Origin of the sequence: Hyphomicrobium sp. (assembly GCF_009026145.1) — a bacterium.
In the GTDB taxonomy this organism is placed as follows: Bacteria; Pseudomonadota; Alphaproteobacteria; order Rhizobiales; family Hyphomicrobiaceae; genus Hyphomicrobium_A.
Window position 1 is genome coordinate 1 of sequence record NZ_WBUE01000012.1, and the last position, 102,100, is coordinate 102,100.

Here is a 102,100-nt window from a genome sequence, read left to right on the forward strand (position 1 = left end):
GGGGTGGGGGGACGACCCAGGAGTTGCCCCTAGTTCTTCACCCCACCCCGCGCCTTCGGCGCGACCCTCCCCATCAAGGGGAGGGTGTTTCTTACCGACTTTCGGTGCCTGCGATCGCGCGTTGAGCGGCTTGTCGGCCAGCTCGGCGACGGCGACCTGCTCCTCGGTGAGGCCGAGCGCCGTCTCGAAACTGTCGGCGAGGCGCTTGGCGATGTCGGGGCGCACGATGAGGCGGTCCACGACCACGTCGATGTCGTGCTTGAACTTCTTGTCGAGCTTGGGCGCCTCGTCGATCTCGTAGAACGTGCCATCGACCTTGACGCGCTGGAAGCCCTTCTTCTGCAGCTCGGCCAGCTCCTTCTTGAACTCGCCCTTGCGCCCGCGCGCGATGGGAGCGAGCAGGTAGATGCGCGTGCCTTCCGGCATCGCCAGCACGCGGTCGACCATCTGCGACACGGTCTGGCTCTCGATCGGCAGGCCCGTGGCCGGCGAGTAGGGGACGCCGACGCGCGCGAACAGCAGGCGCAGGTAGTCGTAGATCTCGGTCACCGTGCCGACCGTGGAGCGCGGGTTCTTGGAGGTCGTCTTCTGCTCGATGGAGATGGCCGGCGACAGCCCGTCGATGTGGTCGACGTCCGGCTTCTGCATCATCTCCAGGAACTGGCGCGCGTAGGCGGAGAGGCTCTCCACGTAGCGGCGCTGGCCTTCGGCGTAGATGGTGTCGAAGGCGAGCGAGGACTTGCCCGAGCCGGAGAGGCCCGTGAACACGACGAGGGCATCGCGCGGGATCTCGAGATCGACGTTCTTCAGGTTGTGCTCGCGCGCCCCGCGGACGTGGATGGTCTTCATCAGCGACGGCGCCGCGGGCGGCTTGGGGGCTTTGGCCATGGGGTGTGTCTAACCGACGCCAGAAGGAGCGGCAAATCTAAGAACAATCGGGGTGATCCGGGCGGTCCATAGATAGTGTGACGAGGGGCCGTTCGGAAGCGCCGTAACTGTCGCGTCGGCTTATTAAGGGGTGTGCCGCCTCAAGCCGCCTTGCCCTTGGCCGGCGCCAGCTCGGGGTAGTACTGCTGCAGCATGCGGTCGCGGTAGGCGACGAGGCCCGGCTGCAACTCGGCGGCGACGCGAATGGGGGTCTTGAAGCGCGCCGGGAAGCAGGCGGCGACGAAGGCGAACACGGCGGCGTCCGCCCCGCACGGCCGCGCCCCCATCAGATACGGCTTGTCGGCGAGGAAATCGGCGATGGCGGCGAGGTCGCGCACGGCGAGCTGGGCGATCTCCTCCTCGCTGTGCCGTCCCATGCCGTGGCCCCACAGGCTGCGCCGCACCTGGCGTTTGACCATCGCGACGACGAGAGGTCGAATGACGGCGGGGGCGCCGTCGAAGAAGCGGCGCGGGCCGGCATCGAAGTTGGCGTCGTCCATGAAGCGGGCATGGACCAACGCCCAATAAAGGTGATCCTCGCACATCTTTTCGAACGCCCAGGCAACGCCGCGCTCGGCCGGCGACAAGCCGGCGTCGAAATCGACGTCGTAGCGGCGCTGCAGGTAGAGGCGGATGAAGGTGGAGTCGGCGACGAGGACGCCGTCGTCGTCGATATACGGCAGCTTGCCCTTGGGCGCTTTTCTGAAGCCCGTGGTGTCCTTGCGGTAGGGCACGCCGGCCATCTTCAAGAGCACCTCGGCCTTGGTGACGAAGGGGCTCGGATCGGGCAGGCCGAAACCCGGGCCGAAGGCATAGAGCGTCAGCATTGGAGGCACCCATTTGAGTTGTGCGGTCGGCGCGACCATACTGACACGCTACTGACAGTTGCTGTCAGTAGCGTGCGGGAAACTCTTCTCATGCGTCGCGCCGATCGACTTCTCCAGTTGCTGCAGATATTGCGCCGCCACCGCCGCCCGGTGACGGCGAGCGTCATCGCCGATGAGCTCGAGGTGTGCGTGCGCACCGTCTATCGCGACATCGCCGGGCTCGCTGGCGAAGGCGTGCCGATCCGCGGCGAGGCCGGCATCGGCTACGTGCTGGGCGAGGGCTACGATCTGCCGCCGCTCATGTTCAACGCCGACGAGATCGAGGCGATGCTGGTCGGCTTGCGCTGGGTGGAGGCGCGTGCCGATGCCTCGCTTTCCCGCGCCGCCCGCGATGTGGTGGCCAAGATCGGCGACATCCTTCCCAAGCATCTGAAGCCGGTGCTGTTCGAGCCGGCCGTCGATGCGCCGCGCTTCTCTCCGCCGCCGCCGGAGGAGAGCATCGACGTGGCGGCGCTGCGCGCCGCCATCCGCGAGCGCCGCAAGGTGGCGATCTCCTATCACGACGAGCAGGGGCGGGCGAGCCGGCGCGTGATCTGGCCGTTGGCGCTCGGCTACTTCGAGATGTCGCGCATCGTCGTCGCCTGGTGCGAGCTGCGCGGCGACTTCCGTCATTTCCGCACGGACCGCATGCGCAAGGCGGAGATCTTCCACCAGCGCTATCCCGGCACCCGCGCCAAGCTGCTCGCAAGGTGGCGCGGCACGATCGATGAGGGCCGTGCTGCGTGAACCCGATGAGAAGGTCACTCCGCCGTTAGCCAGGCACGTAACCGATTGTCAGTAGCGAGTAGCGCAAAGTTTCCTTAGAATCCGGTAGGCTAGTTGCGGTGCGCGAGCTGGGAGACGTAGGTGGCCCAAAATTCTCATATCGAATGGACCGACCACACCTTCAATCCGTGGACTGGTTGCACCAACATTAGCCCCGGCTGTGATAACTGCTATGCCGAAGCGTGGTCAAAGAGGTCCGGCCATGTGAAGTGGGGCAACAATCCGCGCAAACGGACCACGGAACAGTATTGGAAAGCCCCGAAGATTTGGAATGCGCGATCGGATCTCTTTGAAGCCGCACATGGAAGGAGGCAAAGGGTCTTCTGCGCCTCCCTTGCTGACGTTTTTGACAATCAGGCAGATCCCGTCTGGCGACGCGACCTCTTTGAATTGATTCGCGCAACCCCAGCCTTGGACTGGCAACTTCTCACAAAACGACCGCAGAATATCCGAAAGATGCTGCCGCGGGACTGGGGCGACGAAGGCTATCCCAACGTTTGGTTAGGGTTCACCGCGGAGGACCAAGCACGATTCCAGCAGCGGAGTTCAGTTATTGACCAGGTGCCGTCGACAGTCTGGTTCGTTTCGTATGAGCCCGCAATCGGTCCACTGCGATTGGAGAAACGCAGCCCCAGACCGAATTGGGTGATCGTTGGGGGCGAAAGTGGCCACGGCGCCCGCCCGATGAAGGCTGCATGGGTGCGCAATATAATATCCGACTGTAGAGAGCTTGGTGTCGCGCCATTCTTCAAGCAATGGGGGTCCTATAAAAACAACCCACTCGTCACAGAGCGCGGCTTGGAGGTCGAGCGCGCCCGATTAGAAGACGCCCACGGCAAAGGCGGAGGGATGCTCGACGGAGAACTTGTCAGGGAGTTTCCAGTGCGTAAAGTCCGGGAGGTCGAGGAGGCGACCGCTGCGTGAAGAAGAAGGGAGCGGGCGGAAAAAGGAAGCCAAAGGCGAGCGAGGCGCCGCCGCTGTTTCCTGATTCACCTGTCCAACTTGCTCCCGGCTCTATCAGCCAGCCAATGGCGGCTCCGGTATGGACGGAGCAGAAAGCCCAACTGATCGCTCGATATCTCCGCTACTTCGTCTTCATCACAAAGCATGGTGCTTACATTGACGGTTTCAGTGCCCCAAAGGACCCAGATAACCCCAATAGTTGGGCAGCGAAGCTAGTCCTAGACTCGGAACCTCGGTGGCTGCGTCAATTCTATCTTTGTGATCTTCCGGATCGAACGCTGCACCTAGATGCGTTGGTTGATGCTCAGCCGGACGTTCCCAATCGGACGATCGAGGTAGTCCCGGGAGACTTCAATGCTACAGTGCATCGGGTTCTTCGCTCACCGGCGATCTCCGGTAAGACGGCTACGTTCTGCCTCCTTGATCAGTTTAGTACCGAGTGTCACTGGCAGACCGTCAGGTCGCTTGCCCAGCACAAGGGGCCAGGCTTCCACAAAATCGAGCTGTTCTACTTCCTGGCGGCCGGATGGTTATTTCGCTCTCTCAGCGGGTTCAAAGACTCCTCCATTCCGGAAGCCTGGTGGGGGCGCTCGGACTGGGAATCGCTCCGTGGAGTCGGGCAAGACGGACTCGCACTGAGATTCTCGGAGCGCTTCCAGAGCGAACTCGGGTACCGGTTTGTGAAGGCGTGGCCGATTTATGAGCGGGAGGGCGCGGGCGGACGCATCATGTTCTACATGATCCATGCCTCCGATCACCCCCAAGCTCCCGTTCAGATGAATCGAGCCTATCGGAACATAGTCGAGCCGCTCGAGACGGTGGAGCAATTGATGTTTGAGTATGGTCAGCAGTGACCGGGCCGGCGGTCGATTGGACAATCGATGCCCCCTTCTTGCAGCGGCGCCCGTAGACGCGCTCCCAGTTGGCCTTGAGGCCGACATCGAGCTGCTGCGCCAGCAAGTTCTCGATGACCTGCCGATTCGTGTTTGGGCGGAACAGCCGGCCCCGCCCGACGGTTCAACATGACGTCACAAAGTCTCGCGATAGGGGAGGGCAGCCGCATGGGCAATCCGAAAGGACGCGCGATGGCCAAGAACACGATTTGCATCTGGTACGACAAGGATGCCGAAGCCGCCGCGCGGTTCTATGCCGAGACGTTCCCGGACAGCCGGGTGGATGCCATCCACCACGCGCCGAGCGACTATCCGTCCGGCAAGGCGGGCGACGTATTGACGGTCGAGTTCACCGTCGCCGGCGTCCCGTGCCTCGGCCTCAACGGTGGTCCGGCCTTCAAGCAGACCGAAGCCTTCTCGTTCCAGATCGCCACCGACGATCAGGACGAGACGGACCGCTACTGGAACGCCATCGTCGGCAACGGCGGACAAGAGAGCGCGTGCGGGTGGTGCAAGGACAAGTGGGGCGTCAACTGGCAGATCACGCCGCGCGTGCTCACCGAAGCGCTGGCTATCGGCGGCGGTGAGGCCAAGCGCGCGTTCGAGGCGATGATGGACATGCGGAAGATCGACGTCGCGGCGATCGAGGCGGCGCGCCGCGGCTGACCTAGCAGGATGTCGCGCGACGCTACCCCGGCTCGCGCGAAGCTGCTCACCCTCCCCCTCGCGTACGCGCCGAGACGCGGCAAATCCCTTGTCTCGCCGCACCATCGCGGCGCCACAATGAATCCCGCAGATGAAGCCGGCCGCGAGGCTCGAATCAGGATGCGCCGTATGGTCCTCCGCCCGAGCGACCTATGGAGAGGCGTGCAAATGCTTCGACAGGAGAACTGATCTCTTGCAGCCAGGATCGCGCCTTCTCGCTATCGTCGCCAGCCTTGTCGTCATCGCCGCCCTGCCGGGTTCGACCGCATCTTTGGCGGCGGAGGAACCCTCGCATCTGCCGGCCTGGCTGCGGGCGCATGTCGGCTATGGCGAGGCTCAAATCGCCCCCGTAGTCTTGGAGAGGGCACGCGCGCTCTACCTGCGCAAAACGCGCGAGCGCGCGGTCAACAATCCCTGCTACTTCGCCATGGACGCAACGCGCCCCCACACCTTGGGCAAAGGAGGGCGTCGGTTCTACATCATCTGCGAGGCTGACCGGTCGTTTCGCGCGATTTCGTCCGGTCACGGCGGCGGCCGCCACCTGAGGGGCATCGCGAATTTCGCCAACGGCAAGCGATGCGCCAAGAATTTCGGCAACGCCATGGGTTCCGCACTGACGACCGGCGGACCGTATGTAACCAGCGAGCACACAACGTCTTTCAAGGGCTATTACCCGGTAGCGGGAGGAAGACACGCGGCGCTGCTGCGCTCGTTCGTGCAGTTTGACGGCGAAGGCGAGACGGCAAATGCCAGACAGCGCGAGATCGGCGGTCACGCGGCCGTGCTGCTGAGGGGTGCGTGTCTTCGCAAAAAGTCGGACAGCCCATACGCCGATCAGAAGGGCTACGTTCCGTTCGGGACGGTGGAGAACTACTCCGACGGGCGCAGCAGCGGCTGCACGAGTTGGTCGCCGCCGGACGCCAAGCAGATCGTCGCCATGTTGAAGAACAAGTCGGCGACGCTCTACATCTATCCGGAGTCAACCGATATCGACGCCGTCGCCCGAGCCGTGAAGACCGGTGGGTCGCCGTCGCACGCAGGACTATATTGGAACGCTTCCTGCTTGAGAGAAATCCGCGCCCCGAAGTATTGGCCCAAGGAAACTCTTGAGCCGATCATCGCTCGCTACGAGAAGAACCACCCCGCACCGCCGCCGCGGCCAACTCCGATTTGCACACGCTGAGACTGAAACCATCACGCGCGCCAGGGTGCGGCTGGCGCCGTATGGGTCGAACCACGCAAAAAAAGGCCGTGGGAGAAGGGCTCCACGGCCTGCGGGCGCAAAGAACCGCCCGTAAGATTCCTATTTCTTCGGCGGCTCCTGCACGGTGACCAGCGCCGTGCCATCGGAGCTGATCTCGTCGTTGCCCTTGGCCATCCACGAGAAGCCCCACGGGCCGGTGACGCCGCAGCCGTCCTTGCAGTCGAACTCGATCGACTTGCCGGCGGCGATGGTCTCAACCTTCTCGCTCGAGCCCATATCGATGCCGATGGTGAACTCGCCATCGCTGGTGTTCTTGACCGTTACCGCCCATGCCGGTGTGGCCACTGCCAGAACGACGGCCGCCGCCGCGGCGGCTGTGAGACGTCTCATTAGCTTTCCTCCGCTTGATCTACCGAATGCTGGTGGCGCGCTGCGCTTCTTGCGGCGGAGCTTGCGGGGAACATGGTGCCGGGCGAGGATATCAGCAAGAGTATAACGTTACAAATATTGCAGTTGCGGCGCAGCATCGAGCCCTCCGGCTCACGGAGGCTTAGGAACCGCAGCGTAGGCTGGGCGCTGTCGCAAATCGAGGGCGCCCGATGGCCGATGTGATCGCATTCGCAATGGGGAACTTCACCCTCACGTTTCTGGTGCTGGGGATGATCGCCGCGCTCATCGCCGTCGCCAGCAACGGGCGCAGCTTCACGCGCGCCAACCTCGCCGAGGCGCTGCTCGCCTACTTCATCCTGTTCTCGGTCGCCATCAGCTTCTTCTACAACTTCGTCTTTCACGTCTTCTTCGGCGAACTGGCGGCGAGCTTTATCGGTTGGGCGGACAGCCCGTTCCAGGCGGAGGTCGGCTATGCAAGTCTCGGCTTTGCGGTGATCGGTCTCATCGCCTTCAAAGGCAACTGCATGTTGCGGCTCGCCGCCATTCTCGGGCCGGCGATGTTCCAGTGGGGCGCCGCCGTCGGCCACATCCACGACATGATGGCGACGGGCAACATGGCGCCGGGCAATGCCGGCATCATGCTCTACTCCGACATATTGCTTCCGATCATCGGCTTGGCGCTGCTGTGGTTCAAGCGCTCGACGGATGCCGCGTGCTCGGCTTCGGCCATGGCCTCCGACTCGGTTCGCGGCTAATGTCGCCTGCCCGACCCAACCCGGAGGTTCACCATGACGCTGCTCAAGTGGGTGCTCGTCATCGTCGGCGTTCTCTTCCTCGCCGCCGCCGCTGCGATGATCGGCGTCCTCTACTGGGCGAGCAGCGTTCCGAGCGTGCACGTGACGGAAGCCGATCTCGCCATCGGCGGCAGCTACCCGCCGGAGGAGAAGCAGGCGCTGCTCGATGCCTGCAACGGCCGCAATATCCAAAAGCGTCCCGATAGCTGCACCTGCATCGCCGACAAGGCCGGCACCGAGCTCTCGCGTTTCCTGCGCTTGATCCTCACCGCCACCTTCGAGGGCAGCGCCACCAAGATCGTCGCCGTCACCAAGGGGCTGATGGACAGCGGCGTGCCGCAGGAGAAGGCGGACGCGATGGAGAAGGAATCGGAGCAGCGCTTCGATGCGCTGATGCGGGCCTGCGGGCTCGGCCAATGAGCGCCAGCGCAGCGCCATCGCGCACACTGTCGACGACCTGCTGCATCGGCGGCGGCGGGCCGGCGGGCATGATGCTTGGGCTTTTGCTTGGCCGTGCCGGCATCGACGTCGTCGTGCTCGAGAAGCACGCCGATTTCCTGCGCGACTTCCGCGGCGACACCATCCATCCCTCGACGCTGCAGGTCATGGACGAGCTGGGCCTCTTGGACGAGTTGCTCGAGCTGCCGCATAGCAAGGTCTCCAAGCTCGGGGTGCAGGTCAGTGGAACGCCCATCAACTTCGCCGACTTCACCTTCCTGCCGCCGCGATACGCGTTCATCGCGCTCATGCCGCAATGGGACTTCCTCGACTTTCTCGCGGAGAAGGCGCGCGCCTATCCCAATTTCAAGCTCATTATGCAAGCCAGCGTCGTCGACCTCATCGAGGAGGCGGGGCGCATCGTCGGCGTGCGCGCGACGACCCCGGACGGGCCGCTCGAAGTGCGCGCGAAGCTGACCGTCGGCTGCGACGGACGCACGTCGACGGTGCGCGAGAAGGCCGGGCTCGCGGTGGAGGACATCGGCGCGCCGATCGACGTGTTCTGGATGCGCATCTCGCGCCTCCCCGGCGATCCGCCCTCGGGTGGGCGTCTCGATGCCGGCAGCTTCTTCGCCGTGCTCGACCGCGGCGAGTACTACCAGCTCGCCTACGTGATCCCCAAGGGCGCCGCCGAGCGCATCCGGGAGCAGGGCCTGCCGGCTTTCAGGCAGATCGTCGCCAAGGCGCTGCCCTTCCTGGCCGACCGCGTCGACGAATTGAAGACCTGGGACGACGTCAAGCTCTTGACCGTGCGCGTCGACCGGTTGCGCACCTGGTACCGCCCGGGGCTGCTGTGCATCGGCGATGCGGCGCACGCCATGTCGCCGGTGGGCGGCGTCGGCATCAACCTCGCCATCCAGGACGCGGTGGCGGCGGCCAATATCCTCTGGAAGCCGCTCAAGGACGGCACGCTGTCGACCTTCGATTTGGCGCGCGTGCAGCACCGGCGCACCTTCCCCACGCGCGTGACGCAGCGCCTGCAGGTGCTGGCGCAGAACCGTGTGGCGCAGCCGGTGCTGCGCTCGACGGGGCCGCTGCGGGTCAACTGGCTAATACGCCTGATCGATCGTACCCCAATGCTGCAGACCATTCCGGCGCGCATCGTCGGCGTCGGCGTGCGTCCCGAGCACGTGCATTCCCCCGCCGCCTGAACCGCCGGGACAATTGCGGCATTACTGGTGAATTGGTTAGATCGCGGCGAGGATCGCGAAGCCGGGGGGAGATGCCATGGCGGTGCAGTCACAAGCCCAGGCTCAGGTAGAGGCTCCCTCGGCCCCGCGCCGCAAGCCCTTCTACAAGCTGTTGTACGCGCAGGTGCTGGTCGCGATTCTGCTCGGCTTCCTCCTCGGCTGGCTGGCGCCGGACATCGCCGAGAGCGCCTGGGTGAAGGCGCTGGGCGACGGCTTCATCAAGCTCATCAAGATGGCCATCGCGCCGATCATCTTCTGCACCGTGGTGTCGGGCATCGCCCACATCGAGGATGCGAGCAAGGTCGGGCGCGTCGGCATCAAGTCGCTCGTCTATTTCGAGATCGTGTCGACGCTGGCCCTGGTGATCGGCCTCCTGGTCGCCAACCTGGTGCGTCCCGGCGACGGCTTCACCGGCGGCGGCGATGCCGCGGCGGTGGCCGCCTTCGCCGAACGCGCCGCGCACCAGTCGACGGTCGAGTTCATCCTGCACATCATCCCCGACAGCCTCGTCGGCGCCTTTGCCGAGGGCGAGATCCTGCAGGTGCTGCTCATCTCCATCCTGTTCGGTTTTGCCGTGATGGTGCTGGGCGAGCGCGGGCGCACCGTGCGCACGCTCATCGACGATCTCGGCCACGCGTTCTTCGGCGTCATCGCCGTGATCATGAAGGCGGCGCCGGTCGGCGCCTTCGGCGCCATGGCCTACACCATCGGCAAGTACGGCCCCGAGGCGCTCGGCAACCTCGCCGGTCTCATCGCCACGTTCTATGCGACGGCGGCGATCTTCATTTTCCTCGTGCTCGGCCTCATCGCCCGCGCGGCCGGCTTTTCCATCTTCCGCTTCCTCGCCTATATCCGCGACGAGATCCTCATCGTGCTCGGCACCTCCTCGTCGGAAAGCGCGCTGCCGCAGCTGATGGAGAAGCTGGAGCGGCTGGGGTGCTCCAAGTCGGTGGTCGGCCTCGTGGTGCCGACGGGGTATTCGTTCAATCTCGACGGCACCAACATCTATCTGACGCTGGCGACGCTGTTCATCGCCCAGGCGCTGGGTGTGGAGCTGACGCTGCAGGAGCAGGCCATCATCCTCGGCGTCGCCATGCTCACCTCGAAGGGGGCGAGCGGCGTGACCGGGGCCGGCTTCGTCACCCTGGCGGCGACGCTGGCGGTGGTCAGTCCGGCGCTGGTGCCCGGCATGGCCATCGTGCTCGGCATCGACAAGTTCATGAGCGAGTGCCGGGCCGTCACCAATTTCATCGGCAACGGCGTCGCCACCATCATCGTGTCGGCCTGGGAGGGCGAGCTCGACCGCGCCAAGCTGGCGCGGGGGCTCTCGCGGCGCGTCGATGCCTCCGACGTCGAGACCGCCGTCACCACGGGCTAGCCCCGCCATACTGTCATCCCGGGCGAGCGAGGCGAAAGCCGAGCGAAGGCCCGGGACCCAGCACAAGGACTGCCGAAGCACAGAGGCCATTTTGGAGTCTTCGACGAGTCTTTCGCTGGATTCCTGAAAGCCGTTCGCTTCGCTCACGGCCTCCGAGATGACAGATGTCGAGATGACCAGATGTCATGTGGTGAGATCGAGCCAGAGATCCCGCCAGTCGGGATTGCGGCTCTCGATCAACTCGATCTTCCAGGCGCGTCGCCAGCGCTTGATGCGCTTCTCGCGCCGAATGGCTTCGCCGATGTCGTCATGCTCCTCAAAGTAGACGAGCATCGCGATGCCGTATCGCTTGGTGAAGCCGGGGACGAGGCCATCGCGGTGCTCAACTATGCGTCCGTAGAGGTCGCTGGTGACGCCGACGTACAGTGTGCCGTTGCGCTTGCTGGCTAGGATGTAGACGAAATATGAGTACTCCCGAGTCATGCCACGAGAGTAGGGGGGCCATTCCCCTTCTGTCATCCCGGCCAAGGGAGCGAAGCGACCGCAGTGCCGGGACCCAGGAGAAAAGGGCGAAGCCCCGCTATGTTGAGGCTGTGCAAAGCCTAACGCTGGGTCCCGGATAGCCACTCACTGCGTTCGTGGCTTCCGGGATGACAGAAGGGGAGCGAGGTCAGGCGTCGTGGTTGGTGAGGGCGACGAACTTCTCGTCCTCCTGGGCGCGGCGCTCGAAAGAGAGGAAGTCGTAATATCCGCAGCGGCCGCCACCGGGGAACGAGCGGCACACGGCGGGCCGGGCCGCGTAAATGGTGCAGCAGCGCTTCTTGATGTCGAAGAAGCGGCAGATCTTGCCGAACACCGGGTCCTTCTTGCGCCGCATGGCGTACTTGCGGCCGTGCTCCTCCTTGGTAAACGCCTGCTTGGCTTCGGCGAAGCTGAGCTTGTGGTGGCGGGCGAGTCGTTCGACGTCGCGCTTATCCAGGGGGATGAGCGGGTACGAACAGCAATAACCGGGACATTTCTGGCACTTGTATTGAGGCGGGCTCACGCGCGGCGCTCTCCTGAGGTGTTTCTGCCACCCTCCGGTCGATAGCGTGATCGTTGACCTCGGGAGGGGCGTGCTGCGGCCCTTGACTCATGCAATGCTCCGTGGGGAAAGAGCAAGGGGGATGATGGGCTTGGCCCTGCGCACGGGGACGATGTCACACTTTTTCCCATAAGCTCTGCGTAGTTCGCACGCGTCTAGTGTGATGATCGAGAAATTCGCCCCCCTGTGGGGCGAGGTTTTGAGCGAATTTCTCGATCTGAATCACACTTGCAAGTCGTTAATTCTAGCGCCTTTCGATTTCGAAGTTCGCTCCCGGTTCTAGCTGCAAACGTAGGCGAACTTCGAAATCAGGGCACTAGCGTGGGGGTGTTGTCGGTATGGCGGGTATGGCGGACAGGGCTCGTCTTTCTCCGGAAACGGAGACCCCGGTCAACCCCTACAGTCTGCTCGAGGCGGTCAACAGCTCGAGCGACACCGCACACACCGGCTGGCTGATCTTCCTCGCCATCATGACCTACCTCGTGATCGCCGTCGCCGGCGTCACGCACGAGGCACTGCTGCTCGAGACGCCGGTGCAGCTGCCGATCCTGCAGGTGAAGATCCAGCTCAAGCAGTTCTTCCAGTTCGCGCCCATCGTGCTGGTGCTGTTTCATCTCGGCATCCTCGCCCAGCTCGTGCTGCTGGCGCGCAAGACGCTGGAATTCGATCACGCCATCCGCTTCCTCGAGCTCAGCGACAAGCGCACGCACCCGTTGCGGCTCGAGTTGCACAACTTCTTCTTCGTGCAGGCCATCGCCGGCCCGCAGCGCTCGGCGGTGATGAGCGGCTTCCTCAACATCATGTCGTGGCTGACCATCGTCATCCTGCCGGTGGTGCTGCTGCTCTACATGCAGGTCGCCTTCCTGCCCTATCACGACCCGACGACGACCTGGATCAACCGCGTCTTCCTGTCGATCGACATCGCCGGCGTGCTGCTCATCGGCGTGTTCCTGATGCGCGCCGAGACATCCTTCTTCCAGGCCTTCTGGCGCTCCACCGCGGCGCATCCCTTGAGCGCCATCGCCACCAGCCTCGTCCTCGCCGTGGTCGCCTACCTGTCGTACTTCGCGGCCACCATTCCCGGCGAGCCGCTCGACCGCATGGGCCAGAAGCTGATGGCCTGGTCGGTGCCCGCGGACGACGGAAAGATCAAGCAGGGCGGCTTTTCGCTGCCGTTCCTAAGCGCCGCCGCCGACGAGGCGCTGTTCGGCATCTTCCGGCGCAACCTCGTCGTCACCGATTCCGACCTCGTCGCCTCGCGTGAGCCGGGCAGCGAAACGACCCTGCGCCTGCGCGGGCGCGACCTGCGCTACGCCAAGCTCGACCGCACCGATCTCTCCGGCGCCGATCTGACCGGCGCCACCCTCGACGGGGCCAGCCTCGTCGGTGCCAATCTGGAGAAGGCGACACTCTCCTGCGCCGAGCCGGACACGGTGATGCTGAGCGACAACCGCGTCGCCGCCCGTTGCGCCTCGGCACGCGACGTCGACCTGTCGCGCGCCCAGCTCGGGCATGCGCGTTTGTGGGGCATCGATCTCAGCGGCGCCAAGCTCGACGAGGCGCAGCTCGACGGTGCCGATCTCTCCAATTCGCTGCTCACCGGCGCCAGCCTCTCCAGCGCGCACCTCGACAAGGCCGAGCTCACGGGGGGCGTGCAGGCGCAGGGGGCCAACTTCCTCAATGCGTCGCTGCAGGGCGCCGATCTCACCGGCGCACGGTTGCAGCTCGCCGATTTCTCCAGCGCCGCGTTGCAGGGCGCGCTGCTCGACTTCGCGCAGCTCGAGGGCGCCGTGCTGCGCGACGCCAACCTCGAGGCGGCGAGCCTGCAGCGGGCGAAGCTGCTCGGCACCGACATGAGCGGCATGAAGATGGCGGGCAGCGACCTGCGCGGCGCCTTGATCTGGATGACGCAGCCGCCGGTGTGGGATTCGACGGGCCTCACCGATTTGTCCGAGCTTGCCGTGCGCGCCCCCGACGAGGCCGAGCGCTCGGGCCTCAAGCAGAATATGGAGCGCATCGCCGATGACGACGTGCGCCGCCGCGGGATGGAGGTGGTGGAGCAGCTGGCCGAGAAGGACGCGACCTGGTCCGGCTCGATCGACCAGCAGCGCTGGCAGAGCTGGGTCGGCGCCTCGCCGCCGCCGCCGGCGCTGACGTACAAGCCCGACCTCACGGCCTACCTCACCAAGCTCATGTGCAGCGCGCGCTGGAGCAACGGCGCCATCGCCACCGGCGTCGCCCGGCGCGCCATGGCCGCCCAGTTCCGCGGCGACGTGGTCGCCGTCTACGACGGGCTCAAGGCGCCGTCCTGCGCGGCCACGAGCGGCCCCCCGGCCAAGGTGATGCGCGATCTGTCCTCGGCCGCCGAGAGCGCCCGCTTCTGAGGCGCTAGGTACCTGCGGGACGCCCTTGCCAACGTGCTCGCGTCGTCTTAATTATGGAACATATGTAGAACGCGGGCGTTGCCGATTAGGCGTGGACAACCCGCCATCGCCGCGAGCGCGAGCCCTGCGATGGGTTAGGGTCCGGCTAGTGTTGCGAGTGCGACTCATCGGGCAGCGCCGCTGCGCCGATGGCGAGGTGACTTCCTAGCGTCGCGGCAAGCGGCGCCCCGAAATGCGAGGAGTGCAAGGCTATGGCTGGTTCGGTCAACAAGGTGATCCTGGTCGGCAATCTCGGCAAGGATCCGGAAATCCGCCGCACCCAGGACGGCCGCCCGATCGCCAACCTGCGCATCGCCACCTCCGACACTTGGCGCGACAAGACGACCGGCGAGCGGCGCGAGAAGACCGAGTGGCACTCGGTCGTCATCTTCAACGAGAACCTGTGCAAGATCGCCGAGCAGTACCTGAAGAAGGGCTCGAAGGTGTTCATCGAGGGCGCGCTGCAGACGCGCAAGTGGCAGGACCAGTCGGGCCAGGATCGCTACACGACCGAGGTCGTGCTGCAGGGCTTCAACGGCAACCTGACCATGCTCGACGGGCGCGCCGGCGGCGGCATGGCCGAGAACGGCCAGGCGGACTACGGCGGCGAGGGCGGCTATTCGGATGCGCCGCGCTCGGGCCGTGGCAGCGGCTCCAAGGCGAGCGGCGGCGGCGGCTTCGACAAGCAGCTCGACGACGAGATCCCGTTCTAGGCGCTAAGGGCTACCTAAGCGTCATGGCCGCCTGCGCGGCCGTGACGTCTACATGAAGTCTCCCGTTCTTTCCGACAGATAGCGCCGCCGGCTGGCATGCAGCCTGCGTTCAGGTGCGTTCCACTATCACAATTCGGTCGAGGAAGCCCCGCAAAGTGGGCTTTGTCACCGATCCGGCATAAGCCGGGCCGGTCAACCTAGGGAGTGAGATATGTTCTGGCGAGCCATACCGGCGCCCGTCGTCGCCTTGCTCGTCGCCGCCAGTTTCATTGGCGCGGCGTCGGCACAGCCACGCGACCGTGACCGCGGTTTCGACCGCGGGCGCGGCGATAATTGGCAGTTGCTCGGCTCCACGCGCGTCGGCGGCAGAGGCATCGATCACGACGTCGTCGATGTCGGGCGGCGCGAGGGTCGCTTCGAGAACATTGCCTTGGCGGTGCGCGGCGGCCCGGTGTTCATCGCCGAGGTCATCGTCGTCTACGGCAACAACGACGTGCAGCGCTTCGATGTGCGCCGCGGCCTGCGCGACGGCGAGCGCACGCCGCCGCTCAATCTGCAGGGCCGCGACCGCGCCATCCGGCAGATCGAGATCGTCGCGCGCGGCAGGCGCGATCCGCGCATGCGCGCCGTCGTTGACGTGTTCGGCGAGGAGCGCCGTGGCGGGCGCGATGCCTGGGAGCTCTTGGGCGAGCAGTCGGTCGGCTTCGGCGTCGACCGCGACGTCATCCGCGTCGGGCGCCGCGAGGGCTTCTTCTCCAAGATCGCGCTCGAGGTGCGCGACAACGACGTCGAGATCCTCGATCTGCGCGTGTTCTTCGAGCGCGGGCCGCCGCAGGACGTGCGCGTGCGCGAGTTCATCCGCGCCGGCGGGCGCACGCGGGCCATCGATCTCATTGGTCGTGAGCGCCTGATCGACCGCATCGAGATCGTCTACCGCTCGCGTCCCGGCTTCCGCGGTAGAGCCAAGGTCGCCATCTTCGGCCTGCGCGATTTCGCGCCTCCTCCGCCACCTCCAATGAGCTGGGTCGAGCTCGGCTGTGGCAAGGTGGGCATCAAGCCTGACCGGGACACGATCCGCGTTGGCCGCCGCGAGGGACGCTTCAGCGCCATCAAGCTGGCGGTGCGCGGCAGCAAGATCGAGCTCATCGACCTCACGGTCGTCTACGACCGCGGTCCGCCCGACGAGCTGCGCGTGCGCAAGAAGATCGGCGACGGCGACGAGACGCCTCCGCTCGATCTGCGCGGTGAGCGTCGTGCCATCGATCGCGTCGACCTGACGTATCGGCAGACGCTCGGCTTGAACATGATCAAGGGCCCGGCGACGGTGTGCGTCCTCGGCCGCTGATCCGATCTGCACGTACAAGCACACGCAGAGCCCCGCATCGCTGCGGGGCTCATTTTGCTTTTTGGCACTGTCATCCCGGGCGAAGCGAGCGCCTGGACGCGAGCGAGACCCGGGACCCAGCGTTAGTGCCGTAGGCTCGATCGCGTGTCTTCGACGCGCTTTGCGCTGGATCCCGGATAGCCGCTTACGTCCATGGCGGAGCATGGCTTCGCCATGACGTTCGCAGCTTCCGGGATGACAGAGACCTTACTCTCAGGGCTGCGCGGGGGCGGCGTCCTTCGGCGTCTCGGCCGGAGGCGTGGCGGGTGCCTCGGCGGGCGGCGTCGCTTCAGGCGTGGCGGCCGGTGTTTCGGTCGACGGCTTCGTCTCCATCGCCTCCTTGGCGGCGTCGTAGGCCTCCTTCGTCGCCTCGCCCGCCTTCTCCAGCGCCGGCTTCACGCTCTCCTCATAGGTCTTCTTCGCCGCCTCCTGCGCCTTCTCGAGCGCCGGGCCGGCTTCCTCCTTGGCCTTCTCGTAAGCCTCCTTGGCCGTCACCGAGCCCTTGTCGGAGAGCTCCTTCGCCTTCTCGATGGCGCGATCGAGCAGCGACTTCGGCGGCTGCTTGCGCTCAAACGCGGTGAGCGCGTCGAGCGTCTCCTTGGTCGCCTGTGGCAGCGACACGGTGACGACGCCGTTCTCGTTCTTGATCTGCAGCGCCGAGAGCGCGACGCCGACGCGCTTCTCGCCCCAGCCGGCAAAGCCGCCGACGCCCATGATGACGCCCTCGACCTGGTTGTCGGCGTTGAGGATCAGGTCCTCGACGTCGCCGACGATCTGCCCTTCGGCGTTGTGCACCTTGGCGCCGAGCAAGAGATCCTTGGCCAGGTACTGGCCTTCGCCCTGCGTGGTGAGGAACACGTCCTGGGGAACGGTGGCCGTTTGGGCGAGAGCCGGCATCGTCCACAATGCCGCCACGGCCGCCAGGGCCAACACGCCTCTCTGCATCGAACTCTCCTATCCCTATCAACCGGGCAGCTGTCGCGCGCCCGCTTCCTGAGCACCCTAGCATTAACCATGCGGGCGCTGCTCGCGCATGTAGCCCCTCCGCGTGACGCGCACAAGTCGCCGCTGGGGCCACGACGGCGAGCCGGTGGCTGTAGATAAGTATATGTTTTTCAATCTGAAATTATGGGCCCGCGGAGCCCGCAACACAGCGTCGCGCGCATTGCATCTCAAGGCCCCTTCGGGGTATTATCCGGCCAGATTCAGATCCCCCTGACGCACGCCCGAAAGGCGTGCGTCGCGCTATTCAAGCGGACAAGCGAAAAATCGTGGCCGACCACACCGACGACCAGACCCCCGCCGGCAAAGAGCCGAGCGACATTCGACCCGTGTCCATCTCCGATGAGATGAAGCGCTCGTACCTCGAGTACGCCATGAGCGTCATCGTCTCGCGCGCGCTGCCCGACGTGCGCGACGGCCTGAAGCCCGTGCACCGGCGCATCCTCTATGCCATGCAGCGGCTCGGCCTCGACTGGAACAAGAAGCACATGAAGTCGTCCAAGGTCGTGGGCGACACGATGGGCGACTTCCACCCGCACGGCAACCTCGCCATCTACGACGCGCTGGTGCGCTTGGCGCAGGACTTCTCCATGCGCGTGCCGCTGATCGACGGGCAGGGTAACTTCGGGTCCGTCGACGGCGATCCGCCGGCGGCCGAGCGCTACACGGAGGCGCGGCTGTCGAAGGTCGCGCAGTACCTGCTCGACGACCTCGACAAGGACACGGTCGACTTCAAGCCGAACTACGACGACCGCCTGCAGGAGCCGTCGGTGCTGCCGGCCAAGTTCCCCAACCTATTGGTCAACGGCGCCGGCGGCATCGCCGTCGGCATGGCCACCAACATTCCGCCGCACAATCTCGGCGAGGTGATCGATGCGTGCCTGGCGCACCTCGACAACCCCGAGATCACCATCGACGAGTTGTGCCAGATCATCCAGGGGCCGGACTTTCCGACCGGCGGCCTCATCATCGGGCGGAGCGGCATTCTCGCCGCCTACCACAAGGGCCGCGGCTCCATCCTCATGCGCGCCAAGGTCGAGGTGGAGGAGATTCGCAAGGACCGCGAGGCGCTGATCGTCACGGCGATCCCCTATCAGATCAACAAGAAGACGCTGATCGAGAAGATCGCCGACCTGGTGCGCGAAAAGCGCGTCGAGGGCATCTCCGACATCTGGGACGAGACCAACCGCGAAGGCATGCGCATCGTCATCGAGTTGAAGCGCGATGCCGTTGCCGACGTCGTCCTGAACCAGCTCTACCGCTTCTCGGACCTGCAGACGACGTTCGGCGCCAACATGCTGGCGATCAACGGCGGCCGCCCGGAGAGCCTCAATCTCAAGGACATGGTCGAAGCCTTCACCACCTTCCGCGAGGAGGTGGTCAGCCGGCGCACCAAGTTCCTCTTGAACAAGGCGCGCGAGCGCGCCCACGTGCTCGTCGGCCTCGCCATCGCGGTCGCCAACATCGACGAGGTTATCAAGCTCATCCGCCATGCGCCGAGCCCGGCCGAGGCGCGCGAGCAGCTGATGGCGCGCGACTGGCCGGCGAAGGACATCGCCCCGCTCGTCGAGCTGATCGCCGATCCGCGCCACAAGGTGTCGGCTTCTGGCACCTACAGGCTGTCGGAGGAGCAGGCCAAGGCCATTCTCGAGCTGCGCCTCGCCCGCCTCACGGCTCTGGGACGCGACGAGATCGCCGACGAACTAAAGAAGATCGGCGAGGAGATCCGCGAGTACTTGGCGATTCTCGCCTCGCGCATGCGTGTGGTCGAGATCGTCAAGAAAGAGCTCACCGACATCAAGGACGAGTTCGCCACGCCGCGCAAAACGGAGATCCTCGAGATCGAGGGCGAGGTCGAGGACGAGGATCTCATCCAGCGCGAGGACTGCGTCGTCACCGTCTCGCTCAAGGGCTACATCAAGCGCGTGCCGCTGGCGACGTATCGCGCGCAGCGGCGCGGCGGCAAGGGCCGATCGGGTGCCGGGATGCGCGAAGAGGACGTCATTACGACGCTGTTCGTCGCCTCGACCCACACGCCCGTATTGTTCTTCTCCTCGCGCGGCATGTGCTACCGCATGAAGGTGTGGCGCCTGCCGGCGTCGACGCCGCAGGCAGTCGGCAAGGCGCTGGTCAATCTTCTGCCGCTGGCGCAGGGCGAGGTGATCACCTCGATCCTGCCGCTGCCCGAGGACTCTGAGACCTGGGGCACGCTGCAGCTCGCTTTTGCGACGCGCTCCGGCAAGGTGCGCCGCAACGCTCTCTCAGACTTCGAGAACATCAACCGCAACGGCAAGATCGCCATGAAGCTGGACGAGGGCGATTCCATCGTCGCCGTCCAGATCTGTACGCCGGAGAACGACGTGCTGCTGACCACGGCGCAGGGCCGCTGCATCCGCTTCCTGTTGGCCGACGAGGTGCGCCTGTTCAAGGGCCGCGATTCGGACGGCGTGCGCGGCATCAAGCTCGACGACGGCGATCAGGTCATTTCCATGACCGTGCTCACGCACGTCGACGCCGACGCCTCCGAGCGCGCCGCCTACCTGAAGCAGGCCAACATGCTGCGCCGCGCGCAGGGCGAGGAGATCGCCGAGGAAGCGGCCGAAGCCGATATCGACGAGGAGGTCATCGAGGGCGCCGAGCTGACACCGGAGCGTTTCGCCGAGCTTTCGGCCAAGGAGCAGTTCGTGCTCACCGTCTCGGAGCGCGGCTTCGGCAAGCGCTCCTCGTCCTACGAGTACCGGACCTCGGGCCGCGGCGGCAAAGGCATCGTCGCCATGGTGGTCAACGAGCGCAACGGGCCGCTGGTCGCCTCGTTCCCGGTGGCCGACAACGACCAGATCATGCTGGTCACCGACGGCGGCCAGCTCATCCGCTGCCCGGTCAACGACGTGCGCATCGCCGGGCGCAATACGCAGGGCGTGCGCATCTTCAAGACCGACGAGGAGGAGCGCGTCGTCTCGGTCGAGCACATCCCCGAGGATGGTAGCGGCGATAGCGATGGCGGCGAAGAAGCCAGCGGCGATCTGCCAGCAAGCGAATGATCGTGCTTGCTTAGCAGAGTCCCGAGCGCGACCCCGGAAACAAAAGTCATCCTCGGGCTTGTCCCGAGGACCCAACTTTCAAGTCTCTGCGTCGCCGAAGTCGTTACACGCTGCGAGCCCAGGGTAGAGATCGATCCACTGCGGGTTGGATTGCTCTATGAGGTTGATCTTCCACTGCCGCAGATGGCGCTTCAGCGACTTCTCGCGCTGGATGGCTTCTTCGATACGATCGAACTCCTCGAACCACACCAGCATCGAGACGCCATACTTCGACGTGAAGCCGGAGCCCTTGCCCGCGCGATGCAGCTCTACGCGTCCGAGGATGTTGTTGGATATAGAGCGTACCGCGAGGCTGGCTCGCGAGGATGCAGACCCAGTAGCGATGTAACGCACTCACCATGCGTTGCAGTGTGCTGCGCCCTGGGTCCTCGGGACAAGCCCGAGGATGACAGTGGCGCGCGGCCGACTCAGGCGGGGCGGGGGGCGTGCAGCGCTTGCAGCGTGGTGGCGACGGGGCTCGCACCGAGGAGCGCGTCCCAGGCAGGCAGCACCGTGTGCCCGCCGCCTAGGTGCATCAGCAGTCCGCGTGCCTTGAAGCGCGAGGTGATGCGGCTCAGCGTGTCGGGGTTGAGCGCCAGATAGTCGGCGATGTCGGTGCGCGACAGCGGCACGTCGATGGAGATGCCAGCCGGCACCGCCGCTCCCAGCCGCAGGCCGAGCTCCACCAGGAGTGAGGCGAAACGCTCGTCGCCATTCAAGGCGCCGATGATGGAAGCGTGCAGCGTCGCGCGTGCGTGCTGGTCGGCGAGGCGCCGGTGAGCGTGTGCGCTCTGCTCGGGGCTCGCCGCCAGTAGTGCATCGAAGCTGCGCCCCGGTAGCCGCCACACCTCGGTGACGTTGAGCGCGGTCAGCGTGATGCCCGGAAGGTCGGGGACCAGCGAGCGGCGGATGATGTCGCCCGGGTAAAAGAGCTCGAGCAATTGCCGATGCTTGCCGGGCGAGGCCGCCTCGATGCCGAGCAGCCCCGAACGCACGATATAGACGGCGTCCGCCTGGGCATTGTCGAGCGCCAGGCGTTGGCGGCGCCGGGCACGCACCGCCGTTGCGTGCTCGCGCAAAGCCGCTTCGGGCTCGCCAGCCTTGGGCGCCGATCGTTGGGAAGACTGATGCTGGCTCACGGCGGGCGCGGCGTTCTGCAGAAGAGTCGACATGACCGCGAACTCTCCAGGCATTGGCGAGGCGGGTCCTTGATCCTTGTCAAACGCCGGCGACCTGCGACGAAGCGCCCGGGCGGCGTAGACACCGCAGCTTCTTTGATAGGCATCAAGCTTGTCGTGTCGAGCACGCAACAGACCGCAGAGTACCCGTCGCGACCTGACCTGAGTCAGGTGCGGGGGAAGGTAATTCCTCGGCAATTCACAGGTTTAGGCGAAGGCTGTGCACATCGATTGGTCCGACTCGGTGCGCGCCGTGGTGCTCGTGCCGGGCGGGTTGGAAAAGGGGCACGATGATGCGAGCAAAGACTCTTTGGCTTGGCGCAACTGCGCTGCTGGCCGGCGCGGCGATGGCTCTCCCCGCCCAGGCAGGCGACAGCAATGGCAACTTCCAGGTGAAGGTTGGGGTCACCGGGGTTCTGCTCGATGACGATACGAAATCGGTGACCCTCGGCGGCGCAGCGGTGCCAAACGCCTCGGCGGAGACCAATGACAACGTCATCCCCACACTCACGCTCGCCTACTTCTTCGACAAGCACTGGGCTGTCGAGCTCTTCTGCTGCTTCGATCAGGTCAATGTCACGGGTAAGGGCAGCCTGGCGCAGTATGGCAAGCTCGCCTCGACTTGGGCCTTCCCGCCGATCCTGACGTTGCAGTACCACTTCGATGGTTTCGGTGCGTTCAAGCCCTACGTTGGCGCTGGCGTCGAGTGGATCCACTACTTCGACTCCAAGTCGAATATCGGAGGCGGCGCCGACTTCGACGACAGCTTCGGCTTCGCGCTGCAAGTGGGCACGGATATCGATCTGGGCCAGGGCTGGTCAATCGGCCTCGACGTGAAGAAGGTCTGGGAGGACACCGAGATCACCTGGGTCAACAACAACCTCGGCCAAACGGTCGTCGCCAAGCATGACCTCGATCCGTGGTTCGTGACGGCGAACCTCGGCTACCGCTTCAACCTCGAGGACATCTTCGGTGCGCGCACCGCGGCCGCTCCGCTGAAGTAATACGAGGTATCGACAACGATCCTGAGCCATCTTGGGCCCGGCTTGCGCCGGGCCCATTTGTTTACGGCGATGCGCTAGGCCATTGTAGCATCGCACTTGCGCACCCGGTGAGTGCGCCCAGCAACTTACGGCGTCCATGAAACGCGTTGGCTTCTATCCCGGCTCCTTCGACCCGGTGACGCTCGGGCACACCGACGTCATCGCGCGCGCCTGCCGGCTGGTCGACCGCTTGGTTATCGGCATCGGCACGCACGACGCCAAGCAGCCAATGTTCACAGCGGACGAGCGCATCGCCATGCTGCAAGCGGAGGTGAAGGCGATCACTGCGCGTACCGGCACCAGCATCGACATCGTCACCTTCGCCGGTCTCGCCGTCGACGCCGCACGCGGGGCGGGAGCCGGCGTCATCGTGCGCGGGCTGCGCGATGCCAGCGACTTCGACTACGAGATGCAGATGGCCGGCATGAACGCGGCGATGGCGCCGGGCGTCGAGACGGTGTTCGTCGCCGCCGCACCCGGCGTGCGCCACATCGCGGCAAGCCTCGTGCGGCAGATCGCGCTGATGGGCGGCGACGTGGCGCCGTTCGTGTCAGCGGCCGTCGGCCAGCGGCTCAAGTCCAAGGCAAGGCGCTGGACAGGAAGCGAATAGCGAGTAGCGAATAGACAAGTCGCGCTTCTGGCGCAGCATCTTCCGGTCCGCCCCGCTGCTTCCTACTCCCTACTCTCTATCCGCTACTCGCAAGTTGCAGCACGCTGGCCAGGAAGGTTAAGAATGCCGTCCACGGCGACTGCGCCATGCGGCGGCAGGGCTCTCAGCACAGAGACCGGAGGGGACGCGCCATGCGGATGTTGACATGCTTTGCTCTGGCCTTCTGCGTCATCGCTGGGGCTGCCTGCTCGGATCAGTCGACGACGGGCGGCGATGGCGACGTCCTCGTCATCGAGACCAAGAACGGCAAGGTGCTGGTCAAGCTGCGCCCCGACCTGGCGCCGAAGCACGTCGAGCGCGTCAAGACGCTGGCCAAGGAAGGCTTTTACGACGGGCTCAAATTCCATCGCGTCATCGGCGGCTTCATGGCGCAGACGGGCGATCCCACGGGGACCGGCTCGGGCGGCTCCAATTATCCCGACCTGCCGGCCGAGTTCACGCAGGAGCCCTACAAGCGCGGCACCGTCGGCGCGGCGCGCACCGCCGACCCCAACAGCGCCAACAGCCAGTTCTTCATCTGCTTCGACGACACGGGCTGCTCCGGCCTCACCGGCCAGTACACGGTGTGGGGCGAGGTCATCGAAGGCATGGACAACGTCGACAAGATCGCCAAGGGCGAGCCGCCGGCCATCCCGGACGTCATGGAGAAGGTCTACCTGCAGTCGGCCAAGTAGTGAGGCAGTGGGCAGGTAGGCACTCGGCAGTAGGCGATGCTGCTATGTTGGAACGGAAAGCCTCCATCAGTTCGTACAGAGATCTGGTCGTTTGGCAGGAGGCGATGAACCTTGCCGAGATGGCCTACAGACTGACCGCAGGCTTTCCCAAGGACGAGAGCTACGGGCTGACTTCGCAGATTCGGCGCGCGGGCACCTCGATTCCCGCCAACATTGCCGAGGGCTATGGGCGGGACAGCAAGGGGGCATATCTGCAGCATCTGCGCGTTGCGCAAGGATCGCTTAAGGAGTTCGAGACTCACGCGCTTCTTGCAGAGCGCGTTGAACTTGTTGACAAGGCGGCGGTCGACGCGTTGCTCACCAAGTGCGAGATGATCGGCAAGATGCTTCGCAGCCTCATCCGGTCAATCGAGAACTCCGGCTGATCTTGTGCCTGCCCCCAACGCCTACTGCCAAATGCCCACTGCCTACTGCCCCAGAAACGGAGACAACCATGGCGACCCCCGATCCGGAAAACACGCTGATCATCGAGACGACCAAGGGCCGCGTGGTCATCGAGCTGCGCCCCGACCTCGCGCCCAAGCACGTCGAGCGCATCAAGCAGCTGGCCCGCGAAGGTTTCTACAACGGCATTCCGTTCCACCGCGTCATCGAAAGCTTCATGGCGCAGACCGGCTGCCCCAAGGGCACCGGCACCGGTGGCTCGAGCTACCCGAACCTCAAGGCCGAGTTCAACGCCGAGCCGCACGTGCGCGGGGTGTGCTCGATGGCGCGCGCGCAGAGCCCCGACAGCGCCAACAGCCAGTTCTTCATCGTCTTCGACGACGCCACCTTCCTCGACAACAAATACACGGTGTGGGGCAAGGTGATCGAGGGCATGGAGAACGTCGACAAGATCAAGCGCGGCGAGCCGGTGCAGAACCCCGACAAGATGATCTCGGTAAAGGTTGGCGCCGACGCTTGAGCCAAGGACGGGGGCACGATACCCATGGAGACGGAAACGATGATGCAGGCTGCAGCGGCGCTCGTCGTCTATGCCGGGTTGGTGGGAGCGACCGGCGTCGCGCTGGCGGCGGCAGGGGCGCACGGCACCGCGCTTTCCGATCTGACGCCGCCGGCGCAGCTGCTCATGATCCACGCCGCGGCGGCGCTGGCGGTCATCGCCGTGGCGATGCGCGCTGCGCACGCGTCCGGCTTCCTCGTCGCGGCGCTGATCCTTCTGATCGGCGCCTCGCTGTTCTCGGGCGCCGTCACCGCGCGCGTCCTATGGGGCGTTCGCCTGTTTCCCATGGCGGCGCCGACCGGCGGCACGACCATGATCCTTGGCTGGCTGGTGCTGGCGGCGGCGGGGCTTTGGGAAGTCCTCGCGCATCGCGGCTAGGTGCGGGGGCTCAGCAAAGGAGGACACCGCGCATGGACCTCGTCTGGGCGCTGCTCGGCATCCTGTCGGGCATGATGATAGCGCTGCAGGGACCCATCAACGCGCAGCTCGCGCAGGCTCTCGGCATGCCCTTGGCGGCCGCGGCCGCCAACTTCGTTGCCGGCTCAGTGGTGCTCATCCTCATCACCTTCGTCCTCGCGCGGGTGCAGGGCGTCGCCATCGCCTGGCACATGCCACCGTCGTGGATGTTCCTCGCCGGCGGCTGCCTCGGCGCCGCGTTCGTGACCTCGGCGCTCATCCTGACGCCCAAGGTCGGTGCCGCCGCGACCATGGCCTTCATCGTCACCGGGCAGCTCTTGGCAGGATTGCTGCTCGACCGTCTCGGCTACTTCGACCTCGTGGTGCGCGAGCTGACGCTGGGGCGCGTGACGGGCGCCGTTCTCCTGGTCGTCGGCGCGCTGCTGATCAGCACCTCCTGATGCGCACGGAGCTGTTCGATTTCGATCTGCCCGAGGAGCGCATCGCGCTGCATCCGATCAGCCCGCGCGATGCAGCGCGCTTGCTCATCGTCCCCGCTGGCGGTGCGCCGTTCGAGGACCGCGGCGTGCGCGATCTGCCCGACCTGCTGCGCGCCGGCGATGCGTTGGTCTTCAACGATACGCGCGTCATTCCGGCGGCGCTCGCAGGCGTGCGCCGGCGCGGCGAGCTTGAAGCGCACATTGCGGTGACGCTGATCGAGCGGCTCGGCCCCGCTCGCTGGCGTGCCCTGGCGCGGCCGGCCAAGCGCTTGCACGAGGGGGACCGCCTGCAGTTCGGTCATTCCGGCAACGTGTGCCTTGCCGGCGCGCTCGATGCCACCGTCGCCGCGCGCGGCGAAAATGGCGAGGTGGACATCGACTTCGACCTTTCAGGGTCCGAGCTCGATGCCGTCATCGCCGCCGTGGGGGAAATGCCGCTGCCGCCCTACATCGCCGGACGGCGCGCCGTGGAGGCGGCCGACCGCACCGACTATCAGACCGTCTTTGCGGCACGCGATGGCGCCGTCGCCGCGCCGACCGCCGGTTTGCACTTCACGCCCGAGCTGATGGCGACGCTTCAAGCCCGCGGCATCTCGCGCCACTTCGTGACGCTGCACGTCGGCGCCGGCACCTTCCTGCCCGTGAAGGCCGAGGATACGGGCGGCCACAAGATGCACGCCGAGACCGGCGAGGTGTCCGCCGCGACGGCGGCGGCGCTGAACGCGGTACGGGCGCGGGGCGGGCGCATCGTCGCCGTCGGCACGACCTCGCTACGCCTGCTGGAGACCGCCGCCCGCGACGGCGAGATAAGGCCCTTCCACGGCGCCACCGATATCTTCATCACGCCGGGCTATGGCTTCCGCGCCGTCGACGTCCTGATGACCAACTTCCACCTGCCGCGCTCGACGCTGTTCATGCTGGTCGCCGCGTTTGCGGGGCTGGAGAGGATGAAGGCGGCCTATGCCCACGCCATCGCCGCCGGCTATCGCTTCTACTCCTACGGCGACGCCTGCCTCTTGTTCCCTTCTGTCGTCCCGGCCGAGGGAGAGTAGGACCGAGAGCCGGGACCCAGGAGAGAGTCGCCGCAGGCCCTTGACTAAGGCGTCTTCGACGGCTCTTTCGCTGGATCCCGGATCGCCGTTGCTACTCGTCCATGCGGAGCATGGCTTCGCCATGACGGCTTCCGGGATGACAGAAAGACGAGTGCGAACGAACGGATGCAGGAACGGGTGACGAGTTTCGGATATAGCCTGATCAAGCAGGACGGGCAGGCGCGCCTCGGCGAGATCGCAACGCCGCATGGGCGCGTGCGCACGCCCGCCTTCATGCCGGTCGGCACCGTCGGCACCGTCAAGGCGCTGTACTTCGACCAGGTGAAGGCGGCCGGCGCCGACATCGTGCTCGCCAACACCTATCACCTGATGCTGCGCCCCGGCGCCGAGCGCGTCGCGCGCCTCGGCGGGTTGCATAAATTCATGCGCTGGGACGGGCCGATCCTCACCGACAGCGGCGGCTTCCAGGTGATGTCGCTGAGCAAGATCCGCGAGGTAAGCGAGGAGGGGGTGCGCTTCGCCTCGCACATCGACGGCTCGCGCCACATGCTCACGCCCGAGCGCGCCGTCGACATCCAGTGCCTGCTCGGCGCCGACATCCAGATGCAGCTCGACGAGTGCATCGAGCTCCCGGCCGAGCGCAAGGAGGCCGAGCGCGCCATGGAGCTGTCGCTGCGCTGGGCGGAGCGGGCGCGCATCGCCTTTGCGGAGCGCGCGGCGCCGGGACAGGCGCTGTTCGGCATCGTGCAGGGCGGCACCGACGCTGAGCTGCGTCGGCGCTCGGCCGATGCGCTGGTCGGCATGGAGTTTCCCGGCTACGCCATCGGCGGCCTCGCGGTCGGCGAGGGCCAGGAGATGATGCTGCGGACGCTCGACGGCGTGCTCCCGCACCTGCCGGCAGATAGGCCGCGCTACCTGATGGGCGTCGGCACGCCCGACGACCTCATCCTCTCGGTGGCGCGCGGCATCGACATGTTCGACTGCGTGCTGCCGACGCGCAACGGCCGCCACGGCCTCGCCTTCACGTGGGGCGGCAAGGTGAACCTGCGCAACGCTTCCCACGCCGAGGACCCGGCGCCGCTCGATCCCGAAAGCTCGTGCCCGGCGGCGCGCGATTACTCACGCGCCTACCTGCACCACCTCGTCAAGTCGGGCGAGTACCTCGGCGCCATGCTGCTGTCGTGGGTGAACACGGCCTTCTACCAGGAGCTGATGGCGGCGATGCGCCTCGCTATCGAGGAGGGCCGCTTCGCCTCCTGGGCCGAAGCAACGCTCGCCCGCCTCAACGGGGAGCCCGCAGACTGACCCGGGCTCACATCGGGTCGGTGGTCGGCGTCACCTCTTCTCGCAGCGTGCGCTCGCGATGGAGGAGGTAGATGCCCGAGGCGATGATCACCGCCGCGCCGACGAGCGTCCACACGTCGGGCATATCGCCGAATACGGCGAAGCCGAAGGCGACCATGGTCAGGATCTGCACGTAGAGGAACGGCGCCACGCTGGAGGCCGGCGCCAGCCGGTAGGCGTGGATGAACAGGTAGTGTCCGGCGCCGCCGAAGGTGCCGAGCGCCAGCAGCAAGAGCCACTCGGACAGCGTCTCAGGCCACACCCACTGCCAGAGCGCGAACGGGGCGAGCGCGAAGGTGCCGAGCAGGATCGAATAGAACAGCATGACGAGCGGGGCATCGTGGGCGGCGAGGAAACGCGTCAGCAGCATGAAGAAGGCGTAGGCGAGCATGCCGGCAAACGCGAAGGCGAAGGCCGGATGCAGGCCGCCGATGCCCGGATGCACGACGATGAGCACGCCGATGAAGCCGACGAGAATCGCGATCAGCCGCCGCCAGCCGACCCACTCGCCGAGGAACGGTCCCGCCAGCAGCGCCACGATGAGCGGCGCCAGGAACGCCACCGACACGGTCTGGTCGAGGCGCAAATGGCGCAGGGCGAGGAAGTTGCACGCCGTCGTCGACACCATGAGGAAGGAGCGCAGCAGCTCGAGCTTGAGCTTCTTCGTGCCGAGCAGTGCCGTCAGCGGCAGCGCGCTGAGCAGTGAAAGCATCATCAGGAACTGGCCGAGGAAGCGCGCCCACACCACCTGCACCATGGGCAGGCTACCGTGCGTGACGAGGTATTTGGCCGAGGTATCGAGGGCCGAGAACAGCGCCACCGCAAGGCACATCAGCCCGATCGCCTTGACGCGATCGGCGGCCGGGATCATCGCCTCGCGCCGCGGCTGAGCGCCGGCGCGCACCCGTCCCTCCGCCCTGCGGGCGGCGACCTCTGTTCCGGTTCTGTCGTCCATGGGCGGCTCTCATAGCGCAAGCTTGCCGCGCCGGCTAATCGCCAATGCGCGCAGGGGAGAAGCGCTCACCGCATGGCGCCCCGTGCCGGGCTCGCCTTGACCGGAGCGCCCCGCGCCGCCTACAAGCACGGCACGTTGGGGCCCGTAGCTCAGTGGTAGAGCACCTGACTTTTAATCAGGGTGTCGATGGTTCGATCCCATCCGGGCTCACCAATCTTCTCCAGCCATTGCCGCCTTCACGCTTCAGTGAGCCGCGCGCCCCGCGCCTGCCGGCTCCCCGCCGGCTGCGCTATATGGTCGGCGCGTGGCAGGCGACTGAGGAATGCGATGGCGATTTTCGCGTGCGAAACCCCGAGCGGCTCGATCGAGGTCACCGAGCGCGGCCACGGGCAGGTGGCGATCCTGATCGACGAGCTGGGCGAGATCACCGCCATCGACTTGCCGGCGGAGCGCGCCGCGGCGCTGGCCAAGGCCATCCTGGCGCACGTCGGTGGAGAAGGCTCCTAGCACGCGGTCGATTTTCGTTAGCTATTGCCGAGCTGATCCCATCCGGCTCGAAACGGCGCGACAGCGCAGCCAGGCGGGACTAGACTCTTTGCCCCACAATATGCCCCAAGGATGGGTGGGTCCCGTGCAATGAAGCGAAAGATTGCGGCCATCTTGGCGGCCGATATCGCTGGCTACAGCAGGCTGGTGGCAGAGGACGAAGAGGAGACGCTGCACCGGCTGGGGATCTACCGTGCGGTGTTCGAGGATTTCGTCGCCCGCTACGGCGGGCGCATCTTCAACACCGCGGGAGATGCCACGCTGGCGGAGTTCCAGAGCGCGGTCGATGCCATCCGATGTGCGGTCGACGTGCAGGAGAGCTTGCGGACACGCAATCTCGCCTACGCCGCTGGTCGGCAAATGAGCTTCCGGATCGGCATCACCATCGGCGACGTGGTCGAGCGGGATGGTGATCTCCTGGGCGACGGGGTCAACATCGCCTCCCGCCTCGAAGGGATGGCGCCGGCGGGGGGAATTTGCATCTCGCGTGCCGTGCATGAAGCGGTCAGCAGCAAGATTTCCCTTAAGTTCGACGACCTGGGGTGGCTGCAGCTCAAGAACATTCCCGAGCGCGTGCATGCCTATACGGTGGCGCTCGCTCAATCGGGGAAAGTGCCCGCGCACAGCCCGATGGACTGGCGCGTCCTCGGCCTGGCTGCAGTGCTCATGATCGCCGTGACAGGGGTCGGCGTGTACGTTTTCACGCGCTCGCTCCTGCCCCTCTGGTCTTCTTCCGAAATCGGAGCTGCTGGCCCGCAGATCGTCGCGGCGGAGCAAGCCAAGACGGCCGCGAGCCAGGCCGTACCGGGGACCCCCACGGCACCGACGTCTCCGACTGCCGAGAAAAGGGGAGATGACTTAGCAAAGCTCCCGATCGAGCGGCAAAGCCTGCGCGTCAAGCTCGGACGTTCACCCCAGGAGGGCATGAAGCCGCGTGGCCTGCTCGGCGTTCGGGTAGTCGACTTGGGTTCGTCCCTCGCCAAGGTGCTCGGAGCTGGCGAGCCCAAGAGCGCCTGGGTCATTGACTGGTTCGAGAACGGTCCTGCCGAAGCTGCCGGCATTCGGATCGGCGATATCCTACTGAATATCGACGGTCGCGCACCCAAGGATGCGCGAGACTTCATACGTACGGTGGGCGAGCATTCTCCCGGCAGCGACGTGACGCTCGAGATCGCACGCTCCGGTGACGGCGCCGCGGATCTCCTGCGGCGGGTCAGCGATCGCGCGCAGGCCGACGACGCGCAAGCCGTAACCGCACTCGGGCGCCTACGCGAGTTCGGTGTCGGCGGTTCCAAGAGTGAAAGCGAGGCGAAACGCCTCTACGAGCGCGGCGCGGCTTTGGGGAGCGAAGATGCGAAGATCTACCTCGCCTATCTCTATCACAAGGATCGCGCCGCAGGCGCAGAAGGGATGAGCTGGATTCGGGCGGCGGCGGAGGCCGATGACATCGATATGATCAACGCTCTCGGTTTTCGCTACTGGGAGGGCGTTGGTGTCGCGAAAGACCAAGCCGAGGCGATACGGTGGTATCGCAGGGCCGCCGAGCTGGGCAGCACGGCGGCAATGACCTTTCTGGGCTCGTGCTACGCAAATGGCGCTGGCGTGCCAAGAGACGATCAGGAGGCCGTGAGCTGGTTCAGGAAAAGCGCGGAAGGCGGTGATCCCGCAGGGATGGTGGCCTTGGGTCTCGCTTACCAACTGGGCCAAGGCGTCACGGCGAACGACGATGCCGCGGCGCGATGGTTCCGTAGCGCGGCAGAAGACAACGACGCTAGAGGAATGCTCAATTTTGGTCTGATGCTTCACCGCGGACAGGGCGTGGAGAAGGATGAAGACCAAGCCGCTCGCCTTGTTCGGATGGCGTTGCGAAGCGGCGACCCAGCTCTGGCCGAGTATGTCATGACCAACGCAGAGCGTATGACCGTTGATGACAGGAAATGGCTGCAGACTCAGCTTCGAGAGCTGGGGGTTTACAGCGCGCCGATCGACGGTGAGTTCGGCGACACTTTGAAAGTGGCGCTTCGGGATGCAAGTCGGATTGCGGGCGCTCCCGCCACACCGTCGGCCGTTGCGCCGAGCCCACCAGCCGCACCCGAACCGAGGGAGAAAGCCGATAACGAGTGTCGCAAGTACTTGCCGAGCATCGGCAGGACGGTGGAAGTGCCCTGCGAGGGCACTCAGGAAGTTAGTAAGAGTGGCGACGTCGCAGCCAAGCGCCAATGGGAACGTTACAGCCTGCGCGCCACGCTGGGCCGATTTCCTGGCGACGGTCTGGCGCCGCGCGGCTGGCTCGGCGTGGTGATCTCGAATCTGCCGCCGCCCCTCGCCAAGGACATGGCGGCCCCGCAAGGAGTGCTTATAGATCGCATGGCGGCAGACAGCCCGGCCGAGCGCGCAGGGGTTCGGTCCGGCGACGTCCTTCTGACGATCGACGGACGGAAACCCGCAACCAGCCGCGACTTAGCTCAGATCGTCGCGAGCTGGGCTCCCGGCAGCGAAGTCACGCTTGAGATCGCGCGCTTTGGCCAAGGAAGCGCCGATTTGATGCGTGCCCTGCGCGAGCGCGCTGACGCGGGCTCGTCCGACGCCATGATGGCGCTCGGAGCGCTGCTGCAAACTGAGGTCGGCGGCGTCAAGGACGAGGCCGAGGCGGCGCGCTGGTATCGCAAGGCGGCTGACCTCGGCAATGCCGAGGCGATGTTCAATCTTGGCGTTATCTACGAAGGCGGGCGTGGTGTCTCCAAAGACGAGGCCGAGGCGGCGCGCTGGTATCGCAAGGCGGCCGACGTGGGTGATCCAGGGGCGATGCTCAGTCTTGGCGACCTCTACGGAAGTGGACGTGGTGTTGCCAAGGATGAAACCGAGGCCGTGCGCTGGTACCGCAAAGCCGCAGAGCTGGGACAACCCAGGGCAATGGCGCTTCTCGGCGTTGCCTACGGAGATGGGCAGGGCGTCGCCAAGGATGAAGCCGAGGCCGTGCGCTGGTTCCGCAAGGCGGCGGACATGGGTTTGCCCTTCGCGATGCACAATCTCGGCGTTTCCTACCGAGATGGGCGGGGTGTCGCCAAGGACGAGGCCGAAGCGGCGCGCTGGTTCCGCAAAGCGGCGGAGTTGGGCGAGGCCAGCGCGATGACCGCCCTGGGAGCCCTCTATAGGGATGGCTCGGGGGTACCTAAGGACTATACAGAGGCGGTCCGCTGGTTCCGCATGGGAGCAAACGCTGGCGATCCCTCCTCGATGACGAACCTGGGTGTGCACTACCATAACGGCTGGGGCGTGGAGCAAGATCCCGAGCAAGCGGCCGAATTTGTCCTTCAGGCTTTGCAGACAGGCGATGCGCGCACGGCTGAATGGGTGACAGCCGAGAGTGACTGGTCGGTGGCGTTTGGGCGCGCGCTGCAGCGGCGTCTCAAACAAGAGCGGGTCTTTGACGGTCCCATTGATGGAATTTTCGGGCCGGCCACTGTGCGCGCTATCAAGGACCTCGCATCGCGGGGCTAGCACTGAAACGTGCCATTAAGGCCGGCGGCCGTCGGGGCCGGTCGCATCTAGATCCAGAGCCAATTTTGCCTGGTGAGCTGATGCTCCACACAAGTGGCGAGCAGTTCGTGGGCGTTTCGCCAGAAAAGCGTCTCTGAAGCTGGCGTGGACCCGACCTTCGTTGGGGGTGACGTGAGAGATTGCGATCGGCTTCCCTCTCACGACGTCATCCCGGCGGCGGCCGGGATCTACGCCAGTCACCGCGTGCGCTACGGAGAGAGCGGCCACAAAGGCGAAGTGAGCTTACGACGTCAGCTCGCGCGCCGGCCATGACGTAAGTAAGTCCGCGCCGCGCCTGAGCGGTCGTGTGCCGAGCATAGCGTAGGGCGCGGGTGCCACCTGCGCCTTACGACGTCAGCTCGCGGGCCGGGCCGGTCTCGATGGGCAGCCCGTTGTCGGCGCCCCACTCCGCCCAGCTGCCGTCGTAGACGGCGGCGTTGGTCTGCCCCAGCACGGCGAGCGCCAGGGCGAGGATCGACGCCGTCACCCCCGAGCCGCAGGTGGTGATGACGGGCAGCTTGGGATCGATGCCGGCCTCGGAAAAGATATTGGCCAGCGCCGACTCGCTCTTCAGCGTGCCGTCGGCGTTGATCAGCGTCTGCGAGGGCACGTTGCGGCTGCCGGGCAGATGCCCGCTGCGCAAGCCGGGGCGCGGCTCCGGCTCCTTGCCCTCGAAGCGGCCGGCCGGGCGCGCATCGACGATCTGCGTGCGCTTGGCGAGCGCCTTCTTCATGTCGTCCATGTCGCGGATGAGCGAGGCGTTGAGCAGCGGCGTGAAGTGGCGCTCGGTGCGCTTGCGCGGCGGGCCGTCCTCCAGCGGGCGCCCTTCCGCCTTCCACTTCTTCAGGCCGCCGTTGAGCACCGCGACGTCCTCGTGCCCCATGGCGCGGAAGGTCCACCACGCGCGGGCGGCGGAGAACAGCCCAAGAGTGTCGTAGACGACGATGCGCATGCCGTCGCCGATGCCCATCTTCTTCATGCGCGAGGCGAACTTCACGGTGGAGGGCAGCATGTGCGGCAGCGACGATTTCTCGTCGGTGAGGTCGTCGATGTCGAAGAACAGCGCGCCGGGAATGTGCTCTTGCAGGTATTCGGCCTTGGCATCGCGCCCCGCCGTCGGCAGGTGCCAGCTGGCGTCGAAGACGAGCAGATCGGGAGCGTCGAGATGCGAGGCGAGCCAATCGGTTTCGACGATCCACTTCTTGGCGCTTTCCAGCACGTTTCCCTCTCTTACAGGCTCGTGAACTCTATCCCGCAGCTCGTCCGGCCGCGCTGGCTAGTGTGATGATCGAGAAATTCGCCATCCTAAAGCAGCTAGGTAGTGAGCGAATTTCTCGATTTGAATCACACTAGCGAGTTTATGATTCTAGTGTCCCGCTTCCGAAGCTCTCGGCCCTGGCCGCTGGCTCTGGCAAGCTTCGGAAGCGGGACACTAGCCGACATAGGCAAAAGCGGCGAGGGCCGCAAGGACGGCGAAGGTTGTGCCGGGCCAAACCGCCTCATGCTGTGGTGAAAACCGAGGGTAGCTGCGATGTTTCGCGCTGCAACCAAGCGGGGACGGGCAACGACTTGCTTTCCAGGAACGCGGGGTTGAAGAGCCGCGACTGATAGCGCGTACCGCTGTCGCACAGGATCGTCACGATCGTGTGACCGGGGCCCAGCTGGCGCGCGAGGCGCATGGCGCCCGCGACGTTGACGCCCGTCGATGCGCCGCAGCAAAGACCCTCTTCGCTGGTGAGGCGGAAGACGATGTCGAGCGACTCCTCATCGGGAATGCGGAAGGCGACGTCGATGGGGGCGCCCTCGAGGTTCCTGGTGATGCGCCCCTGGCCGATGCCCTCGGTGATGGAGGAGCCCTCGGCCTTCAACTCGCCGCTGGTGTAGTAGGAGTAGAGCGCCGAGCCCGGCGGGTCGGCGAGCGCGATCTGGATGCCCTCCCGCTTGGCCTTCAGCCCGCGCGAGACGCCGCCGAGCGTGCCGCCCGATCCCACCGAGGCGACGAAGCCGTCGATCATGCCTTCGGTGCCGGACCAGATCTCCTCGGCCGTCGTCACCAGGTGGATGTTGCGGTTGGCGAGGTTGTCGAACTGGTTGGCCCACACGGCGCCATTGGGCTCGCTGGCGGCGAGGGCTTCGGCGAGGCGGGCGGAATACTTCACGTAGTTGTTGGGATCGCGATAGGGGACGGCCGGCACCTCGACCACCTCGGCGCCGAGCACGCGCAGCGTGTCCTTCTTCTCCTGCGACTGCGTGTTGGGGATGACGATCACGGTGCGCAGGCCAAGGGCATTGCCGAGCACGGTGAGGCCGATGCCGGTGTTGCCGGCGGTGCCTTCGACGACGGTGCCGCCCGGCTTCAGCCGCCCGCTGCGCATGGCATCGGTGATGATGCCGAGGGCGGCGCGGTCCTTGACGGAGGCGCCGGGGTTCATGAACTCGGCCTTGCCGAGAATGGTGCAGCCCGTTTCCTCGGAGGCGCGGCGGAGGTAGATAAGGGGCGTGCGGCCGACGGCGGCGGCGACGCTCGAGCGGGGGGTCAAGGGGGCAACTCCACGAAGGAAAGCGGGACCCTAGCGGCGCATATTGCCGCTCGCAACTGCCGGCGGGGGCGCAATTTTCGCACCTTTGGAGGCTTGTTCGCCGCGGCGAGCCGAGTCTGGTTCGTTTGGCGTCGGCGAAGGGCGTTGCTTTTTACTTGCGCCGCCAGATATATCTTCGCCCGATCGTTCCCGACAGCCGCAGCGACTTGCCGGAAAGGCGAGATTGGACTGGCGTTAAGCCGGCCGGACGACGGGGGCGACGCGCGGGCGTGGCGGAATTGGTAGACGCGCTGGATTTAGGTTCCAGTGGCGCAAGTCGTGGGGGTTCGAGTCCCTCCGCCCGCACCACGCAACGCGCGCCAGGAACGGAGCCCCGTCGGCTTTACGAGCAGGTTGGAGAGAGATGCAGATTACCGAAACGAGCAACGAGGGTCTGAAGCGGACGCTGCAAGTCGTCGTCCCCGCCGGAGAGCTCGGCAAGCGCTTCACCGATCGGCTCGATGAGATCAAGGGCCGCGTGCAGCTGAAGGGCTTCCGCAAGGGCAAGGTGCCGGTTCCGCACCTAAAGAAGATGTACGGCCGCTCGCTGATGGTCGAGGTGCTGCAGGACACTGTGCGCGAGACGAGCAACCAGGCGCTCGCCGACCGCAAGCTGCGTCCGGCGATGCAGCCGAGCGTCAGCCTGCCCGAGGACCAGGCGGAGATCGAGCGTGTGCTCTCCGGCCAGGCCGACCTGTCGTACTCGATGACCTTCGAGGTGCTGCCCGCCATCGAGCTCGCCGACTTCAAGAGCCTGAAGCTCGAGCGGCTCGTCGCCGAGGTGGACGAGGAGGCCGTCGACAAGGCCATTGGCGAGCTGGTCGAGCGCAGCGTCACCTTCACTCCGGAAGAAGGCCGCGCGGCACAGACCGGCGACCGCGTGACGGTCGACTTCGTCGGCAAGATCGACGGCGAGGCGTTCGAGGGCGGCAGCGCCGAGGGCGCGCCGATTGTGCTCGGCCAGGGCAACTTCATCCCCGGCTTCGAGGAAGGCATTGCCGGGGCCAAGGCGGGTGAGGAGCGCGACGTTGCCGCCACCTTCCCGGAGGATTACCCGGTCGCCACGCTGGCCGGCAAAGCCGCCACCTTCGCCGTCAAGGTGAAGGAGGTCGCCGCGCCGCTCCGGCCGGAGGTGAACGACGATTTCGCGAAGACGCTCGGCGCCGAAAGCGTGGCCCAGCTCAAGGAGTTCGTTAAGGCGCAGATCGCCCGCGAGTACGCCGGCGCCGCGCGCCAGAAGCTGAAGCGGGAGCTGCTCGACCAGCTCGAGAAGTCGCACGCGTTCGAGCTGCCGCCCTCGCTCGTCGACAACGAGTTCGCCGCCATCTGGCAGCAGCTCGAGGGCAACCTGAAGCGCGCCGGCAAGACCTTCGCCGACGAGGGCAAGAGCGAGGAGGAGACGCGCGAGGAGTATCGGCGCATCGCCGAGCGGAGGGTGCGCTTGGGCCTGGTCATCGGCGAGATCGCCGAGAAGAACGACCTGAAGATCACCCAGGACGAGATGCGCAAGGCGCTGATCGAGCAGGCGCGACGCTTCCCCGGCCAGGAGAAGACGGTCTACGAATACTACGAGAAGACGCCGGGCGCGCTGGCCGAGCTGCGGGCGCCGATCTTCGAGGACAAGGTCGTCGATTTCGTCCTCGAAAAGGCCAAGCCGGCGGAAAAGAAGGTATCCCGGGACGAGCTGTTCCAGAAGGTGGAAGACGCTACGGAGGCGTAATTCCGGCTCGGCCACCCTATATAGCCGAGCTGCCTCCCGGCCATCCGGGGGGCTTGCACCCAGGGGCAGCACTGCCCAAGAAGGACGATGGAACGCGGCGCGATTCGAGCGCTGCCGACCCGAACGAAGCAGAGGATAAGGCCATGCGCGACCCGGTCAGCACAGTAACGAACACCTTCTGGCCGATGGTGGTCGAGCAGACGAACCGCGGCGAGCGCGGCTACGACCTGCCCTCGCGCCTCTTGAAGGAGCGCATCATCTTCGTGACGGGGCCGATCGAGGACCACATGGCGGCCTCGATCTGCATGCAGCTCCTGTTCCTCGAAGCGGAGAATCCCAAAAAGGAAATCTCCATGTATATCAACTCGCCAGGCGGCGTCGTCACGGCCGGCATGGCGATCTACGACACCATGCAGTTCATCCGCCCGCAGATCGCCACGCTGTGCATCGGACAGGCGGCGTCGATGGGCTCGCTGCTCCTGTGCGCGGGCAGCAAGGGCCTGCGTTATGCTCTGCCCAACGCCAGGATCATGGTGCACCAGCCCTCGGGCGGCTTCTCCGGTCAGGCCTCCGACATCGAGCGCCACGCCGAGGACATCATCAAGATGAAGCGGCGCCTCAACGAGGTCTACGTCAAGCATACCAGCCAGAGCTATGACGTTATTGAACGCACGCTAGACCGTGATTATTTCATGACGGCAGATCAGGCGAAGGACTTCGGCATTATCGACAAGGTTCTGTCGAGCCGCGAGGAAGTGGACTTTGGTCCGGTGGACGCCAAAGCCGCATCCTGAGACGGCCGTCAATCAAGCCGAAAGGCCGCAGGGTAAGCGCAGCGCTTGCCTCCCCGCTCGGGTGGGCTCATGCTCTCTTGCCACGGCCATGCTGGCGCCGACCGAGGCCGTTTTTGCGGCCAACCGCGAGGTCGCCACAAAACTGTGGTAATCGAGCCGCTTCGGTATAGCGCGGGCCGATGTCCGTTAATCCAATCTTGATCTAGAGAACGCTAGCGTGCTCAGATCACTGTAATGGACTCGGAGCGCGCTCCGCGGAGGCGGAACGAGACAGGAATCTTCCAAGGCGAGCGTCGGCTGATCCGACGCACAGCAGCCCGAGGAGGGGTAAGACATCCGAAATGGCTCAAGAGAAAAACACTCTCTATTGCTCGTTTTGCGGCAAGAGCCAGCATGAGGTGCGTAAGCTGATTGCCGGCCCGACGGTATTCATCTGCGATGAATGCGTCGAGCTGTGCATGGACATCATCCGGGAAGAGAACAAGAACACCCTGGTGAAGTCGCGCGACGGCGTACCCACCCCGCAGGAGATCTGCGCGGTCCTCGATTCCTACGTCATCGGCCAGGACCACGCCAAGCGCGTGCTCTCGGTCGCCGTCCATAACCATTACAAGCGGCTCAACCACGCGTCGAAGAACAACGACGTGGAGCTCGCCAAGTCGAACATCCTGCTCGTCGGGCCCACGGGCTGCGGCAAGACGCTGCTGGCCCAGACGCTGGCGCGCATGCTCGACGTGCCGTTCACCATGGCCGATGCGACGACGCTCACCGAAGCCGGCTACGTCGGCGAGGACGTCGAGAACATCATCCTCAAGCTGTTGCAGAACGCCGACTACAACGTCGAGCGGGCGCAGCGCGGTATCGTCTACATCGACGAGGTCGACAAGATCTCGCGCAAGTCCGACAACCCGTCGATCACGCGCGACGTGTCGGGCGAGGGCGTGCAGCAGGCGCTGTTGAAGATCATGGAGGGCACCGTCGCCTCGGTGCCTCCGCAGGGCGGTCGCAAGCATCCGCAGCAGGAGTTCCTGCAGGTCGACACGACCAACATCCTGTTCATCTGCGGCGGCGCCTTCGCCGGCCTCGAGAAGATCATCTCGCGGCGCGGCAAGGGCACCTCGATCGGCTTTGCCGCCAAGGTTGTCGGCGCCGATGAGCGCCGCACCGGCGAGGTGCTGCGCGGCGTCGAGCCGGAGGACCTGTTGAAATTCGGACTCATCCCCGAGTTCATCGGTCGCCTGCCGGTCATCGCCACGTTGGAGGATCTCGACGAGGACGCGCTGGTGCAGATCCTGACCGAGCCGAAGAACGCGCTGGTCAAGCAGTATCAGCGCCTGTTCGAGATGGAGGACGTCAAGCTGACGATCACCAACGATGCGCTGAAGGCCATCGCCCGCAAGGCGATCGAGCGCAAGACGGGTGCCCGCGGCCTGCGCTCCATCATGGAAGGTAATCTGCTCGACACCATGTTCGATCTTCCCGCCCTGAAAGGTGTGGAGGAGGTCGTCATCGGGCCGGAAGTCGTGGAAGGTAGCGCGCGTCCGTTGCGCATCTACTCCGATCGGGCCGATGAAAAGGGCTCGAGCGCCTCTTGACCAGACGAGCCGCCCGAGGGAAGGCGGCTCATTCCAGACTGCAAGCCGACGTTGCATGGGCGGCTCTTGATCCAGCGGCAGTCGGCCCCATTTCACATGGGGCGCTGCTTCTGCGATGCTGTGCGAAATGTCGGTTGAGGCGGCGGGTTGATTTGACCTGCGCGGCGTCCGCCTCAAAAGTGCCAGGGCATACTTCTCTGATGTCCTGATTGCGCGCTCGGAGTTATGCTTGGCAGACGCTCCGGACGTTAACGGCAGGCGACCACGATAGGTAGCGAAATGGGCGACGACACGAAGACAAAAGACAAAACGGCGGGCAAGGGTCTCTACCCGGTGCTTCCGCTGCGCGACATCGTGGTGTTCCCGTACATGATCGTCCCGCTGTTCGTCGGGCGCGACAAGTCGATCAACGCGCTCGAGGAGGTGATGCGCTCCGACAAGCACATCCTGCTCGCGGCGCAGAAGAACGCCGGCGACGACGATCCGGCCACCGACGCCATCTATCCGGTCGGCACGCTCGCTTCCGTGCTGCAGCTGCTGAAGCTGCCCGACGGCACCGTGAAGGTGCTCGTCGAGGGTACCTCGCGCGCGCGCATCCAGCGCTACACCGACAACCCCAACTACTTCGAAGCCGAGGTGGAGCAGGTGCCGGAGAGCGTCGGCGCCAAGGAGGAGATCGAGGCGCTCGCGCGTTCCGCGGTGACGCAGTTCGAGAGCTACGTGAAGCTCAACAAGAAGATCTCGCCCGAGGTCCTGGGCAACGTCGCGCAGATCGAGGACTACTCGAAGCTGGCCGACACCATCGCCTCGCACCTCGCCATCAAGATCGCCGACAAGCAGGAGATCCTCGAGACCTCGACGATCTCCGAGCGCCTGGAGCGCGTCTACACGCTCATGGAGAGCGAGATCTCGGTGCTGCAGGTCGAGCGCAAGATCCGCTCGCGCGTCAAGCGCCAGATGGAGAAGACGCAGCGCGAGTACTATCTCAACGAGCAGATGAAGGCGATCCAGAAGGAGCTCGGCGATTCTGACGAGCGCGACGACATCGCCGAGTTCGAGGAGAAGATCGAGAACACCAAGCTGTCGAAGGAGGCCCGCGACAAGGCGCTCGCCGAGCTGAAGAAGCTCAAGCAGATGAGCCCCATGTCGGCGGAAGCCACCGTCGTGCGCAACTACCTCGACTGGCTGCTGTCGATCCCGTGGGGGATCAAGGGCAAGGTCAAGAAGGACCTCGACGAGGCGCAGCAGATCCTCGATGCCGAGCACTACGGCCTCGATAAGGTCAAGGAGCGCATCGTCGAGTACCTCGCCGTGCAGGCGCGCACCAACAAGCTCAAGGGGCCGATCCTCTGCCTCGTCGGGCCTCCCGGCGTCGGCAAGACGTCGCTCGGCAAGTCGATGGCGAATGCCACGGGGCGCGAGTTCGTGCGCATGAGCCTCGGCGGCGTGCGCGATGAAGCGGAGATCCGCGGCCACCGGCGCACCTACATCGGATCGATGCCCGGCAAGGTGATCCAGTCGATGCGCAAGGCGAAGCGGACCAATCCGCTGTTCCTGCTCGACGAGATCGACAAGATGGGCTCCGACTTCCGCGGCGATCCGGCGGCGGCGTTGCTCGAGGTGTTGGACCCCGAGCAGAACGCGACCTTCAACGACCACTACCTCGAGGTCGACTACGACCTGTCGAACGTGATGTTCGTCACCACGGCCAACACGATGAACATCCCGCCGGCGCTCATGGACCGCATGGAGATCATCCGCCTCGCCGGCTACACCGAGGACGAGAAGCTCGAGATCGCCAAGCGGCACTTGGTCCCCGGTCAGCGTCAGGCGCACGGCCTCGAGCCGGAAGAGTGGACGGTCGACGACACGGCGCTGCTGGAGCTGGTGCGGCGCTATACGCGCGAAGCCGGCGTGCGCTCCCTCGAACGTGAGATCGCCAAGCTCGCCCGCAAGGCGGTGAAGGAGATCCTGACGGAGGCGAAGAAGATCGTCGTCGTCACGGCCGAGAACCTCGAATCCTATCTCGGCGTGCCGAAGTACCGCTACGGCGAGGCCGAGCTCGAGGATCAGGTGGGCATCGTCACCGGCCTTGCCTGGACCGAGGTCGGCGGCGAGCTGCTGACGATCGAAGGCGTCATGATGCCCGGCAAGGGCAAGATGACCGTCACCGGCAACCTGCGCGACGTGATGAAGGAGTCGATCCAGGCTGCGAACGCCTACGTGCGCTCGCGCTCGATCGATTTCGGCATCCATCCTTCGCTGTTCGAGAGGAAGGACATCCACGTGCACGTTCCGGAGGGCGCCACCCCGAAGGACGGCCCCTCCGCCGGCGTCGCCATGGCGACGGCCATCATCTCGGTGCTGACCGGCATTCCGGTGCGCAAGGACGTCGCCATGACTGGCGAGATCACCCTGCGCGGGCGCGTGCTGCCGATCGGCGGCCTCAAGGAAAAGCTGCTCGCGGCCCTGCGCGGCGGCATCAAAACCGTCATTATCCCTGAAGAGAACGTTAAGGACCTCACCGAGATCCCGGCGGAGATCAAGAACAAGATCGACATCGTTCCGGTGGCGCGGGTCGATGACGTTCTCAAGAGCGCTCTGGTGCGGACGCCCGAGCGCATCGTCTGGGACGAGGCGGCGGAAGCCGCCGCCGTCCAGAGCGAGGACGGCGCGGCCGGCTCGCGGGTGACGGCGCACTGAACAGCTGCGCAGCGCTCGCTGAGAGCGCCGCGCAGTTTGGCATGCAACTACGGTAACCTCGCGGCCCTCGGCCGCGGGGTTTTTTGTTCTTGCTACGTGCGCGTGTGAGGCTCCATTTCCCCAGGTTTTTCGGGCAAATTCGCGCCATTTCCCCCTTGACGGGGCCGCGTATTGGGCGCTTCTCTCACGCACTGTTGCGGCTTTAGCAACACGCGCGGGACCCCCTGACTTTCCGCCCCACTCCCCCAAGTCGCAAATTCCGAACGCAAAGGACGGACACGAGATGAGCAAGAAAGATTTGATCGACGCCGTCGCCAAGGAAGCCGAGCTCACGAAGGACAAAGCCACTGTGGTGGTCGACGCCGTGCTCGAGCACATCCGCAGCGCCTTGCGCGAGGGCCACGAGGTTCGCATCCCGGATTTCGGCACCTTCAAGGTAGCCAAGCGCAAGGCACGCGAAGGCCGCAACCCGGCGACCGGTGCGACGATCAACATCCCCGCCTCGCGGGTGCCGAAGTTCAGCCCCTCCAAGGGCCTGAAGGACATTCTGAACTAACCGGCCTTTGTACGCCTTCGGGTAAGGGTTCGGCGCGTCGCGAAACTCGCGGCGCGCCTCTGTACTTTTTGGGCGCTCAGGCGAGCGGGGCGGCGCGCGGCTGCATTGCGCTCGCCGGCGCACCTGGGCTACATGCGGGCCCATCGAGAAGCGGGCGGTTAGCTCAGTGGTAGAGCGCTTCGTTTACACCGAAGATGTCGGGAGTTCGACCCTCTCACCGCCCACCATCTTTTACCGGCACAAGCTGCAAGAAACTTCGCGCAATAGGCGTGGTGCTCTATTGAGGGCCGGCGCTTGCGTCCATGCGGAGCATGGCTTTGCCATGACGGGCGCCTTGCGCCCGGTAAAGTCCAAAACAATCAAAGGGAGGGGACGATGGCTCTGTCCATGTACCAGGCGTCGGTGCCGGCGTTTCAACGCACGCTGAAGGCGCTCGACGCCATCCTCGATAAGGCGGCGGCCTGGTCCGCCGAGCGCAAGATCGATCCGGCGGTGTTCATCGGCGCACGCCTCGCACCAGACATGTTCCCCTTCGCGCGGCAGGTGCAAATAGCTTCCGACCACGCCAAGGGCTGTGCGGCGCGTCTCGCCGGCGTCGCAGTGCCAAGCTACGAGGACACCGAGAAGACCTTTCCCGAGCTCAAGGCCCGCATCGGCAAAACGCTCGACTTCATCGGCGCTCTCGAGCCGGACGCGATCGACGGCTCGGAGGGGCGCGACATCTCCCTCAAGGCGGGCCCGCGCGATCTCACCTTCAAGGGGCAGGACTATCTGGTGTTCTTCGCCCTGCCGAACTTCTATTTCCATGCCGCCACCGCCTACGACATCCTGCGCCACAATGGCGTGCCGGTCGGCAAGCTCGATTTCCTGGGCGGCGTTTAGCCCCTTTTGGCGGCCCTCGGCCCCGGTCTCCTTGACTTCGCCGAGGGAGCCACGTAAGTCATCGCTTCGTGGCCAGCGCGTCCCTCGGGGCGCGCGTTTTTGACTGCGGGAGTAGCTCAGCTGGTTAGAGCGCCGGCCTGTCACGCCGGAGGCCGCGGGTTCAAGTCCCGTCTCTCGCGCCACCCTTTCAATGGTTTAGCTCGTTAGTCGTCCACTTTCCCGGCCGGCGCTGTGCCTAGCGTCGGCTCGCTGGCTCGTGCCGATCTCAAAGCTGAGGCCTACCATCAACCCGCGAGCATCGGACGGCGGCAACGGCGGCTCGAGTTCGAGGACTGCTTCCGATGGAAAAGCCGACGCCTCGCTGAAGCGCTGGGCTTGCGCTGGCGCCGCCGATGTGCGACAAGTAAGCCAACGTTCAACTCCGAGTTAGCTTCGGGGTTGGACAAGCCGCCGGCCGTGGTTGCTGCTAACAATCGCGGCCGACGCATTTTTAGCCTATATGATTTCTGGCCTGTCACGCCGGATGCCGCGGGTTCAGCTCCCGTCTCTCGCGCCACCCCTTTTCAGTGACTTAGCTCATCGGTCGTCTGACAGTGACACCTCTGGTCCGGCGCCGTCGCTAGCGTTGGGCTTGTTGGCTCGCGCAGATTTCGCCCGAGCCGATCTCAAAGCTCAGGACTACCCCCAACCCGCGAGGGGATCGGACCGCCGCAACGGCGGCTGGAGTTCGACTGCTCCCGATGGAAAAGCTGACGCCTGACTGATACCGAGCGAGCTCCGCTTCTGACCCAAGCAGCCCAAAGCGGCTTTGGCGAACTGCTGTTGGCGACTTCCGCTGTGCAGGGCGGCGCTTAGGCGGTCTGTTATCCGGCGTGGGGATCGAAAGGAGGTCAAGGCTTGGCTTCCAAGTTCCGAATTCCAGGCGTCTCGTGCCGCCTCGTTACGGATCTCTTGACAGCCTACCTTGTAGTAGGTAGACAGGGTCATGCCCAATATCGATACTAAGTCTGCGCTGCTTTCCGAGGCTGAAGCCCTCATCCGAACGATGGGCTACGCCGCCTTTAGCTACGCCGATCTCTCTGAGCGCGTTGGGATACGCAAGGCGAGCATCCACCACCACTTTCCTACCAAGGAAGCGTTGGGAACGGCGCTCATCGACTCTTATCTGAAGCGCTTTGTCGCTGAACTCGACGAGCTGGCCGCGCAGCCGACCGACACCAAGAGCAAGCTCCTCGCCTATGGTGACCTCTTCGCTGACAGTCTGCGCGACGGACAAATGCCGCTCTGTGGGGCGCTTGCGGCGGATGCGGCTTATCTCCCCGTCTCCATGCAATGGCGCGTGAAGAAATTCTTCGAGATTCATCTCGCCTGGCTCGACAAGATCGTTCGTCAGGGCATCGCCAAGCGTGAGATCAAGACCGCTACTCCGCCGCAGCGGCTGGCTTTGCTTTTGTTGAGCACGTTGCAGGGCGCGAGTGTGGTGGCGTGGGCATCGAAAGATCCAACGGTCATAAAGCCCGTCTTCAGGCAGGTCGTCGACGGCCTTGTCGAGTAGTTCATTTGCCTTGTGTCCCTACCAACTAGAAGGAAGGGTCCCGTGTGTACGCCCGGACAGCTGCAAGCGATCGGCAAAGCAACCGAAAGGGAGACAAATGCGATCGCAGGTGTCCTACGGCAGTGTGCTTGCCGACGCACTTTTCTGCGTTCGGCGCTGGCGTTCTCTGTCGCCCCACTCGTCGGCAGGTTACCGGCCCTCGCTGCTAACGGCATGACCTTCAGCGAAGTCGCGCCGGGCGTCTTTGTTCACCAAGGGCGTTACGAGCTGCAGTCTCCCGAAAACAGGGGAGATATGGCGAATGCGAGCTTCGTGATCGGCAACGACGCCGTCGCCGTCATCGATACGCTCGGTAGCGCTAAGGTGGGCGCCGAGATGCGAGCGGCCATCAGGGCGATTACCGACAAGCCAATCCGCTACGTGGTCAACAGCCACATGCACCCCGACCACGTACTCGGCAACGTGGCGTTCAAGGAGGATGGCGCCGAGTTCGTCGGCCATCACAAGCTCGCGCGCGGCCTCGCCGCGCGCGCCGATCAGTATCTCGCCACCAGCAAGCACATGCTGGGCGCTGACGCCTTCGACGGCAGTGAAATCATACCGCCCACGGTGAGCGTCAACGACAAGCTCACGCTCAATCTCGGCGGCCGATCCCTGGTGTGCGAGGCGCAGACGGTTGCCCACACCGACAACGATCTGATCATCATTGATACGGCGACCGACACGCTGTTTCTCGGCGACCTTCTGTTTTCTGGTCACATCCCCACGCTCGATGGCTCGCTGCGCGGCTGGCTCGCACTCATCGAGCAACTCGAAGGCCGCAAGGCGGCGCGTGTTGTTCCCGGACACGGTCCACACGCCATGCTCCTGCCAGAGGCCGTGTCGGCCGAGAAGGAATACTGGTCGGTCGTCGCCGCCGACGTGCGCCGGCTGATCGAGGACGGCAAGAGCCTCGCAGAGGCGACGAAGACCGCAGGGTCGTCGGAGCGCGATAAGTGGCGGCTGTTCGAACAGTACCACGTCCGCAACGTCACGGCGGCCTTCGCCGAGCTCGAATGGGAATAGCACTCAAAGGGATGGAGACGCGCATGCACGCTCAGCAACCAATCGCCCGCTCGGGATTAATCCTCGCCGTAGTCGCAGCGCTCCTCCCGCTGGGCGCAGGAGGCGTGGCCGCCGACGACGATCTATGGCCCTCGTTGCAGCGCGATGTGTTCGGATCGCGGCCTATCGTCGAGAACGACGGTATCGTGCAGCTCGATGCACCGGAGCGCGCCGAGGACGCCGCGATTGTCCCGATCACCGTCCGTGTGTCGCCTTCGGCGAAGGGCCAGCTCAAATCGATGGTGCTGATCATCGACAAGAACCCGGCACCGGTCGCGGCCACGTTCACCTTCGGTCCAGCGGCCGGCGAAGGCGGCGGCGAGCGCAGAATGTCGACGCGTGTCCGTGTCGATACTTACTCTTACGTCCACGCCGTCGTCGAAACGGCCGACGGCACGCTGCACATGGCGAAGGCCTTCGTGAAGGCCTCGGGCGGATGCTCGGCCCCGGCGCCGAAGGACGCGGACGGCGATCTGGCGGACATCGGCAAGACCATCGTCAAGAGCTTCGATCCGGCGCTCCCCGCAACGCCGCTGCGCGAGGCGCAGATCATGATCAAGCACCCCAACACCAATGGCATGCAGATGGACCCTATGTCGCGCGGCTACATCCCGGCCCGCTTCATCAAGGACGTCACCGTGATGCGCGGCAACGACTTGGTCTTCCGCGCGGAGACCGGAATTTCCATCACTGCCAACCCGAATTTCAGGTTTACGTACGCGAACACCGCCGAGAACGCGCTCGATGTGACCTCCGTCGACACCGACGACACCAAGTTCACGGCGCGCTCGCGGAAAGTTGCCGTTTCTCAGTAGCCACCAAGGGAAGAACGAAGCATGGCATTGATGGACTGGACCAAGTATCGCGGCGCTCTGATGGGCCGCATCAGCGCGCGGGAATGAGCGTGTCCTGGCCGATACGGGCTGCTTTCCAGCGCTTGGCGGATGTCTCTTTCGGCCCGTAGATGACATGGCCGCCCACAGCGTCCGTCCGCTTAGTGACGTAATGTTGCATTTGCAGTGACACTTTTGCCCGCTTGGGGTCCGTTAGCGGGCGCGAAAAGTGTCAGGGCTCTCTGAATCCATTGAGTATTTTCTGGCCTGTCACGCCGGAGCCGCGGGTTCAAGTCCCGTCTCTCGCGCCATGTTCTATTCCACTGACACGAGCAGAGAGAAGCATCGCCCGACGAGCGTGGTGCTTTTTGATGGCCGGCGCTCGCGCCGGGCGCCGTCCATGCGCAGCATGGCTCCGCCGTGACGCGCCGGAGCATGGGCCGCGGCGCGGGCCCATGCTGAAATGCAGCCGGCCGTCGTCTCCCTGATATTCGCCAGGATCCGTGCGGCGCACTTGCGGTTGCGTGCGCGCGGCGGCTGCGATAACACCAGAGCAACGATATTGCGACGCAGCACGACCCCTCGCGCGCATCGACGTCACGAGCCGCCCAAGCACGCCCTTTAAGGCACGCCCATGGACCAGCTGTTCTACGACTACCTGCCCATCGCCATTTTCATCGGCGTGGCGCTCGCCATCGCCTTCATCCTGATGGCGGTGCCGTTCGTGATCGCCGTCAACAACCCCGACCCGGAGAAGGTTTCCGCCTACGAGTGCGGCTTCAACGCCTTCGACGACGCGCGCATGAAGTTCGACGTGCGCTACTACCTGGTGGCCATCCTGTTCATTATCTTCGATTTGGAGGTCGCCTTCCTGTTCCCGTGGGCGGTCGCCTTCGGCGACATTGGCCTGTTCGGGTTCTGGTCGATGATGGTGTTTCTCGCCGTCTTGACGGTCGGCTTCATCTACGAATGGCGCAAGGGAGCGCTCGAATGGGATTGATCACGCCCCGGCTCGAGCCCGCCTCCGGCAGGACCCGTATCGAGCCCGCCTCCGGCGGCCTGCTGGTCAAGCCGGGCGAGGAGGGCTTCACGCAGATCTCCTCCAAGCTTGCCGACAAGGGCTTTCTCGTCACCACAACCGACGACCTCATCAACTGGGCGCGCACCGGCTCGCTGATGTGGATGACGTTCGGGCTCGCGTGCTGCGCCGTGGAGATGATGCAGGCGTCGATGCCGCGCTACGATCTGGAACGCTTCGGCTTTGCCCCGCGCGCCTCTCCGCGCCAGTCGGACGTGATGATCGTCGCCGGCACGCTGACCAACAAGATGGCTCCCGCCCTGCGCAAGGTCTACGACCAGATGCCGGAGCCGCGCTACGTGATCTCCATGGGCAGCTGCGCCAACGGCGGCGGCTACTACCACTATTCGTACGCGGTGGTGCGCGGCTGCGACCGCATCGTGCCGGTCGACATCTACGTGCCGGGCTGCCCGCCGACGGCCGAAGCCCTGGTCTATGGCGTGCTGCTCCTGCAGCGCAAGATTCGCCGCACGGGAACGATTGAAAGGTAGGCAGCGGGCAATGGGCAGTCGGCGGTAAGGGCCAGACTTGTTTCACTGCCTACTGCCCAATGTCTACGGACTGATTGAGAGATGCCATGGGCCTGTCGCTGCAAGAGCTGGGTGATCATGTTGCGGGGGCGTTGGGTCCAGCCGTCACCTCCAAGCGCGTGGTCTACGGCGAGCTGACGCTCGACGTTCCGCGCGAAAAAATCGTCGACGTGCTGACTTTCCTGCGTGATGACACGCGGTGCCTGTTCGAAGTGCTGATCGACATCTGCGGCGTCGATTGGCCGGCGCGTGAGGCCCGCTTCGACGTCGTCTATCATCTGCTGTCGCCGCGCCTCAACCAGCGCATCCGCGTCAAGCTCCAGACCGATGAGACGACACCGGTGCCGAGCACGGTGGGCGTGTTCTCGGCGTCGAACTGGTTCGAGCGCGAAGCTTACGACATGTACGGCATCCTGTTCTCCGGCCATCCGGACCTGCGCCGCATTCTCACCGACTACGGTTTCCAGGGCTATCCGCTGCGCAAGGATTTCCCGCTCACCGGCTACGTCGAGGTGCGCTACGACGACGAGCAGAAGCGCGTCGTCTACGAGCCGGTGGAGCTGGCGCAGGAGTTCCGCAGCTTCGACTTCGAGTCCCCGTGGGAGGGCACGCGCTACGTGCTGCCGGGGGATGAGAAGGCCAGCGGCCCGGCCGGCAAGGCATGAGCTTGCGGGTGAGGGCTAGCGGCATGGCACGCACCGCTTCACCCATCGTGCCCTATGCCATCGCGATGGTCGCCGGCGTGCTCGCCTGGGACCTCGTGCGCCTGCTCGGCGGCAGGCAAGAAGCATGGGACGATCCCAACTACTGGCTGATCGGCTATCCGCTGATGTTGATCGCCGCCTTCGTGCTCGGGCTGGGCTTTCGCGAGCGCCCGTGGCGTTGGGCTGTCGCCATCGTTGCGACGCAGGCGGCCTGGTCGCTGTTCCTGGCGTTGGCGGCGGACGGGGTGCCGAACCTGCTTCCTCTTGGGCTCATCATGTTCGCGCTGCTGGGGGTGCCTTGCATCGGCGCTGCCTATGTCGGTAAGTGGATCGGGGACAGGGTGCCGACATGAGCAACGAGGGCAAGAGCCGATGAAGAACACGCTGAAGCCCGGCGCCACGGCGCAGTTCTCCTACCGCGTTCCCGCCAATAAGACCGTCCCGCATCTTTACCCCGAGGCCGCCGAGTTCAGGGAGATGCCGACCGTGTTCGCCACCGGCTTCATGGTCGGTCTCATGGAATGGACGTGCATGAAGGTCATCGAGCCGCATCTGGAAGATGGCGAGGGCAGCCTCGGCATCCACATCGACGTCTCGCACATCGCCGCCACCGTGCCGGGGCAGACGGTGACGGTCGATGCCGAGTGCACCAAGGTCGACGGCCGGCGCATCTGGTTCAAGGTGAAGGCGCACGACGGCATCGACCTCATCGGCGAAGGACGTCACGAGCGCATGATCATTCCGTGGACGAAGTTCGTCTCGCGCGTCAACGAGAAGGCGAAGCTGGCCCGCGCCGAGGCCATCAGCCACCGGATCGGAGGCTGATTGTGACGCACGACATTTCTGGCCACTGCCTCTGCGGCGCCATCACCTACAAGGCCAAGGCGCCTACGCACGACGTGAGCGTCTGCCATTGCAGCATGTGCCGCCGCTGGACCGGCGGTCCGCTGATGTACATCGACGTTGAGGGTGCGCCGACCTTCACCGGCCACGACGACATCGGCGTCTACCGCTCCTCTCCCACTGGCGAGCGCGGCTTCTGCAAGCGCTGCGGATCGATCCTGTTCTGGAAGGTGGCCGGCGAGGAGCGCTACACGTTCACCGCCGGCTCGCTCGATGCTCCAACCGGGCTCACCCTTGCCAAGGAAATCTTCATCGAGGACAAGCCCACCTTCTACGATTTCGCCAATCCGACCCAGAAGCTCTATGGCGCGGACGCGATGGCGGTCTATACCGGAACCGGCGACGAACCTAAGTGAGATAGCGGCATGGCCGAGACAGACATCCGTCAATTCAACATCAACTTCGGCCCGCAGCACCCCGCCGCGCACGGCGTGCTCCGCCTCGTGCTCGAGCTCGACGGCGAGGTGGTGGAGCGCGTCGATCCGCACATCGGTCTTCTCCACCGCGGCACCGAGAAGCTGATCGAGCACAAGACCTACCTGCAGGCCATCGGCTACTTCGACCGTCTCGACTACGTGGCGCCGATGAACCAGGAGCACGCCTTCTGCTTGGCGGCGGAGAAGCTCTTGGGTCTCAAGGTGCCGAGGCGCGCCCAGCTCATTCGCGTGCTCTATTCGGAGATCGGCCGCCTCCTGTCGCACCTCCTCAACGTGACGACTCAGGCGATGGACGTCGGCGCGCTCACCCCGCCCTTGTGGGGGTTCGAGGAGCGCGAGAAGCTGATGGTGTTCTACGAGCGCGCCTCGGGCAGCCGCATGCACGCCAAGTATTTCCGCGTCGGCGGCGTGCACGAGGACCTGCCGCCGCAGCTCATCGACGACATCGCCGACTTCTGCGCCACCCATCCCAAGGTGCTCGACGACATCGAGACGCTGCTGACCGACAACCGCATCTTCAAGCAGCGCAACGTCGACATCGGCGTCGTCAGCCTTAAGGATTGCTTCGACTGGGGTTTCTCCGGCGTCATGGTGCGCGGCTCGGGCGCCGCCTGGGATTTGCGCAAGGCGCAGCCCTATGAGTGCTACGCCGAGCTCGACTTCGACATCCCCGTCGGCAAGAACGGCGACTGCTACGACCGCTATCTGGTGCGCATGGCCGAGATGCGCCAGTCGGTGATGATCATGCAGCAGTGCTGCGACAAGCTGCGCTCGCCCGAGGGGGCGGGGCCGTACGTCGCCGCCGACCGCAAGGTGGTGCCGCCGCGGCGCGCCGACATGAAGCGCTCGATGGAGGCGCTCATCCACCACTTCAAGCTCTACACGGAAGGGTTCCACGTGCCGGAGGGCGAGGTGTATGCGGCGGTGGAGGCGCCGAAGGGCGAGTTCGGCGTCTATCTCGTCGCCGACGGGTCGAACAAGCCGTACCGCTGCAAGATCCGCGCGCCGGGCTTCCCGCACCTGCAGGCGATGGACTTCCTCACCAAGAAGCACATGCTGGCCGACGTCTCGGCCATCTTGGGCTCGATCGATATCGTGTTCGGCGAAATCGACCGCTAGGAGGATTTCCCGCCAAGGTTGCGCTCTCGCAACAGTAGCCGCATTGCGGTCGTGGCACTCTCAGCCGGATTTTTCGGTTGAGGTGGTGTTGTGGAGTTCGACTTACTTTCCGAGATTTGGGACGCGATAGTTCGATTTTACGGCGAGCACGAGCCGGTCATACGGGTCGTTTCCTACGTCGTTTCTCCCATATTGGCGCTTCTTGCGTTTCTGTGGAACCGCAAGGATCGGAAGGAAATCATCGTCAAGTCCACGGAGCTCGGGCGGCTCGAGATCGAAGTCGATCATGCCCATACACTTGTCCGAGAGGAGCAGGATAAGCTTCAAGCGGCCCAAGACGAGCTTGCGGCGCGAGGGGATCGAATAGCAGAGCTAGAGGATGATCTTCGCAAGATCACCGATAGCTCCAACGCTCTTTGGGCGCTGCGACCATCTCCTTCGTTCAACACGCATCGAGCAAGCTTGTGGGATCCCAGCGGCGCTAGAATTGTAACTATCGGGAACCTGAAAGGCGGCGTAGGCAAGACGACCTTAGCTGCAAATTTCGCGGCATATGTCAGCGAGACCCTCGAAGAAGACGTGCTGCTGATAGACTTGGACTTCCAGGGCTCGCTCTCGAACATGCTAATGCTGGCTATCGAGCGAGAGGACGTGCCGTCCAACGTCGACAAGCTGTTTGACCCCAACGCGAACTTGATCACGCTCGAGGAAGCGAACGTCCATCTCGCAAAGAAGCTCAAACGCGGCTGGCTCGTACCATCGAACTATGGCTTCGCGCAGGTCGAGAACAGACTGCTGCTGAGTTGGCTTCTGCAGGCCGATGGCGGAATTGATGTTCGCCACCGCCTCGCCAATGTTCTCCTGCGATCCGAAATTAGGCGGTCTTACAAAGTCATCGTTTTGGATATGCCGCCGAGGATGACGCTCGGTACTGTGAACGCACTTGTCACGAGTCACTTCTTTTTTGTACCGACAATTCTCGACTCACTCTCCGCCGAGGCTGTTGGTCAGTTTCTGACGAGCGTGAAGCAGGTAGGATTGGACCTTGACCTCGAGATCGACCTCAAAGGCATCATCGGCTGCATGACGCGACAGGCGGAGCCCACTGGAAACGAGATAAGGGCTTTGGATCTCTGCCGTAAGGCCGGCCACCTCTGGCGGGAGGACGAGGACTTTGTGCTAAAGGCAACACTTCCGCGAAAGGTCGACATCGGAAGCGCGTCAGGTGTCGATGTCGCCTATTTCGGTAAGGATGGGCAAGGTGTCCCCCTTCGCAGGTGGTTTGACCCGCTATTCGAAGAAATGTGTCAGAAGATATTCCCAGCAAAATAGGCGGCTGTCGCCTCCAGGGCGCCCCGAATCGCCTGGTATCGACTAACCACATTCAAAGCGGGCTCCTGTAGAGCGTGCCGCAGCTCTAGCAAGGAGGTCTCGCCATGGCTATCTTGAGCCTAAGTGAGATATTCGGTTTTTCCCGGGATGACATGGCCAATTCTCGCGGCCAGAAGAAGCAGCGAGCTGCCGACGACAAGCTGCTGGACGACTACGTGGCGCGCCTAATTCGGGTAGGCGATCAGCGCCCTGCGTTCGAGACTGCCTTGGCAGATATCAAGACCGATGATCGACTGAAGGCAGCCGATATCATCTCGATCGCACAGCGCTACAACGGCGGCGGCAAGAAGTCGTCCTCCAAGGCGATGGCGCTCGCGGCCATCTCCAAGCGCTTCGTCGAGATCGTCCGCTTCCACGCCAAGAACAAGGTCGCCGAGCGCGTTCGTCCTTGGTGACAGCTGCGCGTTGACCAGCGACTGATCGCCCATCAGACTTGCGCAGTTGAGTAGCGCACGCGCAGGGTCTGGGCCATGGTCGATCATCTGTTTTTGTTGGCGGTGGGGGCCATCGGCTGGGGGCTGGCACTCGCCACCTACCGCCCCATCGCGCTCAGGGCCGGCTGGCCGTTGGGCACTGCCCAGGCGATGGTTCCGGCACTGATCTTGGTCATCGCCCTCGTGTCGATCGCCGCCGGCCTTGCCTTTGCCGTCGCCCGCGGCCCGCTGCACGGTGGCCTCATCATCGTGATCTTCGGCGTCGCGCTGGCCGTATTCTGGAGCGGCTTTTTGCGCGTCGGCGCGCAATCGGCGCTATTGCTGGCGCCGCTCGCCGTGCTGGCGCTGTTGATCAGCTGGCCGCTCGGGACGTCGGGCTGACACTCGTCAAAGGAACTATGGCGCAGCATGCCCGCAAATGCTTGCCTTGCGGCGCGTTCAGACGTAGTGAACGGGTGATTGTGCGCTGCGTCAAAATCAGCGAAACTGCCCGCGGAGCAGGACCGATCGCGGCCCCGCATCGCTGGGCTTGAGCCGTGCTCCCGAGAGGTGCCAGCCTTGGCCGTCCGCCGCCTATATCCCGAGCAGCCGCTGAGCTTTGCGTTCACGCCCGAGAACCTCGCCTGGGCGAAGCGCGAGATCGGCAAGTATCCGCCCGGCAAGGAAGCCTCGGCCGTGCTGGCGCTGCTGTGGCGGGCGCAGGAGCAGGAGGGCTGGACCACCGAGCCCGCTATCCGCGCCGTCGCCGATATGCTCGGCATGGCCTACATCCGCGTGCTCGAGATCGCGACATTTTACACGATGTTCCAGCTTGCCCCCGTCGGCAAGACAGCCCATCTGCAGGTATGCGGCACCACCCCGTGCATGCTGCGCGGCTCCGAGGCGCTGATCGAAATCTGCAAGGAGCGCATCGCCGAGCATCCCCACGAGCTGTCACCCGACGGCCAGTTTTCCTGGGAAGAGGTCGAGTGCCTTGGCTGCTGCGCCAACGCTCCTGTCGTGCAGATCGGCAAGGACACCTTCGAGGACCTCGATCCGGAGCTGTTCGACAAGCTGCTCTATGACTTGCGCACCGGAAAGGCGGTGAAGCCCGGCTCGCAGATCGGGCGGCGCGCCTCCTGCCCAGCCGGTGGCCCGACGACGCTTCTCGGCGAGGGCCGGCGCGACACGGAAAAGGTGTGAGGACTGCAATGCTGCTGCAGGACAAGGACCGCATCTTCCGTAACCTCTATGGCTTCCATGACTGGCGGCTCGCCGGCGCGCGCGCGCGCGGTGCCTGGGATGGCACGAGAGCGCTGATCGACAAGGGCCAGGACTGGATCGTCAACGAGGTGAAGGTCTCGGGTTTGCGCGGCCGCGGCGGGGCTGGCTTTCCCACGGGGCTCAAGTGGTCGTTCATGCCCAAGAACGACGCGCGGCCGTCCTACCTCGTGATCAACGGAGACGAGTCCGAGCCCGGCTCGTGCAAGGATCGCGAGATCATGCGCCACGATCCGCATCTGCTGATCGAGGGCGCGCTGCTCGCCTCCTTCGCCATGAAGGCGCACACCTGCTTCATCTACGTGCGCGGCGAGTTCATCCGCGAGCGCGAGCGCCTACAGGCGGCGATCGATGAAGCCTGCGACGCCAAGCTGATCGGCAAGGACAACGACAACGGCTGGGATTTCGACATCGTCGTCCACCACGGCGCCGGCGCCTACATCTGCGGCGAGGAGACGGCGCTCATCGAGAGCATCGAAGGCAAGAAGGGCATGCCGCGCCTGAAGCCGCCGTTCCCGGCCAACGTCGGGCTCTACGGCGCGCCGACGACGGTCAACAATGTCGAGAGCATCGCCGTGGTGCCGGACATCCTACGCCGCGGCGGGGCGTGGTTCGCCTCCCTCGGCCTGCCGAACAACACCGGCACCAAGCTGTTCCAGATCTCCGGCCACGTGAACAGGCCGTGCGTGGTCGAGGAGGAGATGGGCATCCCGTTGCGCCAGCTCATCGACGAGCACTGCGGCGGGGTGCGCGGCGGCTGGGACAACCTGCTCGCCGTCATTCCGGGCGGCTCGTCGATGCCGATGATCCCCGCCGAGCAGTGCGATAACCTGACCATGGACTTCGACGCGCTCGTCAAGCTGAAGTCGGGGCTCGGCACGGCCGCCATCATCGTCATGGACAAGTCGACCGACATCATCAAGGCCATCACCCGCATCGCCTATTTCTACAAGCACGAGTCGTGCGGGCAGTGCACGCCCTGCCGCGAGGGCACCGGGTGGATGTATCGCGTGCTCGAGCGCATGCAGCGCGGCGAGGCGGAGAAGCGCGAGATCGATCTGCTCTACAACGTGACCAGGCAGGTGGAGGGGCACACCATCTGCGCGTTGGGCGATGCCGCCGCCTGGCCGGTGCAGGGGCTGCTGCGCAACTACCGCCACGTCATCGAAGAGCGTATCGATGCGCACCGAGCGGCCGTCAAAGAAGCCGCCGAATAGATGCGAACGCGGGAAGGGACGAGCTTTGGATCTGTTGGCGCTGATTATCGCTTCCTTCACGCTCTCCGCCATCGCAGGGGCGCTGGCGGTCGGCGCCGTCGGCTATCTGGCGTGGGGCTCGCCGGGTGCCGCAATCGGCGCGCTGCTGGGGTATGCGGCCGGCGTCTGGTACGAGCAGCGCTTCGCCGGCTCACCGATGTCGGCGTACGCCAAGGGCTGGGTGTCGCTCGCCCTGTTCATCGGCGGGCTCGCCGTGCTCGCCATTGCCACGCGATGACGCTGATCGGGTAGGACGTATGAACAAGCCAATCATCATCGACGGCAAGTTGATCGAGGTGGAGCCCGGCACCACCATCCTGCAGGCGTGCGAGATGGCCGGCGCCGAGATCCCGCGCTTCTGCTACCACGAGCGCCTGTCGATCGCCGGCAACTGCCGCATGTGCCTAGTCGAGGTGGAGGGTATTCCGAAGCCCATCGCCTCGTGCGCCATGGGCGTCGCCGACCTGCCGCCCAACAAGGACGGCGCCCCGCGCAAGGTCTTGACCGCCAGCCCGCTGGTGAAAGCGGCGCGCGAAGGCGTGATGGAGTTCCTGCTCATCAACCACCCGCTCGACTGCCCGATCTGCGACCAGGGCGGCGAGTGCGACCTGCAGGACCAGGCGATGGCCTACGGCTTCGGCGGCTCGCGCTTCTTAGAGAACAAGCGCGCCGTCGAGGAGAAGTACATCGGCCCGCTGATCAAGACGTTCATGAACCGCTGCATCCACTGCACGCGCTGCGTCCGCTTCATGACCGAGGTGGCGGGCGTGGAGGAGCTGGGCGCCATCGGACGCGGCGAGGACATGGAGATCACCACCTACCTCGATCGCGGCATCCTCTCCGAGCTGTCGGCCAACGTGAACGACTTGTGCCCGGTCGGCGCGCTGACGCATCGGCCGTGGTCGTTCATCGCCCGCCCCTGGGAGCTGGAGAAGACCCAATCCTTCGACGTCATGGACGCGCTCGGCTCGGCCGTCCGCGTCGACACGCGCGGAACCGCGGTGTTGCGCGTGCTGCCGCGTAACAACGACGACGTCAACGAGGAGTGGATCTCCGACAAGACGCGCTTTGCCTGCGACGGCTTGCGCACGCAGCGGCTCGATCATCCTTATGTGCGCCAGGGCGGCAAGCTGCGCCCGGCGAGCTGGGAGGAGGCACTGGCGCTCACCGCCGAAAAGCTCGCCGCGGCGGCGCCCGAGCGCATCGGCGCCATCGCCGGCGATCTCGCCGGTGCCGAGGAGTTGTTCGCGCTCAAGGATCTGTTGACGCGCCTCGGGGTCAGCAACCTCGATTGCCGTCAGGACGGCGCCAAGCTCGACCCGGCGCTGGGCCGCAGCGGCTACCTGTTCAATTCATCCATCGCCGGCATCGATCAGGCCGACGTCATCCTGCTGGTCGGCACCAACCCACGCCTCGAGGCGGCGGTGCTGAATGCCCGCATCCTTAAGCGCTGGCGCCAGGGCGGCCTCAAGGTCGGCGTCATCGGCGAGCCGGCGTCGCTGACCTATGCCTACGAGTACATGGGCGCCGGCGCGCAGACGCTGCAGGAGCTCGCCGAGGGCAAGCATTCGTTCGCCGAGGCGCTGAAGGGCGCCCAGCGGCCGATGATCATCGTCGGCGCCGGTGTGGCGGCGCGCGCCGACGGTGCCGCCATCCTCGGGCTGGCGGCACGCATCGCGCTCGGGGCCATCGAGGGCAAGAACGACGCGGGTTGGAACCCGTTCAACCTGCTGCACACGGCGGCCTCCCGCGTCGCCGGCCTCGATCTCGGCTTCGTGCCGGGGCCGGGCGGCCTCGATGCAGCGGCGCAGCTCGCCGCCGCGCGCGCCGGCAAGCTCGACGTCCTCTATCTGCTCGGCGCCGACGAGATCGAGCTGCCGGCCGCCGGTCAATCGTTCGTCATCTACCAGGGCCACCACGGCGACCGCGGTGCGCACCGTGCCGACGTCATCCTGCCCGGCGCCGCCTACACCGAGAAGAGCGCCACCTACGTCAACACGGAGGGGCGTGCGCAGATGACGGAGCGCTGCGTGTTCCCGCCCGGCGAGGCGAAGGAGGACTGGGCGATCTTGCGCGCGCTGTCGGCCAAGGTCGGCAAGACGCTCCCCTACGATACGCTCGCCGCGCTGCGCGCGGCCATGTACAAGGCGACGCCGGCGCTGGCGCGCCTCAACACGCTGCAGCCGGCGCCGCTCGACGGCGTGCGCGCGCTGGCGAAGATGACGGGCACGCCGGGTAGCGAGGCTTTCGCCTCGCCGATCAAGGACTTCTACTTGACCAACCCGATTGCCCGCGCCTCCACCGTGATGGCGGAGATGAGCGCGCTGAAGAAGACGGTGCAGGACTCGCCGCGCCTCAAGGCCGCCGAGTAGGGAGCAATCAGCCTCATGACCGATAGCTCCTGGCAGCTCTGGTGGGATTATGGCCTGTGGTTCGCCGCAATGCTCGGTTGGAGCCTGCTGACGCTCGTCGTCTTGCTCGTCATCATCGCTTTCCTTCTGCTCATGGACCGCAAGGTGTGGGCGGCGGTGCAGATGCGCCGCGGGCCGAACGTCGTCGGCGCCTTCGGGCTCTTGCAGTCGTTCGCCGACCTTCTGAAGTTCGCCTTCAAGGAGCCGATCATCCCGGCCGGCGCCAACAAGGGCGTGTTCCTCTTGGCGCCAATCGCGACGGCGACCTTCGCGCTCGCCGCCTGGGCGGTGATCCCGGTCAACGAGGACGGCTGGGGCAAGTGGGTGATCTCGGACCTCAACGTCGGCGTGCTGTACCTGCTCGCCCTGTCCTCGCTCGCCGTCTACGGCATCATCATGGGCGGCTGGGCGTCGAACTCGAAGTACCCGTTCATGGGCTCGCTGCGCTCGGCGGCGCAGATGGTGTCGTACGAGGTCTCCATCGGCTTTGTCATCATCACCGTCATCCTGTGCGTCGGCTCGCTCAACCTTACCGACATCGTCAATGCGCAGAAGACCGGCATCGGCACCCGCGCCGGCCTGCCGGCCTCGGCCCTCGACTGGTACTGGCTGGCGCTGCTGCCGATGTTCGTCGTCTTCTTCGTTTCGGCTCTGGCTGAGACCAACCGGCCGCCGTTCGACCTCGTCGAGGCAGAATCGGAGCTGGTCGCGGGCTTCATGGTCGAATACTCCTCGACACCCTATCTCTTGTTCATGCTCGGCGAGTACGTGGCCATCGTGACCATGTGCGCGCTGGCGACGATCCTGTTCCTCGGCGGCTGGCTGCCGCCGGTGGCGGTCGCCCCGTTCACCTGGATACCCGGCATCCTGTGGTTCCTCGCCAAGTGCGTCTTCGTGTTCTTCTTGTTCGCCATGGCGAAGGCGATCGTGCCGCGCTACCGCTACGACCAGCTGATGCGGCTGGGCTGGAAAGTGTTCCTGCCGCTGTCGCTGGTGATGGTCGTCGTCGTCGCAGCAATTCTGCAGTACACGCGCATCGCTTGAGGCGGCGCGGGGAGGGTTGAGAGACGTGGCAATGAACGTTGCACAATCGGCCAAGGCGCTGTTCCTGTGGGAATTCGTGCAGGCGTTCGGCCTCGCCACGCGCTACTTCTTCGCCAAGAAGAAGACGCTCGATTATCCGTTCGAGCGCGGGCCCTTGTCGCCGCGCTTCCGCGGCGAGCACGCGCTACGCCGTTACCCCAACGGCGAGGAGCGCTGCATCGCCTGCAAGCTGTGCGAGGCCATCTGCCCGGCGCAGGCCATCACCATCGAGGCGGGGCCGCGGCGCAACGACGGCACGCGCCGCACCACCCGCTACGACATCGACATGGTCAAGTGCATCTACTGCGGCCTCTGCCAGGAGGCGTGCCCGGTGGATGCCATCGTCGAAGGGCCGAACTTCGAGTTCGCCACCGAGACCCGCGAGGAGCTCTACTACAACAAGGAGAAGCTGCTCGATAACGGTGACCGGTGGGAGCGCGAGATCGCTCGCAATCTGGCGCTCGACGCGCCGTATCGCTGATTTGCCCGGGGACGGGCAGGGAAGGCGCCGGGCGAGACGGCATGCTCTCGGCGCTTGGATTGTGGAGACGCATGGGGTACTCACCCTATCGCGGTGGAACGTGCCGCTGGCTCGACGGGCGGGGCGCTTGAAGCGCCCGCACGTTAAGCGGCGGCCGCAGAGGGCTGTGGAAGCACGATGGCTCTGACGGCGGGTTTCTTCTATCTGTTTGCAGCGCTGGCGGTCGCCGCGGCGGTCATGGTCATCGTGGCCAGGAACCCCGTGCACGCCGTGCTCTTCCTCATCCTCGCCTTCTTCAACGCCGCCGGCCTGTTCGTGCTGCTCGGCGCCGAGTTCCTGGCGATGATCCTCGTCATCGTCTACGTCGGCGCCGTCGCCGTCCTCTTCCTGTTCGTCGTCATGATGCTCGACGTCGATTTCGCGGAGCTGCGCGCCGGCTTCATCAAGAACGCACCGGTCGGCCTGCTCGTCGGCGGCATCGTGCTCGCCGAGCTGATCCTGTTGTTCCTCGGGCGCGGCTTCGGGGTGGGCGTCGCCCAGCATCCCGGCGCGGCCGTGGCCGAGTTGGGGCGCGAGGCCTCCAACACGCTGCAGCTCGGGCTCGTCCTCTACACCCGCTACGTCTACTTCTTCCAAGTGGCAGGCCTGGTGCTGCTCGTCGCCATGGTCGGCGCCATCGTGCTGACGCTGCAACACAAGGCGGGGGTGCGGCGCCAGTCGATCGCCAGCCAAGTCGCGCGCACGCCGGCGACCGGGGTCGAGATCGTCAAGGTGCCCGCCGGCGGCGCGATCATTCCGGCGGCGGCGAAGAGCTCTCCTGCCGGAGCGCGAAGCTGATGCGGCAAGCGGGGGATCAATGACCATCGGGCTTGGACATTACCTGACAGTCGCCGCGTGCCTGTTCACGCTCGGCATGCTCGGCATCTTCCTCAACCGCAAGAACGTCATCGTCATCCTGATGTCGATCGAGCTCATGCTGCTCGCCGTCAACATCAACCTCGTGGCGTTCTCCTACTTTCTCGGCGACCTCGTGGGGCAGGTGTTCGCCCTGTTCAACCTGACGGTCGCCGCCGCCGAGGCGGCCATCGGGCTCGCCATCGTCGTCGTCTACTTCCGCAACCGCGGCTCGATCGCGGTGGAAGACATCAACATGATGAAGGGCTGAGGGGCATGATCTACTCGGCCATCGTCTTCCTGCCGGCGCTCGGCGCCCTCATCGCCGGCTTGTTCGGGCGCCTGCTCGGCCCGCGCCCGTCGGAGGTGATCACCAGCAGCCTGCTGATCGTCTCCTGCGTGCTGTCGTGGATCGTGTTCTGGCGCGTCGGCTTCGGGCACGAGACGGCGCACGTCGCCATCGAGCGCTGGATCACGTCGGGAGAGCTTGACGTCGGCTGGGCGTTCAAGGTCGACACGCTCACGGCCGTGATGTTCGTGGTGGTGACGACGGTATCGGCGGTCGTGCACGTCTACTCCATCGGCTACATGGAGGAGGACGACTCGCGCGAGCGCTTCTTCGCCTACCTGTCGGGCTTCACCTTCGCCATGCTGATGCTGGTGACGTCCGACAACCTGGTGCAGATGTTCTTCGGCTGGGAGGGCGTCGGCCTCTTCTCCTACCTCTTGATCGGCTTCTGGTACAAAAAGCCGGAAGCCAACGCCGCGGCCATCAAGGCCTTCATCGTCAACCGCGTCGGCGACTTCGGGTTTGCCCTCGGCATCTTCGGGCTGTTCGCCGTCTTCCGCACCGTCAACCTCGACCAGCTGTTCGACGCGGCTCCCGGCATGGCGGGCAAGTCGTTCGAGTTCCTCGGCTATCAGGTCGACATCCTGACCACGTTGAGCCTGCTGTTGTTCATGGGCGCCATGGGCAAGTCGGCGCAGTTCCTGCTGCACACCTGGCTGCCCGACGCCATGGAAGGCCCGACGCCGGTCTCGGCGCTGATCCACGCCGCGACCATGGTGACGGCCGGCGTGTTCATGGTGGCGCGCCTATCGCCGATCTTCGAGCACGCCCCCGACGCGCTGCAGTTCGTCATTCTCATCGGCGCCGTCACCGCCTTCTTTGCGGCGACCGTGGGCCTGGTGCAGAACGACATCAAGCGCGTCATCGCCTATTCGACCTGCTCGCAGCTCGGGTACATGTTCGTCGCCTGCGGCGTCGGCGCCTACCAGGCCGGCATCTTCCACCTGTTCACGCATGCTTTCTTCAAGGCGCTGCTGTTCCTCGGCGCCGGCTCGGTGATCCACGCCATGCATCACCAGCAGGACATGCGCAAAATGGGCGGCTTGCGGCCCAAGCTGCAGTTCACCTGGGCGATGATGCTGATCGGCACCCTGGCGCTGACCGGCTTCGGCATCCCGCACATCGCCGGCCTGTCGGGCTTCTATTCCAAGGACACCATCATCGAGGCAGCCTACGCGGCGCACACGCCCAACGATTACGCGTTCTGGGCGCTGGTCATCGCCGCGCTGATGACCTCGTTCTACTCCTGGCGGCTGATGTTCATGACCTTCCATGGCCCGACGCGCGCCGACATCCAGACGTACAAGCACGCCCACGAGAGCCCGTCGGTGATGCTGGTGCCGCTCGCCGTGCTCGCCTTCGGCGCCATCGTCGCCGGCGCCGCGACGCCGTTCTTCGTCGGCGAGGGTCAGCACGAATTCTGGGGCAAGGCCATCTTCAACGGCGCGCACAACCACATCCTGCACGCCATCCACGAGCTCCCCGATTGGGTGCCGTGGGCGCCGACCATCGCCATGGCGGCCGGCTTCTTGTTCGCCTACCTCTACTATATCGCCGTGCCCTCGCTGCCGGCCGTGACGGCGCGCGTCTTCCGTCCGCTGTACCTGTTCCTGCTCAACAAGTGGTACTTCGACGAGCTTTACGACGCGATCTTCGTGCGCCCCACTTTCTGGCTGGGGAACTTCCTATGGAAGGTCGGCGACATCAACATCATCAACGGGCTGATCGACGGGACCGCTGCCGGCGTCTTCGAGGTCACGGCGCGCGCCGTGCGCATCCAGACGGGCTACGTCTACCACTACGCCTTCGTCATGCTGATCGGCGTCGCGCTGCTCGTCAGCTACGTCATGTTCATGGGTGGGCCGCGCTAGTATGATGATCGAGAAGTTCGCTACATCATCCGCGGCTGGGTCGAGAAGCGAACTTCTCGATCTGAATCATACTAGCAGGTTGATTCTGCTAGTGTCCTTCAGATCGCGAAATTCGTTCCCCACGTGCGGCACAAAACGACGAATTTCGCGATCAGGACACTAGATGGATCTCTCCTCCGCCCCCCTCCTGTCGATCGTGATGTTCATGCCGCTGGTCGGCGCGCTCATCATCGGCTTCCTCAACCGCGACGCCAAGGGCAACGCCCGCTGGGTGGCGCTGTGGACGACGATTGTCACCTTCCTCATCTCGCTCCTCATCTGGGTGAGGTTCGACCCGACCAATGCCGGCTTCCAGTTCGTCGAAGAGCGCGCCTGGCTCGACCTCTTCAAGTTCAAGCTCGGCGTCGACGGCATCTCGATGCTGTTCGTCATACTGACGACGTTCCTGATGCCGCTATGCATCCTGCAGAGCTGGGTGGTCATCGAGAAGCGCGTCAAGGAGTACATGATCGCCTTCCTGGTGCTCGAGACGCTGATGATCGGCGTCTTCTGTGCGCTCGATCTGGTGCTCTTCTACGTGTTCTTCGAGGGCGGCCTCATCCCGATGTTCCTCATCATCGGCATCTGGGGTGGCCCGCGCCGCGTCTATGCGACCTTCAAGTTCTTCCTCTATACGCTGCTCGGCTCGGTGCTGATGCTGCTGGCGCTGCTGGCCATGTACTGGCACACGGGCACCACCGATATTCCCACGCTGATGACCACCAAGCTCCCGGCCGATATGCAGTGGTGGCTCTGGCTCGCCTTTTTCGCCTCGTTCGCGGTGAAGCTGCCGATGTGGCCGGTGCACACCTGGTTGCCGGACGCGCACGTCGAGGCGCCGACGGCCGGCTCCGTGGTGCTGGCGGCCATCCTGCTGAAGATGGGCGGCTACGGCTTCCTGCGCTTCTCGGTGCCGATGTTCCCGCTGGCGAGCGAGCAACTGGCGCCGTTCATGTTCACGCTGTCGATCATCGCCATCATCTACACCTCGCTGGTCGCTCTGGCGCAGACCGACCTGAAGAAGCTGATCGCTTATTCGTCGGTGGCCCACATGGGCTTCGTCACGCTCGGCATCTTCACGTTCTCCACCCAGGGCGTCGAAGGCGCCATCTTCCAGATGCTGTCGCACGGCATCATCTCGGCCGGGCTCTTCCTCTGCGTCGGCGTCGTCTACGACCGCATGCACACGCACGAGATCGAGGTGTTCGGCGGCCTCGTCAACCGCATGCCGATCTACGCGGCGTTCTTCATGGTGTTCACGCTCGGCAACGTCGGGCTGCCGGGCACGAGCGGGTTCATTGGCGAGTTCCTTACCCTGCTGGCCTCCTTCAAGGTCAATACCTGGGCGGCTCTCTTCGCCACCACCGGCGTCATCCTGTCGGCGGCGTACGCGCTCTACGTCTACCGGCGCGTCATCTTCGGGGCGCTGGTGAAGCCGGCACTGAAGAACATCGAGGACGTGAGCTACCGCGAGATTGTCGTGATCGGGCCGCTCGTCGTCTTGACCATCTTCTTCGGCTTCTATCCATCGCCGATCCTCGACGTCACCGCCGTGTCGGTGAAGAAGCTGGTCGCCTCCTACGAGGCGTCGGTGCGTCCACCGGTGGCGAAGACGCCTGCCGCACCCGTGCCAGCCGCACCCGCATCCCCGGCGCCCGCGCCGGCCCACGAGTAGAGGACGGCTGCGATGCAAGCCCTGATCAGCTACGCGCCGATGTTGCCCGAGATCGCCATCACGCTCGGCGCCATGGCCATCCTCATGCTCGCCGTGTTCCGCAAGCACGGCGCGCCCGGCGTCGACTTCGTCTCCGGCTGGCTGACGGTGATCGTGCTGGTTGTCGCCGGCGCCCTCGTCATCTACGGCGACACCGCCCGCGAGGTGCTGTTCGAAGGCGCCTTCATCAGCGACGCCTTCAGCCGCTTCTCCAAGCTGCTCGTCCTCGGCGGCGCGGCGCTGGTGCTCGTCATGTCGTTCGACAGTCTCGCCCGCGCCAAGCTGCTGACGGCCGAGCTGTGCGTACTGACCCTGCTCGCCGTGGCCGGCATGCTGCTCATGGTGTCGGCCGGCAACCTCATCGCGCTGTTCCTCGGCCTCGAATTGCAGAGCCTGGCGCTGTACGTCATCGCCGCCATCGACCGCGGCCAGGTGCGCTCCTCGGAGGCGGGGCTCAAGTATTTCGTGCTCGGCTCGCTGTCGTCCGGCATGCTGCTCTACGGCGCCTCGCTGATCTACGGCTTCACCGGCTCGATCGACCTTTCTGTCATCGCCTCCGTCGCGCAGGGCCAGCCGGCGGCGCAGAACATCGGGCTCATCGTCGGGCTCGTGTTCCTGCTCGTCGGCCTCGCCTTCAAGGTCGCCGCCGTGCCGTTCCACATGTGGACCCCCGACGTGTACGAGGGCGCGCCGACCCCGGTCACCGCCTTCTTCGCCGCCGCGCCCAAGCTCGCCGCCATGGCGCTGCTCGTGCGCACGCTGCTGTCGGGCTTTCCCGGCATCGCCGCCCAGTGGCAGCAGATCGTCGTCTTCCTCTCCATCGCCTCGATGCTGCTCGGCGCCTTCGCCGCCATCGGCCAGCGCAACATCAAGCGGCTGATGGCGTACTCGTCGATCGGCCACATCGGCTACGCGCTGATCGGGCTCGCCGCCTTTAGCGAGGCCGGAACGCAGTCGGTGCTCGTCTATCTCGCCATCTACATCGTCATGACCATCGGCACCTTCGCCTGCATCCTGTCGATGCGCACCGAGACGGGGCCGGTGGAGGACATCGAGTCGCTCGCCGGCCTCGCCAACACGAACCTCTCCATGGCCTTCGTGCTGGCCATGCTGCTGTTCTCCATGGCCGGCATCCCCCCGCTCGCCGGATTTTTCGCCAAGCTGTACGTATTCGGCGCCGCGGTGAAAGCCGGGCTCTACACGCTCGCCGTCATTGGCGTGCTGGCCAGCGTCGTCGGCGCCTACTATTATCTGCGCATTGTGAAGATCATGTTCTTCGACGAGGCGACGACGAGCTTCCTGCCGGTGGAGCGCGGCGCCGGGTTCGTCATGACGCTGTCGGGTGCCTTCGTGCTGCTGTTCGTGCTCATTCCGGCCCCGCTCGCCGACGCGGCGCTCACTGCGGCGCGGGCGCTGCACGTTGCCGCCACCGCCGCCACCCAATGATCAACGCACCGGCCGGGCTGCCGGAGGGCTGCGGACTGCTGCACCTCAGCGAGGTGGATGGGACGAATGCCGAGGCCATGCGGCGCGTGCTCGGCGGCGAGCGCGGGCCGTTGTGGATTATCTCCGATCGGCAGACGGCGGGGCGCGGACGTTCGGGCCGCGCCTGGGCCTCCGAGCCCGGCAACCTGTTCGCCAGCTTCATCGCCGCTCTCGACTGCCAGCCGGCCAAGGCCGCGCAGCTCTCGCTCGTCGCCGGCATCGCCACCGTCGAAGCCATACGCCGCGCACGACCGATGCCCGGTCTGCGCCTGAAATGGCCAAATGACGTTCTCATCGGCACCGCGAAAGCGGGCGGCATCCTCGTTGAAAGCACCTCGCGTCCGGCGCCGCCGCGCACCGTCGCCGTTATTGGCTTCGGTCTTAACCTCGTTGCTGCGCCGCAAGACCTGGGGCGGGCCGCGACATTTCTCGCGGCGCACGGATTAGTGCTTTCGCCGCGCGAGGCGTTGTGCTTCCTGGCGCACACCATGAACGACTGGATCAGAATCTGGGACGGCGGGGAGGGCTTCGCGCAGGTGCGCGAGGCGTGGCTCGAGCGCGCCGGGCCGAAGGGCGAGGCGCTCACCGTCAATGCCGCGGGCGGGCCTGTCTCGGGCACCTTCGCCGGCCTCGACGACACGGGTGCGCTGCTGCTCGACGACGCCGACGGGCGCCAGCTCAGCTTCGCCTTCGGGGATGTCATGCTCGCTGTGAAAGACGACAGCGCATGAACGAAAAGAAGCGTGCGACGCGCCGCGGCACTGGCGGCGACGAACTCGTATTCCTGGCGCTCGGCGGTCTCGGCGAGATCGGCATGAACGCCTATCTTTACGGTTTCGGCCCGGAGGATCGGCGCCGCTGGCTGATGGTCGATTGCGGCATCACCTTCCCGGAGGGCGAGTTCGACCCGGGCATCGACGTCATTCTGCCCGACGTACGCTTCATCGAGGAGAACCGCGCCGACCTCGCCGGCATCGTCATCACGCATGCCCATGAAGACCACATCGGTGCCGTCATCGAGCTGTGGCCGCGCCTAAAGGTGCCCGTCTACGCAACGCCGTTCACCGCCGGCATGCTGAAATCGAAGCTCGCCGAGCACGGCAACGGGCTGCAGATCCCCATCGACGTCATCGCGCTCGACTCGCAGTTCAACGTCGGGCCGTTCAGCATCGAATTGTTCAGCCTCGCCCATTCGATCCCCGAGATGAGCGCGCTGGCCATCCGCACGCCGCTCGGCACCGTGTTCCATACCGGTGACTGGAAGCTCGACGCCACCCCGACCATAGGTACGCCGCTCAACGTCGCGCGCATGCAGAAGCTGGGCGATGAGGGCGTGCTGGCTCTCGTCATCGATTCCACCAACGCCTTTCGCGAGGGCATCTCGCCGTCGGAGCTGGACGTTGCCCGCTCGCTGACCGAGATCGTCAAAGATGCGCCCCGCCGCGTCGCCGTGACGACGTTCTCCTCCAACGTGGCGCGGGTCAAAGCCGTCGCCGAAGCTGCGCGTGCCGCGGGCCGCCAGCTGGTCGTCGCCGGGCGGGCCCTGCATCGCGTGATCGAGGTCGCCGTCGACACCGGCTACCTGCCGCAGGGCTTCCGCTATCTCGATCAGGACCAGTTCACCTACCTCGACCGCAAGGACGTCGTACTTTTGTGCACCGGCAGCCAGGGCGAGGCGCGTGCGGCCCTCGCCCGCATCGCCGAGGAGGAGCACCCCGACGTCTCGCTCGACAAGGGCGACCTCGTGATCTTCTCCTCGCGCACCATCCCCGGCAACGAGAAGGCCGTCGGGCGCATCCAGAACAACCTCGCCCGCAACGGCTGCGAAATTCTCACCGACAACGAGGCGCTCGTGCACGTCTCGGGGCACCCGCGGCGCGACGAGTTGCGCCAGATGTACCGCTGGATGCGGCCGAAGATCGCCGTCCCCATGCATGGCGAGGCGCGCCACATCAAGGCCCAGGCCGAGCTCGCGCGCGACATGGGCGTTTCGACCGTATTCCCGCTCACCGATGGCGAGATCCTGCGCCTGGCGCCCGATCCGGCGGTGATCGACGATGCGCCCGTCGGGCGGCTGTTCCGTGACGGGCGCCTGCTCGTCACGGAGGCCGAGGGTCCGGTACGCGAGCGCCGCAAGCTCTCGATTGTGGGCGTCGTCGCCGTCAGCCTCTGCCTGTCGCGCAAGGGGGCTGTGCTCGCCGATCCGCAGGCCGTCATCGACGGCGTGCCGGGCGAGAACGCCGAGGGCGAGGCCATGGTCGACATCGTGCTCGATGCGGTCGACGGTACCCTGCGCTCCATTCCCCAGCAAAACCGCAAGAATCCCGAGTTGGTGGGCGAGGCGGTGCGCCGCGCCGTGCGCGCCGCCGTCAACGAGGCTTGGGGCAAGAAGCCCATTTGCAAGGTGTTCGTGAACGTGGTCGATAGTAAGTGAATGCCCTCTCCCCGTCCTTACGGGGAGAGGGCCGGGGTGAGGGGCAGCCGCTCGTGTCGGCGCGAGGTTCTGTCCCTCACCCTAGCCCTCTCCCCATCACAAGGGCGATGGGGAGAGGGGATACAGAGGAAGCTTGCATGATCGGACGTCTCAACCACGTTGCCATCGCGGTGAAGGACCTCGCCGCCGCCACCGCCGTCTACCGCGATGCGCTGGGCGCGCAGGTGACGGCGCCGCTGCCGCAGCCCGAGCACGGCGTGACGGTGGTGTTCATCACGCTGCCGAACACCAAGATCGAGCTCCTGGAGCCGATGGGCGAAAGCTCGCCCATCGCCAAGTTCCTGGAGAAGAGCCCGGATGGTGGCATCCACCACGTCTGCTACGAGGTGGATGACATCCTGGCCGCGCGCGACAAGCTGAAGGCGCAGGGCGCGCGCGTATTGGGCGACGGAACGCCGAAAATCGGCGCCCACGGCAAGCCAGTGCTGTTCCTGCACCCGAAGGACTTCTGCGGCACGCTGGTCGAGCTCGAGCAGGCCTGACGCCCCGAGCAAGAGGAGTACGCCCATGGATCGGGTGATGGCCGTCGCGGTCTACATCTTCATCTGGTGGATCGTGCTGTTCGCCGTGCTCCCGTTCGGGGTGCGCACCCAGCAGGAGGAGGGCAGCGTGGTGCCTGGGACGCCCGAGAGCGCGCCATCCAAGCCGCGCCTGTTGCGCATCTTCCTCATCAACACGCTGGTGGCGACGATCGTCTTCGCGCTCGTCTACGCGGCGATCGTCTACAAAGTCATCACGCCGGAAAACATTCCCTATCCGTGATGCCAGCGCGCCCTCGGCATGTGCAAAAACGCAAAGAGCAAGGTCCATTGGAACCTTGCTCCCGCGCATCGTCGTTGCTTCTTCTGTAGCGTGGAGCACCACAGCGAACGCGCGCCGCAGGCTCTACACGTCGGCAGCTATCGACCACCTGAATGGGTAGTCCCGCGCCGCTATCTTCCCTAGACTTGGGCTGTCTGCCGCCTGTTTCTGCGGCTTATGACCCACCCTTATGGCCAGTACGTTTACTCGACGCGCGGCCTTCTGTCACGCGGCTTCATGCGTCGATGCGAAAATATTTTTGCGCTCCTCCGAGCTGCAATTCGCGCGTGTAATCAAGGCCGCCGCGCACCTCATGCCGATCAGCTCTGTGCTCGCCCGGACGGATTACGGGCGTGTCGCCAAACTGCGCACAGCGCCGTCCGCGAGCGGGATTGCCACCCGCCCGGATTAACGCTACCAGCCCCGTTTGACAGGCCTCAGAGCCCGTAAACACGCGCCGGCGCGCCTGCTCCGGCCCTGCAAAGAGCCGGCCCGCCATGCGCCTATCCCGTTTCTTCCTGTGCGTCCGATCGGCTCCAGGTACGTCGAGGGCGAGCCAATGAGCAAGCGGGCGCTATCGGTCACGCGCGAACAGAATTTTCCTGAGTGGTATCAAGCTGCCGTGCGCGACGGCGACATGGCCGAGACGAGCCCGGTGCGCGGCTGCATGGTGATCAAGCCGTGGGGCTGGGGCGTTTGGGAGCGCATCCAGGCCGAGCTCGATGCCCGCATCAAGGAAACGGGCCACGACAACTGCTACTTCCCGCTGTTCATTCCGATGAGCTTCATCGCCAAGGAGGCCGAGCACGTCGAGGGCTTCGCCAAGGAGATGGCGGTCGTCACCCACCACCGCTTGAAGAACGTCGGTGGCGAGCTGGTCGTCGATCCCGCCGCGAAGCTCGAGGAGCCGCTGATCGTGCGGCCGACCTCGGAGACGATCATCGGCGACGCGTTCCAGCGCTGGATCAAGAGCTATCGCGACCTGCCGCTGCTCATCAACCAGTGGGCCAACGTGGTGCGCTGGGAGATGCGCACGCGCCTCTTTTTGCGCACCGCCGAATTCCTCTGGCAGGAGGGGCACACGGCGCACGCCGACCGCGATGATGCCATGGCCGAGACGCTGAAGATGCTCGAGGTCTATCGCGAGTTCGCCGAAAGCGTGCTCGCGATGCCCGTGATCGCCGGCGAGAAGCCCGCCAACGAGCGTTTCCCCGGTGCCGACAATACCTATTCGATCGAGGCGATGATGCAGGATGGAAAGGCGCTGCAGGCCGGCACCTCGCACTATCTCGGCACGCACTTCGCCGAAGCCCAGAACATCCAGTTCCAGAACCGCGAGGGCCAGCTCGCGTACTGCCACACGACGAGCTGGGGCGTGTCGACCCGCCTCATCGGCGGTGTGATCATGACGCACGGCGACGACGACGGCCTGCGGCTGCCGCCGAAAATCGCGCCGCGCCAGATCGTCATCGTGCCCATGCTGCGTGACAAGCCAGAGGACAAGGAGCTGCTCGATTATTGCGCCGCGCTCGAGAAGGAGCTGAAGGCGGCGGGCATCCGCGTGCTCGTCGACGCCAAGCCGGTGAAGTCGGCCGAGAAGCGCTGGAACTGGGTGCGCCGTGGCGCGCCGGTGATCGTCGAGATCGGCGGGCGCGACGCCGCCGGCGGAAACGTCACCTACATGCGCCGCGATGCGCTGCGCGAGGGCGACAAGGTCGTCTCGCACACCCGGCCGCGCGCCGAGTTCGTGGCCGGGGCGCCGGCGCTTCTGGATGACATTCAGGGCCGGCTGTTTGCCGAGGCCAAGGCGCGCCTCGATGGCAACATCATCTCGGGCATCAAGACGTTCGATGAGCTCGCCGAGTACTTCGGCGCCGCCGAGGCCGAGGACGAGGGCGGCGCGTTCAAGGGCTGGGCGTGCGTCGCCTGGTCGAAACCCGAAGGCAACCAGCTGGAGGCGATTGCGGAACGGTTAAAAGCACTTAAGCTCACGATCCGCAACGCCCCGCTGGCTCAAAAGCCGATTGAGGGCGCGTGTCTGTTCACGGGTGGGCCTGCTCGGCAGTATGTGCTGATCGGGCGCGCCTATTAGAGCGGGCGAGGGGTCGAAGATGGACCAGAAAGGCCGTTCCCCGCGCAACGCAATCTGGCCTGAATGCGGCGGTAGCTCTGCTGCGCCGGCCACGGAGAGCGAGGGAGCTTTCGCGGGGCAGGCAGTGGCGTGGCCGATCGAACGGGTGCGGGCCGACGCGTTCTAGTCTAGGCGCGTCATGATAGGGCTCACGGGGGCAGTTAAGCATGACGAGCGCAGCTTCGGCAGCATTGGGCAGGGCGGCCGCCCGGGAGGGTGTGCGCGATACGCTCCCGTTCTCTGCCTATGAGTGGATGCTGGCGCTGCGCTATCTGCGCGCCCGCCGCAAGGAAGGCTTCATCTCCGTCATCGCCGGCTTCTCCTTTACTGGCATCATGCTCGGCGTTGCGACGCTGATCATCGTCATGGCGGTGATGAACGGCTTCCGCAACGAGTTGTTCGCCAAGATCCTCGGCCTCAACGGCCACGTCATCGTCAACAAGATCGGCGGCCGGTTCGAGGACTACGACGAGGTGGCCAAGCGCATCGCCCGCGTACCCGGGATCAAGGCGGCGATGCCGCTCATCGAGGGGCAGGTGATGGTCTCCTCGGCCGTGCAGGCCACCGGTGCGCTGGTGCGCGGCATGACCGAGGATGGCATGCGCGCGCTGCCGCTTATCGCCGACAACATCCGCTTCGGCTCGCTCAATGGCTTCGGCCAGGGAAGCGGCATCGCCATCGGCACGCGGCTCGCCAACATGCTGCGCGTCAACGTCGGCGACACGATCACGCTCGTCTCGCCGCGCGGTGCTTCGACGCCATTCGGCACGGCGCCGCGTACCAAGCCATACGTGGTCACCGCGCTGTTCGAGATGGGCATGGCCGAATACGACCGCACCATGGTGTTCATGCCGCTGCTCGAAGCGCAGCGCTACTTCTCGCGCGGGCCCGAGGTGGACGCCATCGAGGTCGTCGTCGACAATCCGGGCGCCATCGACAATTTCGTGCGCGAGATGAAGCGTGCGGTGGGGCCGACCAACCACGTCTCCGACTGGCGGGCGCGCAACGAGACCTTCTTCACCGTGCTCGAGGTCGAGCGCAACGTGATGTTCATCATCCTGTCGCTGATCGTGCTGGTCGCCGCGCTCAACATCATCTCCGGCCTGATGATGCTGGTGAAGGACAAGGGCCGCGACGTCGCCATCCTGCGCACCATGGGGGCCACGCGCGGGGCGATGATGCGCGTGTTCCTCATTACCGGCGCCTCCATCGGCGTGGTCGGCACCTTTGCCGGGCTGATCCTCGGCATCGTCTTCTGCCTCAACATAGAATCGATCCGCGAGCTGGTTTCGTGGATGACCAGCACCACGCTGTTCGATCCCAACGTCTACTACCTGACGCGGCTGCCGGCCGACATGGAGCCGCGCGAGACCGCGGCCATCGTCGGCATGGCGCTCGCCCTTTCCGTCCTCGCCACGCTCTACCCGTCGTGGCGTGCCTCCACACTCGATCCCGTCGAAGCGCTGCGCTACGAATGAGCGACCGTCGCATGACCATACTGGCCGAGGAGCTGCTAGCCGTGCGAGACAACGGGCGGGACGTTGGCCTGCACCCCGTGCTGAGGCTCGACCGGCTGGTGCGCGTCTTTCATCAGGGGCCGCGACGCATCTCGGTGCTGAACGGCGCCTGCGCCGATATCTATCCGGGACAGGCGGTGGCCCTCGTTGGCCCCTCGGGCGCCGGCAAGTCGACGCTGCTGCACATCGCCGGGCTGCTCGAGACGCCGGACGGCGGCCACGTGGTCGTCAATGGGCACGACTGCACCGGCATGAGCGATACCGAGCGCACGCGCGTGCGCCGCGTGCAGATGGGCTTCGTCTACCAGTTCCACCAATTGCTGCCGGAGTTCTCGGCGCTCGAGAACGTCGTTATCCCGCAGATGATCCTCGGCCGCAGCAAGAGGCGCGCCGCTGCCCGCGCCAAGCAGCTGCTGGGGGCGCTGGGTCTCGCCGAGCGCGTCGATCACCGCCCGGCGCAGCTCTCCGGCGGCGAGCAGCAGCGCACCGCGATTGCCCGCGCGCTGGCCAACGATCCGCGCCTCATCCTCGCCGACGAGCCGACCGGCAACCTCGACCCGCACACGGCCGAGCACGTGTTCGACGCGCTGGTGCATCTCATCCGCACCACTGGCGTTGCGGCGCTGATCGCCACCCACAACCTCGATCTGGCGCGCCGCATGGACCGCGTGCTGCGCCTCGACAACGGCCTGCTGATCGAGGTTCCGCCCGCCTCCGTGCGCTAGACTAAGATCAGCGTGGTCAATGCAGACAATCCTGCTCGGCGAGTAAACGGCGGATGTTTTCGGCCTGCACTCGCCTCCGAGCGATGACGCCATCCGTAACGTCATAGCAAGTGTCGCCCCGCCACTCGCGATAGGTGCGGTGCTCAGCCGAGGCGAGCAGCTTCTCGAGTATCTTCAACTCGCGACGCCAGTAGGCATTGATGGTTTGCATGTGGCCCCCGCCCATGTGCTTTCCCCTAAGCAAACCTAGAGGTGAGCTGCGTCGTGGCCCGTGTCAACGGCTACTCAGTACCGAGAGCAATTTCAAACAGAGACAGTGCCCTCCACTCGGCGCGCCGCGGTAGAAGGCGCGCAACAGGCCGCCGAGCGCGCCTCCCAAAAAAAGCTGAACCCGGTGTCGATTCCGGCGAGGTCCGTTCGTTGTGTCGGTGTAGCGAGAGGGCTGCCCTCGAGAAAAGCGCAAGGAGACACGCCGTGCCCAAGATGATCTTCGTGAACCTGCCGGTGAAGGATCTCGCCGCCGCGACCCGCTTCTACGAAGCCATCGGGTGCAAGAAGAACAAGCAGTTCAGCGACCACCAGGCGGCCTCGATGGTGTGGTCGGACAGCATCACCTTCCACCTGCTGACGCGCGACTACTTCGCGACCTTCGCGCCGAAGCCCGTCGCCGACGCGCGCGAGGCCTGCGGAGCGCTGTTCGCCTTGACCCGCGACAGCCGCGAGGCGGTGGACGCCATCACCGAGGCTGCGGCGGCGGCCGGCGGCAAGGCCGACCCGCGCGAGCGCATGGATATGGGCTGGATGTACAACCGCGCCTTCGAGGACACCGACGGCAACGTGTACGAGGCGGTGTGGATGGATATGGCGGCTGCGTCCGAAGCCATGGCCGCGCAGCACGCCAAGCCGGCCTGACGGCAAACGCGAGGAGAGGGGCACCTCAGTTCTTCTTCCTCCACCTCGATAGGGGAGGGGGAAAGAACCCCATTCTTGTGCCTCTGAACGCCCCGCGCTGGCGGTTGCTGCGTTGGATAAGTGCCCAGCGTTAGCCGCGCAGATGTGCATGCTGGTTTTGCTGACGCGCCCGTTAGCGTATCTAACAAGCCATGAACGCCCCGACTCGCCTGCCTGCTTCCGGAGAGCCTCCGGCGCCCGTGCGCGCGCGCTTCGTGCACCTTAAAGTGCACTCCGCCTATTCGCTGCTCGAAGGCGCGCTGCCTATCGGCAAGCTGGCCAAGCTCGCCGCCGCGCACAACTTTCCCGCTCTCGGTCTCACCGACACCAACAACCTCTACGGGGCGCTGGAGTTTTCCGACAAGCTGGCGGACGCCGGCATCCAGCCGATCATCGGCGTCACGCTTACGGTCGATTTCGCGGATCGGCGCCACGACGCAACCGAGCGCGGCACGCCGGTGCAACGCGCCCCCGGCGATGGCAACATCGCGCTCTTGGCGATGAACGAGGCCGGCTACGCCAACCTCATGAAGCTCGTCACCCGCGCCCATCTCGATGCGGCCGATGTCGAGGCGGCACACACCACGCCGAGCGTGCTCGCCGCGCACGCGGACGGGCTGATCGCGCTGACGGGTGGTCCCGACGGTCCGATCGACCGGGCGCTGCGTGACAGTCAGAGGGGGCTCGCCGAGGCGCGCCTCGATAGCCTCAAGACGATGTTCGGCGACCGGCTGTACGTCGAGATGCAGCGCCACGGTCTCAAGTCCGAGCACGACGTCGAGCCGCAACTCTTGGCTCTCGCCTACGCCAAGCACATTCCCATCGTCGCCACCAACGAGGCCTATTTCGCCTCGCCCGACGATTATGAGGCGCACGACGCGCTGCTGTGCATTGCCGCCGGCCGCTACGTGGTCGAGGACGACCGCCGCCGCGTCACGCGCGAGCACGACTTCAAGAGCGCCGAGGCGATGGCCGAGGTGTTTGCCGACCTCCCCGAGGCGCTCGACAACACCATCGAGATCGCCAAGCGCTGCGCCTTCCGGCCCAAGGGCCGCAAGCCGATCCTGCCGCGCTTCGTTGCCGCCGATAAGGAATTGAGCGCCGAGGAGGTCGCCAAGCTCGAGGCCGAGGAGCTGCGCCGCCAGGCCGAGCAGGGGCTCACCGCGCGCCTTGCCGCTTCCCCGCCCGCCGAGGGCTTCACGCGCGAGGACTACGAGAAGCGGCTCGCCTACGAGCTCGACGTCATCGCGCGCATGAAATTCCCCGGCTACTTCCTCATCGTCGCCGACTTCATCAAGTGGGCGAAGGCGCAGGGCGTGCCGGTGGGGCCGGGGCGCGGCTCCGGCGCCGGCTCGGTCGTCGCCTGGGCGCTGACCATCACCGACCTCGATCCCTTACGCTTCGGGCTGCTGTTCGAGCGCTTCCTCAATCCCGAGCGCGTGTCGATGCCCGACTTCGACATCGACTTCTGCCAGGACCGGCGCGATGAGGTGATCCGCTACGTGCAGGGCAAGTACGGACACGACCGCGTGGCGCAGATCATCACCCACGGCAAGCTGCAGGCGCGCGCCGTCTTACGCGACGTCGGCCGCGTGCTGCAGATGCCGTACGGGCAGGTCGATCGGCTGTGCAAGCTGGTGCCCAACAACCCGGCCAACCCGGTCACGCTGCCCGAGGCCATCGCCGGCGAGCCGAAGCTGCAGGAGCAGATCGAGGCCGACCCCATGGTGGCGCGCCTGGTCGAGATCGCGCAGAAGCTCGAGGGGCTCTACCGCCACGCCTCGACGCACGCCGCCGGCATGGTCATCGGCGACCGGCCGCTGGTCGAATTGGTGCCGCTGACGCGCGATCCGAAATCCAACTCGCCCGTCACCCAGTTCAACTGGAAGCTGGTCGAGGCGGCGGGCCTCGTGAAGTTCGACTTCCTCGGCTTGAAGACGCTGACCGTGCTGCAGAAGGCGGTCGAGCTCGTCCGCCGCGGTCGGGGCGTGGACATCGACCTCGCCAAGCTGCCGCTCGACGACAGGAAATCCTACGAGCTCCTCGCCAAGGCGGACACGGTCGGCGTGTTCCAGCTGGAAAGCACGGGCATGCGCGAGAGCTTGAAGCGCCTAAAGCCCGACCGCTTCGAGGACATCATCGCCATGGTGGCGCTGTATCGCCCCGGCCCCATGGATAACATCCCCACCTACATCAACCGCAAGCACAACGAGGAGCCGGTCGACTATCTGCACCCGATGCTGGAGGGCATCCTGAAGGAGACCTACGGCGTCATCATCTACCAGGAGCAGGTGATCCAGATCGCCCAGGTGATGGGCGGCTACACGCTCGGCCAGGCCGACCTCTTGCGGCGCGCCATGGGCAAGAAGGACAAGGTCGAGATGGCGCGCCATCAGGCCAAGTTCGTCGAGGGCGCCATGGCGCGGGGCGTCAAGAAGAGTGAGGCGACCTACATCTTCGAATTGGTCGACAAGTTCGCCGGCTACGGCTTCAACAAGTCGCACGCGGCGGCCTACGCGCTGGTCAGCTATCACACCGCCTTTATGAAGGCGAACTACCGCGAGGAGTTCCTCGCCGCCTCCATGACGCTCGACATGAGCAACACCGACAAGCTCGCCATGTTCGCCGCCGAGGCGAAGCGGAGCGGCATCGCGGTGGAGCCGCCGTGCGTCAACGCCTCTGAGGTCGACTTCCTCGCCGAGCCGGCGCGCGAGGCCGGCAAGGCGGGGGCCATCCGCTACTCGCTCGCCGCCCTGAAGAACATCGGCGCCAGCGCCGTGGCGACGATCGTCGAGGACCGCAAGGAGAAGGGAGCCTTCAAGTCACTCGCCGATTTTTCGGCGCGGCTCAATCCGAAAGCACTCAACAAGCGCGGCATCGAGACGCTTGCCGCTGCTGGTGCATTGGATGCGCTGGAGCCCAACCGCGCGCTCGTTGCTGCCAACGTCGATCAGATCCTCGGGCGAGCGCTGGAGCGCGAGCGAGACGGCATCGTCGGTCAGCACAATCTCTTCATGCCGTTTTTTCCCGGCGTAGATGCCTTTCCCGGTGACCGGGGCCTAGACATGCGGCCGACGACACCCTGGACGCCGATGGAGCGCTTGAGCCACGAGTTCGACGCCGTCGGCTTCTACCTCTCCGGCCATCCGCTCGACCAATACGAGCCGGCGCTGCAGAAGCTGGGCATCAAGCGCTACGCCGAGTTCGAGGCGATGACCGAGCGCGGCTCGTGCACGGGCGCGCTCGCCGGCATCGTCATCTCGGCGCGCGAGCGCAAATCGCAAAAGGGCAACAAGTTCGCCTTCGGCATGTTCTCCGACACCACCGGGCAGTTCGAGGCGGTGATCTTCTCCGACACGCTGGCCGCCGCGCGCGATCTTCTGGAGCCCGGCACGCCCGTCAAGCTTGCGGTCGCGGCCGAGCGCGACGGCGACACGGTGAAGATGCGCATCGAGGGGATCGAGTCGCTCGACAAGGCCGTGGCCAGCGTGCAGCGCGGTCTCAAGGTGGTGCTCGACCGCCGCGTGATCGAGAGGAATGCCGACGCGCTGGCGCTGATACGGTCGCACCTCAAGGCCGGCGGCAAGGGCGAGGTGCATCTCGTGCTGCCGCTCGCCGACCGTGGCCGCGAGGTCGAGTTCGTGATGCCCGGCCGCTACGACGTCTCCCCGGGCCGCGCCGGCATCCTCTCCACCGCCCCCGGCGTCGTCGAGGTCAGTGAACTGTGACCGGCCCCATAATCCGGTTTGATAAATGGTTGCGGCCCTGCATGCTGAGCCAGTAGATCCGCGCATCGGCGCCGCCGCGCCGGTTCTGACGTGAGAGCCAGGTCTTGGCATAGAGGATCAGACGGCAGCTGTCGGTGCGTAGGATGTCCTCGAAGACCGCTTCCCTCGTGCTTTTTGCTACCAGCCGCGGATTCTCTTCGACCTCTACCACGCTCGGCTTTGCGTCGCCGTCACGAGTGATACCGCACTCGCGCCTAGTCGCCCCGGTGCCGCGATGTCCAAGGCACGTCGCCAGCTGCGCTTCCGTCTCGGCAATCTGCTCGCAGGCGCGCCACACCAGATCTGACGCTTGAATGAAAGCGAGCTCGCCCGGGATGATATACATGCGGTAGGGGTAGACCTCTGTTGCGAGGAACGCTTTCCAATCGGCAAGGTCGCCTGAACCCTGACGCCAGGCCTTGAGGCCGTGCGCCAGCGTGATGCAGGGCCTCAAGGCCGGGTCGAGCCCACCGTAGAACTGATTGTAGGTCCGCTCCGCCTCACTGCTATCCCTAAACTGTCCCGCAACGGCGACTGGGCCGGAGCACTGCACGTCCAGAGAACCGAGCACCGCAATCATCGTCAACTCGATGGAGTCGCGGTAAAGCGCTCCGGCCCTGCGGCCGGCGAAGTATGCGGCCTCTCCAAAATTGAGGAGGGCCTCAATGAGTTTGCCCGTGCTGGCGACAACCTCGGCCGAAGAAGAAACGGCATCGACAACTTTGCCGAAGCTGGACAAAGCTTTGAGCAGCGGGGCGGTGTCGCTGGCTTGAGAAATGACGAGCGACACCAGGCTTTCATTTTCATGCTGGGAAAACACGGCAACGGCGAGCCGGATCACCGCCACCTCCAATTCCGCCATTCGTTCGTCGAAATAGACGCAATCTCCTGGTCGAGCGTATGCGCAAGCAAAGGCGTCGAAGGAAACATTCACGGCAGTGTTTATATGCTGTGCAATTAGCTGCCTTTCGGACTTGTAGTAATTTTCGCGGGACATGCGGGCTAGCGAGCCGATCAAGGTGTAGGCCCGCAACACGCGCATCTGCTTGGTATCGGCCAGTATCCAGCGCTCGTCGAGCTTCAAATCGACAATTCCGCCGCGGTTGTTGAGCTCGGCATCGAGAAAGCCGACGCAGCCGGAGCAACATAGGGCGGGAATGATTGCGGCAATGAGTGCGGAAAATCGGCGCAAATCACCGTGGCGCGAAACTATCGCGCGAAACAAACTCGCAAACATTCTTGCCCCCAAGATACGCGGGTTATAGAGTTACATCATATATAAACGGGGGCAGACTAATTGAGCACTTTACGTTTGGTAAATGCTATTTGGGGATGTGATGCGCAAATGATTTCCTGTGTGTTTTTGATGCAACGGTAATTGTCAGTTGCCAGGTCTCCGCGCCCTCCGCGGCGTTGCGTTGGGAAAGTGTTAGAATTCTAAATGTAGTCTGAGGCCCAGCACCCAATCGATACAATTTGTGCAAAGGGCTTCCCAGCCGTGCTCCGCTCAGCTCTTGGTGCCGCCGCTCTCTTCGCGTTCCTGGCCGCCGACGCCGGCGCCGGCTACTGCCCGCGGCCGCTGCACCGCGCCACGCGTCTCATCATCGTCACTGTCCCCGACATGGCCGCCGTCAAGGCGACGCTGCATACCTTCGTGCGCAAATCGCCGGCGGCTCGGTGGGAGCGCAGCGGGCTGCCGGAGCCGGCCGTGGTCGGCAGCACCGGCATCGGCTGGTCGGAGGACTTCGACCACCTCGCCAGGAAAGACGAGCCGATCAAGCGCGAGGGCGACAAGCGCACGCCGGCCGGAATCTTCCGCGTCGCCGGGCCGTTCGGCTTCGAGCCGAGCAAGCTCAAGGGCTATGTGCAGCTCAGCCGCGGCAAGAGCGTCTGCGTCGACGACCCGACCTCGCTCCTCTACGGCAAGATCGTCGACAAGAGCCTCGCCAAATCGGTGCAGAGCAGCGAGGACATGGGGGCGGTGCCGGGCTTGAAGCGTGGCATGATCGTCGATTACCCGGCGCGGCGCGGCGCCAAGGGCGGCAGCTGCGTCTTCTTGCACGTATGGGAGGGCGAGGGCGTCGGCACTGCCGGGCGTATCGCGCTTCCCGAGGAGCGGGTCGCCGTGCTGCAGCAGTGGAGCGGCAAGGGGTTTACCGCCATCGCCATCCTCACCGAGGAAGCGGCGCCGCGCTTCAAGGGCTGCCTGCCGCTGGAGAGCGCAACGAGCCGCTCCGACCAGCCGGCGGTGGTGCCGCTGCCGCATCCGCGCCGCGCGCACAAGGACCAGCGCGCCGAGATTGCGCGGTAGCTCTGCGCGACACGAGCGGAAAGAAGCATTGCATGCGGTGAGCATCGCACAAGCTGATGGCCGGCGCTCGCGCCGGGGCGCGTCCATGCGGAGCATGGCTTCGCCATGACGCGCCCTTGCCCGCTTCGCGGGCCAAGAAGCGCGCTCAAGCTTCCACTTGCCGCCGAAGGCGGCCAGGGCCCAAGGGGCCCCGCGCCTTAGGCGCGGTGATCAGCTCGCGTCATGCCCCGCACACGAAGCTTGTCGAAGCTCGTGTCACTACTTCCAAAATCTATCGTAGAGGCTGAGGCCGATCTCGATGGCAATGAGCGCGATGATGTACCACTCGAGCCGGTGGGAAGTGCGCGTCGCGAAGAGATCGGTGAGCGTATCGGCCGTGCCGCGGATGACGTCGAGCTTGCGCGAGATGGCGCGCCCGCGCTGGGTGAGGTCGTACTCCTCGACGAGGCGCGCCCAGAAGCGCTCCAGCTCCGGGTGGTCCCACAGCACGTCGGGCTTCTCGTCGAGGTCGACGCGCGCGGCGAGCCGCTGCTGAATGAGCAACGCTTCGCCGATCTGCTCCAAAAGCGCGCCCTGCGGCTCGGCCGGCAGCCGGCGATGCTTGAGCGACTGGGCGACGGTGTCGATGCGATCGAAGGCGGCCGCGAGGCGGCGCTCGTCGTAGGCGAAGGCAACGCTCATCGCCAAGGCTTCGGCGACGAGCAACAGCCGATCGGGGTCGGCCGACTTGATCTGCAGATCGCCGGAGGGTGAGACGAGAGCGTCCTCCTCCGGCTTGACGATCAGCCGTATCGTCTCCGTCTCGCGGTCGGCGAGCGGCGCGATGATGCGGTCGGCGAGGCCGCGGATGAGCTGCTCCTCGTCGACCGGGTTCATGCCGATGAACACCGCCGCACCGGACTTGAACAGCACGGCGATGCCGTCACCGCTCGTCCGGAAGGCGAGGGGGACGGCCGAGAAAGCGTCCTCGCGCTCCAGCCCCTTGACGTCGATGCGCTCGCCGAGCTGCAGCGCCCTGACGTGTATTGCCTTGTTGTTCATGCCACTTTCCGCCGCCCCACGGTCTTAACGATAGCCACGCCGGGCCTCCAGCTTGTCATTTCCGGGTCAAGACTCTATAAGCGCGCCATCTCACACGTGGACCTCGCTGCCTAAGCGGATTGAAAGCCCCGCTTGGCGCTCCGGTGGACGGCGCTGCCGTTCTCTATGGGTCCGCGGAGGAACAACCGGAAAAGGACTACCCATGACGCTTCCTGCGTTCAATATGCGTCAGCTTTTGGAAGCTGGCGTGCACTTCGGTCACCAGTCGCATCGCTGGAACCCCAAGATGGCGCCCTTCATCTACGGCGCCCGCAACAACATCCACATCATCGATCTGACGCAGACAACACCGATGCTGCATCAGGCCCTCGTCAAGATCTCCGACACCGTCGCCAACGGTGGGCGCGTGCTGTTCGTCGCCACCAAGCGGCAGGCTTCCGACTCGATCGCCGACAGCGCCAAGCGCAGCGCCCAATACTTCATCAACCACCGTTGGTTCGGCGGCACGCTCACCAACTGGAAGACCATCTCCCAGTCGATCCGCCGCCTGCGCCAGCTCGACGACATCCTCGCCGATCCGCAGGGACGCACCAAGAAGGAAGTCCTCAACCTGACGCGCGAGCGCGACAAGCTCAATCAGGCGCTGGGCGGCATCAAGGACATGGGCGGCACGCCGGACCTTCTGTTCGTCATCGACACGAACAAGGAGAGCATCGCCATCCAGGAGGCGCGCAAGCTCGGCATTCCGATCGTCGCCATCGTCGACACCAACTGCGATCCCGACGGCATCGACTTCCCGATCCCGGGCAACGATGACGCCGGCCGCGCCATCACGCTCTACTGCGATCTCGTCGCGCGCGCCGCGCTCGACGGCCTGGAGCGCAGCCAGACGGCGGCCGGAGTGGACGTCGGTGCCTCCGAGGCACCTCCGAGCGAGAGCCTCCCCGCCGTCTTCAAGGGCATCGAGGCGCCGCGCGGCGAAGCCGATGATCTGAAGCGCATCACCGGCATCACGCCGAAGCTCGAGCAGCGTCTCAACGACGCCGGCGTCTTCCACTTCTGGCAGATCGCCGATCTCGACGCCGAGCAGACTGCGGCGCTCGACCGCAAGCTCCGACTGAAGGGCCAGATCGGCACCGAGAAGTGGACGGAGCAGGCCAAGAAACTGGTCGAATCGGCCGCCGCCTGAGCGGCCGGACGCCTCACCCATCTGCCAACCCGCGGGCGCCCCCATGCCATGTGCTATGGGCGCCCGCCAAGCTAATGAGCTGATCCATGACGATTTCCGCGAGTCTCGTGAAGGAACTGCGCGAAAAGACCGGCGCCGGCATGATGGACTGCAAGGCGGCGCTCACCGAGGTGAAGGGCGACATCGAGGCGGCCATCGACTGGCTGCGCAAGAAGGGCTTGTCGAAAGCGGCCAAGAAGGCCGGGCGCGTCGCCGCCGAGGGCCTCATTGGCATCGCCGCCTCGGGCAAGATGGGTGCCGTCGTCGAGGTCAACTCGGAGACGGACTTCGTCGCCCGCAACGAGCAGTTCCAGGAGATGGTGACCAACATCGCTTCGCTCGCCGGCCAGGCGAAGGGCGACGTGGCCAAGCTGCTGGCCGCCACCTATCCGGGCAAGAAGATCACCGTCGAGGATCAGGTGAAGGAGCTCATCGCCACCATCGGCGAGAACATGAGCGTGCGCCGTACCGCGACGCTCGAGGTCCCGTCCGGCGTCGTCGGCTCCTACATGCACAACCAGGTCGCCCCTGGCCTCGGCAAGATCGGCGTGCTCGTGGCGCTCGAGTCGTCCGGCAAGAACGCCGACGAGCTCGCCGCGCTGGCGCGCCAGATCGCCATGCACGTCGCCGCCACCAACCCGGTGGCGCTCGATCTCGCCGGCGTGCCGGCCGAGACGCTCGCGCGCGAGAAGGCGATCCTCGCCGACAAGAACCAGGGCAAGCCGCCGCAGGTCATGGAGAAGATCGTCGCCAGCGGCATGAAGAGCTACGCCAAGGACAACTGCCTGCTCGATCAGGCCTACATCCACGACCCCTCCAAGAGCGTGGCGCAGGCCGTGAAGGAGGCGGAAGGCAAGGTCGGCGGACCGGTGAAGGTGACCGGCTTCGTGCGCTACGCGCTCGGCGAGGGCATCGAGAAGAAGGAAGACGACTTCGCCGCCGAGGTGGCTGCCGCCGTCGGCGCCAGCAACTAATGCAACAGCGCCTGTCGAGCGCGCCCTGAGAGGGGCGCGCTCTAGTGTGATGATCGAGAAATTCGCCATCATCGGCTGCGAGGTATCGAGCGAATTCCTCGATCTGAATCACACTAGCGAGTCTATGGTCCTAGTGTCCCCTTGATCTCGACGTTCGCTCCGGAACCCAGCAGCAACCACGGGCGAACGTCGAGATCGGGACACTAGGCGAATCCCCGCCCGGCGCGCTAGTTAGGATCGCCGGCCGGCCTGCGGCCCCCGGCTGCACCGCGGCGCAAACGAGGAGGCGGTCATGGCAGCTGCAGCGACGACCGGGGCGGGCGGCGCATCCGGGCTCGTCTACAAGCGGCTTCTCCTGAAGCTCTCCGGCGAAGCCCTGATGGGCAAGGGCGAGTTCGGCATCGACATGGCGGTCGTCGAGCGCCTGGCGCGCGAGATCGCCGAGGCCGTCTCCGCCGGGGCCGAGATCGCCGTCGTCGTCGGCGGCGGCAACATCTTCCGCGGCCTCGCCGGCGCTGCCAAGGGCATGGAGCGCGCCACCGCCGACTACATGGGCATGCTGGCGACGGTGATGAATGCGCTGGCGCTGCAGAACGCACTGGAGAACGCCAACACGCCGGCGCGCGTGCTCTCCGCCATTCCGATGCCGACGGTGTGCGAGAGCTACGTGCGCCCCAAGGCGCTGCATCACATGAAGTCCGGCCGCGTCGTCATCTTCGCCGCCGGCACCGGCAACCCTTTCTTCACCACCGATACGGCGGCGACACTGCGCGCCATCGAGATGGACTGCCAGGCGGTGGCCAAGGCCACCAAGGTCGACGGCGTCTACGACAGCGATCCGCGCACGAACGCGCACGCCAAGCGCTTCGACAGACTCGGGTATTCCGAGGTTTTAGCGCGCGATCTCAAGGTGATGGACGGCGCCGCAATCGCCCTTGCTCGCGACAACGGACTTCCGGTAATTGTCTTTTCCATCGAGGAGCCGGGCAACCTGTTGAAAGTGTTGCGCGGCGATGGGCGGGCGACCGTCATCGAATGACCGGTTTTGCATCGGCGCGCGCTCCGGCGAAGTAATTGACCTGGCACACTGGTGGCGGCGAAGCTGAATTGCTCCCGCCCGCGCGCCGAAGGAGACGACAATGCCCAGCGGTACGTTTGATCTCAACGATCTCGAGAAGCGCATGCGCGGCTCGATCGAAGCTCTGAAGCGCGAGTTGTCGGGATTGCGCACAGGGCGCGCCAGCGCGCACCTGTTGGACCCCATCCAGGTCAGCGTCTACGGCTCCAAGATGCCGCTCAACCAGGTGGCGACCGTCTCGGTGCCGGAGCCACGCACCATCTCGGTGCAGGTGTGGGACAAGGGCAACGTCTCCGCCGTCGACAAAGCGATCCGCGAGGCCAACCTGGGGCTCAATCCGATTGTTGATGGCGCGCTGCTGCGTTTGCCGATCCCGACGCTCACCGCCGAGCGCCGCACCGAGCTCGCCAAGCTGGCGCACAAATACGCCGAGCACGGCCGCGTCGCCGTGCGCAACGTGCGCCGTGAGGGCATGGACCTTCTCAAGAAGCTGGAGAAGGATCACAAAATTAGCCAGGATGACCACCACAAGTCGTCCGCCAAGGTGCAGGAGCTCACCGATCGCCTGATCAAGGAGATCGACGATACGCTAGCCGCCAAGGAGGCGGAGATCCACAAGGTCTGAAGTCTTTGAGAACAGCGGTAATCCCGTTATCCTCGGCTTCGCGCCCCCTGCAACCGAAAGCCTAATCGCCGGTGACGGAAATCAAGACAAAGCCAGCACCGCCCGAGCGGGACGACGCTCAACCGCGGCACATCGCCATCATCATGGACGGCAATGGACGCTGGGCCAGCAAGCACGGCCTGCCGCGCGCCGTCGGCCACCGCAACGGCGTCGAGGCGGTGCGGCGCACGGTGCGCGCGGCGATCGAACTGGGCATTCCTTATCTCACGCTCTACAGCTTTTCGTCCGAGAACTGGTCGCGACCGGTCGACGAGATCGACGATCTCATGGGCCTCATGAAGCGCTTCATCCGCCGCGATCTTGCCGAGCTGCATCAGGCCGGGGTCAAGATCTGCGTCATCGGCGAGCGCACCAACGTTGATCCCGAGCTGATGACGCTCATCGACGAGGCCATCGAGCTGACGCGCGACAACCAGGCCATCACGCTGATCATCGCTTTCAACTACGGCGCCCGCGCCGAGATAGCCAAGGCGGCGCGCGCTCTTGCCGAGCAGGTCGCGGCCGGGACGCTGAAGCCGGCCGACATCACCGTCGATCGGCTCGGCGGCGCGCTCGACACCGCCGGCATCCCCGACCCCGATCTGCTCGTGCGCACCAGCGGCGAGATGCGCATCTCCAACTTCCTGCTCTGGCAGTGCGCCTATACCGAGTTCGTGTTTCTCGATGCCTACTGGCCCGACTTCGGCCGCGAGCTGCTGGAGGAGGCGATTGCCCGCTATCGCGCGCGCGAACGCCGGTTCGGCGGCCGCTCCAGACATTCGGTCATGTGAGGCATGCCATGCCCGACAACGTCGTAGCTACCGGGGTGGGCGGCATGCCCTGGCTGTCGAGCAATCTAAGGCTACGCATCGTCTCCGGCGCGGTGCTCGCCATTGTCGCCTTTGCGCTGGCCTATGCCGGGCCGCTGCCCTTCGCCGTTCTCGTTCTCGTCTGCGCGCTCGTCATCAGCTGGGAATGGGGGCGCCTGGTGCGCGGCGCCACATTCGACTTCGGCTACTTTGTGCATGCTGCCGCCGTCACGACGGCCATCGTGCTGGCCGCTGCCGGCTACGCGGCGCTGGCCCTTGCCGCGCTCGCCATCGCCGCCATCATCCTGGTGCCGCTCTACGTCGGTCGCGGCGCGCGCCTGTCGGCACTTGGGGTCTTCTACGTCGGCCTTCCCGCCGTGGCGCTGCTGTGGCTGCGCAGCGACGAGCCGTTCGGATTTGCCGCCGTGCTGCTGATCTTCGCTGTCGTCTGGGCATCCGATACCGCCGCCTACGCCGCCGGCCGCAGTATCGGCGGACCCAAGCTGTGGCCGCGCGTGTCGCCCAACAAGACGTGGGCGGGTCTTATTGGCGCGCTGTGCGCAGGCGGCCTCGCCGCCGCCGTCATCGCGGTGCTCGAGCCGGAAGCGGGTCCGGCGCGGCTCATCCTCGTCGGCATCGCTCTGTCGCTCGTCGCGCAGGCCGGTGACCTGGCGGAATCCGCGCTCAAGCGCCTGTTCAACCTCAAGGACGCCAGCGACCTCATCCCCGGCCATGGCGGCTTCATGGACCGCATGGACAGCATCGTCGCCGCCGCGGTGGCGGCCGCGCTGCTGGCCCTGGCCATCGACCCGCACGCCCCGGCGCGCGCACTTTTGTTCGGCGTATAGATGCAGTCATCGCGAAGAGGCACGGTGCGCACCGTCTCGGCCGGCCCTGTTCCGACCAACGGGCCCGGTGTGGCGCGCCGCTCGCTCAGCATTCTCGGTGCCACCGGTTCCATCGGCCAAAGCACGCTCGATCTCGTCGAGCGCAATCGCGAGGCGTTCGAAATCATCGCGCTGACGGCGCAAAACAACGTCACGAGCCTTGCCGAGGCGGCGCGGCGCACGCACGCGCGTCTTGCCGTCATCGGCGATCCGGCACGCTATGCCGAGCTGCAGACGGCGCTGGCCGGCACCGGCATCCGCGCCGCGGCCGGCCCGCAAGCCGTCATTGCGGCTGCCGCCGAGCCGGCCGACTGCGTCATGGCGGCGATCGTCGGCGCCGCCGGTCTCGAGCCGACCTTCGAGGCCGCCCGCCAGGGACGCCGTCTGGCGCTCGCCAACAAGGAATGCCTCGTCTCCGCCGGCGAGGTGTTCATGGCCGCCGTCGCCGACGCCGGCACCGAACTGCTTCCCGTCGACAGCGAGCACTCGGCGGCGCTGCAGGCGCTGGCCGGCGCCGCGCCCGAGAGCATCGAGCGCATCGTGCTCACCGCGTCGGGCGGCCCGTTCCGCACCTGGACCAGCGAGCAACTCCAACACGCCACCCCGGAGCAGGCGCTGCGCCACCCCAACTGGTCGATGGGCGCCAAGATCACCGTCGATTCCGCAACGCTGATGAACAAAGGCCTGGAGCTGATCGAGGCCTATCACCTGTTCCCCGTTAGCGCCGGGCAGCTCGGCATCGTCATTCACCCGCAGTCGATCGTGCATTGCCTCGTCAGCTACACCGACGGCTCGGTGATCGCCCAGATGTCCTTTCCCGACATGCGCACGCCCATCGCCCTCGCCCTCTCCTGGCCGCAACGCATGAAGGCGCCGACGCGGCGCCTCGACCTCGCCGCGGTCGGCAGCCTCAGCTTCGAAGAGCCCGATGCGGCGCGTTTCCCGGCGTTAACCATCGCACGCGATGCTCTGGCAAAGGGGGGCACGGCGCCCGCCATCCTCAGTGCCGCCAATGAAATCGCCGTCGAGGCCTTTCTTGCCCGCCAAATCGGTTTTCTCGATATCGCTCGCAACGTCGCCGACACCATGGAAGCCGCGCAGGCAAAGGGCCTCGTCACTGCCGCCGATACCCTGAGCGACGTCCTCGCCGCCGACGCCGAGGGGCGCCGGCTGGCACAATCCCTGCTTGGTCGCTATGTCTAGTTGGCCGCCCTCCCGGGCGCGCGCGGCGCAGCCGCGATCGAGTTGGGGACGGGCGCCGAAATTGCCGTTTTTCCCGCGTATCCTCACCGGATTCGCGGCTGCCGCCGGGGCGCTCCCGGCGGCCCCACGAGAGATAGGAGAGAAATGCTCACGCTGGCCAACGTAGCCACCTCGATGCCGGGGGTGCTGCTCACCATTCTGCAGTTCCTTGTGGTGCTGACCATCGTGGTTTTCGTCCACGAGTTCGGGCACTTCATCGTCGCGCGCTGGTGCGGCGTCACGGTCAAGACGTTCTCCATCGGCTTCGGCAAGGAAATCTTCGGTTTCACCGACAAGAAGGGGACCCGCTGGCGCTTCGCCTGGATCCCGCTCGGCGGCTACGTGAAGTTCGTCGACGACGAGAACGCCGCCAGCCAGCCCTCCGCGGAGGCGCTGGAGCGCATGTCGGCGGCCGAGCGCGCGGGTGCCTTCCAGAACAAGCCTCTGTGGCAGCGCGCGGCCGTCGTCGCCGCCGGTCCCATGGCAAATTTCGTTTTGGCGATAGCGGTTTATGCCGCGGTCAACTTGGCCTTCGGCGTGCGCACGATCACCCCCACGGTGGGCGAGGTGAAGGTCGGAATGCCGGCCGCCGCGGCCGGCATCAAGCCCGGGGACGTGATCACCAGCATCGATGGCTGGACTATTGAAGGGTTCGAGGACATCCAGCGCGTCGTCGGGGTTAACGGCGGGCGGCCGCTCAAATTCGGCATCAACCGCGGCGGCGAGAAGCTGACGCTCGAGGTCACGCCTGAGGTGCGCGAGCAGAGCGACAGCTTCGGCGGCACGTTCCGGCGCGGGCTGATCGGCATCGCGCCCTCGAGCGTCGCCGGGCTGAAAGAGGCCAAGTCCGTCGGCCCGCTCGAGGCCCTGCGGCTCGGCATCCGCGAGACCTACACCAACATCGCCCACACCTTGCAGGGCATCGCTGACATTGTGACGCAGCGCCAGGCCGCCGACCAAATGGGTGGCCCCATCCTGATGGCGCAGGTGACCGCCCGGGTGGCCGAGGGAGGCATCGAGCCGCTGTTGCGCTGGATCGCCTTCATCTCGGCCAACATCGGCTTTCTCAACCTACTGCCGATCCCGGTGTTGGATGGTGGACATCTTGTTTATTACGCCATCGAAGGGGTGCTTCGGCGACCCATGAGCCGGCGCATGCAGGAGATCGGATTCCAGATCGGCGTGGCGCTCGTGCTGATGCTGATGGTGTACGTGAATTTGAACGATTTATTGCGGGTGTGGCGGGGATGGACCGGTGCCGGCTGAAATGGTGTTCAGTGACGTAATCTTGCCACTTCCACACCCCTTTCTGAATCGTTAAGAACGGCTGTACACAGGGGAGTGCGCTCACAAGAAGAATCAGGCTCACTAGCCAGTTTCCAATGTGCACGTGTTAGTCATGCGGTGCGGTGTCCCGAAGCCGACGGGATCCGCCACCGAGGGGGAGTTCGGCAATAACGAGGGCATAGTCACGAATGCCTGTGGTCCGAGCCATTGCGGTGAGAGTCTGTCACCTAGCGTTGCTTGTGGCGGTCATCTCATCGGGGGGTGTGTGCGTCGGCGGCGCATTGTACTCCGTACCTGCCCAAGCCCAGGGCGCTACCATCCGGGCCATCAACGTCCAAGGCAACAAGCGGGTCGAACCGGAGACGGTTCGCTCGTACCTACAGTTCTCCGTCGGCAGCCCCTATGACCCGGCTAAGGTCGACGGCTCCATCAAGGCGCTGTTCGCCACCGGCCTGTTCTCCGACGTGCGCATCGACCGCTCGGGCGCCGACGTCATCGTCACCATCGTCGAGAACCCGGTCATCAACCAGGTCGCCTTCGAGGGTAACAGCGAGATCGACACCGAGACGCTGCGCAACGAGGTGCAGCTCAAGCCGCGCTCGGTGTTCACCCGCGCCCGCGTCCAAGCCGATGTGCAGCGCGTGCTCGACGTCTACCGCCGTCAGGGCCGCTATGCGGCGACGGTGGAGCCGAAGATCATCGAGCTCGAGCAGGACCGCGTAAATCTCGTGTTCGAGATCAACGAGGGTGCCGCCACCAAGGTGAAGGGCATTCACTTCGTCGGCAACAAAGCCTTCTCCGACAGCCAGCTGCGCGACGTCGTCTCGACGACCGAGAAGGGCTGGTTCGACTTCTTGAAGGGCACCGCGGTCTACGATCCCGACCGCATGAGCCTCGATCGCGAGCTGCTGCGCCAGTACTACCTGAAGAATGGCTATGCCGATGTGCAGGTGACGGCGGCCAACGCCGAGCTCGACCGCGACGGCTCGGGCTTCTTCATCACCTACTCGATCGAGGAAGGCGAGCAGTACGAGTTCGGCGGCAGCAACATCGAGAGCACCGTCGCCTCCATCGACCCGAGCAAGTTCAAGGGCGATGTCCTGACCGACGAAGGCGACACCTATAACGCGCAGTTGATCGACAAGTCGGTCGAGAAGCTGACCCTCGCCGTGTCGCAAGACGGCTATGCTTTCGCCCGCGTCCGCCCACAGGCGGTGCCCGATCCGGTGACGCGCAAGATCGCGCTCAACTACGTCATCGAGGAAGGTCCGCGCGTCTACATCGAGCGCATCAACGTCACCGGCAACACGCGCACCAAGGACTACGTCATCCGGCGCGAGTTCAAGGTGGCGGAAGGCGACGCCTACAACCCGCTGATGGTCGATCAGGCCAAGAAGCGCCTCACCAACCTCGGCCTGTTCAAGGCGGTCGAGGTCAAGCGCCGCCCCGGCAGCGCCCAGGACCGCGTCGTCCTCGACGTGGAGTTGGTCGAGCAGTCCACCGGCGAATTGTCCTTCGGCGCCGGCTACTCGACGGCGGAAGGCGTCATCGGCGATGTTTCCATCACCGAGCGCAACCTGATGGGCAACGGCCAGTTCTTGCGCCTGCAGCTGTCCGGCTCGCTCGAGCGCTTGCAGGTGAACTTGAGCTTCACCGAGCCGCGCTTCCTCGACCGCAACCTCGCCGCCGGCTTCGACCTGTTCCACAAAGAGGTGGACCAGACCAGCCAGTCGGGCTTCGAGAGCCGCCGTACCGGCGGCAGCTTGCGGCTCGGCTTCCCGCTGTCCGAGAAGCTGTGGATGCAGACCGCCTACACGGCCTCGCGCGACCAGATCTTCAACGTGAGCGATTACGCCTCGCAGGCGATCCGGCAAGCCGAGGGCACGTCATACACCTCGCTGGTCGGCACCACGCTCACCTACGACCTGCGCAACGACCCGAAGAATCCGACCAAGGGTCTGTGGTTCCAGACCGGCGCCGACTTCGCCGGCCTCGGTGGCGACGTGCAGTACATCAGCCTGGCGGCGGAAGCCCGGGGCTACTACCCGATCACCGACAACATCACCTTCGTCGCCCGCGCCGTCGGCGGCTCGATCTCCGGCTGGGGCGGCCAGGACATCCGCCTCATCGACCTGTTCTTCAAGGGCGGTGAGACGGTGCGCGGCTTCGACCGTGCCGGCTACGGCCCGCGCGACTTGAACACCGGCGACGCGCTCGGCGGCCAGTACTACTGGGCGACGACGGCGGAGGTCCGCTTCCCCATTCCGTTCGTGCCCGACGACCTGGGCATTTCCGGTGCCGTGTTCGCCGACGCGGGCTCGTTGTGGGGCGCGAGCATCAACGGAGTGCCGCAGGGCTGTTCTGCGGGCGACACCTCGCAAGTCTGCCTTGCCGACAGCTCCAAGATCCGCTCCTCGGTCGGCGCCAGCTTGATGTGGGCCTCGCCGGTCGGCCCCATCCGCATGGACTTCGCCAAGGTTCTCACCAAGGAATCCTACGACGACGAGCAGTTCTTCCGCTTCGGCGCGGCGACGAAGTTCTAATCGTCGCCCGTTCGGTGCTAAGAAGACCTCCGTGTGCGTAGCGGAGCGCCGCCTCCGTGCAATTGGCAGCAATTGATGGAGCGTCGGGTCACGGCATGGAGCATCCCGGATTCTTCAGGCGGGCCGGGCCGTTCTCATTGGCGGATATCGCCAAGGCGACGGGTGCCGAGCTGGCGCCAGGGGCAACCGCCGCCGATAAGATGATCGAGGACGTGCGCACCCTCACCGACGCCGGGCCGCGCGACCTTTCGTTCTTCAACAACCGCAAGTACGCCGAGCAGCTCAAGGCGACGCACGCCGGCGCCTGCCTGGTGCTGCCGGCGTTCGCTGCGCGGGTTCCTGATACAACCGGAAAGCTGGTCACGCCCGATCCCTACCGCGGCTTCGCCCAGGCGCTGATGCTGTTCTATCCGGAGTCGCGCCATTCGCAGGCCGCCCCGGGCGGGCGCGAGCAGCGCATCGATCCGACCGCCGAGCTCGAGGAGGGCGTCATTATCGAGCCCGGCGCCATTGTCGGCGCCGAGGCCCGCATCGGCCGCGGCACCCGCATCGCCGCCGGCGCGGTGGTCGGCTACCGCGTAACCATCGGCCGCGATAGCTACATCGGCCCGCTCGCCACCGTCGCCCACGCCCTGATAGGCGACCGGGTCATCATCCATACCGGGGTGCGCATCGGCCAGGACGGGTTCGGCTTCGCGATGAGCGGGCGCGGCCACTTCAAGGTGCCGCAGATCGGCCGCGTCATCATCCAGGACGACGTCGAGATCGGCGCCAATTCGGCCATCGACCGGGGGGCCCTTAAGGACACCGTCATCGGCGAGGGCAGCAAAATTGATAATTTGGTCCAGATCGGGCACAACGTCGTCCTCGGACGCCATTGCGTGATCGTTGCGCAAACTGGAATTTCGGGCTCGACGGAGCTGGGCGATTTCGTCGTCATGGGCGGTCAGTCCGGTACGGTTGGGCACATCAAGATCGGCACCGGTGCCCAGATCGCAGGCACCGCGCACCCGACAAAGGATGTCCCCCCGGGGGGCCGCATCGGCGGTACGCCGGGCCGTCCGCTGACGCAGTGGGCTCGCGAGGTCGCCCTACTCACCCGCTTGGCCAAGCGCGGCGGGAAGGATAATGCCGACGAGGCGTAGTTTGCGGGCCGGCAGTGTAAGAGGTCGAAGAGGCATGAACGACATGGGTGAAGCCAAAGCGAAGACGGCGCTGGCGACGGCGGACATCATCCGTGTGCTCAAGCTGCTACCCCACCGCTATCCCTTCCTGATGCTCGACCGCATCTACGACATGGACGGAGATTCGAGCTGCGTTGGCGTCAAGAACGTCACCATCAACGAGCCGTTCTTCCAGGGCCACTTTCCGCAGTACCCGGTGATGCCGGGGGTGCTCATCATCGAGGGTCTGGCGCAGACTGCTGGCGCGCTGTGCGTGCACTCGCTCGGCGAGGACTACCGCGCCGAGCTCGTCTACTTCATGGGCATCGACCGCGCCAAGTTCCGCAAGCCGGTGCTGCCGGGCGATCAGATCCACTACCACGTCAAGAAGATCCGCAACCGCGGGCGCGTCTGGCGCTTCTTCGGCGAGGCGAAGGTCAACGGGGCGACGGTGGCCGAGGCCGAGGTGAGCGCCATGCTCGCCGACACCGCCGAGGCGCGCGCGTTCGCGGCAGGCGCGGCGGCGAAAAATGGGTGAGATGACCGCTCATCCGACGGCGGTGATCGAGGCGGGCGCCAAGCTCGGCGCAGGGGTGAAGATCGGCCCCTATTGCGTCATCGGCGCCGACGCCACTTTGGGCGACGATGTCGAGCTGATGAGCCACGTCGTTGTCACCGGCCGCACCAGCATCGGCGCGCGCACGCGCATCTTCCCGTTCGCCTCCATCGGTCATCAGCCGCAGGATCTCAAGTACCACGGCGAAGCTTCGACGCTCGCGGTCGGCGCCGACTGCATGATCCGCGAGGGGGTGACGCTCAATCCCGGCACCGAGGGCGGCGGCATGTCGACCACCATCGGCGACCGCTGTGCCTTCCTCGCCAACTCGCACGTCGGGCATGACTGCCACGTCGGCAACAACGTCATCTTCTCCAACAACGTCATGCTGGCCGGGCACTGCACGGTTGGCGACTTCGCCATCCTCGGCGGCGGCGCGGCGGTGATCCAGTTTGCCCGCGTCGGCGCGCATTCGTTTCTCGGCGGCATGTCGGGGCTGGAGAACGACCTCATTCCCTACGGCATGGCGCTCGGCAACAGAGCGCATCTCTCCGGCCTCAACATCGTCGGATTGCAGCGCCGTGGCTTCTCGCGCAATGACATCCACGATTTGCGCCGCGCCTACCGGCTGCTGTTCGCCGCCGAGGGGACGCTCGCCGAGCGAACCGAGGACGTGGCGCAGGAGTTTGCCGGTCAGCCGATCGTGCAAGAAATCCTCGCGTTCATTCGCGCCGGCGGCAAGCGCAGCCTGTGCACGCCGAAAGAAGCGGCCGAGGCTTGAGGTAAAAGATGCCGGGCTCGCTGCGCGTCGTCGGCATCGTGGCGGGCGGCGGGAGTCTGCCGCGCGAGATCGCCGAGCACGTCAGGGCGAGCGGTGGGACAGTGCACATCGTGTCGATCATCGGCGAAGCCGACCGCGATTTGAGCGATTTCCCGCTCACCAGGGTGGGCTGGGCGCAGATCGGCGGCATGGTGCGTGCGCTGCGCAACGCCGGCGCCACTGAGCTGGTGATTGTCGGCTCCGTGCGCCGGCCGGATCTTTCGGCCATCAAGCCGGACCTCGGCTTTTTCCTCAATCTTCCGGCCATCGCGCGCGTCGTCAGGTCCACGGGCGACGATAGCGTGTTGAGCCGGGTCGTGCGCTTTTTCGAAAGCAAGGGCTTCAAGGTCGTCTCGCCGGTCGATGTTGCGCCTTCCCTGCTGGTCGAGGAGGGCGCGCTCGGCGCGCTGCACGCGGACGCGCACGAGATGGTCGACATCGCGCGCGGGTTCGACGTCGTGCGCGCGCTGGGGCCGTTCGACGTCGGGCAGGCGGTGGTCGTCACCGACGGGCGCATCGAGGCGATCGAGGGCGCCGAGAATACCGACGCCATGCTGGCGCGTCTGGCGCTGCAGCGGCATCGGCCCGAGGGTGGTGTCGGCCCCCGCCGCGGCGTGCTCGTCAAGCGCCCGAAACCCCGCCAGGAAATGCGCGTCGACATGCCGGCCATCGGACCGGGGACCGTGGAGCGCGCGTTGGCCGCAAGCTTGCGCGGCATCGCCGTGCTGGCCAAGGGCGCCATCGCGTTGGAGCGCGGCGAGCTCATCCGCAGTGCCGACGCGGGCGGGCTGTTTGTAAAAGGTGCCGTCGACCGCGGCATCGCCGTCGCGTCGGCCGCGCCGAAGGTGTCGTTCGTGAGGCTCGGCAGGGTGTCGGCCAGCCCGCGCCAGATCGCCGATGCGACAAGGGGTGCCGCGCTGCTCAGTGCTTTGAGGCCATTCCGGATGAGCGGCGGCACGGTCATCGACCGCGGCCACGTGCTGGCCATCGAGTGCGGCGAGGGTATCGCGTCGCTCATCGCCCGCTCCGGCAGCCTGCATCAGTGGGGGCGCCGCCACTGGGGGCGGCGCGCGGCCGTCGCCGTCGTCTCCGGAGCCGTCGCCGCCGATCTTAACTCGGTCATCTCCGCTGCCGCCGCGGCGCACCTCGCCGGTATCGCGGTGCTCGGTCGCTCGGCCGACGAGCTCGCACACGGCGTAGCACTCGCCGACCGGCACCGGCTGTTTCTCATTGCCGCGCCCCACCCGGGAGGCAGCGCATGAGCCTCACCGACCGCGCCGCGGCTGCACGGCCCGCCACGTCGGGACGCATCGGCAAGGGGGGGCCTGCCGCCGGCCGCGACGACCTGCGCATCTTCCTCGTCGCCGGCGAACACTCGGGCGATGCGCTGGGCGGCAAGCTGATGAGCGCGCTCAGTGCCCAGTGCAAAGGGCGCATTCACTATCTCGGCGTCGGCGGCGAGGACATGGAGCGCGCCGGCCTCGCCTCCCAGTTCCCGCTTTCCGACGTCGCCGTCATGGGACCATTGTCGATCCTGCCGCGCCTGCCGCGCATCATGGCGCGCGTCTACCGCACGGTGGACGCCGCCGTCGCCGCCGAGCCCGATGCCGTCGTCATCATCGACGCACCGGAGTTCACGCATCCCATCGCCAAGCGCATCCGCAAGCGCTTGCCGTTCGTTCCCATCATCGACTACGTGTCGCCAAGCGTGTGGGCGTGGCGCCCCGGGCGGGCGCGCAAGATGCGCCCTTACGTCGATCACGTGCTGGCGCTGTTGCCATTCGAGCCGGCCGTGCACCAGCGCCTCGGCGGGCCGCCGTGCACGTACGTCGGCCATCCGCTCATCGAGCGCCTCGACTGGCTGCACGACCTCGATGCCGCGCCGCTGATCGAGCGTCTCAAGCTCGATCCCGGCCGTCTCGTCCTCGTCGTGTTGCCGGGCAGCCGCGCCTCCGAGGTGACGCGCCTCATGGGTCCGTTCGGCGAGGCGCTGGAGCTGCTGCATGCCCGCCGCATCCGTCCGCAGGTGATCATCCCGGTCGTGCCGCACGTGCGCGCGTTCATCGAGCGGCACATGCAGTCATGGACGGTGAAGCCGCACCTCATCGAGGGCGAGGAGGACAAGTTCCGCGCCTTCAAGCTGGCGCACGCGGCGCTGGCCGCGTCCGGGACGGTGACGTTGCAGCTGGCGCTCGCCGGCACGCCGATGGTCGTCGCCTACAAGGTCGATGCAGTAGCGGCGCGCCTGCGCTTCCTGCTCAACGTGCCCTCGGTGGTGCTCGCCAACCTCGTGCTCGAGGAAAATGTCTTTCCCGAGTTCCTGCAGGAGGAGTGCACGCCGCAGAATCTGGCCAGCGCTTTAGAGCAGCTGTTGCGCGATACCCCCGAACGCCGCGCTCAGCTCGCCGCGCTGGCCCGCATTCCGCCCAAGATGTTGCTCGATGGCGGCACTCCCAGCGACTTTGCGGCCGAGATCGTGCTCGACTACGCCGCGCATGGCCGCCGGCAGATGTGACGACGGCCGGCGGTGCGAGCCGTCGGCCGTCGCTAGCCCCCGAAGATCTCGCAAGCGCGCGATCAGCGCTGATCGATCGGCACGTAGTTGCGTTCCGTGGCGCCCATGTAGAGCTGGCGCGGACGCCCGATGCGCTGCTCGGGATCCTCGATCATCTCCTTCCACTGCGCGATCCAGCCGACGGTGCGAGCGATGGCGAACAAGACCGTGAACATCGAGACGGGGAAGCCAAGCGCGCGCAGCGTGATGCCGGAGTAGAAGTCGATGTTCGGATAGAGCTTCTTCTCGATGAAGTACTCGTCCTGCAGCGCGATGCGCTCCAGCTCCATGGCCACCGCGAGCAGCGGCTCGTTCCTGATGCCGAGCGCGTCCAGCACCTCGTGGCAGGTCTTCTGCATCACCTTGGCGCGCGGATCGTAGTTCTTGTAGACGCGGTGGCCGAAACCCATCAGGCGGAAGCCGGAGTTCTTGTCCTTCGCCTTTTTGATGAACTCGGGAATGCGATCCACGGTGCCGATCTCGGTCAGCATGTTGAGCGCCGCCTCGTTGGCGCCGCCGTGCGCCGGGCCCCACAGGCAAGCGATGCCGGCGGCGATGCAGGCAAAGGGGTTGGCGCCCGAGGAGCCGGCCAGGCGCACCGTCGAGGTCGAGGCGTTCTGCTCGTGGTCGGCATGCAGGATGAAGATGCGGTCGAGGGCGCGCGTCAGCACCGGGTTGGCGATGTACGGCTCGCACGGAATGGCGAAGCACATCTGTAGGAAGTTGGTGGTGAAGTCGAGGTCGTTGCGCGGATAGATGAACGGCTGGCCGATGGAATACTTGTAGGCCATCGAGGCGATGGTCGGCATCTTCGCCAGCATGCGATGGCTGGCCACGGCGCGCTGCTCGGGATCGTTGATGTCGGTCGAGTCGTGATAGAAGGCCGACAATGCGCCGACCGTGCCGACCATCACCGCCATCGGATGCGCGTCGCGCCGGAACCCGGTGAAGAAGCGCGTCATCTGCTCGTGCAGCATCGTGTGACGCGTGATGGTGGCGCGGAAGCCGTCGTACTGCTCCTTGTTCGGTAGCTCGCCATGCAGGAGCAGGTAGCAGACCTCGAGGAAGTTCGACTGCTCCGCCAGCTGGTCGATCGGATAGCCGCGATAGAGCAGCACGCCATCATCACCGTCGATATAGGTGATGCGCGACATGCAGTTGGCCGTCGACGTGAAGCCGGGGTCGTAGGTGAAGCAGCCGGTGTCGCGGTAGAGCTTGCCGACGTCGATCACGTCGGGCCCCAGCGTGCCGCTGCGCACCGGCATCGTGGTCGATTTGCCTTCGAGCGAAAGCTCGGCGGTGCGTTCCTCGGTCTTGGGCGCTATTTCGTGAACGTTCATGGCGCGGAAATCCTATGATACCCGGCAGAGGGAATGGGTTGCGAGCACTCGGAGGAGGCCTTCCGGCGAGGTTCTCAAGCAGCGTTCCCCTATGAGCGTCTTACTTGTGGTCGATACGGCAAATACGGCTTCTGCCGCGTGTAGTGAGGCCATGCTACACTACTTTTGCAGCGCAACATAGCTACCTCGAAAGGCGCGCCGCACCGCAGCGAACGCTCCCCGGACAGGCCAAGTTCCGTATGCCATCTGCCTGATCAGCGGAACCCTACCAATGTCCCCCTAGCGTGGCAGGGTGCAACAGGCGCCGGCCCTAAGTGGCCTGGTCGCGGATGCGGGCCAGCGCCTCCTCGCGCCCCAGCACGGCCATGACGTCGAACACCGGCGGCGACACAGATTTACCGGTGAGCGCGGCGCGCAAGGGCTGCGCCACCTTGCCGAGCTTGGCCCCCGCCGCCTCGGCATAACTGCGCACGATCGCCTCCAGCTCGGTGGCCGACCAGCGACTGGCGGCCTCCAGCCTGGGCAGCAGCTTGTTCAGCGTTTGGCGGCCCTCCACATCGAGCAGCTTCTGCGCCTTCTCGTCGAGCGCTAAGGGCCGGTCGGCGAACAGGAATTCGGCGCCGTGGATCAGCTCGACCAGCGTCTTGGCCCGCTCCTTGAGGCCCGGCATGGCGATGAGCAGTTTGGCGCGCATGTTGGCATCGAGGCGCTCGGTGATCGCCGCGCCGCCCGGCAGGTAGGGCAGCAGGTCCTCGATGCGTAGCAGCAACTCCTGATCGTCGGCCGAACGGATGTAGTGGCCGTTGAGGTCCTCGAGCTTGGCGAAGTCGAAGCGCGCCGCCGCGCGGTTGATGTCCTTGAGGTCGAACCAGTCGAGCATCTGCGAGGTCGACATGATCTCGTCGTTGCCGTGGCTCCAGCCGAGACGCGCGAGGTAGTTGCGCAGCGCCGCCGGCAGGTAGCCCATCTCCTTGTAGGCTTCGACGCCGAGGGCGCCGTGGCGCTTCGACAGCTTGGCGCCGTCGGGCCCGTGGATGAGCGGCACATGGGCAAAGAGCGGCACCTGCCAACCCATGGCCTGGTAGATCTGCGTCTGGCGCGCGGCGTTGGTCAGGTGGTCGACGCCACGGATGATGTGCGTGATCTTCATGTCGTGGTCGTCGACGACGACGGCGAGATTGTAGGTCGGATTGCCGTCGCTCCTGAGGATGATGAGGTCATCGAGCTCCTTGTTGGCGAACACGACACGGCCCTGCACCAGGTCGTCGACCACCGTCTCGCCCTCGCGCGGGGCCTTGAGGCGGATGACGTAGGGAACGCCCGCGGGCGCCTCGGAAGGGTCGCGGTCGCGCCAGGGCGAGCGGATGGTGAGCGGGCGCTTCTCCGCCTGCGCCTCCTCGCGCATCTTGTCGAGCTCGGCCGGCGTCAGCCAGCACTTGTAGGCGCGGCCGCGGGCGAGCAGCTCCTCGGCCACCTGCCGGTGGCGCTGGGCGCGGGCGAACTGCGAGACGGTGTCGCCGTCCCAGTCGAGCTGCAGCCACTTGAGGCCGTCGAGGATTGCCGCCACGGCCGCCGGGTTGTTGCGCTCGCGATCGGTATCCTCGATGCGCAGCAGGATCTTGCCGCCGCGGCCCTTGGCGTAGAGCCAGTTGAACAGGGCGGTGCGCGCGCCGCCGATGTGCAGATAGCCGGTGGGCGATGGGGCAAAGCGCACGACCGGCGCGCCGCCGTTGCGTGTCTTCTCGGTCATCTTGTTATCGATTGGCGTTGAGATGCGGGAGATCAGCCGGCGATGTAGCATGCTTAGCCGGGACGGGTAAGGGGCGCCGGGGGCGGATATGCTGGGGACGGCCGGCAGCGACAATGGCGGCGGTTTGCTGGCGGCTCTGGCGCGCCGGCTCGAAGCCGAGCAGGAGCGCTGGTTCTGCTGGCTGCCGGTACTCATCGGCTGCGGCATCGGCGCGTACTTTGCTTTGCCGGTCGAGCCCTCCGTGCCGACGGCGCTGGTGCCGCTCCTCGTCGTGCTGGCCTGGCGCGCCTCCGGCACGCCTCGCACGCCATTGCTATCGCTCCTCATCGCGGGGCTCATCGCCGTGGCGTTCGGCCTGGCGCTCGCCAAGCTGCGCGTCGAGTGGGTGCGCGCGCCGGTGCTCGCGCGACAGCTCAATAGCGTCGAGGTGCGTGGATGGGTCGAGCTCATCGAGCCGCGCCCCGCGGGCGGCCAGCGGCTAACGCTGCGCGTCACGGCGCTCGGCGATCTGGCCGAGACGGAGCG

93 protein-coding genes, 4 tRNA genes and 3 pseudogenes are annotated in these 102,100 nt (G+C 65.6%); 84 read left to right on the plus strand and 16 right to left on the minus strand.

What is annotated here, in order from left to right:
• Positions 1 to 888: pseudogene (locus F9K20_RS10920) on the minus strand (excinuclease ABC subunit A); the annotation flags it as partial.
• A gap of 140 nt (positions 889 to 1,028) precedes the next feature.
• The gene (locus F9K20_RS10925; RefSeq protein WP_291001202.1) at positions 1,029 to 1,754 is read right to left on the minus strand and encodes a glutathione S-transferase family protein; all 726 of its coding nucleotides are present in this window, start codon (positions 1,752 to 1,754) and stop codon (positions 1,029 to 1,031) included.
• Between the two features lie 90 nt (positions 1,755 to 1,844).
• On the opposite strand from F9K20_RS10925, the gene F9K20_RS10930 reads away from it, so the two are divergent.
• The 5 genes from F9K20_RS10930 to F9K20_RS10950 all read left to right on the plus strand — a co-directional run bounded on the left by F9K20_RS10930 (position 1,845) and on the right by F9K20_RS10950 (position 6,323).
• Positions 1,845 to 2,540, plus strand: coding sequence for a YafY family protein (locus F9K20_RS10930; protein ID WP_291001204.1), 696 nt, complete (start codon positions 1,845 to 1,847; stop codon positions 2,538 to 2,540).
• A gap of 120 nt (positions 2,541 to 2,660) precedes the next feature.
• Positions 2,661 to 3,503 (plus strand): DUF5131 family protein, encoded by an 843-nt coding sequence (locus tag F9K20_RS10935; RefSeq protein WP_291001207.1) that lies wholly within the window; start codon positions 2,661 to 2,663, stop codon positions 3,501 to 3,503.
• Positions 3,500 to 4,396: a three-Cys-motif partner protein TcmP gene (tcmP, locus tag F9K20_RS10940; protein ID WP_291001210.1), complete on the plus strand. Its 897-nt coding sequence runs from the start codon at positions 3,500 to 3,502 to the stop codon at positions 4,394 to 4,396. Before F9K20_RS10935 ends, tcmP begins: the two co-directional genes overlap by 4 nt.
• 231 nt (positions 4,397 to 4,627) lie before the next feature.
• On the plus strand, positions 4,628 to 5,101 hold the full coding sequence (locus F9K20_RS10945; RefSeq protein ID WP_291001438.1) for a VOC family protein: 474 nt from the start codon (positions 4,628 to 4,630) through the stop codon (positions 5,099 to 5,101).
• A 232-nt stretch (positions 5,102 to 5,333) separates the two neighbouring features.
• Positions 5,334 to 6,323 (plus strand): hypothetical protein, encoded by a 990-nt coding sequence (locus tag F9K20_RS10950; protein WP_291001213.1) that lies wholly within the window; start codon positions 5,334 to 5,336, stop codon positions 6,321 to 6,323.
• 120 nt (positions 6,324 to 6,443) lie between these two features.
• On the opposite strand, the gene F9K20_RS10955 is transcribed toward F9K20_RS10950, so the two are convergent.
• Positions 6,444 to 6,734, minus strand: coding sequence for a hypothetical protein (locus F9K20_RS10955; RefSeq protein ID WP_291001214.1), 291 nt, complete (start codon positions 6,732 to 6,734; stop codon positions 6,444 to 6,446).
• A gap of 209 nt (positions 6,735 to 6,943) precedes the next feature.
• Here F9K20_RS10955 and F9K20_RS10960 point away from each other — a divergent pair, with 209 nt between their 5' ends.
• The 4 genes from F9K20_RS10960 to F9K20_RS10975 all read left to right on the plus strand — a co-directional run bounded on the left by F9K20_RS10960 (position 6,944) and on the right by F9K20_RS10975 (position 10,594).
• Positions 6,944 to 7,489 carry a DUF6790 family protein gene (locus tag F9K20_RS10960; RefSeq protein ID WP_291001217.1) on the plus strand — a complete coding sequence of 182 codons (546 nt, stop codon included), beginning with the start codon at positions 6,944 to 6,946 and terminating at the stop codon, positions 7,487 to 7,489.
• A 33-nt stretch (positions 7,490 to 7,522) separates the two neighbouring features.
• The gene (locus tag F9K20_RS10965) at positions 7,523 to 7,948 is read left to right on the plus strand and encodes a hypothetical protein (protein ID WP_291001218.1); all 426 of its coding nucleotides are present in this window, start codon (positions 7,523 to 7,525) and stop codon (positions 7,946 to 7,948) included.
• A complete protein-coding gene (locus F9K20_RS10970; RefSeq protein WP_291001220.1) occupies positions 7,945 to 9,177 on the plus strand; it encodes an FAD-dependent oxidoreductase in 1,233 nt (410 codons plus the stop codon). The genes F9K20_RS10965 and F9K20_RS10970 overlap by 4 nt, the downstream gene beginning before the upstream one ends.
• Before the next feature lie 76 nt (positions 9,178 to 9,253).
• Positions 9,254 to 10,594 carry a dicarboxylate/amino acid:cation symporter gene (locus F9K20_RS10975; RefSeq protein ID WP_291001222.1) on the plus strand — a complete coding sequence of 447 codons (1,341 nt, stop codon included), beginning with the start codon at positions 9,254 to 9,256 and terminating at the stop codon, positions 10,592 to 10,594.
• Positions 10,595 to 10,777: 183 nt separating this feature from the next.
• Here F9K20_RS10975 and F9K20_RS10980 read toward each other — a convergent pair whose 3' ends face one another.
• Both F9K20_RS10980 and F9K20_RS10985 read right to left on the minus strand, forming a co-directional pair.
• Positions 10,778 to 11,077 carry a GIY-YIG nuclease family protein gene (locus F9K20_RS10980; protein ID WP_291001225.1) on the minus strand — a complete coding sequence of 100 codons (300 nt, stop codon included), beginning with the start codon at positions 11,075 to 11,077 and terminating at the stop codon, positions 10,778 to 10,780.
• A 187-nt stretch (positions 11,078 to 11,264) separates the two neighbouring features.
• On the minus strand, positions 11,265 to 11,639 hold the full coding sequence (locus F9K20_RS10985; RefSeq protein WP_291001228.1) for a YkgJ family cysteine cluster protein: 375 nt from the start codon (positions 11,637 to 11,639) through the stop codon (positions 11,265 to 11,267).
• Positions 11,640 to 12,016: 377 nt separating this feature from the next.
• Between F9K20_RS10985 and F9K20_RS10990 the strand changes: the two genes are divergently transcribed.
• From F9K20_RS10990 to F9K20_RS11000, 3 genes are all read left to right on the plus strand, one after another.
• Positions 12,017 to 14,062 carry a pentapeptide repeat-containing protein gene (locus F9K20_RS10990; protein WP_291001231.1) on the plus strand — a complete coding sequence of 682 codons (2,046 nt, stop codon included), beginning with the start codon at positions 12,017 to 12,019 and terminating at the stop codon, positions 14,060 to 14,062.
• Positions 14,063 to 14,313: 251 nt separating this feature from the next.
• On the plus strand, positions 14,314 to 14,814 hold the full coding sequence (locus F9K20_RS10995; RefSeq protein ID WP_291001233.1) for a single-stranded DNA-binding protein: 501 nt from the start codon (positions 14,314 to 14,316) through the stop codon (positions 14,812 to 14,814).
• A gap of 211 nt (positions 14,815 to 15,025) precedes the next feature.
• Positions 15,026 to 16,159, plus strand: a complete 1,134-nt coding sequence (locus tag F9K20_RS11000) for a hypothetical protein (RefSeq protein WP_291001236.1) — start codon at positions 15,026 to 15,028, stop codon at positions 16,157 to 16,159.
• A 252-nt stretch (positions 16,160 to 16,411) separates the two neighbouring features.
• On the opposite strand, the gene F9K20_RS11005 is transcribed toward F9K20_RS11000, so the two are convergent.
• A complete protein-coding gene (locus F9K20_RS11005) occupies positions 16,412 to 17,143 on the minus strand; it encodes a PRC-barrel domain-containing protein (protein WP_291001238.1) in 732 nt (243 codons plus the stop codon).
• 326 nt (positions 17,144 to 17,469) lie between these two features.
• Here F9K20_RS11005 and gyrA point away from each other — a divergent pair, with 326 nt between their 5' ends.
• The gene (gene gyrA, locus F9K20_RS11010) at positions 17,470 to 20,241 is read left to right on the plus strand and encodes a DNA gyrase subunit A (protein WP_291001241.1); all 2,772 of its coding nucleotides are present in this window, start codon (positions 17,470 to 17,472) and stop codon (positions 20,239 to 20,241) included.
• 78 nt (positions 20,242 to 20,319) lie between these two features.
• On the opposite strand, the gene F9K20_RS11015 is transcribed toward gyrA, so the two are convergent.
• Both F9K20_RS11015 and F9K20_RS11020 read right to left on the minus strand, forming a co-directional pair.
• The gene (locus tag F9K20_RS11015) at positions 20,320 to 20,634 is read right to left on the minus strand and encodes a GIY-YIG nuclease family protein (protein WP_367115860.1); all 315 of its coding nucleotides are present in this window, start codon (positions 20,632 to 20,634) and stop codon (positions 20,320 to 20,322) included.
• Between the two features lie 74 nt (positions 20,635 to 20,708).
• Positions 20,709 to 21,452: a Crp/Fnr family transcriptional regulator gene (locus F9K20_RS11020; RefSeq protein WP_291001244.1), complete on the minus strand. Its 744-nt coding sequence runs from the start codon at positions 21,450 to 21,452 to the stop codon at positions 20,709 to 20,711.
• Between the two features lie 299 nt (positions 21,453 to 21,751).
• Here F9K20_RS11020 and F9K20_RS11025 point away from each other — a divergent pair, with 299 nt between their 5' ends.
• From F9K20_RS11025 to tgt, 9 genes are all read left to right on the plus strand, one after another.
• On the plus strand, positions 21,752 to 22,462 hold the full coding sequence (locus F9K20_RS11025; protein ID WP_291001247.1) for an OmpW family outer membrane protein: 711 nt from the start codon (positions 21,752 to 21,754) through the stop codon (positions 22,460 to 22,462).
• Positions 22,463 to 22,598: 136 nt separating this feature from the next.
• A complete protein-coding gene (gene coaD / locus F9K20_RS11030; protein WP_291001250.1) occupies positions 22,599 to 23,111 on the plus strand; it encodes a pantetheine-phosphate adenylyltransferase in 513 nt (170 codons plus the stop codon).
• Between the two features lie 191 nt (positions 23,112 to 23,302).
• A complete protein-coding gene (locus F9K20_RS11035; RefSeq protein ID WP_291001253.1) occupies positions 23,303 to 23,845 on the plus strand; it encodes a peptidylprolyl isomerase in 543 nt (180 codons plus the stop codon).
• 44 nt (positions 23,846 to 23,889) lie between these two features.
• A complete protein-coding gene (locus F9K20_RS11040; RefSeq protein WP_291001256.1) occupies positions 23,890 to 24,270 on the plus strand; it encodes a four helix bundle protein in 381 nt (126 codons plus the stop codon).
• Positions 24,271 to 24,338: 68 nt separating this feature from the next.
• A complete protein-coding gene (locus F9K20_RS11045; protein ID WP_291001259.1) occupies positions 24,339 to 24,809 on the plus strand; it encodes a peptidylprolyl isomerase in 471 nt (156 codons plus the stop codon).
• Between the two features lie 39 nt (positions 24,810 to 24,848).
• Positions 24,849 to 25,226: a DUF423 domain-containing protein gene (locus F9K20_RS11050; RefSeq protein WP_291001262.1), complete on the plus strand. Its 378-nt coding sequence runs from the start codon at positions 24,849 to 24,851 to the stop codon at positions 25,224 to 25,226.
• A gap of 32 nt (positions 25,227 to 25,258) precedes the next feature.
• A complete protein-coding gene (locus tag F9K20_RS11055; protein ID WP_291001265.1) occupies positions 25,259 to 25,705 on the plus strand; it encodes a DMT family transporter in 447 nt (148 codons plus the stop codon).
• Complete coding sequence (queA, locus tag F9K20_RS11060) at positions 25,705 to 26,796, plus strand: tRNA preQ1(34) S-adenosylmethionine ribosyltransferase-isomerase QueA (protein WP_291001268.1); 1,092 nt, start codon at positions 25,705 to 25,707, stop codon at positions 26,794 to 26,796. Before F9K20_RS11055 ends, queA begins: the two co-directional genes overlap by 1 nt.
• Positions 26,797 to 26,961: 165 nt before the next feature.
• Positions 26,962 to 28,101 (plus strand): tRNA guanosine(34) transglycosylase Tgt, encoded by a 1,140-nt coding sequence (gene tgt / locus F9K20_RS11065; protein ID WP_291001271.1) that lies wholly within the window; start codon positions 26,962 to 26,964, stop codon positions 28,099 to 28,101.
• A 7-nt stretch (positions 28,102 to 28,108) separates the two neighbouring features.
• Here the strand turns inward: tgt and F9K20_RS11070 are convergent, their stop codons facing one another.
• Positions 28,109 to 29,095 carry a DMT family transporter gene (locus tag F9K20_RS11070; protein ID WP_291001274.1) on the minus strand — a complete coding sequence of 329 codons (987 nt, stop codon included), beginning with the start codon at positions 29,093 to 29,095 and terminating at the stop codon, positions 28,109 to 28,111.
• A 138-nt stretch (positions 29,096 to 29,233) separates the two neighbouring features.
• Between F9K20_RS11070 and F9K20_RS11075 the strand changes: the two genes are divergently transcribed.
• The 4 genes and pseudogenes from F9K20_RS11075 to F9K20_RS11090 all read left to right on the plus strand — a co-directional run bounded on the left by F9K20_RS11075 (position 29,234) and on the right by F9K20_RS11090 (position 33,142).
• Positions 29,234 to 29,308 (plus strand) — tRNA-Lys (locus F9K20_RS11075).
• Positions 29,309 to 29,422: 114 nt separating this feature from the next.
• A complete protein-coding gene (locus F9K20_RS11080; RefSeq protein WP_291001277.1) occupies positions 29,423 to 29,602 on the plus strand; it encodes a hypothetical protein in 180 nt (59 codons plus the stop codon).
• 129 nt (positions 29,603 to 29,731) lie between these two features.
• Positions 29,732 to 30,244 (plus strand): annotated as a pseudogene (locus F9K20_RS11085) (adenylate/guanylate cyclase domain-containing protein); the annotation flags it as partial.
• Positions 30,245 to 30,565: 321 nt separating this feature from the next.
• Positions 30,566 to 33,142 (plus strand): PDZ domain-containing protein, encoded by a 2,577-nt coding sequence (locus F9K20_RS11090; RefSeq protein WP_291001441.1) that lies wholly within the window; start codon positions 30,566 to 30,568, stop codon positions 33,140 to 33,142.
• Positions 33,143 to 33,527: 385 nt separating this feature from the next.
• Here F9K20_RS11090 and sseA read toward each other — a convergent pair whose 3' ends face one another.
• Positions 33,528 to 34,400 carry a 3-mercaptopyruvate sulfurtransferase gene (gene sseA / locus F9K20_RS11095; protein WP_291001279.1) on the minus strand — a complete coding sequence of 291 codons (873 nt, stop codon included), beginning with the start codon at positions 34,398 to 34,400 and terminating at the stop codon, positions 33,528 to 33,530.
• A 280-nt stretch (positions 34,401 to 34,680) separates the two neighbouring features.
• On the minus strand, positions 34,681 to 35,721 hold the full coding sequence (locus tag F9K20_RS11100) for a cysteine synthase A (RefSeq protein ID WP_291001282.1): 1,041 nt from the start codon (positions 35,719 to 35,721) through the stop codon (positions 34,681 to 34,683).
• 263 nt (positions 35,722 to 35,984) lie between these two features.
• Between F9K20_RS11100 and F9K20_RS11105 the strand changes: the two genes are divergently transcribed.
• The 40 genes from F9K20_RS11105 (at position 35,985) to F9K20_RS11300 (ending at position 74,610) form a co-directional block, all read left to right on the plus strand.
• Positions 35,985 to 36,069: transfer RNA gene (locus F9K20_RS11105), tRNA-Leu, on the plus strand.
• A 55-nt stretch (positions 36,070 to 36,124) separates the two neighbouring features.
• Positions 36,125 to 37,480 carry a trigger factor gene (gene tig, locus F9K20_RS11110; protein WP_291001285.1) on the plus strand — a complete coding sequence of 452 codons (1,356 nt, stop codon included), beginning with the start codon at positions 36,125 to 36,127 and terminating at the stop codon, positions 37,478 to 37,480.
• Positions 37,481 to 37,623: 143 nt separating this feature from the next.
• Positions 37,624 to 38,274 (plus strand): ATP-dependent Clp protease proteolytic subunit, encoded by a 651-nt coding sequence (locus F9K20_RS11115; protein WP_291001288.1) that lies wholly within the window; start codon positions 37,624 to 37,626, stop codon positions 38,272 to 38,274.
• Positions 38,275 to 38,615: 341 nt separating this feature from the next.
• Positions 38,616 to 39,869: an ATP-dependent Clp protease ATP-binding subunit ClpX gene (clpX, locus tag F9K20_RS11120; RefSeq protein WP_291001291.1), complete on the plus strand. Its 1,254-nt coding sequence runs from the start codon at positions 38,616 to 38,618 to the stop codon at positions 39,867 to 39,869.
• Between the two features lie 279 nt (positions 39,870 to 40,148).
• The gene (lon, locus tag F9K20_RS11125; RefSeq protein WP_291001294.1) at positions 40,149 to 42,572 is read left to right on the plus strand and encodes an endopeptidase La; all 2,424 of its coding nucleotides are present in this window, start codon (positions 40,149 to 40,151) and stop codon (positions 42,570 to 42,572) included.
• Positions 42,573 to 42,828: 256 nt separating this feature from the next.
• Positions 42,829 to 43,128, plus strand: a complete 300-nt coding sequence (locus F9K20_RS11130) for an HU family DNA-binding protein (RefSeq protein WP_291001442.1) — start codon at positions 42,829 to 42,831, stop codon at positions 43,126 to 43,128.
• A 152-nt stretch (positions 43,129 to 43,280) separates the two neighbouring features.
• Positions 43,281 to 43,355, plus strand: a tRNA-Val gene (locus F9K20_RS11135).
• Positions 43,356 to 43,503: 148 nt separating this feature from the next.
• Complete coding sequence (locus F9K20_RS11140) at positions 43,504 to 44,010, plus strand: DUF1993 family protein (protein WP_291001297.1); 507 nt, start codon at positions 43,504 to 43,506, stop codon at positions 44,008 to 44,010.
• Between the two features lie 105 nt (positions 44,011 to 44,115).
• A tRNA-Asp gene (locus F9K20_RS11145) sits at positions 44,116 to 44,192 on the plus strand.
• Between the two features lie 803 nt (positions 44,193 to 44,995).
• The gene (locus F9K20_RS11150; RefSeq protein WP_291001300.1) at positions 44,996 to 45,565 is read left to right on the plus strand and encodes a TetR/AcrR family transcriptional regulator; all 570 of its coding nucleotides are present in this window, start codon (positions 44,996 to 44,998) and stop codon (positions 45,563 to 45,565) included.
• A 156-nt stretch (positions 45,566 to 45,721) separates the two neighbouring features.
• Entirely contained in the window at positions 45,722 to 46,630 is a 909-nt protein-coding gene (locus tag F9K20_RS11155) for a quinoprotein relay system zinc metallohydrolase 2 (protein WP_291001444.1), read from the plus strand.
• 23 nt (positions 46,631 to 46,653) lie between these two features.
• A complete protein-coding gene (locus F9K20_RS11160) occupies positions 46,654 to 47,484 on the plus strand; it encodes a quinoprotein dehydrogenase-associated SoxYZ-like carrier (RefSeq protein ID WP_291001302.1) in 831 nt (276 codons plus the stop codon).
• Between the two features lie 652 nt (positions 47,485 to 48,136).
• Positions 48,137 to 48,502, plus strand: coding sequence for an NADH-quinone oxidoreductase subunit A (locus F9K20_RS11165; protein WP_291001306.1), 366 nt, complete (start codon positions 48,137 to 48,139; stop codon positions 48,500 to 48,502).
• A 38-nt stretch (positions 48,503 to 48,540) separates the two neighbouring features.
• Positions 48,541 to 49,071, plus strand: coding sequence for an NADH-quinone oxidoreductase subunit B family protein (locus F9K20_RS11170; RefSeq protein ID WP_367115863.1), 531 nt, complete (start codon positions 48,541 to 48,543; stop codon positions 49,069 to 49,071).
• An 86-nt stretch (positions 49,072 to 49,157) separates the two neighbouring features.
• Positions 49,158 to 49,775 (plus strand): NADH-quinone oxidoreductase subunit C, encoded by a 618-nt coding sequence (locus F9K20_RS11175; protein ID WP_291001312.1) that lies wholly within the window; start codon positions 49,158 to 49,160, stop codon positions 49,773 to 49,775.
• 23 nt (positions 49,776 to 49,798) lie between these two features.
• Positions 49,799 to 50,167, plus strand: coding sequence for a hypothetical protein (locus F9K20_RS11180; RefSeq protein WP_291001316.1), 369 nt, complete (start codon positions 49,799 to 49,801; stop codon positions 50,165 to 50,167).
• 19 nt (positions 50,168 to 50,186) lie between these two features.
• Positions 50,187 to 50,639, plus strand: coding sequence for a thioesterase family protein (locus F9K20_RS11185; protein ID WP_291001318.1), 453 nt, complete (start codon positions 50,187 to 50,189; stop codon positions 50,637 to 50,639).
• 2 nt (positions 50,640 to 50,641) lie between these two features.
• On the plus strand, positions 50,642 to 51,073 hold the full coding sequence (locus F9K20_RS11190) for a GFA family protein (RefSeq protein WP_291001321.1): 432 nt from the start codon (positions 50,642 to 50,644) through the stop codon (positions 51,071 to 51,073).
• Between the two features lie 9 nt (positions 51,074 to 51,082).
• Positions 51,083 to 52,273, plus strand: coding sequence for an NADH-quinone oxidoreductase subunit D (locus F9K20_RS11195; protein ID WP_291001324.1), 1,191 nt, complete (start codon positions 51,083 to 51,085; stop codon positions 52,271 to 52,273).
• 90 nt (positions 52,274 to 52,363) lie between these two features.
• On the plus strand, positions 52,364 to 53,605 hold the full coding sequence (locus F9K20_RS11200) for a ParA family protein (RefSeq protein ID WP_291001327.1): 1,242 nt from the start codon (positions 52,364 to 52,366) through the stop codon (positions 53,603 to 53,605).
• Positions 53,606 to 53,757: 152 nt separating this feature from the next.
• Positions 53,758 to 54,060 carry a hypothetical protein gene (locus F9K20_RS11205; RefSeq protein ID WP_291001330.1) on the plus strand — a complete coding sequence of 101 codons (303 nt, stop codon included), beginning with the start codon at positions 53,758 to 53,760 and terminating at the stop codon, positions 54,058 to 54,060.
• 75 nt (positions 54,061 to 54,135) lie between these two features.
• Entirely contained in the window at positions 54,136 to 54,480 is a 345-nt protein-coding gene (locus tag F9K20_RS11210; RefSeq protein ID WP_291001333.1) for a hypothetical protein, read from the plus strand.
• A gap of 177 nt (positions 54,481 to 54,657) precedes the next feature.
• Positions 54,658 to 55,281, plus strand: a complete 624-nt coding sequence (nuoE, locus tag F9K20_RS11215) for an NADH-quinone oxidoreductase subunit NuoE (protein WP_291001336.1) — start codon at positions 54,658 to 54,660, stop codon at positions 55,279 to 55,281.
• 11 nt (positions 55,282 to 55,292) lie between these two features.
• Positions 55,293 to 56,576 carry an NADH-quinone oxidoreductase subunit NuoF gene (gene nuoF / locus F9K20_RS11220; RefSeq protein ID WP_291001446.1) on the plus strand — a complete coding sequence of 428 codons (1,284 nt, stop codon included), beginning with the start codon at positions 55,293 to 55,295 and terminating at the stop codon, positions 56,574 to 56,576.
• Between the two features lie 34 nt (positions 56,577 to 56,610).
• Complete coding sequence (locus F9K20_RS11225) at positions 56,611 to 56,853, plus strand: hypothetical protein (protein WP_291001339.1); 243 nt, start codon at positions 56,611 to 56,613, stop codon at positions 56,851 to 56,853.
• A 19-nt stretch (positions 56,854 to 56,872) separates the two neighbouring features.
• Entirely contained in the window at positions 56,873 to 58,987 is a 2,115-nt protein-coding gene (gene nuoG, locus F9K20_RS11230; RefSeq protein ID WP_291001341.1) for an NADH-quinone oxidoreductase subunit NuoG, read from the plus strand.
• A gap of 15 nt (positions 58,988 to 59,002) precedes the next feature.
• Positions 59,003 to 60,070 (plus strand): NADH-quinone oxidoreductase subunit NuoH, encoded by a 1,068-nt coding sequence (nuoH, locus tag F9K20_RS11235; RefSeq protein ID WP_291001344.1) that lies wholly within the window; start codon positions 59,003 to 59,005, stop codon positions 60,068 to 60,070.
• Between the two features lie 31 nt (positions 60,071 to 60,101).
• A complete protein-coding gene (gene nuoI, locus F9K20_RS11240) occupies positions 60,102 to 60,590 on the plus strand; it encodes an NADH-quinone oxidoreductase subunit NuoI (RefSeq protein ID WP_291001347.1) in 489 nt (162 codons plus the stop codon).
• Between the two features lie 177 nt (positions 60,591 to 60,767).
• Entirely contained in the window at positions 60,768 to 61,427 is a 660-nt protein-coding gene (locus F9K20_RS11245) for an NADH-quinone oxidoreductase subunit J (RefSeq protein ID WP_291001351.1), read from the plus strand.
• Positions 61,428 to 61,446: 19 nt separating this feature from the next.
• The gene (gene nuoK / locus F9K20_RS11250) at positions 61,447 to 61,755 is read left to right on the plus strand and encodes an NADH-quinone oxidoreductase subunit NuoK (protein WP_291001354.1); all 309 of its coding nucleotides are present in this window, start codon (positions 61,447 to 61,449) and stop codon (positions 61,753 to 61,755) included.
• Positions 61,756 to 61,763: 8 nt separating this feature from the next.
• Entirely contained in the window at positions 61,764 to 63,704 is a 1,941-nt protein-coding gene (gene nuoL, locus F9K20_RS11255; protein ID WP_291001448.1) for an NADH-quinone oxidoreductase subunit L, read from the plus strand.
• 163 nt (positions 63,705 to 63,867) lie between these two features.
• Complete coding sequence (locus tag F9K20_RS11260) at positions 63,868 to 65,418, plus strand: NADH-quinone oxidoreductase subunit M (protein ID WP_291001357.1); 1,551 nt, start codon at positions 63,868 to 63,870, stop codon at positions 65,416 to 65,418.
• A gap of 12 nt (positions 65,419 to 65,430) precedes the next feature.
• Positions 65,431 to 66,903, plus strand: coding sequence for an NADH-quinone oxidoreductase subunit NuoN (gene nuoN / locus F9K20_RS11265; protein WP_291001360.1), 1,473 nt, complete (start codon positions 65,431 to 65,433; stop codon positions 66,901 to 66,903).
• Complete coding sequence (locus F9K20_RS11270; protein ID WP_291001363.1) at positions 66,900 to 67,673, plus strand: biotin--[acetyl-CoA-carboxylase] ligase; 774 nt, start codon at positions 66,900 to 66,902, stop codon at positions 67,671 to 67,673. The genes nuoN and F9K20_RS11270 overlap by 4 nt, the downstream gene beginning before the upstream one ends.
• Entirely contained in the window at positions 67,670 to 69,376 is a 1,707-nt protein-coding gene (locus F9K20_RS11275) for a ribonuclease J (protein ID WP_291001366.1), read from the plus strand. The genes F9K20_RS11270 and F9K20_RS11275 overlap by 4 nt, the downstream gene beginning before the upstream one ends.
• A gap of 137 nt (positions 69,377 to 69,513) precedes the next feature.
• Positions 69,514 to 69,918 carry a methylmalonyl-CoA epimerase gene (gene mce / locus F9K20_RS11280; RefSeq protein WP_291001369.1) on the plus strand — a complete coding sequence of 135 codons (405 nt, stop codon included), beginning with the start codon at positions 69,514 to 69,516 and terminating at the stop codon, positions 69,916 to 69,918.
• A gap of 25 nt (positions 69,919 to 69,943) precedes the next feature.
• A complete protein-coding gene (locus F9K20_RS11285) occupies positions 69,944 to 70,198 on the plus strand; it encodes a DUF1467 family protein (protein ID WP_291001372.1) in 255 nt (84 codons plus the stop codon).
• Positions 70,199 to 70,796: 598 nt separating this feature from the next.
• Entirely contained in the window at positions 70,797 to 72,329 is a 1,533-nt protein-coding gene (gene proS / locus F9K20_RS11290) for a proline--tRNA ligase (protein WP_291001374.1), read from the plus strand.
• Between the two features lie 206 nt (positions 72,330 to 72,535).
• Positions 72,536 to 73,846 carry a lipoprotein-releasing ABC transporter permease subunit gene (locus F9K20_RS11295; RefSeq protein ID WP_291001376.1) on the plus strand — a complete coding sequence of 437 codons (1,311 nt, stop codon included), beginning with the start codon at positions 72,536 to 72,538 and terminating at the stop codon, positions 73,844 to 73,846.
• The gene (locus F9K20_RS11300; protein WP_291001379.1) at positions 73,843 to 74,610 is read left to right on the plus strand and encodes an ABC transporter ATP-binding protein; all 768 of its coding nucleotides are present in this window, start codon (positions 73,843 to 73,845) and stop codon (positions 74,608 to 74,610) included. Before F9K20_RS11295 ends, F9K20_RS11300 begins: the two co-directional genes overlap by 4 nt.
• A gap of 16 nt (positions 74,611 to 74,626) precedes the next feature.
• Here the strand turns inward: F9K20_RS11300 and F9K20_RS11305 are convergent, their stop codons facing one another.
• Positions 74,627 to 74,821, minus strand: a complete 195-nt coding sequence (locus F9K20_RS11305; RefSeq protein WP_291001381.1) for a hypothetical protein — start codon at positions 74,819 to 74,821, stop codon at positions 74,627 to 74,629.
• A gap of 263 nt (positions 74,822 to 75,084) precedes the next feature.
• Here F9K20_RS11305 and F9K20_RS11310 point away from each other — a divergent pair, with 263 nt between their 5' ends.
• On the plus strand, positions 75,085 to 75,522 hold the full coding sequence (locus F9K20_RS11310) for a VOC family protein (RefSeq protein WP_291001383.1): 438 nt from the start codon (positions 75,085 to 75,087) through the stop codon (positions 75,520 to 75,522).
• Between the two features lie 191 nt (positions 75,523 to 75,713).
• Positions 75,714 to 79,289 (plus strand): DNA polymerase III subunit alpha, encoded by a 3,576-nt coding sequence (gene dnaE, locus F9K20_RS11315; protein ID WP_291001384.1) that lies wholly within the window; start codon positions 75,714 to 75,716, stop codon positions 79,287 to 79,289.
• Here the strand turns inward: dnaE and F9K20_RS11320 are convergent.
• A complete protein-coding gene (locus tag F9K20_RS11320) occupies positions 79,276 to 80,565 on the minus strand; it encodes a hypothetical protein (RefSeq protein WP_291001386.1) in 1,290 nt (429 codons plus the stop codon). The genes dnaE and F9K20_RS11320 overlap by 14 nt on opposite strands.
• Positions 80,566 to 80,826: 261 nt before the next feature.
• On the opposite strand from F9K20_RS11320, the gene F9K20_RS11325 reads away from it, so the two are divergent.
• Positions 80,827 to 81,639, plus strand: coding sequence for a hypothetical protein (locus F9K20_RS11325; RefSeq protein WP_291001389.1), 813 nt, complete (start codon positions 80,827 to 80,829; stop codon positions 81,637 to 81,639).
• Positions 81,640 to 81,897: 258 nt separating this feature from the next.
• Here F9K20_RS11325 and F9K20_RS11330 read toward each other — a convergent pair whose 3' ends face one another.
• Positions 81,898 to 82,680, minus strand: a complete 783-nt coding sequence (locus tag F9K20_RS11330) for an RMD1 family protein (protein ID WP_291001392.1) — start codon at positions 82,678 to 82,680, stop codon at positions 81,898 to 81,900.
• A gap of 202 nt (positions 82,681 to 82,882) precedes the next feature.
• Between F9K20_RS11330 and F9K20_RS11335 the strand changes: the two genes are divergently transcribed.
• The 14 genes from F9K20_RS11335 to lpxB all read left to right on the plus strand — a co-directional run bounded on the left by F9K20_RS11335 (position 82,883) and on the right by lpxB (position 98,446).
• Positions 82,883 to 83,869 (plus strand): 30S ribosomal protein S2, encoded by a 987-nt coding sequence (locus tag F9K20_RS11335; protein WP_291001395.1) that lies wholly within the window; start codon positions 82,883 to 82,885, stop codon positions 83,867 to 83,869.
• 86 nt (positions 83,870 to 83,955) lie between these two features.
• Positions 83,956 to 84,882, plus strand: a complete 927-nt coding sequence (gene tsf, locus F9K20_RS11340; protein WP_291001398.1) for a translation elongation factor Ts — start codon at positions 83,956 to 83,958, stop codon at positions 84,880 to 84,882.
• Positions 84,883 to 85,174: 292 nt separating this feature from the next.
• Positions 85,175 to 85,921: a UMP kinase gene (gene pyrH / locus F9K20_RS11345; RefSeq protein WP_291001402.1), complete on the plus strand. Its 747-nt coding sequence runs from the start codon at positions 85,175 to 85,177 to the stop codon at positions 85,919 to 85,921.
• Positions 85,922 to 86,021: 100 nt separating this feature from the next.
• A complete protein-coding gene (gene frr / locus F9K20_RS11350; RefSeq protein WP_291001405.1) occupies positions 86,022 to 86,585 on the plus strand; it encodes a ribosome recycling factor in 564 nt (187 codons plus the stop codon).
• A 71-nt stretch (positions 86,586 to 86,656) separates the two neighbouring features.
• Positions 86,657 to 87,415, plus strand: a complete 759-nt coding sequence (locus tag F9K20_RS11355) for an isoprenyl transferase (protein WP_291001408.1) — start codon at positions 86,657 to 86,659, stop codon at positions 87,413 to 87,415.
• A gap of 8 nt (positions 87,416 to 87,423) precedes the next feature.
• Positions 87,424 to 88,281, plus strand: coding sequence for a phosphatidate cytidylyltransferase (locus F9K20_RS11360; RefSeq protein ID WP_291001411.1), 858 nt, complete (start codon positions 87,424 to 87,426; stop codon positions 88,279 to 88,281).
• Entirely contained in the window at positions 88,282 to 89,523 is a 1,242-nt protein-coding gene (locus F9K20_RS11365; protein ID WP_291001414.1) for a 1-deoxy-D-xylulose-5-phosphate reductoisomerase, read from the plus strand.
• Between the two features lie 144 nt (positions 89,524 to 89,667).
• Positions 89,668 to 90,828 (plus strand): RIP metalloprotease RseP, encoded by a 1,161-nt coding sequence (rseP, locus tag F9K20_RS11370; RefSeq protein ID WP_291001451.1) that lies wholly within the window; start codon positions 89,668 to 89,670, stop codon positions 90,826 to 90,828.
• 260 nt (positions 90,829 to 91,088) lie between these two features.
• Positions 91,089 to 93,392: an outer membrane protein assembly factor BamA gene (gene bamA / locus F9K20_RS11375; protein ID WP_291001417.1), complete on the plus strand. Its 2,304-nt coding sequence runs from the start codon at positions 91,089 to 91,091 to the stop codon at positions 93,390 to 93,392.
• Positions 93,393 to 93,487: 95 nt separating this feature from the next.
• Positions 93,488 to 94,537 (plus strand): UDP-3-O-(3-hydroxymyristoyl)glucosamine N-acyltransferase, encoded by a 1,050-nt coding sequence (gene lpxD / locus F9K20_RS11380; RefSeq protein WP_291001420.1) that lies wholly within the window; start codon positions 93,488 to 93,490, stop codon positions 94,535 to 94,537.
• 43 nt (positions 94,538 to 94,580) lie between these two features.
• On the plus strand, positions 94,581 to 95,093 hold the full coding sequence (gene fabZ, locus F9K20_RS11385) for a 3-hydroxyacyl-ACP dehydratase FabZ (protein WP_291001423.1): 513 nt from the start codon (positions 94,581 to 94,583) through the stop codon (positions 95,091 to 95,093).
• Between the two features lies 1 nt (position 95,094).
• A complete protein-coding gene (lpxA, locus tag F9K20_RS11390; RefSeq protein ID WP_291001454.1) occupies positions 95,095 to 95,892 on the plus strand; it encodes an acyl-ACP--UDP-N-acetylglucosamine O-acyltransferase in 798 nt (265 codons plus the stop codon).
• Positions 95,893 to 95,900: 8 nt separating this feature from the next.
• The gene (locus F9K20_RS11395; RefSeq protein ID WP_291001426.1) at positions 95,901 to 97,193 is read left to right on the plus strand and encodes an LpxI family protein; all 1,293 of its coding nucleotides are present in this window, start codon (positions 95,901 to 95,903) and stop codon (positions 97,191 to 97,193) included.
• Positions 97,190 to 98,446 carry a lipid-A-disaccharide synthase gene (lpxB, locus tag F9K20_RS11400; protein WP_291001429.1) on the plus strand — a complete coding sequence of 419 codons (1,257 nt, stop codon included), beginning with the start codon at positions 97,190 to 97,192 and terminating at the stop codon, positions 98,444 to 98,446. The genes F9K20_RS11395 and lpxB overlap by 4 nt, the downstream gene beginning before the upstream one ends.
• A gap of 62 nt (positions 98,447 to 98,508) precedes the next feature.
• Here lpxB and gltA read toward each other — a convergent pair whose 3' ends face one another.
• Positions 98,509 to 99,825: a citrate synthase gene (gene gltA / locus F9K20_RS11405; RefSeq protein WP_291001432.1), complete on the minus strand. Its 1,317-nt coding sequence runs from the start codon at positions 99,823 to 99,825 to the stop codon at positions 98,509 to 98,511.
• 310 nt (positions 99,826 to 100,135) lie between these two features.
• Complete coding sequence (gltX, locus tag F9K20_RS11410) at positions 100,136 to 101,575, minus strand: glutamate--tRNA ligase (protein WP_291001435.1); 1,440 nt, start codon at positions 101,573 to 101,575, stop codon at positions 100,136 to 100,138.
• An 88-nt stretch (positions 101,576 to 101,663) separates the two neighbouring features.
• On the opposite strand from gltX, the pseudogene F9K20_RS11415 reads away from it, so the two are divergent.
• Positions 101,664 to 102,100: pseudogene (locus tag F9K20_RS11415) on the plus strand (hypothetical protein); the annotation flags it as partial.

What these genes read in the sequence shown, in the direction of transcription:
- F9K20_RS10925 (WP_291001202.1), bottom strand. Translation starts at nt 1,754, where the DNA reads ATGCTGACGCTCTATGCCTTCGGCCCGGGTTTCGGCCTGCCCGATCCG.
- F9K20_RS10930 (WP_291001204.1), top strand. Translation starts at nt 1,845, where the DNA reads ATGCGTCGCGCCGATCGACTTCTCCAGTTGCTGCAGATATTGCGCCGC.
- F9K20_RS10945 (WP_291001438.1), top strand. Translation starts at nt 4,628, where the DNA reads ATGGCCAAGAACACGATTTGCATCTGGTACGACAAGGATGCCGAAGCC.
- F9K20_RS10955 (WP_291001214.1), bottom strand. Translation starts at nt 6,734, where the DNA reads ATGAGACGTCTCACAGCCGCCGCGGCGGCGGCCGTCGTTCTGGCAGTG.
- F9K20_RS10960 (WP_291001217.1), top strand. Translation starts at nt 6,944, where the DNA reads ATGGCCGATGTGATCGCATTCGCAATGGGGAACTTCACCCTCACGTTT.
- F9K20_RS10965 (WP_291001218.1), top strand. Translation starts at nt 7,523, where the DNA reads ATGACGCTGCTCAAGTGGGTGCTCGTCATCGTCGGCGTTCTCTTCCTC.
- F9K20_RS10970 (WP_291001220.1), top strand. Translation starts at nt 7,945, where the DNA reads ATGAGCGCCAGCGCAGCGCCATCGCGCACACTGTCGACGACCTGCTGC.
- F9K20_RS10975 (WP_291001222.1), top strand. Translation starts at nt 9,254, where the DNA reads ATGGCGGTGCAGTCACAAGCCCAGGCTCAGGTAGAGGCTCCCTCGGCC.
- F9K20_RS10980 (WP_291001225.1), bottom strand. Translation starts at nt 11,077, where the DNA reads ATGACTCGGGAGTACTCATATTTCGTCTACATCCTAGCCAGCAAGCGC.
- F9K20_RS10990 (WP_291001231.1), top strand. Translation starts at nt 12,017, where the DNA reads ATGGCGGGTATGGCGGACAGGGCTCGTCTTTCTCCGGAAACGGAGACC.
- F9K20_RS10995 (WP_291001233.1), top strand. Translation starts at nt 14,314, where the DNA reads ATGGCTGGTTCGGTCAACAAGGTGATCCTGGTCGGCAATCTCGGCAAG.
- F9K20_RS11000 (WP_291001236.1), top strand. Translation starts at nt 15,026, where the DNA reads ATGTTCTGGCGAGCCATACCGGCGCCCGTCGTCGCCTTGCTCGTCGCC.
- F9K20_RS11005 (WP_291001238.1), bottom strand. Translation starts at nt 17,143, where the DNA reads ATGCAGAGAGGCGTGTTGGCCCTGGCGGCCGTGGCGGCATTGTGGACG.
- F9K20_RS11020 (WP_291001244.1), bottom strand. Translation starts at nt 21,452, where the DNA reads ATGTCGACTCTTCTGCAGAACGCCGCGCCCGCCGTGAGCCAGCATCAG.
- F9K20_RS11025 (WP_291001247.1), top strand. Translation starts at nt 21,752, where the DNA reads ATGCGAGCAAAGACTCTTTGGCTTGGCGCAACTGCGCTGCTGGCCGGC.
- coaD (WP_291001250.1), top strand. Translation starts at nt 22,599, where the DNA reads ATGAAACGCGTTGGCTTCTATCCCGGCTCCTTCGACCCGGTGACGCTC.
- F9K20_RS11035 (WP_291001253.1), top strand. Translation starts at nt 23,303, where the DNA reads ATGCGGATGTTGACATGCTTTGCTCTGGCCTTCTGCGTCATCGCTGGG.
- F9K20_RS11040 (WP_291001256.1), top strand. Translation starts at nt 23,890, where the DNA reads ATGTTGGAACGGAAAGCCTCCATCAGTTCGTACAGAGATCTGGTCGTT.
- F9K20_RS11045 (WP_291001259.1), top strand. Translation starts at nt 24,339, where the DNA reads ATGGCGACCCCCGATCCGGAAAACACGCTGATCATCGAGACGACCAAG.
- F9K20_RS11050 (WP_291001262.1), top strand. Translation starts at nt 24,849, where the DNA reads ATGATGCAGGCTGCAGCGGCGCTCGTCGTCTATGCCGGGTTGGTGGGA.
- F9K20_RS11055 (WP_291001265.1), top strand. Translation starts at nt 25,259, where the DNA reads ATGGACCTCGTCTGGGCGCTGCTCGGCATCCTGTCGGGCATGATGATA.
- queA (WP_291001268.1), top strand. Translation starts at nt 25,705, where the DNA reads ATGCGCACGGAGCTGTTCGATTTCGATCTGCCCGAGGAGCGCATCGCG.
- tgt (WP_291001271.1), top strand. Translation starts at nt 26,962, where the DNA reads ATGCAGGAACGGGTGACGAGTTTCGGATATAGCCTGATCAAGCAGGAC.
- F9K20_RS11070 (WP_291001274.1), bottom strand. Translation starts at nt 29,095, where the DNA reads ATGGACGACAGAACCGGAACAGAGGTCGCCGCCCGCAGGGCGGAGGGA.
- F9K20_RS11080 (WP_291001277.1), top strand. Translation starts at nt 29,423, where the DNA reads ATGGCGATTTTCGCGTGCGAAACCCCGAGCGGCTCGATCGAGGTCACC.
- F9K20_RS11090 (WP_291001441.1), top strand. Translation starts at nt 30,566, where the DNA reads ATGAAGCCGCGTGGCCTGCTCGGCGTTCGGGTAGTCGACTTGGGTTCG.
- tig (WP_291001285.1), top strand. Translation starts at nt 36,125, where the DNA reads ATGCAGATTACCGAAACGAGCAACGAGGGTCTGAAGCGGACGCTGCAA.
- F9K20_RS11115 (WP_291001288.1), top strand. Translation starts at nt 37,624, where the DNA reads ATGCGCGACCCGGTCAGCACAGTAACGAACACCTTCTGGCCGATGGTG.
- clpX (WP_291001291.1), top strand. Translation starts at nt 38,616, where the DNA reads ATGGCTCAAGAGAAAAACACTCTCTATTGCTCGTTTTGCGGCAAGAGC.
- lon (WP_291001294.1), top strand. Translation starts at nt 40,149, where the DNA reads ATGGGCGACGACACGAAGACAAAAGACAAAACGGCGGGCAAGGGTCTC.
- F9K20_RS11140 (WP_291001297.1), top strand. Translation starts at nt 43,504, where the DNA reads ATGGCTCTGTCCATGTACCAGGCGTCGGTGCCGGCGTTTCAACGCACG.
- F9K20_RS11150 (WP_291001300.1), top strand. Translation starts at nt 44,996, where the DNA reads ATGCCCAATATCGATACTAAGTCTGCGCTGCTTTCCGAGGCTGAAGCC.
- F9K20_RS11160 (WP_291001302.1), top strand. Translation starts at nt 46,654, where the DNA reads ATGCACGCTCAGCAACCAATCGCCCGCTCGGGATTAATCCTCGCCGTA.
- F9K20_RS11165 (WP_291001306.1), top strand. Translation starts at nt 48,137, where the DNA reads ATGGACCAGCTGTTCTACGACTACCTGCCCATCGCCATTTTCATCGGC.
- F9K20_RS11175 (WP_291001312.1), top strand. Translation starts at nt 49,158, where the DNA reads ATGGGCCTGTCGCTGCAAGAGCTGGGTGATCATGTTGCGGGGGCGTTG.
- F9K20_RS11180 (WP_291001316.1), top strand. Translation starts at nt 49,799, where the DNA reads ATGGCACGCACCGCTTCACCCATCGTGCCCTATGCCATCGCGATGGTC.
- F9K20_RS11185 (WP_291001318.1), top strand. Translation starts at nt 50,187, where the DNA reads ATGAAGAACACGCTGAAGCCCGGCGCCACGGCGCAGTTCTCCTACCGC.
- F9K20_RS11195 (WP_291001324.1), top strand. Translation starts at nt 51,083, where the DNA reads ATGGCCGAGACAGACATCCGTCAATTCAACATCAACTTCGGCCCGCAG.
- F9K20_RS11205 (WP_291001330.1), top strand. Translation starts at nt 53,758, where the DNA reads ATGGCCAATTCTCGCGGCCAGAAGAAGCAGCGAGCTGCCGACGACAAG.
- F9K20_RS11210 (WP_291001333.1), top strand. Translation starts at nt 54,136, where the DNA reads ATGGTCGATCATCTGTTTTTGTTGGCGGTGGGGGCCATCGGCTGGGGG.
- nuoG (WP_291001341.1), top strand. Translation starts at nt 56,873, where the DNA reads ATGAACAAGCCAATCATCATCGACGGCAAGTTGATCGAGGTGGAGCCC.
- nuoH (WP_291001344.1), top strand. Translation starts at nt 59,003, where the DNA reads ATGACCGATAGCTCCTGGCAGCTCTGGTGGGATTATGGCCTGTGGTTC.
- nuoI (WP_291001347.1), top strand. Translation starts at nt 60,102, where the DNA reads ATGAACGTTGCACAATCGGCCAAGGCGCTGTTCCTGTGGGAATTCGTG.
- F9K20_RS11245 (WP_291001351.1), top strand. Translation starts at nt 60,768, where the DNA reads ATGGCTCTGACGGCGGGTTTCTTCTATCTGTTTGCAGCGCTGGCGGTC.
- nuoK (WP_291001354.1), top strand. Translation starts at nt 61,447, where the DNA reads ATGACCATCGGGCTTGGACATTACCTGACAGTCGCCGCGTGCCTGTTC.
- F9K20_RS11260 (WP_291001357.1), top strand. Translation starts at nt 63,868, where the DNA reads ATGGATCTCTCCTCCGCCCCCCTCCTGTCGATCGTGATGTTCATGCCG.
- nuoN (WP_291001360.1), top strand. Translation starts at nt 65,431, where the DNA reads ATGCAAGCCCTGATCAGCTACGCGCCGATGTTGCCCGAGATCGCCATC.
- F9K20_RS11270 (WP_291001363.1), top strand. Translation starts at nt 66,900, where the DNA reads ATGATCAACGCACCGGCCGGGCTGCCGGAGGGCTGCGGACTGCTGCAC.
- F9K20_RS11275 (WP_291001366.1), top strand. Translation starts at nt 67,670, where the DNA reads ATGAACGAAAAGAAGCGTGCGACGCGCCGCGGCACTGGCGGCGACGAA.
- mce (WP_291001369.1), top strand. Translation starts at nt 69,514, where the DNA reads ATGATCGGACGTCTCAACCACGTTGCCATCGCGGTGAAGGACCTCGCC.
- F9K20_RS11285 (WP_291001372.1), top strand. Translation starts at nt 69,944, where the DNA reads ATGGATCGGGTGATGGCCGTCGCGGTCTACATCTTCATCTGGTGGATC.
- proS (WP_291001374.1), top strand. Translation starts at nt 70,797, where the DNA reads ATGAGCAAGCGGGCGCTATCGGTCACGCGCGAACAGAATTTTCCTGAG.
- F9K20_RS11295 (WP_291001376.1), top strand. Translation starts at nt 72,536, where the DNA reads ATGACGAGCGCAGCTTCGGCAGCATTGGGCAGGGCGGCCGCCCGGGAG.
- F9K20_RS11300 (WP_291001379.1), top strand. Translation starts at nt 73,843, where the DNA reads ATGAGCGACCGTCGCATGACCATACTGGCCGAGGAGCTGCTAGCCGTG.
- F9K20_RS11305 (WP_291001381.1), bottom strand. Translation starts at nt 74,821, where the DNA reads ATGCAAACCATCAATGCCTACTGGCGTCGCGAGTTGAAGATACTCGAG.
- dnaE (WP_291001384.1), top strand. Translation starts at nt 75,714, where the DNA reads ATGAACGCCCCGACTCGCCTGCCTGCTTCCGGAGAGCCTCCGGCGCCC.
- F9K20_RS11320 (WP_291001386.1), bottom strand. Translation starts at nt 80,565, where the DNA reads ATGTTTGCGAGTTTGTTTCGCGCGATAGTTTCGCGCCACGGTGATTTG.
- F9K20_RS11330 (WP_291001392.1), bottom strand. Translation starts at nt 82,680, where the DNA reads ATGAACAACAAGGCAATACACGTCAGGGCGCTGCAGCTCGGCGAGCGC.
- F9K20_RS11335 (WP_291001395.1), top strand. Translation starts at nt 82,883, where the DNA reads ATGACGCTTCCTGCGTTCAATATGCGTCAGCTTTTGGAAGCTGGCGTG.
- tsf (WP_291001398.1), top strand. Translation starts at nt 83,956, where the DNA reads ATGACGATTTCCGCGAGTCTCGTGAAGGAACTGCGCGAAAAGACCGGC.
- pyrH (WP_291001402.1), top strand. Translation starts at nt 85,175, where the DNA reads ATGGCAGCTGCAGCGACGACCGGGGCGGGCGGCGCATCCGGGCTCGTC.
- frr (WP_291001405.1), top strand. Translation starts at nt 86,022, where the DNA reads ATGCCCAGCGGTACGTTTGATCTCAACGATCTCGAGAAGCGCATGCGC.
- F9K20_RS11360 (WP_291001411.1), top strand. Translation starts at nt 87,424, where the DNA reads ATGCCCGACAACGTCGTAGCTACCGGGGTGGGCGGCATGCCCTGGCTG.
- F9K20_RS11365 (WP_291001414.1), top strand. Translation starts at nt 88,282, where the DNA reads ATGCAGTCATCGCGAAGAGGCACGGTGCGCACCGTCTCGGCCGGCCCT.
- rseP (WP_291001451.1), top strand. Translation starts at nt 89,668, where the DNA reads ATGCTCACGCTGGCCAACGTAGCCACCTCGATGCCGGGGGTGCTGCTC.
- lpxD (WP_291001420.1), top strand. Translation starts at nt 93,488, where the DNA reads ATGGAGCATCCCGGATTCTTCAGGCGGGCCGGGCCGTTCTCATTGGCG.
- fabZ (WP_291001423.1), top strand. Translation starts at nt 94,581, where the DNA reads ATGGGTGAAGCCAAAGCGAAGACGGCGCTGGCGACGGCGGACATCATC.
- lpxA (WP_291001454.1), top strand. Translation starts at nt 95,095, where the DNA reads ATGACCGCTCATCCGACGGCGGTGATCGAGGCGGGCGCCAAGCTCGGC.
- F9K20_RS11395 (WP_291001426.1), top strand. Translation starts at nt 95,901, where the DNA reads ATGCCGGGCTCGCTGCGCGTCGTCGGCATCGTGGCGGGCGGCGGGAGT.
- lpxB (WP_291001429.1), top strand. Translation starts at nt 97,190, where the DNA reads ATGAGCCTCACCGACCGCGCCGCGGCTGCACGGCCCGCCACGTCGGGA.
- gltA (WP_291001432.1), bottom strand. Translation starts at nt 99,825, where the DNA reads ATGAACGTTCACGAAATAGCGCCCAAGACCGAGGAACGCACCGCCGAG.
- gltX (WP_291001435.1), bottom strand. Translation starts at nt 101,575, where the DNA reads ATGACCGAGAAGACACGCAACGGCGGCGCGCCGGTCGTGCGCTTTGCC.